This window comes from Leptospira interrogans (assembly GCF_900156205.1).
In the GTDB taxonomy this organism is placed as follows: Bacteria; Spirochaetota; Leptospiria; order Leptospirales; family Leptospiraceae; genus Leptospira; species Leptospira interrogans.
This window is the reverse complement of record NZ_FTNA01000007.1, coordinates 105,390-201,038: the sequence shown is the minus strand read 5'-3', so window position 1 is coordinate 201,038 and position 95,649 is coordinate 105,390. Positions and strand designations below refer to the sequence as shown.

Annotated in this window: 62 protein-coding genes and 3 pseudogenes; 36 read left to right on the top strand and 29 right to left on the bottom strand. The window is 35.5% G+C overall.

The features are described from left to right. The 8 genes and pseudogenes from BW942_RS08475 to BW942_RS08440 form a co-directional block, all read left to right on the top strand. The coding region (locus BW942_RS08475) for a TIGR04388 family protein (protein ID WP_082279639.1) at nucleotides 1-5,807 on the top strand (5,807 nt) is incomplete at its 5' end. Next, nucleotides 5,807-6,442, top strand: a complete 636-nt coding sequence (locus BW942_RS08470; RefSeq protein WP_001224416.1) for a lipoprotein, tandem type — start codon at nucleotides 5,807-5,809, stop codon at nucleotides 6,440-6,442. The genes BW942_RS08475 and BW942_RS08470, both read left to right, overlap by 1 nt. A gap of 21 nt (nucleotides 6,443-6,463) precedes the next feature. After that, nucleotides 6,464-7,075 carry a lipoprotein, tandem type gene (locus tag BW942_RS08465; protein WP_000721317.1) on the top strand — a complete coding sequence of 204 codons (612 nt, stop codon included), beginning with the start codon at nucleotides 6,464-6,466 and terminating at the stop codon, nucleotides 7,073-7,075. Nucleotides 7,076-7,096: 21 nt separating this feature from the next. Then, complete coding sequence (locus tag BW942_RS08460) at nucleotides 7,097-7,705, top strand: lipoprotein, tandem type (RefSeq protein WP_001033571.1); 609 nt, start codon at nucleotides 7,097-7,099, stop codon at nucleotides 7,703-7,705. Between the two features lie 909 nt (nucleotides 7,706-8,614). Further along, entirely contained in the window at nucleotides 8,615-15,277 is a 6,663-nt protein-coding gene (locus tag BW942_RS08455) for a TIGR04388 family protein (RefSeq protein WP_082279638.1), read from the top strand. Between the two features lie 141 nt (nucleotides 15,278-15,418). Then, a complete protein-coding gene (locus BW942_RS21700; RefSeq protein WP_017861790.1) occupies nucleotides 15,419-16,531 on the top strand; it encodes a C39 family peptidase in 1,113 nt (370 codons plus the stop codon). Between the two features lie 9 nt (nucleotides 16,532-16,540). Next, entirely contained in the window at nucleotides 16,541-17,380 is an 840-nt protein-coding gene (locus BW942_RS08445; RefSeq protein ID WP_000674082.1) for a hypothetical protein, read from the top strand. Nucleotides 17,381-17,574: 194 nt separating this feature from the next. After that, nucleotides 17,575-17,865, top strand: a pseudogene (locus BW942_RS08440) (TIGR04388 family protein); the annotation flags it as partial. A 60-nt stretch (nucleotides 17,866-17,925) separates the two neighbouring features. Here the strand turns inward: BW942_RS08440 and BW942_RS08435 are convergent. Beyond that, complete coding sequence (locus BW942_RS08435; protein ID WP_001083434.1) at nucleotides 17,926-18,876, bottom strand: integrase core domain-containing protein; 951 nt, start codon at nucleotides 18,874-18,876, stop codon at nucleotides 17,926-17,928. 256 nt (nucleotides 18,877-19,132) lie between these two features. On the opposite strand from BW942_RS08435, the gene BW942_RS08430 reads away from it, so the two are divergent. Together BW942_RS08430 and BW942_RS08425 are read left to right on the top strand one after the other, a co-directional pair. After that, nucleotides 19,133-19,324: a hypothetical protein gene (locus BW942_RS08430; protein ID WP_001246227.1), complete on the top strand. Its 192-nt coding sequence runs from the start codon at nucleotides 19,133-19,135 to the stop codon at nucleotides 19,322-19,324. 134 nt (nucleotides 19,325-19,458) lie between these two features. Then, nucleotides 19,459-19,893 carry a hypothetical protein gene (locus BW942_RS08425; RefSeq protein WP_001233909.1) on the top strand — a complete coding sequence of 145 codons (435 nt, stop codon included), beginning with the start codon at nucleotides 19,459-19,461 and terminating at the stop codon, nucleotides 19,891-19,893. 94 nt (nucleotides 19,894-19,987) lie between these two features. Here BW942_RS08425 and BW942_RS08420 read toward each other — a convergent pair whose 3' ends face one another. Beyond that, nucleotides 19,988-20,317, bottom strand: coding sequence for a type II toxin-antitoxin system RelE/ParE family toxin (locus BW942_RS08420; RefSeq protein WP_001191772.1), 330 nt, complete (start codon nucleotides 20,315-20,317; stop codon nucleotides 19,988-19,990). Nucleotides 20,318-20,700: 383 nt separating this feature from the next. After that, nucleotides 20,701-20,826, bottom strand: coding sequence for a hypothetical protein (locus BW942_RS21970; protein WP_002070288.1), 126 nt, complete (start codon nucleotides 20,824-20,826; stop codon nucleotides 20,701-20,703). Nucleotides 20,827-21,439: 613 nt separating this feature from the next. Between BW942_RS21970 and BW942_RS21695 the strand changes: the two are divergent. Continuing rightward, nucleotides 21,440-21,681: pseudogene (locus BW942_RS21695) on the top strand (hypothetical protein); the annotation flags it as partial. 119 nt (nucleotides 21,682-21,800) lie between these two features. On the opposite strand, the gene leuS reads toward BW942_RS21695, so the two are convergent. Further along, on the bottom strand, nucleotides 21,801-24,392 hold the full coding sequence (gene leuS, locus BW942_RS08410) for a leucine--tRNA ligase (protein ID WP_001199946.1): 2,592 nt from the start codon (nucleotides 24,390-24,392) through the stop codon (nucleotides 21,801-21,803). 478 nt (nucleotides 24,393-24,870) lie between these two features. On the opposite strand from leuS, the gene BW942_RS08400 reads away from it, so the two are divergent. Further along, nucleotides 24,871-25,653: an ABC transporter ATP-binding protein gene (locus tag BW942_RS08400; protein ID WP_000942282.1), complete on the top strand. Its 783-nt coding sequence runs from the start codon at nucleotides 24,871-24,873 to the stop codon at nucleotides 25,651-25,653. Beyond that, complete coding sequence (locus BW942_RS08395; protein ID WP_000669547.1) at nucleotides 25,650-28,187, top strand: ABC transporter permease; 2,538 nt, start codon at nucleotides 25,650-25,652, stop codon at nucleotides 28,185-28,187. Before BW942_RS08400 ends, BW942_RS08395 begins: the two co-directional genes overlap by 4 nt. Nucleotides 28,188-28,505: 318 nt before the next feature. On the opposite strand, the gene BW942_RS08390 is transcribed toward BW942_RS08395, so the two are convergent. The 8 genes from BW942_RS08390 to BW942_RS08355 form a co-directional block, all read right to left on the bottom strand. Continuing rightward, on the bottom strand, nucleotides 28,506-28,790 hold the full coding sequence (locus tag BW942_RS08390) for a hypothetical protein (protein WP_000714458.1): 285 nt from the start codon (nucleotides 28,788-28,790) through the stop codon (nucleotides 28,506-28,508). Nucleotides 28,791-29,351: 561 nt separating this feature from the next. After that, the gene (locus BW942_RS08385) at nucleotides 29,352-29,900 is read right to left on the bottom strand and encodes a YqgE/AlgH family protein (protein WP_000392362.1); all 549 of its coding nucleotides are present in this window, start codon (nucleotides 29,898-29,900) and stop codon (nucleotides 29,352-29,354) included. Between the two features lie 23 nt (nucleotides 29,901-29,923). Further along, complete coding sequence (locus BW942_RS08380; protein WP_000140212.1) at nucleotides 29,924-30,892, bottom strand: Gfo/Idh/MocA family protein; 969 nt, start codon at nucleotides 30,890-30,892, stop codon at nucleotides 29,924-29,926. 285 nt (nucleotides 30,893-31,177) lie between these two features. Beyond that, entirely contained in the window at nucleotides 31,178-32,296 is a 1,119-nt protein-coding gene (gene dnaJ, locus BW942_RS08375) for a molecular chaperone DnaJ (RefSeq protein WP_000004170.1), read from the bottom strand. A 300-nt stretch (nucleotides 32,297-32,596) separates the two neighbouring features. Next, nucleotides 32,597-34,537, bottom strand: coding sequence for a molecular chaperone DnaK (gene dnaK, locus BW942_RS08370; protein WP_000031821.1), 1,941 nt, complete (start codon nucleotides 34,535-34,537; stop codon nucleotides 32,597-32,599). Nucleotides 34,538-34,571: 34 nt separating this feature from the next. Next, entirely contained in the window at nucleotides 34,572-35,210 is a 639-nt protein-coding gene (grpE, locus tag BW942_RS08365) for a nucleotide exchange factor GrpE (RefSeq protein ID WP_000852393.1), read from the bottom strand. Between the two features lie 13 nt (nucleotides 35,211-35,223). Continuing rightward, nucleotides 35,224-36,252 carry a heat-inducible transcriptional repressor HrcA gene (gene hrcA, locus BW942_RS08360; protein ID WP_002970699.1) on the bottom strand — a complete coding sequence of 343 codons (1,029 nt, stop codon included), beginning with the start codon at nucleotides 36,250-36,252 and terminating at the stop codon, nucleotides 35,224-35,226. A gap of 1,257 nt (nucleotides 36,253-37,509) precedes the next feature. After that, nucleotides 37,510-38,136, bottom strand: a complete 627-nt coding sequence (locus tag BW942_RS08355; RefSeq protein WP_000998665.1) for a low molecular weight phosphatase family protein — start codon at nucleotides 38,134-38,136, stop codon at nucleotides 37,510-37,512. Between the two features lie 392 nt (nucleotides 38,137-38,528). On the opposite strand from BW942_RS08355, the gene BW942_RS08350 reads away from it, so the two are divergent. Continuing rightward, nucleotides 38,529-40,337: a penicillin-binding protein gene (locus BW942_RS08350; RefSeq protein ID WP_001088499.1), complete on the top strand. Its 1,809-nt coding sequence runs from the start codon at nucleotides 38,529-38,531 to the stop codon at nucleotides 40,335-40,337. A gap of 84 nt (nucleotides 40,338-40,421) precedes the next feature. Beyond that, nucleotides 40,422-42,500 (top strand): motility associated factor glycosyltransferase family protein, encoded by a 2,079-nt coding sequence (locus tag BW942_RS08340; RefSeq protein WP_223809840.1) that lies wholly within the window; start codon nucleotides 40,422-40,424, stop codon nucleotides 42,498-42,500. A 468-nt stretch (nucleotides 42,501-42,968) separates the two neighbouring features. On the opposite strand, the gene BW942_RS08335 is transcribed toward BW942_RS08340, so the two are convergent. The 3 genes from BW942_RS08335 to BW942_RS08325 form a co-directional block, all read right to left on the bottom strand. After that, a complete protein-coding gene (locus BW942_RS08335) occupies nucleotides 42,969-43,469 on the bottom strand; it encodes an LA_3696 family protein (RefSeq protein WP_002097328.1) in 501 nt (166 codons plus the stop codon). Nucleotides 43,470-44,382: 913 nt separating this feature from the next. After that, nucleotides 44,383-45,426 carry a tetraacyldisaccharide 4'-kinase gene (gene lpxK, locus BW942_RS08330; protein WP_001084066.1) on the bottom strand — a complete coding sequence of 348 codons (1,044 nt, stop codon included), beginning with the start codon at nucleotides 45,424-45,426 and terminating at the stop codon, nucleotides 44,383-44,385. A gap of 23 nt (nucleotides 45,427-45,449) precedes the next feature. Further along, nucleotides 45,450-47,279, bottom strand: coding sequence for an ABC transporter ATP-binding protein (locus BW942_RS08325; protein WP_000172202.1), 1,830 nt, complete (start codon nucleotides 47,277-47,279; stop codon nucleotides 45,450-45,452). 50 nt (nucleotides 47,280-47,329) lie between these two features. Here BW942_RS08325 and BW942_RS08320 point away from each other — a divergent pair, with 50 nt between their 5' ends. Then, on the top strand, nucleotides 47,330-48,889 hold the full coding sequence (locus BW942_RS08320) for an ABC transporter substrate-binding protein (protein ID WP_000348634.1): 1,560 nt from the start codon (nucleotides 47,330-47,332) through the stop codon (nucleotides 48,887-48,889). Here the strand turns inward: BW942_RS08320 and BW942_RS08315 are convergent. The 3 genes from BW942_RS08315 to BW942_RS08305 form a co-directional block, all read right to left on the bottom strand. Then, nucleotides 48,867-51,275 carry a transglycosylase domain-containing protein gene (locus BW942_RS08315; protein ID WP_000010431.1) on the bottom strand — a complete coding sequence of 803 codons (2,409 nt, stop codon included), beginning with the start codon at nucleotides 51,273-51,275 and terminating at the stop codon, nucleotides 48,867-48,869. The genes BW942_RS08320 and BW942_RS08315 overlap by 23 nt on opposite strands. A gap of 351 nt (nucleotides 51,276-51,626) precedes the next feature. Further along, nucleotides 51,627-52,427 (bottom strand): DUF1835 domain-containing protein, encoded by an 801-nt coding sequence (locus BW942_RS08310; RefSeq protein ID WP_000717891.1) that lies wholly within the window; start codon nucleotides 52,425-52,427, stop codon nucleotides 51,627-51,629. 1,605 nt (nucleotides 52,428-54,032) lie between these two features. After that, entirely contained in the window at nucleotides 54,033-56,015 is a 1,983-nt protein-coding gene (locus tag BW942_RS08305) for an OmpA family protein (protein ID WP_000557278.1), read from the bottom strand. A 100-nt stretch (nucleotides 56,016-56,115) separates the two neighbouring features. Between BW942_RS08305 and BW942_RS08300 the strand changes: the two genes are divergently transcribed. Together BW942_RS08300 and BW942_RS08295 are read left to right on the top strand one after the other, a co-directional pair. Beyond that, nucleotides 56,116-57,750, top strand: coding sequence for an ABC-F family ATPase (locus BW942_RS08300; RefSeq protein ID WP_000626143.1), 1,635 nt, complete (start codon nucleotides 56,116-56,118; stop codon nucleotides 57,748-57,750). Nucleotides 57,751-59,074: 1,324 nt separating this feature from the next. Further along, on the top strand, nucleotides 59,075-60,376 hold the full coding sequence (locus BW942_RS08295) for an LA_0442/LA_0875 N-terminal domain-containing protein (protein WP_372510585.1): 1,302 nt from the start codon (nucleotides 59,075-59,077) through the stop codon (nucleotides 60,374-60,376). Here the strand turns inward: BW942_RS08295 and BW942_RS08290 are convergent. The 3 genes from BW942_RS08290 to BW942_RS08275 all read right to left on the bottom strand — a co-directional run bounded on the left by BW942_RS08290 (nucleotide 60,358) and on the right by BW942_RS08275 (nucleotide 65,654). Next, nucleotides 60,358-60,678: a helix-hairpin-helix domain-containing protein gene (locus BW942_RS08290; RefSeq protein WP_000038408.1), complete on the bottom strand. Its 321-nt coding sequence runs from the start codon at nucleotides 60,676-60,678 to the stop codon at nucleotides 60,358-60,360. The two genes, BW942_RS08295 and BW942_RS08290, sit on opposite strands and share 19 nt — an antisense overlap. A 1,002-nt stretch (nucleotides 60,679-61,680) precedes the next feature. Beyond that, nucleotides 61,681-62,337, bottom strand: coding sequence for a CatB-related O-acetyltransferase (locus BW942_RS08285; protein ID WP_001181527.1), 657 nt, complete (start codon nucleotides 62,335-62,337; stop codon nucleotides 61,681-61,683). A 1,601-nt stretch (nucleotides 62,338-63,938) separates the two neighbouring features. Then, nucleotides 63,939-65,654 (bottom strand): acyl-CoA dehydrogenase family protein, encoded by a 1,716-nt coding sequence (locus BW942_RS08275; protein WP_000615700.1) that lies wholly within the window; start codon nucleotides 65,652-65,654, stop codon nucleotides 63,939-63,941. A gap of 484 nt (nucleotides 65,655-66,138) precedes the next feature. Here BW942_RS08275 and BW942_RS08270 point away from each other — a divergent pair, with 484 nt between their 5' ends. From BW942_RS08270 to BW942_RS08255, 4 genes are all read left to right on the top strand, one after another. Then, nucleotides 66,139-67,608, top strand: a complete 1,470-nt coding sequence (locus BW942_RS08270; protein ID WP_000810899.1) for a porin — start codon at nucleotides 66,139-66,141, stop codon at nucleotides 67,606-67,608. Between the two features lie 449 nt (nucleotides 67,609-68,057). Next, nucleotides 68,058-68,585 carry a peptide-methionine (S)-S-oxide reductase MsrA gene (msrA, locus tag BW942_RS08265; protein ID WP_000434146.1) on the top strand — a complete coding sequence of 176 codons (528 nt, stop codon included), beginning with the start codon at nucleotides 68,058-68,060 and terminating at the stop codon, nucleotides 68,583-68,585. Nucleotides 68,586-68,811: 226 nt separating this feature from the next. Next, on the top strand, nucleotides 68,812-69,885 hold the full coding sequence (locus BW942_RS08260; protein ID WP_001095358.1) for an alpha/beta hydrolase: 1,074 nt from the start codon (nucleotides 68,812-68,814) through the stop codon (nucleotides 69,883-69,885). A 387-nt stretch (nucleotides 69,886-70,272) separates the two neighbouring features. Next, nucleotides 70,273-71,316, top strand: a complete 1,044-nt coding sequence (locus BW942_RS08255; RefSeq protein ID WP_000644405.1) for an alpha/beta fold hydrolase family protein — start codon at nucleotides 70,273-70,275, stop codon at nucleotides 71,314-71,316. On the opposite strand, the gene BW942_RS08250 is transcribed toward BW942_RS08255, so the two are convergent. From BW942_RS08250 to BW942_RS08240, 3 genes are all read right to left on the bottom strand, one after another. Continuing rightward, complete coding sequence (locus BW942_RS08250) at nucleotides 71,282-71,893, bottom strand: uracil-DNA glycosylase (RefSeq protein WP_001973894.1); 612 nt, start codon at nucleotides 71,891-71,893, stop codon at nucleotides 71,282-71,284. The genes BW942_RS08255 and BW942_RS08250 overlap by 35 nt on opposite strands. A gap of 1,330 nt (nucleotides 71,894-73,223) precedes the next feature. Continuing rightward, a complete protein-coding gene (gene rdgB, locus BW942_RS08245) occupies nucleotides 73,224-73,817 on the bottom strand; it encodes an RdgB/HAM1 family non-canonical purine NTP pyrophosphatase (RefSeq protein WP_000828653.1) in 594 nt (197 codons plus the stop codon). Beyond that, complete coding sequence (locus BW942_RS08240; RefSeq protein WP_000406975.1) at nucleotides 73,814-74,152, bottom strand: STAS domain-containing protein; 339 nt, start codon at nucleotides 74,150-74,152, stop codon at nucleotides 73,814-73,816. The genes rdgB and BW942_RS08240 overlap by 4 nt, the downstream gene beginning before the upstream one ends. An 858-nt stretch (nucleotides 74,153-75,010) precedes the next feature. Between BW942_RS08240 and BW942_RS08235 the strand changes: the two genes are divergently transcribed. Beyond that, nucleotides 75,011-76,117 (top strand): catalase family protein, encoded by a 1,107-nt coding sequence (locus BW942_RS08235; protein ID WP_000516668.1) that lies wholly within the window; start codon nucleotides 75,011-75,013, stop codon nucleotides 76,115-76,117. Between the two features lie 434 nt (nucleotides 76,118-76,551). On the opposite strand, the gene BW942_RS08230 is transcribed toward BW942_RS08235, so the two are convergent. The 3 genes from BW942_RS08230 to BW942_RS08220 form a co-directional block, all read right to left on the bottom strand. Further along, the gene (locus BW942_RS08230; protein WP_001005911.1) at nucleotides 76,552-78,642 is read right to left on the bottom strand and encodes an ATP-binding protein; all 2,091 of its coding nucleotides are present in this window, start codon (nucleotides 78,640-78,642) and stop codon (nucleotides 76,552-76,554) included. After that, nucleotides 78,643-79,443: an alpha/beta fold hydrolase gene (locus BW942_RS08225; RefSeq protein WP_001188390.1), complete on the bottom strand. Its 801-nt coding sequence runs from the start codon at nucleotides 79,441-79,443 to the stop codon at nucleotides 78,643-78,645. 224 nt (nucleotides 79,444-79,667) lie between these two features. Continuing rightward, on the bottom strand, nucleotides 79,668-80,138 hold the full coding sequence (locus BW942_RS08220) for a nuclear transport factor 2 family protein (RefSeq protein WP_000833668.1): 471 nt from the start codon (nucleotides 80,136-80,138) through the stop codon (nucleotides 79,668-79,670). Between the two features lie 331 nt (nucleotides 80,139-80,469). Between BW942_RS08220 and BW942_RS21435 the strand changes: the two genes are divergently transcribed. From BW942_RS21435 to BW942_RS08145, 13 genes are all read left to right on the top strand, one after another. Then, nucleotides 80,470-80,904, top strand: a complete 435-nt coding sequence (locus tag BW942_RS21435) for a hypothetical protein (protein ID WP_000580461.1) — start codon at nucleotides 80,470-80,472, stop codon at nucleotides 80,902-80,904. After that, a complete protein-coding gene (locus BW942_RS21430) occupies nucleotides 80,904-81,185 on the top strand; it encodes a hypothetical protein (RefSeq protein ID WP_000394709.1) in 282 nt (93 codons plus the stop codon). Before BW942_RS21435 ends, BW942_RS21430 begins: the two co-directional genes overlap by 1 nt. 1,532 nt (nucleotides 81,186-82,717) lie before the next feature. Further along, entirely contained in the window at nucleotides 82,718-83,401 is a 684-nt protein-coding gene (locus BW942_RS08195) for a response regulator (RefSeq protein WP_000861511.1), read from the top strand. A 1,389-nt stretch (nucleotides 83,402-84,790) separates the two neighbouring features. Next, a complete protein-coding gene (locus BW942_RS08190; protein WP_000060680.1) occupies nucleotides 84,791-85,270 on the top strand; it encodes a Spy/CpxP family protein refolding chaperone in 480 nt (159 codons plus the stop codon). Continuing rightward, nucleotides 85,260-85,805, top strand: coding sequence for an RNA polymerase sigma factor (locus BW942_RS08185; protein WP_000988152.1), 546 nt, complete (start codon nucleotides 85,260-85,262; stop codon nucleotides 85,803-85,805). Before BW942_RS08190 ends, BW942_RS08185 begins: the two co-directional genes overlap by 11 nt. Further along, nucleotides 85,795-86,058: a hypothetical protein gene (locus BW942_RS08180; protein WP_000786870.1), complete on the top strand. Its 264-nt coding sequence runs from the start codon at nucleotides 85,795-85,797 to the stop codon at nucleotides 86,056-86,058. Before BW942_RS08185 ends, BW942_RS08180 begins: the two co-directional genes overlap by 11 nt. A gap of 1,414 nt (nucleotides 86,059-87,472) precedes the next feature. Further along, nucleotides 87,473-88,363 carry a YHYH protein gene (locus tag BW942_RS08175; protein ID WP_000615243.1) on the top strand — a complete coding sequence of 297 codons (891 nt, stop codon included), beginning with the start codon at nucleotides 87,473-87,475 and terminating at the stop codon, nucleotides 88,361-88,363. After that, nucleotides 88,350-88,907: a toxin-antitoxin system YwqK family antitoxin gene (locus BW942_RS08170; RefSeq protein WP_000484462.1), complete on the top strand. Its 558-nt coding sequence runs from the start codon at nucleotides 88,350-88,352 to the stop codon at nucleotides 88,905-88,907. Before BW942_RS08175 ends, BW942_RS08170 begins: the two co-directional genes overlap by 14 nt. Nucleotides 88,908-89,947: 1,040 nt before the next feature. Next, complete coding sequence (locus tag BW942_RS08165; protein WP_001049241.1) at nucleotides 89,948-90,685, top strand: SCO family protein; 738 nt, start codon at nucleotides 89,948-89,950, stop codon at nucleotides 90,683-90,685. Between the two features lie 711 nt (nucleotides 90,686-91,396). Continuing rightward, the gene (locus BW942_RS08160; RefSeq protein WP_000788957.1) at nucleotides 91,397-91,750 is read left to right on the top strand and encodes a single-stranded DNA-binding protein; all 354 of its coding nucleotides are present in this window, start codon (nucleotides 91,397-91,399) and stop codon (nucleotides 91,748-91,750) included. Between the two features lie 307 nt (nucleotides 91,751-92,057). After that, nucleotides 92,058-92,861 carry an enoyl-CoA hydratase/isomerase family protein gene (locus BW942_RS08155; protein WP_000761500.1) on the top strand — a complete coding sequence of 268 codons (804 nt, stop codon included), beginning with the start codon at nucleotides 92,058-92,060 and terminating at the stop codon, nucleotides 92,859-92,861. 561 nt (nucleotides 92,862-93,422) lie between these two features. Next, nucleotides 93,423-93,611 carry a hypothetical protein gene (locus BW942_RS08150; protein ID WP_000463094.1) on the top strand — a complete coding sequence of 63 codons (189 nt, stop codon included), beginning with the start codon at nucleotides 93,423-93,425 and terminating at the stop codon, nucleotides 93,609-93,611. Nucleotides 93,612-93,833: 222 nt separating this feature from the next. Beyond that, complete coding sequence (locus BW942_RS08145; RefSeq protein ID WP_001148175.1) at nucleotides 93,834-94,577, top strand: GNAT family N-acetyltransferase; 744 nt, start codon at nucleotides 93,834-93,836, stop codon at nucleotides 94,575-94,577. Between the two features lie 65 nt (nucleotides 94,578-94,642). Here BW942_RS08145 and BW942_RS08140 read toward each other — a convergent pair whose 3' ends face one another. Both BW942_RS08140 and BW942_RS22220 read right to left on the bottom strand, forming a co-directional pair. Next, nucleotides 94,643-95,182 (bottom strand): DUF1564 domain-containing protein, encoded by a 540-nt coding sequence (locus tag BW942_RS08140; protein WP_000449142.1) that lies wholly within the window; start codon nucleotides 95,180-95,182, stop codon nucleotides 94,643-94,645. Nucleotides 95,183-95,338: 156 nt separating this feature from the next. Next, a pseudogene (locus tag BW942_RS22220) lies at nucleotides 95,339-95,538 on the bottom strand (hypothetical protein). Nucleotides 95,539-95,649 lie beyond the last annotated feature (111 nt).

Here is a 95,649-nt window from a genome sequence, read left to right as displayed (position 1 = left end):
ATTCGACGGACACGATGCAGTATGGTGACGGATTTTCGAATATTCTAAATAACTTAGATAGAAACGCAGATAGAGGAATTCCTAATTTTTCATTGTTAAGTTCGTTCGGTTCGAGTATGAGCAGGGCGATTACGGGAGTGTCTAATTTGACTTTGTTGTCATCAACTAACAATGCTTTGATGGACAACATTCTTGGTTACATGCAGGGAGTAGCTGACTCGATGCGGAACGAGAAGCAGTTTACGCAAAACGGTCAACAGGACCTGATGGAAGCGCACGGGCTCAAAACCAAGACTATCAAAACCAAGGACAAATATTCGGGGGAAGACATATCCACCACATACGTGTTAGACGAAAACGGAAATATCCGTACGTTTAAAGACGAGGACGGTGTAGAAAAACAGATGACCGTTGGAGATTGGATTCAAAGCGACGAAGGCTGTGGAAAAAATTTAATGAACGGCAACTGTAATCAATACATAGAAAACAAATACGACAGCGTTGCAATTGGCGCGGATGGAAAAATTACTGCAAATAGAAAAATTTACAACGGAACTACAAGTCAATGTGGTGCGGATTTTGCACAGGCAAGTTCGTACTGTTATAACGAAGACGATAGAGTGGTTACGATTGCACCTCCGAATCCAAAAGCGCTTTTGTTGGGAAGAGGTGCGTCCAGGTTAGGAGACATTTTTGACGGAAGAGACAACGGAATCGGGGAGTTAGTTAATACGACGTTCCAAAATGTAGGTACATATTTATCGTCTAACAAATATACTGCGGACTTATTCCACGAAGTGATCACGGCGCAAAACCTGAACGATATGAACGCGTCGATAGCATCTCAAGACGTAAGCAACAAAGTAAAGATTGCGAACTTGATCGTAGATTACGCACAAGCTGTGTTATTGGGTGGAATGTCGACTGGGAGTTGGGTTACTAAACAGGCGAACCAAGCGGTACAAGACGTAATTTCTACGGTACTTGTAAACACGTTTGATCTTCCTCCGGATGTAGCGGCCTTTCTCTCCGGTGGATTGATGGCACATATGGAAGCAAGCAAAGCGAAACACGATTTAGGAAATCGTAATTTAGGAATCGGTAAAGCGGTTCATAGTGCATTTAATGATTTAGGATTGGAAGGATTTGAAAGTGCGCTCATACATGCTGCGGGACCGATCTTAGACGTGGTTATTGCCCCGGGTGTTGGTGCTTTATCAAAATCCACACTGGATTCTTACGGAAACAATTTGGATTCTATGCACAAATGGAAAGAATTTAAGACCAGTATGTATGGTTTTGCAGTTCAGAAGATAGGAGAACAACAACACTGGTCCCCAGAATTTACAAGCTTTGCATCTCAATATGCTATGGACTACATAGAGATGAAAGAAGCGAAGGCAGAGCTTGGACGTAATGGAGCGGCTTTTTCTTTAAACTCGATTGCGGGAGAATTAAAATTAGCAATTGCTAATATAGGTGGAGCGTTAGGTGAAGTAATAGGAGCCGGGGTCAACGGAATGACCCATCTATCCGGAGATTTGGGACTGACGTCTGAGAGATATGAAAAAGAGATCAATCAACAAGTAAGAACGTCCATAAATGATATAAAGTTAAAGGGATATAAGGATAGTATAAGGACTTGGGACGCTGACCAAGTGGGACTTGCAAGCGCGAGCGTAAAAGAATACGGAAGGGTGAACCACTGGGATCAAGCGACGGTAGAAATGTGGTCCCAACAAGCGTCTGACTTTGTGGTAAGAAAACAAGCGGAGAGGGACTTACACAAACGTAACGACGCCATTGGACTGACGGCGCTCACAAATCCGGTATCGGCGTTTATGTTCTTAGACAACAAATTGTTTAGCGGAGGACTTACTAGTTTAGTAACGAAAGGAGTTAAAGGAATAATGACTACGATCGCTGACGCAGGGAACTTGTTAGGCGAAGGAGTCGTGTCTTCCTCATTTAGAAATAGTGTATATGACCAGACAAAAGATTGGAAAAACATAGTCACTCAAGAGGATGTAAAAGCAAGGACCCAACAGGGGATTATCAACAAGGCTCATATAGAGAGCGAGATGCGTAACCAATTGTTTGATATAATTGGCCAAACGTTGATGCCCGGAGACAAAGAAGCGGCGCATAACTTAGGTTTATTACTAAAATATCATATAGATCAGAAAGAAGCGAAGAAAGCCGCCAAAGAACAAAGATTGAGAGATGCACAAACCGTAGTACAAGTAGCGGCGGCTGCGGCGATGGTAGCTTGTTCGGCGGGGACCACTGGACCTTTGGCGGGAACGTGGTTGAGTGGGTTAACCACGACGGCGGTGAGCACAACTATAGCGGGAACAACGGCCACCTTAACCTACGGACAAATCGCAGCCCTTGCGATAAGCACAGCCGTAAGCATGGGAGTAGAAGGCAGTATCAACGGAACGAATGGGGCAGTCGCTGCGTTAGCAAACGGACTGATCTCGGCAGCGACGATGGGAATTAAAACACCTGTAACAGGATATGTAACCTACACCAAACACCAAAATGCGAACCTCTTAACGGGTCAACATGAAGTAAAAGGCGGTTGGGGAGGTGGAATTAGCGGCAACATTGCAGGATCCAAAGCGTTGCCAGTAGGTGAAGCGATGCAAGCATTTGCTGCTGCAATGAAGATGAGTAATTTAAGTTTGGGCTTCAGTTACAATCGAGATGCGGGACTCGGAATGAACGTAAATGCGAACTTTACGAACAAACTTGGACTTGGTTTAGACTACAACTTTAAAAGCGGAGACTACACAGCCAACGCAAGCTACGATTTTGACAAGGTAGGCGGTAAGGATTGGGCGAATGCGAGCCTTGGGATCTCAGCGAGTAAGAATGGTCATGCGAGTGCGTCTGTATCTTACAACACCGATGGAAATACGGCGATTCCGCAAGCGTTACGAGGTAGTGGAGCGACATTAGATTTTGGTAATGATGGATTGATCGGCTTAAGTGTCCAAGCAATGAGAGGAGCGACAGTCGGAACACTAACCTACGATACGAATACACACGGGTTCCAACCACTTACATTAAACAATAATTATCAAAACGAGTTTAATCAGGGTCAAGCAGCAGAGAACGCGGCCTACAATCATCAAAAGGGCCAGATGGAGATATTGATGAAAGAGCTAAGTTTAGGAACGAAGATGGACAAGCCGTTGTTTACACAAGCGGAGATAGACGCAGCACTGCCGAAAGACGAACATGGTAACCTCGATATGGAGAAGGCGAACCCAGAGAAATTATTAGACAAATGGAATGCACACAAAGAGGCAAGGTCAAAGACCCCAGAGGGTTTACAGAAGTGGAAGGACGAAGTAAGTAAGGCTGGTGAAAGATCTGGAATTGAAGTCAAGTTTAACGACGGTAAGAGTGCGACTTCTACTTTTGGTAAGTTTGTAACTGGACTGATGGGAGACGTAGCTCAGAGTTTTGGATTTGCAAACGACGGATCTAAGATGATTGATAAAGCCGGGGTGTTTCACTTAGATACTTGTTTTGTGGCCGGGTCCAAAGTAACAAAACTAAAAAACAAAAATATTAAAATATACGGAAATACTAATATATCAAGCACTTCGAACGGAGCTAATTTGAGCGGGTTTAATTCCGAAGATTATGAGTTTGCAAATATCGAAGAAATTAGAATCGGTGATGTAGTCCGTTCTTGGAATGAGAATACGAATACTTTTGAGAACAAAAGAGTTACCGAGACGTTCGTACACGAGGTTCCACAACTATTCTTCCTGGAGTTAGATGGAGAAGAAGAGATTCATACAACTTGGAACCACCCGTTTAGAAGATATAGAGCGACCCAAGAGTCGGAACCGAATAGAAATGAAAGACAAAGTGCAGGCTATGGAGTAGAAAGAGGGTTTGAAAATCATTCTGTAGAACATTTCAGAAATGTTGCATTAGAAAATAGAGATGTAACAGAAACGTCCCACCTAACCCCTAATCAATTAGCTCCTAACGTCTCTAAAATCCTTGCAACTGGTAACTATTCCCTAACCCCTCAAAGTGAATGGGTGAAAGTAGAAGACCTGAAATTGAAAGACCAAGTATTAAGATCGGATGGAAGTTGGGGAACTGTAACGGGAATCTACTACTACAACACAGAACCTACGAAAGTTTACAACTTAGAAGTAGAAGACAATCATACCTACGTAGTCGGTGGGGATGTATTAGGAATTGGTTACGTAGTCCACAATTACATAGTAGATCAGAAAGATAAGTTTTTATCGGGCGCCGAAGTAGAAAAGGCTTACAAAGACCACAAAAAGATGGGTGAGAAAGCAGAAATCAAATGGGGCGACAAAACTTACAAGAAGGTAAACGGAGAAGGTGAAGGAGTCGCTGTATTTGTAAGAGACTACGACGACAAAGGAACGAAAGAATATATCCGGATTACAAAAGACGGTTTGATAGAACAAAAGATCAAGTGGAAAGGCCAGTTAGGTGAGTTTATGGCGAACACTTTGAGCGGAGAAAAAACAAAATACTTTAATACGAGAGGAGAAGAAGTATTTTTACAACCAGATAAGTTGGTGCGAGACGGAGGAAGTAAGAAATTACCATTTGATCCGGTAGATACGAAGTTAGCGAACAATATAGTTGATAAAGTAAAAAATGATTACGAACAAAGTCTTAGGACCGAATATGCAAACGACAAGAAATCAAAACTGACACCAGCTCAAATAGATGTAAAGGTGAAAGCAGAGATGGCGGTTTACAACCGAATTGCTGACAGAACATTTAGAAACAGTTATACGGATGAGAACGGCAATGCGATTAAACATGGAAGTGATGAGTTTTTAGCGACCTTTGCAGAACCTGAGTTTAACGGACAGAACAGTACGAAGAAACCGGATGGAATGGAAATTCCAGTGAAGGTAGTAATTGAATATATGCGATCCAAATATCCGGATGGAAAAGGATATACACCGAACTTAGCACCTTGGAATGAGAGAATAGCGACACACAAAGAGAATTTGCATGAGTTGAATGTGGAGTTAAAAACTGGATTGCAGAAAGAGGGAATGTCTGACAAGGAAAGAAAATCGTTCCAAAAAGATATGGAAAAGAAGATAGCGTCTGAAAGCAACAAAATGTATGCAGTGGAGCTGGAAAGACGCCATCGGATGGAAGAATTTGAGAAGTCTTCTAATTTAATCTTTGGCAAGAACAGTAAGGGCGAATACAATGTGTCATCGAGTGAGATAGCGAAGCAGACGAAGGCGGCGATTTGTAGAGCCGATACAAACTATTTACAGAACAGAGTGAATGGCAGAATGGATGCGAGCTTTGGTGAATATTTTATGAATAAAGTAGAGATGGGAGATATTCGTCCGGGAACGGGTCAGACGAAGGGACTTGTATGGGACAATGGATATTTAAAAGGATATGACGATCAATATCCACCGAAAGGTCAAGATGGCATTCCCGATGGCTTTGATGCTTCTAATGAATATACAGGAGAACCATTGAGCCATGATTATATTCAAGAAGTTACAGCGAATATGAAACCAGGCCAAGCGATTCAAGTATGGGCGGATACGGATGTGAACAAGGGAAACAACTCTAAACCTGGTCCAAACCATTATTATGAAATTTCGATGAATTCGAAAGGAGAGTTTGTTTACTTGAATCATACAGGGGAAGTCGTTACATATTATGATAACGAAGGAACCAAAAAGTATCTTAAACATAACTTTCCAATTCCCCAAGAAGCTTGGAAGTCTTTGCGGATATTTAGAGTTTACAAATAATGAGGAAGGAAATGGAAAAGAATTATAAAAAATTAATATTCTTAATGATTGTCGTTATCGGTTTAACTGGTTGTAAAAAGAGTCAAGAAGAATTGGCTAAAGAGGAAGAAAAGAAGAAATTAGAGGTCGTTAATTCTTCCATAAATATGGTATATGGAATATTTATAAATAATTTAGTTTTTCTATTGGATGAAAATGCGGAATCCATGAAAGAGGAACCTGCTTGTTTTGAATTCAGGCCTAAGGAAGGAAGAGCTTCTGTTAAGTTTTATAAACATCCAGAAGTTTACAATCTCGAAGTAAAAACAAAAAATGAGTTAGAGTATATTCTAATATATCAAGCTAAACAAGCGAACTTAAAACTAAATTTAAAAGGTCAGTTGCCTGGTAGGGTTTCAGGTGTCATTGATGTTTTGAGTGCGGAACTACGTTTGTTTGATTTGCCAAACAAAAAAAAATCTGCCGCTATTAATGATATAGATATAGCATACGATGGTCAAGGAGATAGTAATTCTGATTCGCATCATGGAAGGTTTAATTCTATTTCGGAATGTGAAGAGGGATATGTTAAGAACGATGAATTAAATGAGTCCTTGCGAGAACAAAAGTCTACGTGCGAAGGTCCTGGCTGTTAGTAACGCAACAAAGTAATAGTTATGAAGAAGATTAAAATTGTAACAGTTATTACTTTGTTTCTGATTTCTTTAACTGGTTGTAAAAAGAGCAAAGAAGAAATTGAAAGAGAAAAGAAAGAAAGTTTAAAAAAAGACGTTCTTAATTCAATAACTATGGTTTATGAGATGGGCGGCGGCTCTACTTTTGCTCTTTTGGTTGATCCAGAGAATTATAAAAAGGTTGCTTGGGCTTGTTTAGATTTCAAACCTAATGAAAATCGAGCAATTATAAAATATTATAATTTTCCTAATCGTTATGAAGTTCGTGTTGAAGCTATTAATGAGTTAGAATACAAATTAAATTACAGCGATCGAGAAGCCAGTATGAAATTAGAAGTAACAGGTGATTATCCTGTAAAAGAAGGTTCTATGGGATTTTTAACTTCGACTGTTTCTCTTTCTTTTAAGGGTGATTCTAAAGTATATAATGATGTTGGTAGAATGGATTTAATCTACGGTAGTGATAGTGTAGCGAGATCGCGTCATGGTCGTTTTAAAACATTAGAAGAATGTGAGGCTCAAATATCTGCGGATGAAGAACTAAGCGAAACACTTCGTAAACAAGATGGAGCATGTGAAGGTCCTGGTTGTTAGTAACGCAACAAAGTAATAGTTATGAACAAAATTAAAATTGTAACAGTTATTACTTTGTTTTTGATTTCTTTAAATGGCTGTAAAAAGAGCAAAGAAGAATTGGAAAAAGAACTAGATAGTCAAAAAGATAAACTTATTTCAGAATCTATAAATTCAGTATATCAACTTGGTAGTAATGGTTTTGCTTTTCTAATTGATCCCTCTAATGTTAGGAGTTTTGATAGTGCATGTTTAGATTTCAAACCGAGTGAAGGCTTTGCATTGGTGAAGTTTTACAAAAATGCAAAAACTTATAAAATGCAAGTTAAAACCAAAACTCTAAGAGAATACATTTTTAATTATGAAGGAAAAGAAGGTATTGTTCAACTAAATCTCTGGGGGGAGTTTCCTGTAAGAGAAGGTACAATGGATATGCTGACTGCTAAAGCTAATATGGTAATACCAAGTGATCCAAAATCGTCTGGGGAAATTGGTCGAATAGATCTTGCGTATGGAAATGAGAGTATTGCCAAAGCCCGTCATGGTCGTTTTAAGACATTAGAAGAGTGTGAAGCTCAATATGCTGCGGATGAAGAGCTAAGCGAAACACTTCGTAAACAAGATGGAGCATGCGAAGGTCCTGGCTGTTAGTAACAAATAAAAGAAGAATTGTCTTAGTCGGAAAACCTTCCGTATTTAGCTAGTATTCTCGTAATATGTAACCCTCAAAAAGGCCCACTTTTTAAAGAAGCGGGCGTGTTTGAGAGGTGTATTTAAATAATGGATTGGGTAAATGTTAAAAACGGTGTTTTTAAAATAAAGATAAAAAGATTAGAATATTAGTAAAAATTAAAAAACAAAACTCTAAAGAACCCCGATGGATTTTTTGTAAAATCATCGAGTGGTTAGAGTTATCTAAGAGCCTACCCAAAACTTCAAAGAATTAAACGCGATCATTCTTTAAACAATATAATAAACTGTAATCGTTCCCGCGTTTCAAGGTTTTACCGTAAAACTACGATTTGCAGTAGTTCCCACAAATTTAGAAATCGAACTGCAAATTCCAATTTTTAAAAAAAGCATCATATAACGGCAATTCTAAACCAAAGAAAATTTCAAAAGAACTCTCTCCGGGCGTCTTCAAGGCCCGAAACCATGATTTAGATCGAGACTTTGTTCTTACGCTGAACTTACGTTAAGCGATAATTTTGTAGGGATCAGTAAAAGGAAGAATCGACTTGAATTTGTCATTCAAAATTTGCTGCTGCTATATATATTCTCTAATTTTCTTAACTGTCCATTTGTAAAATTACTTCTCATTAGTTTTTAACTAGTGCCTAGAAAATAAAGTAGACAAGAAGTAAAAAAAGTCAGATGTTGCGTTTTGTGAATATATTTAACATATAAAATCACAAATAGTTTTATTTATAAACAATTGGATCATTTGTAATTTTTCGAACCATTCATAGAAAAAACAAGGTGAAACTTTGAAAAGAAGAATTTGGTTAAGGCGCTAAAAAAGCGAAATCATTGAAAAATATAACATATAAGGGCGTAACAATGAAAATAGACATTTTAAAGCATATAATTACCGTAATACTATTGTGTACCTATAGCGCGTTATACGCCCCGCCTGTCGTGGTTCCAAACCTAAATACACCCGTGTTTAACGCAACGTCTATGGACCAGACTTTTAATGTCGCCAATGGAATGCAAACGGTAGGAAACTGGGATTTGTTTGTATTTCAGGGTGTGAGTATTTTACAGACTCAGTGGGAAGCACAGGTGCAAGCTCAGATTACTATGATGGTGAACTCGATTACAACGAGTGATCACTACGCATCTGTTCAAGAATATCAAACCTACGTATATAATTCCTTACAAAGTAAGGCGTCGGAACAATTGATTGTGTGGCAGACGGCGGTAGAAGCAGAGATTTTACAAGAAAGAAGTCAATACTTGTCACAGAAATATGGAGCAAACTCCAATGCGGTTCAAAACTCGACTTCACAGTTTCAGAGTCAATGGGATTCTTTTGTAAGTGGTAACGGGCTAAACTTAAATATGAACGGCTCTTTGAGCCAGACGGTTTTAAACAGCGGTCAACAAACCTTAGAAGGATTAGAAGGTCAGTGGTGGAATGACTTTCAGAATAATTTACAAAGCGGTTTACAAACGTACCAACAAGCACTTGCTGGACTGACAGAAAAATATCAGAACTTAATCAATCAAATCAATCAGACGGAATTACAGTATCAGGCTCATTTGGCACAGATACAACAATCTCAAGCAGGAACTAAAGATCAGATCTTGTCTAGTTTAGAAGGATACCAATCGTTTTTAAACTCGAACGGTTTATTTTGGAACACGATGAGTGTTGTGTATGACAATAATACAAACAGTTATGTACAAGGAAGTTGTCCCGGCGGCCATGTGTGCGTTACCTATCAATACGATACGGTAACGAGTCAGTTTTATACAGCAGGGAATTGTCCTGTAGGGCATGTATGTGCAAACGTATTATATGATAATAATACTAGCAGTTATGTACAAGCGGGTTGTCCGGGTGGACATATCTGTGATGGAAGTCAAAGAGAGAGTTTGATTATCAGAACGGGATTAAACGCGGACGGTAGAGCATTTCAGAACGTAATCAATAACGTAGTAAATGCAATGCAAGACGGATTTATAATGCCGGCTATATTTGATTACAGCAGCGGTACAATGCTTAGCTATAACTCTAACTGCTTAAATACAGGAACGAGTTGTATAAAAGGTTTATATGATATAACGAGCAACAGCTTTGTAGCTGGAACCACTTGTGCCGCTGGACATACTTGTTATAGCGCGGTTGTAGATAATACAAATCCTGCGTCGATGACCGGTTCTTATTTTGCAAATAGTTGTACTGTAGGCGATAGCCGCTGTGTGACTTGTCAGGCCGGACATACCTGTCAAGTGCAAGAAATGGAAGCAAGCTTTCTATATGCTTCTAGTTTAATGAGTAACTTTTTACACAATGAGTTACTTGCGACTCAAGGTGCGTTACAAAGTGCAATCAATTATCAGAACGGAGGAGGTGCGAGCCATACGTATACGTATGGTCAAGGAACAGGACCTTACGACAATCAGGCACTGAATTATCATACTGCTTATGGTGGGATGAGTTTTAACCATTTTAGCGGAAGCGCTAGTTTAACTACGGCGGAAGTTTCGATAAATGAGTTATTTAACGGAGGATTTACGGAAGGAGCCGGTGGACTTGGGAAAAAGATCATACAATTGATTACGGGTCAGATTTCTCAGACAGAACTAGCGAACTGGATTATGAACGCGTATGAAAGTAGCATGATCGGAGACGGATCGTATTTAGCGGGACTGTTTGGACCGAATGGGTTAGGTCCTGGGATGACGATTACAGGAATCAATCAAGCGGATTTAAGAGCCTTTATGAATGAGGATAATGACCCTCATCCAAACGGAGGACCGAACCAATATTGTCCGGACCCATTGGGATGCCATTCCGGGGATATATTTCATCCTGATCCTGGAATTTATGGAGCCAATGATACTTTTTCCCAAAGAGGATATGACTTTAACCGTTATATAGCTAGAGAATTGGGAGTTTGGGCTGGTGTTCCGTTTTTAGCGGATATAGAACACTACCAAGACTACGCTTGGATAGAGTTGTCTTTTACGGTAACGAATAACAACGCGTATGCGAACGTATCCACTTATCAAGATTTAGTTTTACAGTTACAAGGTTTTCAACACGACTGGATGACAAACGTTATGCCTTCGGTTACAAACTGGACCGCACAAGTAGCTTCGTATAACGCACAGTATGCGAATTGGCAAACACAAATGCAAACCGCGTTAACGGACGCACAAAACGCATACAATGCGGGTGTTCAAGATTTACAAGATCATGAATCGAGTTGGCTGGCACAAATGGGTCAATTACAACAACAAGCACAAAACGCTTTTGATGCCGCTTCCAACGCATTAAAAAACGGACAAGGACAAAGTAACTACGGGCAACTGACTGGGCAAGTGTTGGCGGGGTTAAATAAAGGCCAGTTGGATTCAGGGATAAAACCTTTAGAGATCAGAAAGTTTAATTCGTACGGGGGAGATATATTAGAAAACTTAGATAGAGATGCTAATAGAGGGGTTCCCAATTTCAATTTGTTAAGTACTTTCGGATCGAGTATGAGTAGGGCGATTACGGGAGTGTCTAACTTGACTTTGTTGTCATCTACTAACAATGCATTGATGGATAACATTTTAGGTTATATGCAAAATGTGGCCGAGTCGATGAGAAACGAAAGACAGTTTAGTCAAAACGGTCAACAAGCCTTGATAGATGCTCATCATCTAAGAACCAAAACGATCACAACAAAAGACAAATATTCTGGGGAAGATATTAGTACCACATACGTGTTAGACGAAAATGGAAACATCCGTATGTTTACGGATGAAGACGGTGAAACAAAACAAATGACCGTTGGAGATTGGATTACCAGTAAAGACGTATGTGGAGAGAATCTAACAAATGCAGGATGTAGACAATACACAGAAAACACATACGAAAACGTAGTAATTGATTCGAAAGGAAATATAACCGCACATAGAAATATTTATAACGGAAATTCAAGCCAGTGTGGAGCGGATGCTACTCAAAGCGGATCTTATTGTTATGATGAAAGTGATCGAATCGTAACGATTGCCCCTCCTGATCCTAAAGCACTTTTATTAGGAAGGGGAGCGTCTAGGTTAGGAGACATTTTTAACTCAAAAGAAAACGGAATCGGTGATTTGGTCAATGGTTCGTTTGGAAACTTGAATACGTATTTTTCTTCGAACAAATATACAGCGGGACTGTTTAACGAAGTAAAAAACGCTCAAATGGAAAATGATCATAACGCGTCGATAGCGGCCAACGACGTAAACAACAAAGTAAAAATAGCGAACTTGATTGCGAATTACGCCGAATCGGTGTTATACGGTGGAATGAAAACGGGTCAATGGGTAGCGAATCAATCCAGACAAGCAATACAAGACGTAGTAGCAACGGCGCTTTCGAATGCGTTTGATTTACCACCGGACGCGGCGGCGCTTTTGTCGGGTGGTTTAGTTGCTCATTTAGAAGCGGATCGTGCCAAACATCATTTAGAATCTAGACATTTAGGACTTGGGAAACATTTAGATTCGATAGAAGGTAGGGCGTTTGGGATGATAAGCGGCGGGATCTATGATATAGGAATGAGAACCGCTCATACAAATGACCTTGCTGCTTTAAATCGTTGGAAAGAATTTAAGAACAGCATGATAGGTTTTGCAGTACAGAAGTATGGAGAAAGCCAACACTGGTCCCCAGAGTTTACCGGATTTGCATCCCAATATGTAGCCGACTATTTTCAAATGAAACAAGCCAAAGAAGAGTTAGGCAGAAGATCGGGAGCTTTTTCCATAAACTCTGTGTTAGGTGATTTAAAGGTTGGATTAGCGAATTTAGAAGGAATGCGGGGGGAAGTAATAGGAGCGTTAATAAACGGAACGGCTCATATAACTGGGGACTTGGGTTTGACGTCAGAGAGATATGAAAGAGAAATCAATCAGAACCTAAGAACGGCGATCAATGACATAAAACTAAAGAACCTCAAAGACGATATACGCACTTGGAGCGGGGATCAAGTAGGCCTAGCGAGTGCGAGTGTAAAAGAATACGGAAAACAAAACCACTGGGATCAAGCTAAGATAGATCTGTGGTCCAGACAAGCGTCTGACTTTGTAGTAAGACACCAAGCAGAAAGAGAAATACAGAAAAGGGACAATTTACTGTTAGGTGGTAACCCAGCCCTTTTCTTAGATAGAAAATTATTTAGCGGTGGTTTAACGAGTTTAATAACCAAAGGATATAGAGGAGTAGCTACTACATTAGCAGACGTAGGAAATATGTTAGGCGAAGGGGTAGTGTCTTCTGCATTTAGAGATAGTGTATATGACCAGACGAGAGATTGGCGTAATACGATTACACAAGAAGACGTCAAAGCAAGAACCGGTCAAGGAATTATCAATAAATCGTATATAGAAACAGAAATGCGTAACCAGTTGTTTGATGTGATTGGGGAAACCTTTATACCCGGAGACAAGGAAGCGGCGCATAACCTAGGATTATTACTAAAACATCATATAGACGCAAAAGAAGAAAAGAAACAAGCGAAAGAACAACGTCTAAGAGACGCCCAAACGATAGTACAAGTAGCGGCTGCAGCAGCAGCGATATATTTTACAGCGGGAGCGGCATCGGGAGCGGCGAACAGTTGGCTTTCTACATTGGCCATCCAAACCGGAACGACAACAACAGCTTCTGTAGGAGGAGTGTCAACGGTAGTAGCGACAGGACTAACGAACGGCCAAATATTAGCGTTAGCCGCAAGCACAGCGGTAAGCATGGGAGTAGAAGGTAGTATCAACGGAACGAACGGAGCACTATCAGCCCTCGTAAACGGAGTTATCTCAGCGGCGACGATGGGAGTAAGAACGCCTTTAACAGGATATGTAAGCTATACCAAACACCAAAACGCAAACCTCTTAACGGGTCAACATGAGGTAAAAGGAGGCTGGGGAGGCGGGTTCTCAGTGAACATATCAGGAGCGAAAGCATCGGCGTTAGGTGAAGCGATGCAAACAGTAGTATCTGCTATGAAGATGAGTAACTTAAATTTCGGACTGAGTTACAATCAAGACTCGGGACTCGGAATGAACGTAAATACAAACTTTACGAGCGGATTGGGCTTAGGACTTGATTACAACTTTAAGAGCGGAGATTACACAGCGAACGCAAGCTACGACAAAAACCATATCGGTGGACAAAGCTGGGCGAATGCAAGTTTTAATGTATCTGCAAGTAAGACCGGCCATGCAAGTGCGTCTGTATCTTACAACAGTGATGGAAATACAGCGATCCCACAGAGACTGAGAGGAGGCGGAGGAACATTAGATTTTGGTAATGATGGGAAGATAGGGTTGAGTGTGCAAGGTATGAAAGGAGCGACCATCGGAACCTTGACGTATGATACAAATACGCACGGGTTTGAACCAGTGTCTTTTAACAGTAACTTTCAGAACGAATTTAATCAGGGTCAAGCGGCTGAAAATTCTTCGGAGAACCATGAAAGAAACCAAATAGAGATTTTAATGAAAGAGATTAGTTTGGGTAGTAAGATGGACAAACCTTTGTTTACAGAAAGGGAAATAGACTCAGCGCTTCCGAGAGACGGTAAGGGTGGAATCGATATGGAGAATGCGAATCCCGAGAAGTTATTAGAGAAATGGAATGCACACAAAGAAAAAATGTCTCAAACTCCAGAGGGTTTACAGAAGTGGAAGGAAGAAGTAACCCGAGCCGGTGAACGAAGTGGAATTGAAGTAAGATTTAACGAAGGTAAAAGTGCGACTTCTACGTTTGGTAAGTTTGTAACCGGTCTTGTAGGTGATATTGCTCAGAGTTTTGGATTTGCAAACGACGGTAGTAAGATGGTTGATAAGGCCGGGGTTTTTCACTTAGATACTTGTTTTGTGTCTGGGTCCAAAATAACAAAACTAAAAAACAAAAATATTAAAATATACGGAAATATTAATATATCAAGCGCTTCGAACGGAGCAAGTTTGAGCGGGTTTAGTTCCGAAGATTATGAGTTTGCAAATATCGAAGAGATTAGAATCGGTGATGTAGTGCGTTCTTGGAACGAGAATACAAATACGTTTGAGAATAAAAGAGTTACTCAAGTCTTCATGCACGAGGTTCCCCAACTATTCTTTCTGGAGCTTGATGGAGAAGAAGAAATCCATACAACTTGGAACCACCCGTTTAGACGTAAGACGCAGAATGCACAAGAAGTTCAACCGTTTGATTTGAGAGGAGTAGAAAGAAGTTTTACAACTCATGAACATGTAATGAATCCAAGTGGAGCTGTATTGCAGAAACGTAATGCAGAAGAAACGGCTAGTTTGTCCTCGCAGTGGGTGAAAGTAGAAGACCTTCGACTTAGGGATCAGGTATTAAGATCCGACGGAAGTTGGGGAACCGTAACGGGAATTTACTATTACAACACAGAACCTACAAAAGTTTATAACTTAGAAGTAGAGGACAATCATACGTATGTAGTTGGTGGGGATGTATTCGGAATTGGTTATGTAGTTCATAACTATGATTAGAAAATGCGGGATGTATTAGCAAAAGTAAAAACGTCGATAGCTGACAGAATAGCACAGGCGACAGATAGAGAAAGTTTTGATTTTGAGGGTTCGACGTAGATAAGAAAGGGTGGAGAGCCGATTCTTGACAAGAAAGGAAAAGTGATAGGAAAACAACCGCATTACTACGAATCAGCGAGTAATCAATATCACAAAAATGACCGTTTGTATATCGAGCCGACGGCGGACGGAAAAGATATCCAGTTAAAACAGTATCAGAGAGAGGGTGAGTATTATACTAATCCTAAGATATATGACAAATATCTAAACTGGACAGGTAATGTAGACTTTGCGGGCAACTTACCACACTTGAATCCGAGTGATCCGAATTCAGTTAGGTTCCATGTAGATTATACGGACAAGTTTGCAAATGAGCGAGGTTATCACTTTGAGAAGGATGGGAATGGTAAAACGAAAACACATACGATGAACGTAGACGGAGAAAGTCGTAGTTATATCAATACAACAGACGGCGGTCGAGTGTTGCTTGGATATACGGCATCGACTCAAAGAGAAACGTATTACCAGGATTTAACAGCAAATAACAAAAAGATAATATATGAATTACCGAAATCGGGAGATCACTTAGATCAATCAGGGATTTGTAATTCAGCGGCGCCTGGAACTGTAATGCGTGGACTTGGATTTAAGATGACGGATGCCCAAGTCCATGATTTTGGCCGTTCTCAGATAATGATAGCGAGAGAAATCCAAGAATACGGTGTAACACTTGCGAATAAAAAGAACCCAGATGGCATCAAACCGAGTGGAATAACCATTGAAAAGATTTCTGAGAAGGCATTGTCTCATTTTGGTTTTGAAATTCCACAAAAGGGAAGCGTTTACAATGATGTGAAGAAGCCGACGATACCAAAGCGCGAAGACTTTGATTCTGATTTCGCCTTAGAGCAAGAGATGAGAGGGTACAATAACAAACTTGAAGCTCGAGCCAAAAGTTCCTTGGACAAAGTAAAACCTTGGATCATCGACCAGATTAAACATGGAAATGCAGTGGTGGCAGGAGGAGATTTTACCGGATACGGTCACGTAGTGACAATTGTTGGATATGATTCAAAAGGATATATCGTACATGACTCTTGGGGAGATGCAAATGTAAAAAAATACAAAGGCACAGGAACATCGGGCCAATATGTGCATTACCCATTTGACAAATTTTCGCTTGGATATGGATATATCTTAAGGAAGAAGAAATAGGAGATTAGTATGAAGTTCGTATATTCGCTTTTTGTATTGTTTATTTTAGGATTGAGTGTATCGGTTTGGGGACAAGCCGATCCGTATCCAGTTAAAGATTGTATTGGCAAAGATGGAAACCCTGAGTTGTACAAAATCCCGAAGATGAAGGAAGGGGATGTAATCAAAGGCACTTGGTATGATATCTTTTCTGGAACGCCCGGCGATGCTGTGGATTGGGCCAGTAGTTTTTACAAACATCCAAAAATTGCATCAAAATATTCTAATGCAACAAAACCAAAGGACTTTGTAAAACTTAAAGAATGGGCGGAGTCGACTTGTGGAAAGTCATCGCCTTACGGAATTCAATACAACGAAATGCATTCAGCTTGTTTTGATTTGTCTAAGAACAAAGGAATTGGTGAAGTTGTTCTTTCTCCGATTACATTAGAAGAAAAGAATATTTATTTTCAGTTATCTTTTATAACAAAAGACAATTTTATTAACAAGCTATTTACTCAAATTTCCTTTCCCAAAAAAGTGCGTTTTTATTTTTTAATTCCGGAAGAACTGGAAGGTGGTCCGCGAGGAGGGAAGATATTCAAAAACTTAAAACTAGTTTCTTTCCAAGAAGCAGGAATTCCGTTTAAAGAAGGTTATTTGAAGGTTCCGATCCAATCGTATGACAAGATACGAAGCCAATTCAAAGTAGATCGAAAAAAAGTATATCATGATAACATTATCGTGGCGACTGAGATTTTGGAAATCTATGAATCGAAAGGAAACGGAGAGGATTCAAAAACTTGTATCGATGAAATCTCCAATACCCTTGGTGAAAAATATTATCAAAAGGAGCTGATGAAGCCATAACAAAATGGTTTTGCATGAAACGGACAAAACTTTGACTTACAACTGCGAAAGCGATCGAAGCGAAAATACTGCAATGCAATATGATTTAAAACATTGTTACTTTTGAATATACGAAGAATTTGAAATGTTGCTTTGCAGATTGAAGCGAAGAGCGCGTTTTCTCGAAGCGCTAGCGTAGAGAAATTCGCCCCTAACGCACTTGGAGCGGGGATCAAGTAGGCCTAGCGAGTGCGAGTGTAAAAGAATACGGTAAACAAAACCACTGGGATCAAGCTAAGATAGATCTGTGGTCCAGACAAGCGTCTGACTTTGTAGTAAGACACCAAGCAGAAAGAGAAATACAGAAAAGGGACAATTTACTGTTAGGTGGTAGTTTTATTACAGGAAGCCCTGGATCAGTATTGTTGTTAGATAGAAAATTATTTAGCGGTGGTTTAACGAGTTTAATAACCAAAGGATATAGAGGAGTAGCTACTACATTAGCAGTGCCCTAGTCCAAAAACCGTCGTTTGTATAGTTATTTAGAAATTGACTACTAACGTATGTTAAGCGACATTTTGAAACGGAGCCTCGACATTTATATAAATATGATGTAAGCCCCCAAGGACTTTTCGTTTGATAACTTTGGAGGTATAAGAAGAAAAAGTAACAGCTCGACCACAGGGAGAATCTTTGTTAAGAGCAAGATGTGGTCTCCAAAAGTTGTAGTAATTAACATATTCCGATGTAATGGCTTGGGCATGACCCAAAGAGAAGATCGGAATATGATTTAGACATTCTCTCCTTACCGACCCGAACCAACGTTCCATGATACCATTGCACCAGGGTGCAGACATTGGAGTATGAAGAGATTGTATTCCTAGCGATTCTAATCCATTCAAAAGCTTTCTTCCTGAAAATAAAGTATCATTGTCCCAAAGTAAAATTGCAAATTCTGGAAAAAGCGATTTAGCTTCTTGAATTTGTTTCAAAACCCAGTCTCTTGTAGGATTGGTAGTGATATTTAGATGCACAATCTTTCTGGACGCGATATGAATGAAGCTGAGAGAATAAAGAGTAGTTCCGTAAATGGTTTGAATTCTACAAAAATCAGTTGCAACTGTATATTCTTTGATTTGATAAATTAGGTTTAACCAAGTGGTTAGATGGCCTTTGAAAGGATTATTTCGTTTTTGAATTCTTCGAATTATCCTTTTAACGGAAGATAGAGAGATATCGTATCCAAGTAAAAGAAGTTCGGAATGAATTCTGGATGCACCCCAAGTGATATTGTTTACTAACATATCTTTAATATGGTAATATTTTTCCCAGTATTTTCGTAAACTGGGACGTCCTTTCTTTTTCTCAAGTTTCAAAAAATGTGACCATTGTACTTTTAGAATTTTGAAAACATGTAAAACTTGTTTTGGAGAGAATTTCCAGAGAAAGACGAAGATAAGATTTTCTGTGATGAGAAACCAGAGCCAAGGCAAGTCAGAAACAGAACATGAGTTCATTTGGATATTGACACATTTTTTTTAGTTTCGTCATAAAATGTGATAGACGTAAAAATAGAAAGGAAGTTCATATTTATTAATTTGTGAATATAAAAATATATTTAAATCACAAATTAGGTTCAGGAATTTTTTTGTGCTAAAAATATATGTATTGAATCACTTTTGCAAAAACTGGCAACGTTACGTGTACACGAAGCAAATCGTTTTAACGTTAGCCTCTAATTTTTGAGAAAACACATCTGAAGAGGTGAGTCACATGAGAAATAGTTATATGTTGGGTGAAGCAGTGAGAAACCGAATAACAGGTCAAAAGATGTATGTAGACGCGGCTTGGAATCCAGAAGTGACTTGTGTATATTTTGATCCGAAAACGGATGTACTTGTAAAGGTGGAAGTACCTCCAGAAGACTTAGAGAAGGTAGAGGAATTACTTTTCAAGCGTGTATGAATGTATGTTTTAAGATTTGAGTAAAATGTAATACTGAAAAGTAGAGATTAGCAAGGATTTGCCCGGTAAAATACCGGGCTTTTTTTGTGCATGAGCTTTAAAAAAGTAAAGGTTAGAAAAAAAGAAAAACAGAAATGAGAAAGTATATGAGTGTAGTTATATATACGTTTTTGGTTATATCCCTTTGCGCTCAAACAAACTGTATGATTGACGATCCTGGAACGATTTCAGGAGCTGAGGCCAACCAGATTATAACAGAAAGAGTATTGATAAAGATGTATAGTTGTGGACTTGTGAAATATACGTATGATCCGAAAGATAATAATCCGGACCCGAACATGCGAGCGCTTTCTAAAGAAACGGCAAATATATTTTTCTTAATGGCGACGATATTTGTGAGGTTTGAAGCTTTGGGACTTTATGAAAGATACAAGTTGAAAGACATTCATGATTGTGCGGACGACTTGGATTTAGTAAAATGCGAAGAACTAGAAAGAGGATGGAATACGGACGTCAACATGGGCTGGTTTATTGGTAGCTTGGTATGTAAGGACGTGCAAAATAGATAATATTCAGTATTTTAAATGTGGTATTTTGGAAAAGATTCTATTAGCCCGGTGAAAGGCCCGGGCTTTTTTATTTAGTGGGATTTACTGAATTTGATTATAGATTCTTAATGATTTTTTCTAAATCTTTGTCGGAGATATTTTCTTTTTCAGATTTGTCGTAGATGGAAACGAGAAACACAGTTTTTTCTACGAAAACGACGCAAGAAATGACTCTTGCGCCTCCCGATTTCCCTTTAGAAGCGATTGGGATACGGATCTTGTAATAGTTTTGCCCGATTGGAATACCTGAGTTGTTTTTGAGAGAGGGCCAGAATTTTGAGATAGACTGGTATTTTTTAGAGAGTTGTTTAAGTTCCTTCTCAAAGTGAGGAGGGCTCGATTTTAAAGTTCGTCTAAAAGTTGTTTCATTAATTTGGCTTTGCATTTCCCCGCTCGAATTAGTTTTGCTTCTTTAAATTTTTGTTTGATACCATTTAGAATTTCTTTCTTTTCTTTTTCGGTTAGGATTTTGAATTTTACAGAGGAAAGAACTTTTAGAATTTAGAGAAGTGCTTGAGCTTTGTTGTCTTTAATATCGAGAAGGATTTTCATGTGTTTAATATTTCTTGGGAGATTTGTTATTTTGTATTGATGTGAATGTTCTTACGGATTTTTTCACGAAACAGATATGCTGCAATTAGGTCTTTGATCGATTCCTTTTTTCTTGCGGAAGTGTTGTATTCTTTTGAACATTTCGAGAAGTTCTTGGTCTTCTAAATTTACACGAGCGGCACGTTATCTGAATTCTCATCGAGAAAATAGTTGTAGTTACTCCGAGAACTTCCGTAAGGACTTTTTGAGTTTGTCAGTAAAAGATTTTGAATTTCCTTGTTTATACCAACCGATATGATCGTAATTCAGGTGGGTCAATTGACCGACTTTTTCTTGAGACATTTTTTTCATGACTCTCAATTGGTGAAACTTTCAGGAAATTGATCTTTGATCTTTGATCTTTTGTTTTGACGCCATTTTCCTTCATTTAATCGCTTAAAATTCACTCTTGTCCGATTAAAAAAATTTCTATTTTTAATGTGAATTCGGTGTAAGAAAAAATTTTCTAAAAAGTATGAGTTCCCACAATTTTAGAATTCATTCTTAAAACTGTGATTTGTAATAGTTCCCACATTTTCATAAAAGTTCTATTTCCACTACAATCAAAGTAAGGAAGTTGCTTTTCTTTTGTTTGTATTCTTTTCCATTTTTTTACTCCAAATTCACTTTAAATAATTTGTCGTAAAAAATCATTTTCTTTCAGAAGAAATCGGGACCATGGATTTTTACCCGACCGTCCTATCACTATACAAAATAGCTTAAGAACGGTTCGGAAGTTTTACTACTCGGATGTATGAAAACAATAAGATTCTGAAGCTATTTCAAAACTTTAAAATGTGGGAACTCACATAAAAAAGCCAACAATTGCAAATAAGATATAATTTTTTGAGAATTTCCGAGTCTTTGTAAAATCGCCTATTCATATTCTGGTACTATTTTGATACGTCTGGGTAGTAAAAATTATTTTAGAGCAAAACAACCGAAAGGAGAAGTTTTATTTGTAGAAAACATTCTGCAATTTTAAAACGGATCAAAATACTTTTGAAAAGATAGATGATTTGACGGAATGTGGAAATGACACGTATGTAATCACTTTAAAAAAGTGAAACCTTGAGCTACAAGAAGTTTACAATTTTTGATGTGAGGTCAAAGGTGTGGGGGAAGAATCCGAAATCTTGTAAACGAGGCCGAGAATAATAAGAAGCCAATTCCAAAGCGGATTCCGATTTTAAAGAAAAAACACAATAAAATTCTAATTTAGAAAAAATGAATGTGTAAAAATAAAAAGAATTTTTTGTCTAAAATTCTACAATCCCTCAACCAATCACAAGATTGACTAATTTTCCAGGAACATAAATTTCTTTACGAATTGTTTTCCCTTCCAAGATACCTTTGATCTTATCTAGATTTTTAGCCATCGAAATAGCATCTGATTGAGATACGTCTTTAGGGGCTTTGAATTCGTCTCTTAACTTTCCATTCACTTGAACCACGATTAAAATTTCAGATTCAACGAGATACTGAGGATCTGCTTCCGGAAATTTTTCATAGGAAAGGGATTCCATTTTACCCGAACGTTTCCAAAGTTCTTCCGCAATATGAGGAGCAAACGGGGCCAAAAGAAGAATAAAAGATTCTAAAACTTTTTTAGGTCTTCTATCTGAAGGAGTGAATTCGTTCACAAAAATCATCAGTTGTGCGATCGCAGTGTTAAAAGAAAAGTTTGGAATGTCTTCGTTGACTTTTTGGATTGTTTTATGAAGAATTTTCAATTCTTCCGGAGTAGGTTCGACATCATCTAAACGAAAAGATTCTTGGGAACCAGAATGAAAGAGTCTCCAAATTCTATTCAAAAAACGGAATACACCTTCCACACCTCTTGTGCTCCAAGGTTTAACCATTTCTAAAGGACCCATAAACATCTCAAAGAGTCTAAGGCTATCGGCACCGTATTCTTTAATTACGTCATCCGGGTTGACAACGTTTCCGAGAGATTTAGACATCTTACGTTTGTCTTCTCCTAAGATCAAACCTTGATGGATCAATTTGTCGAACGGTTCTTTGGTGGAAACAGCTCCAATATCAAATAAAAACTTATGCCAAAATCTGGAATAAAGAAGATGAAGTACCGCGTGCTCCGAACCACCTACATAAAGATTTACTGGCATCCATTTCTTTTCTAACTCTGGATCACAAAGAAATCTTCCGTTTTTAGGATCTATATAACGCAGATAATACCAGCAAGAACCTGCCCATTGAGGCATCGTGTTCGTTTCTCTAGTTCCGATTTCTCCCGTTGACGGATCTTTGTATTGGAGCCAATCTTTGGCGAGTGCGAGGGGAGACTCTCCCGTGCCGGAAGGTTTAAATTCTTCTAAATTAGGAAGTACTAATGGAAGCTCTGATTCTGGAATTGGTTTTGTGACTCCAGAAGGATAATGGACCAAAGGAATTGGTTCTCCCCAATATCTTTGTCTTGCAAATAGCCAATCCCTCAGTTTAAATTGTATTTTTTTCCTACCGATTTTTTTGGATTCTGCCCAAGAAATAATTTTAGAAGAAGCGGAAGTATAATCCAATCCGTTGATCGAAATTTCGGAAGAAGAGGAATTGATACACGTAGAAGTTTTAGAATCAAAGGCTGCTTCTGAAATTTCACCTTCGATAACCGGAATAATTTTTAATCCGAAGGTTCTTGCAAACTCAAAGTCTCTTTGATCATGAGCCGGAACGGCCATGATCGCTCCTGTTCCGTATCCGTATAACACATAATCGCTGATCCAAACCGGAATTTTTTGAGAAGGATCTGCAGGATTAAAAACAAAAGTTCCTGTAAAAACCCCTGTTTTTTCTTTATTCAGTTCCATCCGATCCAAATCACTTTTTAAAGAAGAAGTTTTTTGGTATTCTTCCACTTTTTGTTTTTGTTCTGGGGTTGTAATTTCGGAAACGATTGGATGTTCCGGAGCTACTACCATGTAAGTCACTCCGAAAATAGTATCCGGTCTTGTGGTAAAAATTCGGATTCCTTCTAAACCGCTTTGCAGAGGTTTTAAAAATGGAAATGTAATTTCAAGCCCCTCACTTTTGCCGATCCAGTTTTTTTGCATCTCTAAAGTAGAAGGTGGCCACTCGACTAACTCAAGATCTTCTAAAAGGCGATCGGCGTATGCAGTAATTCGCATCATATATTGGCGCATCGGTTTACGAACTACTTCGTAACCTTTACCGACCCATTCTTCCACTTCTTCGTTTGCGAGAACGGTTCCAAGAGCTTCACACCAATTGACTGGAATTTCCGCCTGATAAACCAATCTGAAATCAGAAAGGATTTTCTCTTTTTCGACTGGGGAAAAATTTTTCCATTCTTCAGAGTTGAATTGTCTGTAGTCCAGGCCGTTCGAACCTTGATTGGAAAATCTACGGATGAGTTCGTTGATAGATTCTGCTTTTTTAAGTTCAGGGTTAAACCAAGATTGATAAAGTTGGATAAAGATCCACTGGGTAAATTTATAATAATCTGGATCGGTTGTAGACAATTCACGAGACCAGTCGTAGGAAAGGCCGATCATTTGAATTTGACGACGAAAGTTATCGATATTGTCCTTTGTGGTGATTGCAGGATGAATTCCGGTCTGCATTGCATAACGTTCTGCAGGAAGTCCAAACGCATCCCAACCCATAGGATGCAGAACTTCAAAACCTTTCATCCTTTTGAATCTGGAGAGAATGTCGGTTGCCGTATATCCTTCCGGATGACCTACGTGTAATCCGGCCCCGGAAGGATAAGGAAACATATCCAAGCAGTAGAATTTCGGTTTAGAAGACCGGATATTTGTTTGAAAACTTTTGTGTTCTTCCCAAAATTTTTGCCAAAAAGATTCTACTTCCTGAAACGGATATTGCATTTCGATCCTTATTTTCTGACTGAGTCTATGACCTTAATTAATCTTTGAAATGTTTTACTCAAACAAGATTTACAAAGATCATATTGGTAAAGTTGTGCGACTTTTGATCTGCATCCGGCGCAAATCAAGATGTAGTCTCCTTTCGATTGTGTTTGTTGTTCTTCGAGTAGATACATTTTACTCCCAGATTTATCCATAAAGTTTTGTTTTATTTACAGTGTGTCAATAAATCCGCGAAGACACGAGATCCAACAACATTCCTTCGCGGCGAATTGGAGATTACGTTATAAAAACCAGGTAGTTTAGAGTCAAAAAAAATTAGCCGACATTGATCGGAAATGAGTAGAATTTTTTTTAAAAAAAATCAGATCTTTTGTTTTAAATGGAATACTTTTTTAAAAGCAGGTTTTCAAACTATGATAGTAGAATGCTTGGAAATTTATTTCTTTTTTAAATCCGATAAGGAAAGGTGTTTCGTTTGTTACAAGTAAAAAATTTAAATAAGTCTTATTTAGTTTCCGGAAAAAAACTAGAAGTGTTAAAAGACGTCTCGTTTCAAATTGAAGAGGGTGAATTCATTGCAATCATAGGACCTTCTGGTTCAGGAAAGTCTACTTTGCTTGCAATTTCAGCGGGTTTAGATCGTCCTGACAACGGAGAAATCATGTTAGACGGCGTTCCTCTTCTTCAAAAAGACGAAGACGAGCTTGCTAAACTAAGAGGGGAGAAAATAGGTTTTATCTTTCAGAATTTTCAGTTGATAAAATCTCTCAATGCATTGGAAAACGTCTCGTTACCTCTTGTCTTAAATTCAAAATTGAGTTCTACGGAGATTAAAGATAAAGCTTTAACTTGGTTGGAAAAAGTTTCTATGAAAGAAAGAGCGTCCAACTTTCCGGGACAACTTTCCGGAGGAGAAGAACAAAGGATAGCAATTGCAAGATCTTTTATACACAATCCTAAAATTCTTTTTGCAGACGAACCTACGGCTAACTTGGATAAAAAAAATGGTGAAACGGTAATGAATTTACTCGCAGAGTTGAATCAAAAAACTTCTTCTACTTTGATTGTAGTTACTCATGATCGCTCCGTTGCGGAACTTGCAGATCGTATATTAGAAATGAGTGATGGACGCATTATTAAAGAAATGTATGGAAAGAAAAAAAAATCTTTAAATAAACCAAAAATTCTTTCTTCAGAAAAAAAGTCCGTATCTAAACATACTTCTACAAAAAGAAAAGTTTCTGCTAAAAAAAGATGAAATTTAAATTATTAATTCAATCCATCGCGCGCGACTTTCGATCTAGAAAAAGTTCAGCTTTGCAAATTGTCTTGGCGATTGTGATCGGAACCGGTTCTGTTACGGCGATTCACGCTTATAGAGAAGAACTAAGTCGTTCTATTTTAAAAGAAGCGCGGACTTTAATGGGTTCCGATTTGCTCGTTCAATCCTCATCTCCGTTTACTCGGGAGCAAAAAGAATTTATGTCTCAAAGGTTGCCAAAAGGCTCCGAAACCTCTGAACTCGTGCAGTTTGCTTCTATGCTTCGCAATCAGGAAAACGACGAAACTACACTTTCTTTGATTAAAACAGTGTCCGGGAAGTTTCCTTATTACGGTGAAATCATTACTGAACCCGCAGGTGTGTATCGTAAATTAAAAGAAGGTGAAATTCTTCTCGAAGAAAATTTAATTAAAAATTTAAAACTTAAAATTGGTTCTTCTGTTTCGCTCGGAGAAAGAGATTTTATTTTAAAAGGAAAAGTAATCAAAGAGCCAGGGATTGCGGGAAGTTTTCTTTCAATGGCTCCTACCGCGATTATATCTGGTTCTTCTCTTGTATCTACAGGATTGGAACAAAGAGGATCTAGGATCAGCTATATGATAGCGGTCAAACTCAAAGATCCTTTGATTGCGGGAAAATATAAAGAAAATCATTTCAAAGAGTATATTCAAAAAGACTTAACTCTTTACGATTCGACAGAAACTAATTCCGGTTCTAGAAAATTTTTAACTAACACTTTGGATTTTTTCAGTCTACTCGGTTTATCCGCGTTTTTTTTAGGAGGAATTTCCATCTTACTTGTAAGTAGAGCGGGTATTAGAGAAAAATCCGGGGCGATTGCGGTCTTAAAGTGTTTGGGAGCAAGTCCTAATGCTGTAAGTTGGATTGTATTAGGAGAATTATTTCTATTTTCTTTGATCGGATCTGTTTTCGGAATATTATTTGGAAATATATTATTGAAATGGATTCCAGATCTAGCAGGAGAGGAAATACTCAGTTTTCAACCTACGATAGGATTTTCTTCCTTGTTTTGGGGGCTTTTGATTGGAGTTCTGATTCCATTTTTTTCTTCGATTGAATCGTTGATCGAAATTAGAACGTTAAAACCAATCCTTGCTCTCAAACAGGAATTTCAGGAAGAAACAAATCAAATTCCTAAATTTAGGGTCACTCAGATTTTGGGTTATTTAATTTTATTCGTTTTATTTTTCGCTTTGGCTTGGTGGGAAACGGAAAGTGCTCTAAAAGGTTTGATTTTATGTTCTATTTTACTAATTCTTCCGTTAATCATATTTTTAGTATATTCTGGAATTAGAATATTTATATCTAGGCTAAGGGATCGAAATGACTTTTCTCCTTTTGTTCGGTTTATCGTTGGTAAATTTGACAGACCTGGAACGTCTCTTTCCCTTTCGATCATAGGATTGACAAGTTCTCTATTTATTCTTCTTTTATCTTTAATTGTAAGTGAAAGTCTTTTAGAATACAGCGGAGCCAAAGATAAAGAAAGAAGACCCAATCTGTTTGTTTTGGATATTAGAGCCGAACAAAAAGAACATTTTGAGGAAGTTGCTAAGGAATTTGGAGCAGAGAAGTTGATAGTCGCACCCGTAATTGGAGCTAGATTATCTAAGATCAACGGCGAGGTGGTAAAAAAAGACGAAACCGAATCTTCCGCGTTAAGAAGAGATTGGAGATCCACCGCGAGGACGAGAGAATATTTTCTTTCCTATAGAAATGAACCGTATCCTACGGAAAAAATAGTGGAAGGAGATTTTTGGAGAAAAGGAGAAGAAGATCAGATTTCAATCGAAAAAGAATTTTCTACATATCTAAAAGTTAACTTAGGAGATAGTCTTTCGTTTTTGGTCAGTGGAGTTGAAGTAACAGGTGTTATACGAAATTTTAGAACCGTAAACTGGGCGGATATGAGACCTAACTTTGTGGTTTTGTTTTCCAAAGGGATTTTGGAAAAGGAGCCTAGTTATTATTTGAGTTCTTTAAGAATCGAATCAGAAGAAAAAAGATATGACCTTCAAAGAAATCTGATTTCGAAATACCCGAATTTGACAATCATCGATACGGATAAAGCCGTGCGTGCATTTTTAGGAATTTTGGAAAAGATTTCCTTTACAATTCAGCTGATGACCGGATTGATTTTAGGCGCTTCTTTATTGCTCGTTTTAACCGCTTTAAATTCAAGCCGTAAAGAAAGGATCGAAGAGACTACTTTATTACGTATTATAGGGGGAACTTCTGTTTTTTTAAAAAAAGTTTTTTTGTGGGAAGGAATTCTTTTGGGTACGTTTTCATTTTTGTTGGCTTTGTTTTTGGCTTGGATTGCGAGTATTTTAATAGGTAAACAGGTTTTAGAAATAGAAATGTCTTATCCATTTTTTGAATACTTGTTTGTTTATATATTTACGATTTTTGCAACTACTTCGGTTTATTATCTGAATCTGAGAGGAGAATGGAAAAATCCTCCCGTGAGTTTTATGAAGGCGATTTAAAATTTGATTTTACTATTTTAAATTTTTATAATAAACTTTTAATTTTATCGTGGTTATAAAATGAGAATATTGTTTCTTCTCTGTAAAACAACAAGTCTAGAAAAACGGATTCCTTACTTCGAAACCACGTTGTTAAACAGAACAGAATTTTAAGTAACGTGAGTTCGTGGAGAAAATCTGGGAGAATCGCTCGCGTTACAAGTTGTGAGGGATTAGTGGCGAGTGGTTAAAAACTTTACAAAGTTCCCTAATCCCTAACTCCTAACCACTCGTTACTTGAATTACTTTCGCCTTTTTTAATATTGATTGAGAGTCTTATCAATTTGAAGCGAAAAGTTTGTATGTCGAAATATTAATTTGAGCGGAACAAACCTTATAATTGGAAGCGGTAGGACAAGAAGCTGTTCCACCTACTTTACAACCTTTGTCTTGACATTTTTTTCTGTTATCAAATGTATCAGAACCGGTGTATCTGCAATAATCTCTACAAAGATCTGTAGAACCAGAAGTACAAATATAACAACCATCTGCGGAAAGATCTTTAATTAGAAATAAAGAAATTAAAATCGTGAAAGTAAAAAACAGGCCTTGAAATTTTTTCATACCTTAACCCCTTGATTGATGATCTTAGAAATTTTAACTTTGTTGTAAAGGTTAAAAAGACTTTAGAATTGTCTTAAAGTTTCAAAAAAGTTAAACGAGTATGTTCGTTTAGTAAATGTTAAAGGACATTAGAGTAATTGAAAAATTCAATAATGAAGATTAACAAAATTGATTGAATCATTCATTTCAATCAAATAGAAATAAACGGAGAATTCATTTTTAACTCTATTTATAAAATCCAAAAAACTGGGAGTAATGTGTAAAAAAATTTTAGAACTAGCTCCTACGTTTGCAAAGATGATTTATACTTAAAGTTTATCCCAAAACCATAAAGATTGAAATATTCACACAATTTTTAACAGTGACAAAAATCTAGAATCGTCAGTCAAAGCGATGGCCTTCACATTCATTTTTTGCAGCAAAAATAAACTTTGATAGAACTGATTTTTTATATCGAACTCAAGTTAAGAGAATCTTTATAAAACGAATTTTTAATTTGATGACGATCACCAAACGACGATTTCATACAGAAATCTAATAAGACGATCAGAGGTTCCTTCTTTAATTTAACATAGGGTCTTTTGTATGTTCTACGAAATATTTATAAATTCCACCCTTGCTTCTGAGAGCTTCTTGCCAAGTAGTTTCAGGATCTTGATTTAAAACAAAGTCTTTAGAGGCTTCGTGAATTACCCAGGACTTGCGATTCATTTCCGTTTCCAATTGCCCTGCACCCCAGCCAGAATAACCTTGGAATACATGAAATTTGGAAGAAGATTTTAATAATTCTAGAAGAGTATCAAAACTTCTCGCAAGATATAAACCCGGAATTATTTCGATTCCCGGTTGGGAAATTTTATTATCTTCATGTAATACGGAAATAAATGTAGGATCTACTGGGCCACCTGAATAGATAAGTAGGTTTCGGCTAACGTGATCTGGAATACCTTGAATTACTTCTCCTATAGATGCTTCTTGTCTTTTATTGAGAACTAAACCAAAGGCTCCTTGATTGTCATGTTCCACCATTAGAATGACGGTTCGATTAAAATAATCCATGACGATCGAAGAATTGGAGATTAAAATTTTTCCGCTGTAATTTTCTTCCATATTTTAACCAATTTTAGACTGGATTACTTATTAGAAGTTCCGTGAATTTCCGAAAGAATTTGATAAGCAATTTCTAAAGTAGAAACGTCCGAATTTCTATTCACGATCGGTTCTATTTCTTTTCTGATACAACGGATAAAATGTTCGTGTTCTTGTTTGAGAGGATTGTCTTTATGAACGAATATTTTTTCCACGATTGATTCCTGGCGATATTTGATCTCTTCGGATAAAAGAAGAATGTCCGAAGTGGCTTGTCTATGTAGTTCTATTTCTTGATCCGTAAAATCGAGCATGATATAGACGTCTTTCTGAGTGATATTCAAGGTTCTAATTTTTGCTTGAGTTGCTCTGGACGCAGTAATACTTGCTAGGCATCCGTTTTCAAATTCGAGTAACACATTTGCAACGTCTTCGTGATCGGATGATACCTTTTTACCTGAGGCAGAGAGTTTTTTAACGGGAGAATTTACCAGGTTCAGCACAATATCAATATCGTGAATCATCATATCTAGGACAACTCCGACGTCTTTAATTCTAGAATTAGAGGGAGCTAGTCTTCTAGATTCTATCAACAAAGGATCTTTTACAATTTTACTTAATTCTAATACTGCTCCGTTAAATCTTTCCACGTGGCCTACAAGAAGAACTAAATTTTTTTCCCCAGCGATTTTTACGAGTTCCTTGGCTTGATTGGTAGTTTCAGCAATAGGTTTTTCGACTAATACGTGTTTGTTGGCTTCTAATGCTTTTTTGGCAATTTCATGATGCAAAAAAGTAGGAACTGCAATTACAACCGCATCTGTTTTTGAAATTAATTCGTCGATTGTAGAGAATGCTAGAGTTTTATGTTTTTCTGCGATTTGTTTTGCTCTTTCTAAATCCGAGTCGTAAATTCCAACTAGGGTTGCGTCGTTAAGGGTTTTGGCAACGTTTACGTGATACTGGCCCATATGACCGGTTCCGATCACGCCGAGTTTAACTCTTTCTGTCATTGTATTTCCTTTTAGTTCTGCGATCAGGTTGTGTTTTTCGAAAAATGGTTTCTCGAATTTTTACCAAGGTTTGTCCTAAAAATTTTACAGTTTGGTAATTTCTTATCATTAAGAAATAGATAAGATTAGGACCCACCTTTAAATAATCTCTATAAAATCTGAAGACAACGATCGTCCAATTAAATTCCTATCATTTTATGATCATCAAATTTATAAAGATGCCTTTAGTAAAAACCGATCTTTTTGTATTCTCAAATAAAAGAATGAAAAAAGATCGAAATCCTTTTACTTTGTAAAGATTTTTCCTTTGGATCCTGGAATGTTTTCTCCAGATTCTCTTGCAAATTCTTCGATCAATTCTCTTTGTCTTCTTGTAATTTTTTTAGGAATTTCAATCTTCACGATTACGTGTTGATCTCCTTTTCCATAGGCACCTAGATAAGGCATTCCATGACCTTTCAAACGGAAAACTTGGCCGGATTCTGTTCCTTCGGGAATTTTCATCTTTGCCTTTTTACCATCGATCGTAGGTACTTCGATTTCTGCACCTAAGATTGCTTGAGCCAGAGAAATCTTTCGAACTAGAATTAGATCATTTCCTTGACGTTCGAAAAGTTCGTGTTTTTTGATATGGGTTACAACATATAAATCGCCGTGAGGTCCACCGTTGGGTCCGGCTTCTCCTTCCCCAGAAACTTTCAGTCTGGAACCGGTTTCCACTCCGGGGGGAATTTTGATATTGATTGTTCTACGTTTTTCTTGAAGGCCTTGTCCGCCGCAAGATCTGCAAGGATTGGAAATGATCGTTCCTTTTCCTCTGCAAGTAGGACAGGTTGTCGCTACAGAAAAAAATCCCTGTGTTCTTCTGATTTGGCCTGAACCGCCACAATCGGGACAAGTAGCAGGTGAACTTCCTTTACTCGCTCCTGAACCGTTACAATCTACGCAAGATTCTAAACGTGGAATTTCAATTTTGTATTCTCTACCGAGAGCCGCATCTTCTAAGGAAACTTCTAAGTTATAACGTAAATCGGAACCTCTTTGAGGACCAGATCTTCTTCCGCCTCCAAAACCGCTGCTCCTGCCCCCGCCAAAGAAATCACCGAAAATATCTCCAAAGTCTCCGAAGATATCTGAAAAGTCTGTATAGGCCCCTTGGCCAAAACCTCCAGCCCCTCCGCTGACGCCGGCTTTTCCGAATTGATCATAGGCCTGACGTTTTTTAGGATCTCTTAGAATCTCGTAGGCTTCGGTGGCTTCTTTAAATTTTTCTTCGGATTCCTTATTTCCCTTATTCTTATCGGGATGGTATTTGATTGCTAATTTACGATACGCGGATTTGATTTCCTCATCATTAGCGCTCTTGGAAACCCCAAGAATATCATAGTAACTTCTTTCACTCATTGTTTCATTCCAAACTTGCGTTGAATGTTTCGTTCTTACTTTTCGACTTTGTTTTCAACACTTTTGACAATTCCAAAAGACCGCGTAAAAAGTTTTTAGTTTTATACGCGGCTTGTATTTATTAAAATTTTTCGATGTTCCAAAACTTAAATTCATTATATTCGGGAAATCTAAATTAGAAACGTCGAACATATTTTTTGATCTTATGGATTTAAGACCCCTTTGCGACTTTCTTTTTAAGTTTTGCGGAAAATCTTCTATAGAGTTTTACTCTTTGTAGATCATTCCGCATTTACTCATTTACTTTTTCTCATCGTCTACTACGGTATAATCTGCGTCGACGACCTTTTCTCCGTTGTTCGTGGAGTTGCCTTGATCGTTCGAACCAGCACCACCATTGGGGCCTCCTGCAGCGGCTTGTTCTGCTCCCGGGGCACTTTGCGAATAGACTTTACTCGCAATATCGGTAGCGATTTTAGAAATAGAAGCCTTTGCGGATTCTATTCTTGCTTTATCGTTACTTTCAATTGCTTCTCTTGCGCGTTTGATTTCGTCGGTTGCGAGTTGTTTTTCATTCGCGCCAATTTTATCTCCCGCTTCGTTTACGGTTTTTTCAAGAGAATACGTAAGGGTATCTAATTCGTTCTTTGCTTCGATCACTTCTCTTTGGGCCTTATCTGCGGCTGCGTGCGCTTCCGCGTCCTTGACCATCTTTTGAATTTCATCTTCGGATAATCCGGAGGAAGATTCGATTCTGATCTTTTGTTCCTTACCGGTTCCAAGATCTTTTGCCGATACGTGAACGATTCCGTTTGCATCTATGTCAAAGGTCACTTCGATTTGAGGAACTCCTCTCGGTGCGGGTGGAATTCCGATCAGATCAAAACGTCCGAGCGTTCTATTTGCGGAAGCCATTTCTCTTTCACCTTGTAGAACGTGGATCGATACCGCGGATTGGTTATCCGCAGCAGTAGAGAACACTTGTGATTTTTTCGTAGGAATTGTAGTGTTTCTTTCAATCAACTTGGTCATCACTCCTCCAAGAGTTTCGATTCCAAGTGAAAGAGGGGTTACGTCTAAAAGAAGAACATCTGAAACTTCTCCCGCTAAGACCCCACCTTGAATTGCTGCTCCGATTGCTACTACTTCGTCTGGGTTTACGGATTTATTTGGCTCTTTACCAAAAACTTGTTTAACCAATTCTTGAACTGCGGGAATCCGGATCGAACCACCAACTAAAATCACTTCATTAATATCGGAAGCTTTTAGGCCTGCGTCACGAAGTGCGTTCTCGCAAGGAATACGAGTACGATCCACAAGAGATTTTGTAAGCTGATCGAACTTAGCTCTAGTAAGAGTCATGTCCAAATGTTTTGGGCCAGAAGCGTCCGCAGTGATAAATGGAAGATTGATCTGAGTGGACATCGTTCCGGAAAGTTCAATTTTTGCTTTTTCAGCGGCTTCTTTTAACCTTTGAACTGTATTCTTATCAGCGGAAATGTCGATTCCAGTTTGATTCTTAAATTCGGAAATCATCCATTCCATGATCGCCATATCGAAGTCATCTCCTCCGAGATGAGTATCTCCGTTTGTGGATTTTACTTCAAAAACACCATCCGCGAGTTCCAAAATGGAAATGTCGAACGTTCCACCTCCGAGGTCATAAACCGCAATTTTAGAATTTACATTTTTCTTATCAAAGCCGTAGGCAAGAGCGGCCGCGGTTGGTTCGTTGATGATCCTTTCCACTTCCAAACCAGCAATTCTTCCCGCGTCTTTGGTTGCTTGACGTTGTTCGTCATTGAAATAAGCCGGAACGGTAATTACCGCTTTAGTCACTTTTTGACCGAGATAATCTTCCGCGGTTTGTTTCATTTTCATGAGTACACGAGCGGAAATTTCTTGGGGAGTGAATTCTCCTGCGGAGGTTTCAAATTTAACTCCTTCGTTTCCGGAACGAATGACTTTGTAGGAAACGTGTTTCATTTCCGATTCGCATTCGTTCAATCTACGTCCTATAAAACGTTTTGCGGAACGGATCGTATTTACCGCGTTCGTAATCGCTTGGTTTTTTGCGAACTGACCGATTAGAGTTTCTCCTTTTGCGGTAAATGCTACGATCGAAGGAGTGGTTCTTGCTCCTTCTGAGTTTTGAATAACGACCGGGTCTCCACCTTCCATCACGGAAACGACCGAGTTAGTAGTTCCTAAATCGATACCTATAATTTTTTCTTTGGACATTTGTTTTCTCCTTTATACTTCCCTGAGATTCTAATTATGATTTCGGTTTACCAATTCGAACCCTTGCAGGTCGAAGTGTAAACTTATCTTCGTTTTCCTTATAGTAATAACCCGGTTGATAGACGTCTATTACAGTCTCTTCCGAGTATTGGTCTCCTTCTTCCGAAGAAAGGGCTTCCATAGACATAGGGTCGAACGGTTCTCCTTTTGGATCAAAACGAATTACATTCGATTTTTCTAATACGGAATAAAATTCCTTCAAAATCATTGTAACTCCATCCACAAATGGTTTTAGTTCTTCCGAGTTGGTTTGAGTTGCTCCCACTCTTTCTAAATTGTCAATTGGATTTAGAAAACCGCTTACAAGAGATTTGACCGCTTCTTTGCGGATTGAAACGAATTCCTGAGCAGAGCGACGTTTGAAGTTTTGAAATTCAGCCCTTTCTCTTGCCCAAGAATCTTTCAAAGACTCTATCTCTTTTTTTGCGGATTCCAATTCGGTTTGTAGTGAAGTTTCCGTCTCCGCCGTTTCCATTGACTCAGTTTGTGTTGTTTCAGTCGATTCTTCAGAATTCATATTTTCTAATTTACTTTCCTCTAATGTTTCTGATTGAGATTTTTTCTCATTGGCCTTTGCTTCTTCCGAAGTTTTATTGTTTGACGTTTCGGCCATATTGAATTCTCCCTTATTTACTAATGCGAGTCACCATTTCGGAGACAAGTTTCGACGTGAAGTCGACGAGCGGTAAGGCTCTATTGTAATCCATTCTCTGAGGTCCTATAATTCCCAAGGCTCCGATCTTTTTTTCTCCCATTTTATAGTTGGAAGTGATAATGGAAACTCCGGACATACTTCTATCACCGTCTTTTCCGATGATCGTAAATACTCCGTCTTGGTCGATGTATTCGGAAAAAAATGCTTTTAAAAATCCTTGATCGTCCAGAAGAGAAAGAACTTGAGAAAGTTGTTGTTCTTCGTCTCTGAAATTCGCGTAAAGATTTTTAAATCCGTCTATATATAAAGTTACTTCGGAATTATCTGGTGTCATTGCGGAAGAAATCAGATCTGCGATCCTAATAAAATCTTCCGGTCCGTCTTTTCGGATCATCAATTTTGGAATGATTACATTCTGAATTTCGTATATATCGTAACCTTTTAGATTATCATTTAGATATTTAGAAACCTGATAAAGCGCTTCCTGAGAATAATTTTGATCCACGAAAATATTTCTGTGTAATACGGTTCCCGATCTCATGACAAGTATCATTAGAATTTCGTCTCCACGAACGTGGATGAGTTCTATATGTTTCAGAGTATCTAAATTTTTTGCAGGTCCGATTACAATTCCCGCTGCGTTTGATAAAGAAGAAAGTACCGATGCAGTTGCCTTTAATATCTGATCGAGTTTAAATTGCATCTTCAGATATTCTTGTTGAATTCTTTGTTTTTCTTTTAGAGTCAGCTCGTATAAAATTACAAGAGAATCTACGTAAAAACGATAACCCCTCTCTGTTGGAATTCTTCCACCCGAAGTATGTTTGGACGCAAGATAGTCGAAGTCTTCTAAGTCCTTCAATACGGTTCGAATTGAAGCGGGTGATAGCCCTATATCGTGTTTATCAAAAAGTGTTTTAGAACCTACGGGTCGATTCTCTTGGATAAACTCGTCTACAAGTGCTTTTAGAATTCTTTTATGGCGCTCTGTCAAATCCATAGCTCTGGCACTCTTAATGTTAGAGTGCTAATTTATACATTTAGTTTCTGAATTCCTTTAAAAAATGTCAAGGAAGAAAGTAATCTGATTCCGTTTTGGTTTAAAATCTTGTTTTTTTTAGCATTAAAAAGGGGAGAGTGCCGGAAAAATTCCAATAAAAGTGACATAATATTCTTATTTGAATATTAAAACCGATCGTTTTGGAATGTTTGTGAGATTTGTATGAGTTCCCACATTTCAAAGTTTTGCTGTAAAATTCAATGTGAGTTCAGCCAGATTCATTTTTCTGAAAAAAACTGGAACTCTGCAGATCGATTCTTTCAATGTGGGAACTACCACAGTTTAAAAAATAGAAGCTTATAACAATTGAATCTGTAGCATTTCAAGTGTGGGAACTCTCACAAATCCATATTTTACGATAAAACTTTGAAATGTGGGAACTACCACCCAGAAGCTATAATGATAGATTAGCTATTTAAGAAACTTAATTTGTAGGAACTACTTCCGAGAGTATATCTTTTACAGTCAGATTCTAAAAATCGGGTCATGTAACTACTGATTAATCTTGGGAAGCTAAAAACTGGAATCAATTATTCTCATAAGTGAATGTAGGAACTCATACCTTTAGAAAATTTTTACTCGCGCCGAACTTCATGTAAAAATGGGATTTAAACTTTGATGGCCGCAAAACAGCGGTTTTGTGCAAAAAATCTAATTGGACGTGATCCTTTTTGTATTTCATAGTAGTTCCCACATTTCAAAGTTTAGCTGTTAAATCCACGATTGTGGTAGTTCCCACAGATTAATTCGCATAATAAATTTAGAATATTCATTTTTTATGATTTAATTCGGGTAGTTCCTATATTTATTTTTTACGGAAAAATCAGATTTTTATAAAACGAATCTCTTACGCTGAACTCACGTTACGGTTTGGACGCATAAAAAGAATACTATGTTGTGCTTGTTTCAAAACTTAGAATGTGAGATCCTTTCAAAAAAGCCAACCATTCTAGGTTTGACGCAATTTCGCGAGGAACTTCTATATCTTTAAAAAAATTGCTCGTAATTTTGAGTATCATTTTCATGCGTCCGAATAGTAAGTAGAGCGCAAGAAAACAAATAGTAACAATATTAGAGTTGTTGAAAAATTAATTCTCCGTTGTGTTGAAATGGACAGTTGAAGCAGTTTTCCTAATCTTCCATTATAGAATTTACAACAACTCGATTGCTCTAGTTGAGTATTGTTAGAAACAAATTCTATTTCACATTCTGAAAAGCGAACAAAATCTCTCTTGAAATAATTTGACAAGTTTCGATATATCTTTGTAAAACTTCATCTGTATCATCATAAATTTTTGGATCAGGATAAGGAAGGCTAATTCTTGCATCTGCACCAGGAACAAACGGGCAAGATTTGTCTGCTGAAGAACAAACCATAACGGCGATAAATTTTTCATTCGGATTGATTGAGTCAGAATATAGTTTTGAGAATCCAAGAATCGGTTTATCTTTAGTACTAATTGTAACTGAATACTTTGGATTTTGATTCTTTTCGTACTTTTGTTCTATCTGAAAGCCTATGTTTATTAAAGCTTGCACCGAATTCTTGAAAAATTCGGTGACTTCAGTTCCTCCTGAATAAGTTTGAATACTCTGAATCCCAAGATATTTGGCCGACGTGTAAGCCAACATTTGAGCAATTTGGCTTCTTCGAGAATTATGTGTACAAACAAAAAGTAGTTTCGCAAAGTTATTTTTAGAAATTTCTTGTTTTATATTTTTTGAAAATTTGAGTAAAGTTTCCCTTCTAAAGTCACTAATGAGAGAATACTCTGTTTCTCTATTCTTTAGAAATAATTTAAGCGGTTCAAATAAATCATTCATATACGGTATTCTCGGGATTATTTTTTATATGTCGTTGTAGTAATTTTTTACTAAAAACGGGAGATGTATTCTCCAAATATAGGATTTTTTTTGAAATAAAAAAATGACAAAATGTTTCTAAAATCTTATTTAAAAGCTAATGAATTTTATCAAAGATGTCGGGTTCTTCTCGGCTTTTGAAAGTTGTGTTCAAACTAAACTCTAACATGACTCAATAAAGGATTGTAATCTTAGCATTTCTATAAAATTAAATAACTTAAATCTTTGTCACAAAACTTATTCTATAACAAAATATGTTATATAGTTTTGAGTAGTGATCTTAAATTATTCGATTACAACTTCAAAACAGCTCTTTTCAAAATTTAAGTTTTGGCCGATCTTGTAAGAAGAGAATGAATTCCCGTAAAACTAGACTCACGATTTTATTTTCCTTTCTTTGTATTTTATTTTGTGTGCTAATTGGAAGAGTCATCTTTCTCACGTTTTGGAATGAACGAGAAGTAGTTCTAAAAACTGGAGATAGAATCATGAGAGGTGCTATCTACGATCGAAGGGGAATTGAACTCGCGATGACAGTAGATTCGGCAACGATCGGAATTTATCCAGCAAATATCTACGATCCAAATTTTACCGCAGTTCAATTGGCTCCTTATTTGGATATGTCTGCCGAAAAAATCGAAGCTATGATTCGAGAAAAGAGCCGCTATTTTCTTTTAAAGAGAGAAATCGACGAATCTCTTGGTAACAAAATTATGGATCTCGCACTTCCAGGTGTAAGAAGGGAAAAGGAATACAAACGAGTTTATCCACATGGCAATCTCGCTTCCAGTTTGATTGGTTTTACAGGAATGGATGACGACCGGGCGCTTTCCGGTTTGGAAGTTCAATACAATCAAGACTTAATGACTCCAACTGAATCTGATTCGTCTAGGGGCAGTAATTTACACCTAACAATTGATGGTTTGATTCAGTATAAGCTTGAAAAGGCTCTCGGAAAAAGATTCGAAGAAACCGGCTCTAAAAAAGCTATCGGGATTTTAATGGAAATCAATACCGGAAAAGTTCTCGCTTCTGCTTCCTTTCCTGCTTTCGATCCAAATCAATATAACGAATCGGGGGAAGATTCTCATACAAACTGGGCAATTCGTCACGTCTACGAACCAGGCTCTACGATGAAAATTTTTTTGGCATCTGTACTATTCAATGAAAATCTAATACGTTCGGATGAAAAATTTCATTGTCCCGGATATGTGGAATTTGGAAAAATAAAGATCAAATGTACAGAAGCTCACGGACACTTGAATTTAGAAGAGATCCTTCAATATTCCTGCAATGTTGGGATTATCAAAGCTTCCCAAAAAATTCCAGAAACATTACTTTATGATTATATGAAAAAATTTCAATTTGGAGAAAAAACAGGATTTCTACCAAACGAATCTGTAGGTTATTTTCCTCCTTTGAAAAAATGGACTCCCGCGACTTCTATGTTTATGGCAATTGGTCAAGGGATTTCCGTGACACCGATTCAATTGGTTGCTTCGGCGGCTTCTGTTGTCAACGGAGGAAGGATGTTGATTCCTAGAGTGGTTTCTCATTTCAGCGATTCTTACGGAGAAATTCTTCATGAGTTTAAAACTCAAGAAACTCCGATTGGAATTAGAGACTATACTACGGAAAAAATTCTTAGAGCGATGACTAGAGTGGTTCAATCTGGAACTGGAAAAAACGCTTATATTCAGGAATACTCAATTGCTGGTAAAACTGGAACTGGTCAAAAAGCTGTTTCCGGAAAAGGTTATGTGGAGGGTTTGTGGTCCGCTTCTTTTTTAGGATTTTTTCCGGCGGAACGACCTAAGATTGTAGGTTTGATTCTTTTTGACGAACCGAAAGGTGGAACTCATTCCGGAGGTGGATTGGCCGCTCCGGTTTTTAAAGAAGTTGTAGAAAATATCATTCCAATTATTGAGCAAGGAGAAAGAACCTTAAACGTTTCTTTAAAACGTTTTCAAAGGAAAAACACAAAGACGACTAACGTGGATGGAATTCCAGATTTAATTGGAAAAAGCAAACGAGAAGTTTTAGAAATAGTAAGACCTCTTGGGATTTCGGTTAAATTTCATGGAAGCGGGTTTTGTTACGAGCAGGAACCCGCTCCTGGAAAAAAAATCGAAAACGGAAGACTTAATTTATATTTTAAGTAAATAATATATTCTAAAATTATGATTTATTCGACTTCGTCGGTTCTTGAAAAAAACTTAAAAAGTTTATCCGTTGTCTTTCCTTCGATACGGGAAAAAGTTCTTAAATCAATTGCAACTTCTTCTTCCAACCTATTCCAATTGGAAGGAACTGACATTTCAATTTCTCCGGTAATTTCTATTTCTCAGAGTTCGGCCTCTATTCCCCAAATTTCAACTTTTAATTCTTCTCTAGAAATTAAAACTTCCAAAACCGGACATCCTGTTTTGATTGCGGATGGTATCGCACTTCACAGTCTGATAGACCCGATTACTGAATCCAAGCGTCTTCTGGAGGGTTTAAAAAAAGAAGACGAGGAAAGAGTTTTTCTTTTTTTTGGTGCCGGAATTGGTTATGTAATTCAAGAAAGTTTAAAGTTCAAAAATGTAACCGCTGTTTGGATGGAGGTATCTCCCGAAATTTTACGTTATGCACTTTCTATTTTTGATTACTCCGATTTTTTAGAATCCGGTAGACTTAGAATTTTATTGTCTCCTATTTTAGAAGAGGATCTTTATTCCGCTTTTAGAGGAATTTCGGGTTTTCCGATTAGTTTTATTCCACATCGTGGAAGTAATCACTGGAAAAAAAATTCATACGAAGAACTACGTTTTATCTCTGAGAGTTTTTTTCATAAGAAAGACGTGAATATTTCTACTCTAACTCGTTTTGAAAAAATCTGGACTCGAAATTTTATTTCCAATCTTCCTCAACTAACATCGATGGAGCCGATACGTTCTTTATTTGGAATTTGCCAAGGTAAAGCGGACGTTTTAGTTTGTGGGGCTGGTCCTTCTTTGATTCTTTCTTTAAATGATATTAAGACTTATAGAAAAAATCTGGTTTTAATTGCTGTTGATACCGCGTTGATGGTTCTTTGGAATTTTGGAATTGATCCAGATCTGGTTTTCTCAGTTGATCCCCAGGTTCTTAATACAAAATACTTGGAAGGTTATAACGGTAATGCTAAGATCGTCTTTGATCCCACTTCTTCGTATCATTCTTTAAGATTGCCTGGTAAATTTAAAAACGGTTTTTTTACCTCTTCTCCGTTCCCTTTGATTCGAATTCTTTCCTCTAAACCAGAAGAGGAAATTGGAGCTGTGGATTTTGGCGGTTCTGTTTCGACTAACGCGGTAAGCCTTGCGGAAAAGATGGGAGCAAGGAATATCCTTCTTGTAGGTCAGGATCTTTCTTTTCCAAATAAACTTGCACATTGTAAGGGTGCCGTTTTAGAAGAGAGGTTCAATCATATAGAATCTAGAAAATTGAGAAGAGAATATCACAACCATAAACAGATGACCGCTCTCCCCGTAAAAAAAGCGGCTTCAATCCAAGGTGGAGAAATTAGGACCAATGAAAAACTTCTCATTTTCAAAAAATGGTTCGAGGAACATCCTAAAAAAAATCTTTGGTTCAATTTCGGCAAAGACGGCGTTGTTTTGAATGGAATTCCCAACTCGGACTTTTTAAAATATATTCAAGAAAATGAATGTGATTTAAGATTTGTAGAATCCATTCGGAGTCAAATTCTTTTTATCTCCGAAAAAGGACTCGAATCCGATTTTCAGTCTAATTTTTTAAAGGAAAAAACTACTCTCGAAAAAGATGAGGAGAATTTTTCAAGCTATAAATCTAGTTTATCACAAGCATCTGTCAGTAAAACAAACTCATTTTCAAAAAACGAAGATGATCTTACACAAAACTTTTCCCGATTTATGCTGAAGAAAAAAATTCTTTCCGAATTAAATGTGTTATCCGATCAGTTAAAGGTTTTTATTGAAAAAGTAACCCAAGGTAGAATTCTTTCGGATCGTCTATACCTTCAAGTAAAAGAAGAAAATCGTTTTAAAGATCAGATTCTGAAAAATTTAAAAGAGATGGATCGTATTGATGAAGAAGTTTCTTCTCGTAAAGGGCTTACAGAAATTTTGGGTTTGAGTATTCAAAGAACTGTTTTAATGATCACTGAAGGTTATGAAGGTGGTTTGACTTTGGAAGAAAAGAAAAATGAAAGATTAGGAATCGCTAAAAAAAGTTTTCTTTTGTATCAAGGGTTAGAAGAAGCTTGTAAACTTCATTCTAAGTTAATTTTAAAAACGATACAACGTATGAAACTCAGCTAAATTAGAATCCTGGTTTTTATACAATAAGATACTTCAATCGAACCCAAAGAATATTCAAATTTTTTATTTTTCAGTTTTATTTGAAATCATGAAAACTTCTATACTTTATAAAACCCAGAAAGAATAATTTTGTAGATCTTTATAAAATTGGTATTTAAGATTTTATCACAAAAACAATTTCAAAATAAAATATAAGTAATCTGTTTTATATAATTTTGAGTAGAGATCAAATTTCTATATGGAATACAATTTTATAGCTATTACAAAAAGTAAAAACCAATTTTAAAAAGGTTGTACTACTGGTAATTGTATAACAGTTGAATTGAATTTGTACGCGAATCTTTCTTAGAAACGGAATTCCCGACAATCTATTATGCAATTCCCAGTTAATACTTTAAAACAAATTCTGAGATAAAAAAATAAATTTTGGATTCACAAGATTGAATAAAAGATAGAAATTTAAAAATATTAGAATTTTACGATTATCGAAAATACTCCAATCGTACCAATCACAACACCTAAAATCCATTTTGTTTGCAATGATATGGATTTATGAATTTCCACAACTTCGGATTTAATATCCGCCCTATGATCGGCGAAATCCGTTTTTAAGTTGGCAAATTCTGTTTTTAAATTAGTAAACTCTGTTCTTAGATCAGTAAACTCTGTTCTTAGATCAGTAAACTCTGTTCTTAGATCGGTAAATTCTGTTTTTAGATCAGTAAATTCTGATCTAAACTTTGAAAACTCAAATCGAAATTCAGCTTTTAGCTCCGAAATTTCAGAACGAAGTTTACTACCTTCCTCGAGAAGGCGACGTTCAAAACGATCGGTAACAATATCAATTGCAGTTGAATTATTATCTCCAAAAGCACGATTTAGAAAATCTACAAACTCTACAGTTCCTTCTGGACCTAAAAGTTCACCTAAACGTTTAGGAACCTTTTGAACTAACGCAGACATAGTCATAAAACTACTCCTTCAAAAAAAAATAGGCAAGCACAAAATTGCCTTAATTAAAACGGTTCCAGGAATCGATTGATTGGATTTCGATTTTTGATTTTTTTCTAAAACTGAAATTGAAAATGTTCTTTAATAAATAGCGTGAGTTCGACTTAAGAGAAATTAGGAAAATTTTTTAAAAATAAAAGCTCCTACATTCAATAGAGTTGTTGAAAAATTCCATAGAGGCGATTTACAAAACTGCTTCAATTGACTATTTCATAAAACAGAAACAAGATGGAGAATTATTTTTTTAATAACTCTAATTATGAAAATTACAGATCCTAGTTTTTAAAAATAGTAGAGTTCCCATATTTCAAAGTTCTATCGTAAAATATATATATGTGATAATTTTCACAAATTAAATCGCATTATAAATTTTTAAACATTCATTTTTCGTGATTAGAATTTTATGCTTAGCTTATTTAAAAACTTAGAGTGTAGGATCTTCTTCAAAAAGGCCAACAATTTTGGATTGGATACATTTTTGAAAACTTTTGCATTTTTGGTAAAATTGACCGTTAATTTTGGATACTATTTTTATCTGTAGAATAGTAGCGGGTCTTTTAGTTGTCTACTTTATCATTATAACTTCTAGCGGTAATTTCCACGTTTATTTTTTACAGAAATATCAAGTTTTTATAAAACGAATCTTTTATATTTAACTTACGTTCAATAAGAAAATTCTCTAAAATTAGGAAGGCGCGTGCAGGGTGAGATTGTAAAACAGAATTTCCAGAAATATCAAGTATATTATTATTTAAAATTATAATATACTGTTTCTTTTCAGAGAAAGAAAAAACAGTTTTGTAGATTTCATTTTTAGAATCTGCTCAAAATATTTTTCTAATTATTATCATTTATGAATAGAGTTGAAAGATTAGAATGTTTTTAAAGAGATTTTTTTTTGTAGAAAAGAAATTAAGAATTCTTCTTTATCTAACTTACTTTTTAAAAGAAGAATTCTTAATTGATTTGGAGGATTAGAAATTTTAACTAGATCTTTTTCAGTACAGACTAGGAAGTCGAAATTTTTAGCGATCAAATTCAAAACGTTTTCGTCTTCTATAGTATAAGAATGGTGATCTCTAAAAGCTCTTGTTTCCAACTTTAACGGTTCAAACTTACGGATCATCGAAAAAAAAACTTCCGGATTTCCGATTCCAGTAAATGCGTATACTTTTTTACCGGATAATATTTTAGGAGAATCGGATTGTAGATTAGGAGATAAAAGTTTATCCGGTTCCAAAGAAAAACGAAGGATTTCTTTAGAAAATTTATTTTGAATATTTTGAACAATTTTTTCAATGGAAGACTCATATTTAGAAAATATGATCTGATCAGCTCTTATTAAAGAAGAGATAGGCTCTCTCAAATTTCCCGCAGGAATTAAAAAACGTTCTTTAGAAATTTTACTTGAGTCTAATAAAACAAGATCAACATCTCTTTCTAAAACGTGATGTTGAAAACCGTCGTCTAAAATTACGATTGAATTTTCTCGCATCCTTAACTCTTCTCTAAAATGAATATAAGAAGAGTATCTGTCTTTTCCAATCCAAACCTCGGCAAATGGAAGATGTTTTTTTAATAGAAGAGGTTCGTCTCCTGCTTCCATTGGGGTTGAGTGTGGACCTACACGATGTCCTCGTAGAGAACCTTTGGCACTATAACCTCGGGATAAGATGATGATTTTCTGATCTGGAAATTTTTTATGAATTAGTTTTGCAAGAAAGATGGAAAACGGAGTTTTTCCGGTTCCTCCCATGGAAAGATTTCCTACGCTGATTACAAAAGCGCCCGGAAGTTTTTTCTTTTTTGTAAGTTTCTGATCGAGTAAAAAAAGAGCTCGATACAAAAAGGAAAAAACATATAAAATTGGAAACAGTATAATTTGTAATATAGATAGAATAGAAAAAGAGTTCATAAGAATATTAAGATTCTTTTAAATTATACGTTTTCCGAAAATTGTATGTCGTAAAGTTTTTTATATTTTCCGTCCAGTTGAAGTAATTCCGTATGAGTTCCGGATTCTACAATTTTTCCATCTTCCATCGTAAAGATACGATTAGCAATTTGTACCGTAGAAAATCTGTGTGCGATGATAATCACGGTTCTGTTTTTATAAAGGGATTCTAACGCTTCTTGTACTAATCTTTCTGATTCGGTGTCGAGCGCCGAAGTCGCTTCGTCTAAAATCAAAATCTCAGGATTGAGTAACAAGGCACGGGCGATCGCAATCCTTTGTCTTTGACCCCCGGAAAGCATGACTCCTCTTTCGCCTACGATCGTATCTAAACCTTCTTCGAAAGAAAGTATAAATTCCATTGCAAAGGCTTGTTCGCAAGCGGTGCGAAGTTGTTCTTCGGTTACATTTTGATTTCCATAACAAATATTTTCTCGAATGCTTCCGTTAAACAAAAAGACTTGTTGAGATACAATTCCGATTCTTTTTCTAAGATTACTTAGATCCAAGTCTCGAAGGTCAATTCCGTCGATGAGAACCTTACCTTCCTGAGGATCTATTAACCTAGGTACAAGATCAACTAACGTTGATTTGCCGGCTCCCGAGGCTCCCACCAATGCGATTGTTTCTCCTTTTGCAATTTCTAAATTGATTTCTTGAATGGCTGGGTTTTTAGCACCGGGATACATATAGGTGACGTTATTAAATGATAGTCCTTTTTCCATTTTTTTAAGGAACTTCGGATTTGCCGGATTTCTAATATCTGTTTCTTGATCCAATAGCTCGAATACCCGGTCTCCCGCCGAGATCGCGCTTTGGATCGAATTAGAGAGCATACTCATTTGTTTAAAAGGTCGCATTAAAAAAATCAGTGTTAAAAAGAAGGCCATAAACATACCACGGGAAAATGTTCCGTCTTCCATTAGATAAGCGCCGAAGCTCAAGAAAATTACGGCTACAATCGAACTAAACAGTTCGGTTAACGAAGGTCCAACTTGGTGATAAAAATGTCCTTTGAAGGTTTTGTCCGAAAGATCTTGGTTGAATTCCCAAAAACGTTTTGCTTCCGTCTTTTCCATGGAAAAAGCGCGGATCACTCTGATTCCAGAGATCACTTCTTGAAGATGTCCGTTTAACAAAGAAAGACGTTCCTGTTGATTACGAGTCGCTCTACGGATTTTATCGGCGAACGCGGATACGGGACCCATTACAATTGGAACGACTATAAAAACTGCAAGGAACATTTTCCAACTTAAATAGAGGAGAAGAAGTAAATGTGTGACGATATAAAAAAAATCAGTGATCGCATCTTTCAAGTCCGAGCTGATCAATTTTCCTAGTACTTCTACATCATTGATAATTCTACTCATCAGGATTCCCGTTTTTTCTTGTACGAAATGGTTAATAGGTAGAGTTTGAGCTTTTGCGTATAATTCTGATCTAAGATCTCGAATCGCTAGATAACCCGCCGAGTTAATACAATACACCGCGGCGGCTAGAAAGATCAGTTTTAAAAGATAAACGGGAAAAACGATAAAACAAAAAAGAAGAACGAGTTCGTCGTGGCTCATTTTCTTTAGGGAAGAGTTGAGTTGTATTTTCCATTGGGCAAGTTTGAGTTCAATGGATTCAACACTTGTAAAAGATTCCTTTTCTTCTAGACGTTGCAAAAGTATTTTATCTTTTTTAGTCAGAGAAATTTCGAAGTTCGTTTTTTCTCCTGTTCCTAAAGAATCAAAGATAGGAATCAAAGAAGTAAGAGAGGCCCCGTTTAAAATTGAGACGAGAAAGGACAGTACGATTCCTAAAGTCAATCTATATTTGTACTTGAAGGAATACTTTAGGAGCCGTTTATATATGTTCATTGGACGGGTTTAGTCTTTTGAATACTTATCTAACCTTTTTTGCAGGAATCCTCGTTTTGTCCCTTCTTTTTTCCGGTTGTAAATCTAGAGAAGAGGATCCTGAAGAATTGATTCTTTCTATTCCATCCGATCCGATTAGTTTGGATCCGCTTTTCTCTACCGATTTGTCTTCTCGCACGCTCGGAAAATTTTTATATCCGTTTTTATTCCAAAAAGTACAGAACGATAAATCTAACTATCAACTTGTAGAATCGTTTCAATTGGTAGGTACCGGAAAAATTCGTTCTCTCAAACTCAAGCTTAGAACGTATACTTTGTCCAACGGGGAAAAATTAAAAGCAGAACAGGTTCTAGAATCTTTGAATCGGTTAGTGAATACTCCTGGTCCTAGAAAAAGCCAATACTCTTTTATTAAAGAAATCAACGTTCTTTCGGAAAAAGAAATAGAACTAAAAATTACGGGCGGACTTAGGCACGCAGTGGATTTACTTTCTTTACCACCTGCTGGAATTGTTTGTTGCAAAACCGCAGATTCAAAAAAATTGGAACCTGAATCGTTTGAAACATTAGAAAAAAAGAATGTATTGGAGATTCCTAAGGCCGGAAGATACTTTCTGAGAGAGTGGAAAAAAAATAATTATATACTTTTAGAAAAAAATCCTTATGTAAACGAAGATCTTCCAAAAAAAATCCGTTTGAGAATTTTGGCTTCCGCTTCTACGGGTGTGTTTCTTTTTTCCAAGGGAAGAATGGATCTGATGCGTATTCCAAATTTCTTATTAAAAAATCCTCATATTCAAAAAGAGAATCTTAGATTTAGAAAAGGAGGAGGTATTCAATACATAGCTATCAATGCGAACGAACCTTGTTTTGATTTGAATTTTAGAAAAGCTTTAAATACTTCTGTAGACGCTAATCTAATAATCCAAAAATTATTGGAAGGGAATGCGGATCTAACTTTTGGTCCGGTTCCTTTGGGAACTATCGGGTTATCTAAAATTAGAAAGATTATAGAGGAGAATCCCGAAATTCTTTCGATTCAAAATCATTCTCATAAGAAAGCGAATGAATATCTAAAAAAGTCTTCTTGTTATCCGAAAATTTTAGAAAGAGAAATTGATTTTAGAATGAGAGGAGACGAGGAGAATAACGCGAATGGTTTGGCTTTGGTCAGTTTTTTAAACAAACTCGGATTAAAGGTTAAAATTCGTCCTATGGAAAAAACGACTCTTTATAAAGAAAATTCAGAAGGAAAAGGAGATCTAACGTTACTTTTTTGGTACGCGGATTTACCGGGGGTTTGGAACTTTATAGATCCCTTATTTTCTGGTAGAGACAAGGGTAATGGCGGAAACAGGGCGCACTATGAAAATCCGGAACTTGAAAATTTATTTTCCAAGGTTAGAAATTCCGATTCCTTGAGTTTGGAATCGGAAGCGACTCAGGCTTTAAGGATTCTTCTCAGAGAAAATCCTTGGATCTTTCTTTGGTCACCATATGAAGCTTTTCTAATATCCGAAAAAGCAAAACGTTATTCTAATTTGGAGGATTATCTGTAGTTTCTGGAAGTTCTAATTCTACGGAATCTCCGTCTCCATCTTCTGCTTGAGGAAGAGGGTTTGTAGTAGTCCCAGGTTCTTGGGCGGAAGTTTCCGGAGTTGCAGTTATAGAACCAGCAGGAGAAGGAGGTTGTTCTCCGATATAATAATATTGACCATACAACGGATACATACAAGGAACGGAAGAATGTAATTGTAAACCGGTTTCTCCGCAGACGTCCACTTGCACAAAATCACCGTTAAACGGTTTGATTAGCGTGTTTGAAAATCCTATATTTTTTGCAATATAGTTTACGTAACGAAACCAGATGTTTCCACTGATCGCGGAACCAGAACCTTCAAACGGAGCCCCCACGTCGTTTCCAATCCAAACGGTTGTGACTAAATCAGGATTGATTCCCGCAAACCAAACGTCTCTCACTCCTTTGCGTGATCCCCATTTTTTACGGGCTTCTTTGGGAGATTGGACCGTTCCAGTTTTACCTCCCATCGGAAAAGAATCTTCATCTTTCAATTTTAGCTTCATTGTTCCCTGTTCGCTTAACACCGCCTCTAAAAGATTGATCGTTTCTGCACAGGCAACAGAATCTAAAATCTGAACCGCTTCGTTTGGATCCTTTAGAGGAGTGGAGAACATTTCGCTACCTTCAAAATCCGTAATTCTAAGAATTTGAATGGGGGAAACTTTTTTGCCTCCGTTTGCGATTGTAGCGTAAATTAAAGCGAGTTCCATCGGAGACAATTCTCCTGAACCTAATGCTAAAGAAAGATTTGGTTGGAACCTTTTTTCAAGAGTTGACTTGTCTATGTCTAAGATCATTGAAATTTTTTCCAAAAATTCATTCACACCGAATTCGTTTAACAATTTGACTGCGATTGTGTTGATCGATTGTGCGAAAGCGATTCTTGCTGTGACTTCTCCTTTGTAACCTTTATACCAATTTTTAGGGGAATAACCTCTGATGTTGATCGCTTCGTCTATTACCATAGAAGAGGGAGTGATAATTCTATTCTCGAAAGCAATTGTGTAGACTAAGGCCTTGATTGTAGAGCCTGGTTGTCTGAGCGCCGACACTGCTCTGTTAAGTCTAAATATATTAGAAATTTTGTAACTACCTACCATTGCCTCTATATAACCGTTTCCTGGATTGATTGAAATCAAGGAGCCGTTCATATTGTCTATGATCGATTGTTGGATTCTTGTTTCTTCGGAATTTCCTTTTTTAGAGTAGGAAGCTTTTGTTTCATTCAGTTTTTTGCGAACGGATTCGATACCTTCTCTTAAAGATTTTTCAGCGGCTTCTTGTTTATCATAGTCCAGAGTTGTATAAACGTTCATTCCTCTCGTTTCAATGTCTATTTCGGAGAACGTATCTAAAATATGCTGACGAATTCCGTAATTAAAATCGGGGGCGAGATTAACAGTAAAGTCCTTATCAAAGCCGTATCTTGCTATATCAGAAGAATAGAATTCTTTTTCGCCGTCTTTAGTGATTTCCACATTGTAGAAGGATTTGAATTTTTTCAGATTCGAATCTATCTTACGAGGAAAGTTTTTATCGATGTTAGAAGGATTGGGATGTAGATGTTGATTTTGTGCCATCGGAATCAAAACGAGCTTCTGTCTTTTTAGAGCGGTTTTTAAACTTCTAACTGGATTATAATTAGAAGGGGCTGGAATGATTCCTACGAGCATAGCTGCTTCTTCGGGAGTCAGTTCCGTAGCAGCCTTGTTGAAGTAATAACGGCTCGCTTCTTCTACTCCGGTATTTCCTTCTCCTAAAAAGATTCGATTGAGATACATGGAAAGAATCGTGTTCTTATCAAATTGGTTTTCGAGATAAAAAGTACAGTAGAATTCCGTAATTTTGTTAAATATGTTTCGTGCTCCCAAATCCAAGGTAAGTTTTGCAAGTTGTTGAGTGATCGTGGAACCACCTTGTTTTTGAAATGTAGTCAAATTGATAAAGATTGCTCTTAAAAGCGCGGTGTAATTGATTCCGTGATGGTTATAAAATTCTCTATCTTCGGAAGAAAGAAGCGCCCAGATAATATTTCCGTGTTCGGCGAGATTGTCCGTGCGAATCGGTTTAAACTTTCTTCTGGAAAATTCTCCGATTAATTTACCGTTTCTATCTAAAATTCGAATTGGACGAATTTGACTGACTTCGTAATAATTTGTGACCTCGTTTTTAAACTTATCTAGATTGGAGACAACTTTATCTTTTTTGGATAACCAAACTACATAAGAACCACCGATTAAGAAAGAGATGACCGAGATCGTTACAATGATCGCATAACGTAAAATTTTTCTCCAGTGATTTCTTGAAAAATGGAGAATCTTTATGAGGCCGGCTCCAATGGATTTGAAAATTGAGAATGACATGATTCCTCTAACAGATTATCTTAAAAACAATGAATCTTTTTAAAAAATAAGAAAACATTTAAAAAGAATTCTACAACGATATTCATTTCTTTGGTATTAATACCAAGATCATTTTAATCTTACAATTATATTTCACTTTTGGATTTTTGGAAGTAGAATAGAAACGACACGATCTTTGTAAAGTATTAGAAATCTTTTTCGTTTAGAATTTTGGAACGTGTCAGAAGCGCTTATTAAAATAAAAAACCTGTCTCTAAATCGAAACAGAGTTTACTAAACGATCTCAGCGAGGTAGTTTATGTGTTTGATTCTTTTGATAAAACAAAGTGGAACTTAGAAAGTAGGTTAGAGTTATTTTATGGTTAATTTAACCTTGTATGTAGAATAAGACTCTAATGAACCTTCTATTTTAAATATACCTTGTGTGATTAAGGTTCTCAGACGATATTCCCAAAATCTGTCTTGTATCAGTTGTTCGTAATCGCTTAGGGTTGTTCCAATCAATCGAATTGCATCACAAAAAGAATTTTGAGCATCTAGTTTTTTTGCACATTCGATGATAAATAAATCCAAATGATTTTCTTCGACTGAAAGGACTCGATCGCCTTTCCGAACTCGAAGTAAATTTGTACTATTTAAAAACGTTTCCCATTCTTTTTTTAAGTTTATTTTTTCAAGATTTGTTAAAAATGGATTTTCTTTGGACTTTTCGTAAATTTTTGAAATTTCTTCAGATGATAATTGCCCCGTACTAAAAACTTCATAGTCTTTATGGAATAATTCTTTGTAAGCTTTAGAAGCGTGAATAACGCGGATTTGGTTTTGTCCTTCTAATAATGAAATTATAAAACAAAGTCCAAGATGGTCCCTTGCACAATCTCCTTTCCAGATAGTTATCGGTAAATCTTTAGGAATGGAATGGATTTCTTTCAAACATTGTATAAAGTCGGAAAAATAATGTTCGTCGAAACTTATATTTTTAAAAAGCCATTGTTGTCTCTTTTTTTGTCCAACTTCTGTGTTGATATGATAGATAGGACCTATGGAAAGATCATCCCAAAATGAGGTGGCTTTCTGATTGAGTTGTTTTAAATCGTAAGTTGTTGTTTCGGAAAAAGAAATTTGAATTTCTGAATATTCTATTTTTTTCATGTTTTATGTTATGAGCAATGTATATATAATAAGAGTTAGAATAAGAAGATGATTTTAGCATTCTGATCTAAGCTACAGAATTAATTATCCAATCCGATAGTCTACACTAAATAATGCGAACTCTGCAAAAGAAAATATGGGCGAATCTGGCATTGTCAGACTGCGCTTTTCGTTTCAGTCAATAAATTGCATGAAAGAAATGTTATACAATATTCATCTTTTGTTTTAATTGATTATAGAGCGCGATTTGGAAAACTCAGAGAATGTCTTTAAGGATCGGCATTCAGGAGGTGTTTTATTGAGTTCCAGAAATGAAACGCTGAGTTTAAAAGAGCGTTTTGCTGGTTCTTTTGCTTCAATCTTTTTTACGTTCACAGGGGAGGGGAACCCACTTAATTTTTCTTATTTCTGGCCTCAAAAATGTGGGAACTCTTACGTTTAAAAGACATAATATTTTTCTAAAGCGTATTCTTGTATTCCATTCAGGTTTTCTTGTTAAACAATTCTAGGAACTCCTGAAATTTGCAATTTTGCAGTAAAACTTAAAATTGTGGGAACTCTTACAAAACCCAATAATCCTGATTAAACGAAATTCTTAAGAACTTCTGCATGTCAGAGTTTGTCCTAAACGCCGATCCATAAAGAGGCATCACCAACCCCACAAGTTGAATAGGATTTTAGAATCAGAATGAACTCAACAGAACGGGCTTTCTATGGATCGCCGTTCTGGGCTCAAAAAGGCACATTTTTCAAGTGTTCCGACAAGAATGAGTCTTTTTACTTGTAAAAAGTATGTTTTTCTGATAAAGAAAACCTTTCCACCTCCTCCCCCACCCAAAAATAGGGAAAACTCAGCACAACGCTTTCCTATGGGTCGCGTTGGAAAACTCAACACAACGCTCTTTATGAATCGCGTTGTGGGGTGGGAACTAAGTTTTACAGAAGATTTTGTCGTAATTCCGACGATAGATCTTGAGATCCAATTATTTGTGGGTAAGGTTATGATAAAGAGGTGTCTGCTGAGTTTCCACTGACCTGCAGAGCGCGCATAGAAGCGAGACTCTAAGTGGCCTGATTGAGTTTCGCAAAAATGTGGGAACTACTATGAAAATTGAACTACATTAGACGGCTTGAAACTTCACAAATTGCTAAATGCAATTTAATTTGTAGGAACTACTGTAGAATATTAAAAATTTCTAAAGAATTATAGCGTAAAATTCCTTGAGGTTTTGAGATAAACTCTTAGTAAAAGAGTCCATTAATTTTTGGATACTATTTCTATACGTACGGTAATAAATGACGTGAGTTCGACTTAAGAAAAACTAGAAAAATTTTTCTAAAAGTAGTAATTCCTACATTTATGGAAATCATTGATTCTAATTTTTAAAGGTAAAAAACGGTGGAGTTCCCACAATTCAAAGTTTTATCGTAAAATATAGATTTGTGAGTTCCCACAGATTCAGTTACATAATAAATTTTTAAATATTCATTTTTTAAGATTCGAGTCGGGGAGTTCCCACATTTATTTTTTATGAAAAAATCAGTTTTTTATAAAATGAATCCTTGCACCGAACACACGTTCAATATCCAAAATATAAAAAAGTTTTATTTACTTTTTTTCAAAATCGTAAAATTGACCCTTCTGTTTTTTTTGCGTGCTTCTTCGGAATCATTTTTACTCAAAGGAACACTGTCCCCAAAACCTTTGGTTTGGATTCTAGTCTTAGAAATAGAATGTTTTTGAAAAAGATATTCTGCGACCGCCGCCGCTCTTTTTTCGGAAAGAATTAGATTGTCTTTTTTCTTGCCAATGTTGTCGGTATGACCTTCAATCTGAATTTCAATATCTGGATTTTCCTTTACAATTTCCGCGAGACGATCCAGTTCTGGGGCGGATTCCGGAGCGATTTGAAAACTCTTGGACTCAAAAAATAAATTATTGATTTGAATGGAACCTCTTTCTCGGATCGGAGGAAGTTGTAAAATTACTTCCACTTTTTCAGAGAATTTCTTTTTAGAACTTAGATTCAAATTTTGTGATACTGGAAGATAACCCTTTTTCTGGGCGTAAAAACCGTAGTTTTCGCCGAAGGGGAGAATGATCGAAAAATTACCATTAGAAGGATCGCTTTTGGCGCTACCGATCTTTTCGTGAGACTTTAAAGATTCATAATGTATGTCAGCAGAAAGAGGGTTACCATCCGTATCTAAAACTTTTCCGTTTATGATCACGACCTTCTCTGGGCGCATTTCTTTAGGAAGATAAGCCATAAACAATCGGCCGTCTTTGCTTATATAGGCCCAGTCGCTATTCGCGGGAATTGAAAAAAAATTTACACCTTTTAGATTTTCGGAAACCTCGACAGGTTTGGTCCATTGATCCCAACCTTCTCCGATTCTTTTTGTCATATAAATAGAGAGCCCTTTATGACCGTCGCTAGAAAAATAAAGGGTTCTATCATCGCTTGCTAAAAAAGGAGCCATCTCTTCATGAGTTGTGTTGATCACATCTCCTAAGTTCGTACCTAAAGGAAAGGTTCCGTCGTTTAACATTTTGCTAACATAAAGATCCAATTTTCCTTTGGAATCCTTATGTTGAGAAGAATAGATTAAAATTCTCCCTGAAGAAGAAAGAGTAGATCCACCGAAAATTTCTTGGCTTGAATCGTTTCTCTTTCTATAAAGATTATAAAAATTAGGAAAGTTTAATATACTTGGTTTAGACCAGGAATCTTTTTCCTTAAAACTTTTATAAAGAGGAACTCTGCTTGAAATTTGTTTCGTTTTTTCGTCATATTCTGCTCTAAGTTCTTCTATCTTTTTTCTATATACGTTTGAATTTTTAGAAGAACGAGCGGCCAAGTCTGCTTTCGTTTCAAAATCTTTACTGAGTTCGTCTAAAAGTTCTTTTTCGCCAAACGTTCCAAAGACGAAAAGTTCGTTACCACCAGGAAGTGCAGAGATAACAGCGGAAGGCATTTCATTATTTAAAGGAGCGTTCATTTCCTTACCATCTTCCCAAAAACCTTTTTCGTCTAATTTGGAATACCAAATCTTTTGAGTTCCGGATTTACCTCGTTTGACATAAGCGGTCCAAAAAAGATATTTACCGTCTGGGGAAACTGTAGGATTGAATGCAAAAATATTATGATTTACGTAATCAGGAATTTTTTTGATCGTCCAAGGTTTGATTTCTTTCGAATCCCAAAAGGGATAAATTTCATAACGTATAGGATTGCAGGTGGAACCTTTCATACTACATAAAATTCTTACGGTCTTGTCGTTGAGTTGAGAAAGTTCGGAAGTAATTTCGTTGGATTCGATGGGGACGTATGCGTTTTCGGTACTAAGTAATTTTCCAAATTGAAGAATTTTTCCAGTTAATAATTTATAGCCAATTTCTAGTTTTAATGTTTCGTTATGAGAAACGTTTTTGAATTTTTCTCTTTGTGATGCGAGTTGAGTAAAATTTTCTTTAGGAATCCAAGAAGCAGAGTCGCTTAGTTTTTTTGAGGAAGAATTTTTATTCTCAGACTGAAGACCAGAGAAAAGCAAAAGGCTTAAGATCAGAGTCAGCAGGGTATGCATACGTTTTCAACTTCGGTAGAATTTCAAAAGTACTTAATTCTACTTTTTATTGGCAAAAAACCCTATTTTGAAAATCATGGTCATCAGGCAGGTATCCTAAATGATCAGCACTTCCGGATTGACTCTAAACTTTGGTAAAAAGATACTTTTTGAGAACGTTACCGTAAAGTTTAAGGAAAATTGCAGATACGGATTGATCGGAGCAAACGGTTCCGGAAAATCCACGTTTATGAAAATTCTCGCTGGGATAGAGCAAGCGGCGAGTGGTTCTGTTTCTATAGACGCGGGTTTAAAATTAGGATATTTAAAACAAGATCACTACGAGTATGAAAATGAAACCGTTTTGAATACAGTCATCATGGGAGACAAAGAACTTTGGGAAGTTTCTCAAGAAAGAGATGCGATCTATTCTAAACCGGAGATGTCCGATGAAGATGGAATCAGAGTTTCCGAACTGGAAGAAAAATACGGAGAACTAGGCGGATACGAAGCGGAAAGCACCGCAGGGGAATTGTTAGAAGGATTAGGAATTCCTACCTCAAGTCATACTCAAACCCTTGCCTATTTAACGGGAGGATTTAAACTGAGGGTTCTTTTGGCTCAGGTATTATTTCAAAAACCGGATATACTTCTTTTAGATGAACCTACCAACCACTTGGATATTAAGACCATTCATTGGTTAGAGGAATTTTTAACCAACTACCGCGGAGTGGTGATCGTAATTTCCCACGACCGTCACTTTATCAATTCGATAGCGACTCATATTGCGGATTTAGATTATCAATCCTTAACAGTTTATCCGGGCAACTATGACGACTTTATGGAAGCTTCTACGATGGCCCGTGAACGTCTGTTAGACGAAAACAAACGTAAGAAAGAAAAGATCGCCGAACTACAAGATTTCGTAAATAGATTTAGTGCAAACGCGAGTAAGTCCAAACAAGCTACTTCTAGACAAAAGCAGATAGAAAAAATCAAGTTAGACGATGTTAAACCTTCTTCTAGGGTTTCACCTTATATTCGTTTTAAAATGAAAAAGACACTTGGAAAGGACGTGATCCTAGCAGAAAATATTTCCAAGTCTTACGATAGACCCATCTTCAAGGATTTTACGATCAACATTACTAAAGGTGAAAAGATCGCAATCATCGGAACCAACGGTGTTGGAAAAACGACTCTTTTAAAAACGTTAATGAAACAGATCGAACCAGATAATGGAAAGGTGGCAATGGGAGATTCGGTCACTTCTTCTATTTTTCCACAGGATCATAGAGAAGGTATATTAGAAGATGCTGATACGCTTGTAGACTGGCTTTACAGATACGCTGATCCAGGAACCGAGATGGAGGAAATCAGGGCGATATTAGGAAGAATGTTGTTCAGCGGGGATATGGCCAAAAAACCGACTAGTGTACTTTCTGGAGGAGAAAAATCCAGGCTGATCATCGGAAGGATGATCATTTCCGGAGATAACCTTTTGGCCCTGGACGAACCTACGAACCATTTGGATTTGGAAACGATAGAAGCTTTGAATTATGCCCTTTCCATATTTGAAGGAACCGTAATATTCGTTTCTCACGATCGAGAGTTCGTATCTTCACTTGCGACCCGTGTGATAGAAGTTTCCACCGAAGGAATCCGTGATTTTAAAGGAACTTACGAAGACTTCCTAGAAAGAGAAGGCGCTGAATTTTACAAACGTTTATCTGGTGGTCCCGTTTTGGCAGAAACTTAAGAGTTTGTCCCAAAAACTATCAAACAACCCGATTGAGTTTCACAAAATGGCGGGACTCATACAGAAATTATAATAACAAAAGAATACTAAAAAACTATAATCTTTAATAGAGTTGTTGAAAAATTCCATAGCAACAATTAACAAAACGCTTCAATCGACCGTTTCCATACAACGAAAACCCATAGAGAATTAATTTTTCAACAATTCTAATACTGTGGGAACTACCAAATTTTGTTGGAGATTCTAAGAGGATTGATTTTAAGGTTTTTAGATCAGCTATAGATATAACGTGAGCTCAGGACTACAAATTAAGATTTCATAGCGAAATTTTCAAGATCCGGAATTTTTCCACGCGAAAGGATCATTTGGAAAACAGAATCGACAAAACCGCTATTGTTTTTTTCTAAAAACAATAGTAAATTAGTATTTTAGAAAATTATAATGTGATTGATTGACTTTTCTGGAAATTTTTGTCTTACAATTCTGTTTTTAGGAGCGGTATTGTGTAATACAGATCTTTGAATGGCGGCTTTCGGAGAAAAAACATTTTGTAGCTAGAATTTTTTTCGTATTTTGTCTTTGTTTTTTAGTAATTGTTTCTCCGAAACCGGGCTCTCGGCTCCGGTCAATAAATTGAAAAAAATAAAAAAGTGAGAGAGTTTTCTTTTAACAATTTATTGACCCCGCGTCGATCCCTGCCGCTTTGTAATTTCGAAAAATATTGTATTCTTAAAATTTGATATACTAAAAAGTAATATGATCTTTGCTGAAGTTGTTATGTTGGGTTTTATAGAAATGAGTTTATTTCGTTTTTTCACTCAGAGTTTGCCCCGAAACTGTCCAATGTGGGGGCTACTACGAAAATTTAACGACATTAGAACTACTCAAAAGTTTGCAAGCTGTCGAATGTGACTTAATTTGTAGAAACTACTGCATTTTATTAAAAATTTCTAAAGAATGATCGTGTAAAATTCTTTGAGATTTTGGGACAAGTTCTAAGTATCATGAACTCTAAAACAAATACGTCGTTAAACTCGGGATTTTAGTATTTCTATTTTATTGCTCTTGCTAAAGGTATCATAAAAATCGATTCTTCATTTTAAAACTCTTTTAGACGATAAAAATTGTACCAATTCTATATTGCTTTTCACGATTATAAAAATGTAATCCATCATTTCTCATAAATTATCCGCAAAATCAAAAAACAATTCAAAAAGTTTCAAACTCTTTTTCATTAAAATTCATTTTTAGAAAATTAAATCGTATTGCAGGATTCAAACAATGTGTTATGATTCCCGATACCTTATTTGTAAAAATAAATTTTATGAAAAAATTTATTTCTTATTGGATCATAATTTTTTTAACCGTAACGGTTTCACTTAAAAGCGAAACCGTTCTTTTAAAGTCCGGAAAAAAAATAGAAGGAAATATATTAAACCAAGATAAAGAAACGGTCACGTTTAGACTTTCGGACGGAACCACAAAAGTTTTTCAGAAATCGAGCATTCAAAAAATATCTTTTTCGAAAATTACAGAGCCGATCTCTAAAAAAGAAGAAACTAAAAATAAAGAAGAAGAAAAAAAGAGAAAATCAAAAGAACTTGCTGAGTTAGCCGAAAAACAAAAATCCAAATTAGAAAACTCTAAAAAAAGAGAACAGGAACTGATAGATTCAAAAAGACATTATTTGGATGTTTCTTTCGGAATCGGAAACGGTACCGAGCAATCGGAGTTGAGGCCTTTTTATCAAACCATTCAATACGCCGGTTTGGCCTTTAGCAGTTCGGGACAAGCGGAAATCCTTACCAATCCTTATAAAACACCTAACAGTGGCTCTACGACTCGACTCCGATATGTTTGGAATCGATTAACGTTCGAACTACGAGGAACAGAAACAAAACAAAATATAGACGTAAACGGATTTCAAACCCTCGCATTCGGAACCAGTTCAGAATCGGAATCTTCCGGAGAAAGAACGGTTAACGCCATCTTAGGAGAGATGAATACTAAATTTCAAAAAGTTTCTTCTCGTGTTGGTTTTACCCCTTATCCACATCCGGTTTTGGATCTGCAAATTTTGGGAGGAATAGAAAGGATGTGGACTAGAACCAGTCAAGAAGTAGATAGTATCGGTCAAAAAACTGGAAGTGGAATCGATCCTAGTCGCATTAGTTTTCGCGAATATTCTAGTCATCATAAGGGATATAGTCTTGGAATTGGATTTGAATGGAAATTTTTGAAGCGATTTTCCCTACAAGGTCAAATTCTCCATCTAGATATGACAAGCCCTTCTTCTTTTAGAAATAATGAATATAGAATGGACAGTTCCAACCAAATGCTCCGTTTAAATCAATTTGGTTTAGATTACCGATGGAAATCCATAGGAACCGAAATCAATTTTAGACTTTCCACAAAGTTAATGGGAAACTGGAGTTTATTTATGGAAACGAGTAACATGAATTTAAAGAATACGCTTCAAACCGGTTATATCACCGAAAACGAAGGCGATCCGGATCAGCTTGCATTGAAAATTTTCGGGCCGAAAATTTTGATTCCTATGTTATACGAATCTAAAACGATTTTAACTTATGTTCAAGTTGGAGTCAATTATCGTTTGGATTTTTGATTTTTTTCGGTATCTTTCCAATTCCACCACTTTAACTTTTCTGAATTTGGTTTTTTAGTATTTAAAGAATAATGAACACAACGAAATACATAGAGCATACATCGATCTACATATCCTCCATGTAATTTACAACAAAGGACATATAATTTCTCTGGATCTGCAATGCGAATTTCTTCTAAACTTCTAAAACCTAAATTCCAATAATCCATCGAGACCGATTTTCCGACTCCGGGCAAGGTCTGAAATTCTTTTAATATTTCGATTTGGTCTGTATGATTTTTAGAATATTTTTTTTTACTCATATATTTTAGTCTGCAACTTCAAGAATGTTTTTTCTTTTAAAGCCTGAAATAATCCTACTTTATTTTTTATGTTATCAAGTCCAAACTCTAAATCCGTATTTAACCCGATTTCTAAAAAATAGAGTTGTTGAAAAATTCCCTAGTTCCGATTAACAAAACTGCTTCAATTGCCGGTTTCCATAAAATAGAAACAGATGGAGAATTAATTTTTCAACAATTCTAATGATTCAAACTTGCAATATTACTGCTCGGACGCATAAAAAATACTACAAATGCTCTTGTTTCAAAATTTAGAATTTCCTCTGAAAAAGAAAACCATTTCAGGTTAGACAAAATTTTTAAAAACCTATTCATCTTTATAAAATCAAGCATCAATTTTTTGGTGTTATCTTTATACGTTCGAATCGTATAAAATCCCGATTTTTTATTGGTATTACTACAAAGTTTTTCAAAAAGACTTTAGAAGTCGTTTTTTATTGAAAATGAGACGTGTTGTGGGAACTACCACTTCCGTATATTTTACAATAAGGTTGTGGAAAATTTAGAACGAAAATACGAACTTAGAATACTTTGCCGCGGCAGGGATCGACGCGGGGTCAAGTTATTGAAATTACAAAAATTAAATACATAGCCGTAATACACAATAACTTGACCGAAGCCGAGAGCCCGGTTTCGGAGAAACGATTACTAAAAAACAAAGACAAAATACGAAAAAATTTTTAACTACAAAATGTATTTTCTCCGAAAGCCGCCATTTTAATAGCAGAGATTTATTTTTGCTTTTTATCAGATTGCGGTTACAGTTTTATTGATCGCTTTTATTTAGTAATATTATAAAAATATAATTTTATGTAAAAATACAATATATTATAATAATTTAAAAAACTAATTTGTTCTGATTTTTAAAAAAGGGTTTATGGATGGCTTAAACTGCTTTCCTTATTCTTGTATTCTGTTTCTCAGTTTTCCGAATGATTTGAATCGAATTTACAACATCCGAGTCTAATCAAATTCATCTAGTTTTTTAAAATCAAGAGTTGTCAAAAATTCTAATGAATCCGTAATCTTTTGAGGAGTCCAATCCCACCACTTCAATTTTAAAAGTTTTTCTTTGACTTCTGGAGAAAATCTTTCTCGAATCACTTGAGAAGGATTTCCGGCAACGATCGTATAAGCCGGAACATCTCTGGCTACAACCGAATAAGCACCTATAATTGCCCCATCTCCAATTTTAATTCCTGGGAGAATGATTGCATTGGTTCCAATCCAAACGTCGTTACCTACAATCGTATCTCCTTTATCCGGAAAATCTCCAGGTTTAGGCATGGATTTTTCCCATCCGTTTGAAAAAATCGCAAAAGGAAATGTAGAGAATGCACTCGTCTTATGATTGGCTCCATTCATGATGAATTTTACACCAGTTGCAATCGCGCAAAATTTTCCGATTAAAAGTTTATCTCCTCGAAAATCGTAGTGATATAGAACATTTTTCTTTTCAAAATGTTCCGGACCATCCGGATCATCGTAATAGGTATAATCTCCTACTTCAATCAAAGTAGACTGAATAAAGTTTTTTAAAAAACCGATTCTAGGAAATTCCGGAAAAGGATAAGGAGTAGAAGGGTTCGGTCCGAAAAAATGCGAGTCTGAATTTTGCATCGATACAATCTCCTTAATGATTGTCTTAAAAACATATCTCTTTTACCTTGCAACCGACTATAGAATTCGGTTTTTACAAGAGTTATTCAAAATTTAAGACAACTTATGAAATAAAAATAGAATATTCAAAAAAATGAATTATTTTAGAAAAAAGAAGAAATGTTAGATGCTCATAATGAATCCAAATTAAATTCGATTTCAGTCCGGTCAATCGTTTAAGAACATTATTTTAGTGATTTTTTATTTAACGATGGTTGTCAAAAAGCGGCGATTCATGAAGAAAATAGAGTTGTTAAAAAGTTCTATAGTGGGAATTAACAAAACCGTTTTCGTTTTAATCGACGTTTCCATAAAACAGATGGGGAATTCGTTTTTCAACATCTCTATTGAAAACGTTGTATTCGGATTTTATAGAAATTCTCTATAATAAGTATATAATGGATTTTTGATTTACTTTAGATTTTTTTAAAATCATACTATAAACTTGTCGAAAAATTTTATATTTCTAATTCAAGGAAACCTATATAAAATAAATTAAATGTTAAAAAATTTACATCACTATGAACAAAACTGAGTTTGTCCTAAGACCTATCGAGAGATCTAAAACGCGATCCATAAAAAGTGTTTATTGAGTTCGGGGAGTGAGATGCTGAATCTGAAAGTGTTCTACTGAGTTTCCCTACGCCTATCAACCGTCTTAGCATTGGTTACTTCGAGTGATCCGGTTGAGTTTCACAAAAATGTGGGAACTACAGCAAAAATTGAACGAGATTAAAACTGCTTGAAAGTTCACAAGTTGCCAAATGTGACCTAATTTGTAACGTGAGTTTCGGCGTAACAAACCTATGATTCTGAAAAAAGTTGAATCTGAGCTTTATAGATCGATTCCTTAAATGTGGGAACTACAGCAATTCATAAAATAGAAGTTTATAATAATTAAATATGTCGTATTCAGGTGTGGGAACTACTGCAAACCACGATTTTATAAACAAATCCTAAAATTGTAGGGACTTATACTTTTAGAAAAATCTTTCTCTGTCGAACTTATGCTAAAATGGGTTAAATTTTGACGATGGCCTGATCGTAAAATGGCGGTTTTGTGCAAAATCAGATTGGACGATGATTCTTTCTATATTTTGTAGTAGTTCCCACAATTTTTAAAGTTTAACTGTGAAATCCACAACTTGTGAGAGTTCCCACAGGTTAAGGTATATTACGAATTTTTAAACATTTATTTTTTATGAAAAAATCAGGTTTTTATAAAACGAATCTTTTACGCGAACTTACATGAACGTGAGTTCGACGTAAGAATATTTGGGCGAATCGCTCGCAAATTTTATAGTATACAATGGCTCGCGACCGCGCTTGAACTCAATGTTGCTCCTTGCTGTCGCAACATAATGCTGCAATTCCTTCGGAATTTTCGCTACAATCGCTTTCGCATACCAAACTCACGTTACATTAATTTGTAGGAACTACTGCATTTGATTAGAAATTTCTAAAGAATTATCGCTTAAAATTCTTTGAGGTTTTGAAACAAATTCTTTAATAAAAAAGAAAGTTGATTTTTTAAAAATTTTCTAGAAAGCTTTTTAAACAAATTATAAAACTTTAATTTTGTTTACTTCTTTTAATTTTGCGAGATTTCCTTCCAAAACAGAAAGAGTATCTATATGATAATCTTTTACGTGTTTGAGCCGAACTAATTTTTTATCTTCCGGAAGTCTTTTACAAGAAAGTTCAAATAAAATTCCCGCTAAAAGTCTGGAACAAGTCAATACGATCTCTTCCGCATATATATCTTTCATTTCTTTTTCCGGAAGTTCCTTATAAAGTTTTACTAATTCTTGAAATCCGTAAAACAGTTTATGAGTAAAAGAAGAGTCGGATCGGCTTATCAATTCGGATACGTATTCTCCAAACGTATGAGTTAAGCCGGAAGTAATTCCTCCGATACAAGCATTGATTTGAATCTGAGAAGTTCCGTCATAGATCGTAACAATCCTTGCGTCTCTATAAATTCTAGAAATATCATAATCTTCCGTATAACCAGAACCACCGTGAACCTGAAGGGCGTCACTGACCGTCTTTAAACAAGATTCGGAACAATAAAACTTACTAATTGGTGTAAGAATGTTTGCGATTTTCTCCCAATAACGAACCACTGTATCGTTTTTAATTTCTTTTTCTGTAGCTCCTTGTTTTTCAAGTCGAATTGCTCTCCAATAATAACGATCCATAACTCTAGATCCTTCCAGAGTCAGACATCTCATAGCGTATGTTTCTCTTTCGATCTGATCCAATATCTTTTTTACCGCTGGGATTTCTATCAAAGTTTTTCCGAATTGGGTTCTTTCTTTTGCATATTTTAGAGCTTCATAATATGCTGCAGTTGCAAGGCCAGTGGATTGTTGTGCAATTCCCATTCTGGCTCCGTTTAACATTCCCATCGTATATTTTATAAGTCCGTAACCTTCTTCACCGATTAAAAGTCCGGGAGAATTTTCAAAAACTACCTCACAGGTGGGAGAACAATGAAGTCCAAGTTTATTTTCGATTCCTGCAATTTGAACATCCGTACTTTGAACTAGAAAAAAAGAAAGTCCTCTCGCACCGGAATTTATCTCACCCGAACGAGCTAGTGTCAGTAAAACCGCAGGGAGATCTCCAAATCCACAACCATGTGTAATAAAACGTTTGGTTCCGTTTAATGTCCAATTTCCGTTTTTATCTTTTGTGGCTTTGGTTCTTAAATTAGAAAGATCGGAGCCGTGATCTGGTTCAGTGAGCCCCATCGCACAAACAAACTTTCCATCGGCAAAATGAGGTATCCAGTCGCTCTTCATTTGCTCGGTTGCATGACGTTCTAAAATTTCCGCAAGATTTACACATCCGATGGCAATGGCGAGTGACGCGTCGACTCTATAAAAAATTTCTGATATAAAGGATTTAACTGTCCAAGGAATTCCTAATCCTCCGTATTTTCTAGAAAATCCGTAGGCTTGAACTCCTGCTTCTATAACCTTAGAAACTAATTCGAGCATTTTGGGAGGGAATTCTACTTTTCCGTTTTTAAATTTTAAACCCTCTCGATCCAGATCGGCTACGTGCGGAGAAAGTATATTTCCTGCTAAATCTCCGACCGTTTCTAACACAGTTTTATAATATTCTTTTGCTTCAGAAGGGTTCGAAGGTCCTCCTTCTGAAACACCAGAAAAATCGTTTTCGTAATCGAGTATAATTTCTGTCCAAGGTAGAATGTGTACAAAATGATCCTGGATGTCTTGATTGTCCGAAAAATAATTATTTTGAATCATTGTATTCTCCCTTGAATCAGTCAGTATAAAAGAACAGAAAACAAAGAGAAGTAAAAAACGAACTTAAAAGGAATAGAAGTTTAAACCTTTTTTAAAACAAATTCAGAACTTGAAAATTTTCTTAAGTAAATTTCTATAAAATAAATTTTTAATTTGATGAATTGTAATTTTATGCAGTAATTTGATTTTTACTGTTTTGTACGCAATAAGGTTTCTATGAGTTTTAAAACGTCTCCCAATTTTAGAGACAGAATTTTGAACGTTCTATTTTATAGTCCCACTTGGAACTATAAAATAAAGTAACCAGTGTTTTGTAATCAAAATTTACGATAGTCGATTTTATAGGAATCGATAAGTAGAGTCGTTTTATTCAGGTGTTATAGAAAATTCTCTTAACTATTTCTTAACTTTTAAAAGAAGATTCTAATTCCAAATTGTAGTTCCGGAACTTGTCTACAAGAATTTGATTTTATATACTTTTATTATGAAACAAAAAAGAAATTTTCGGAAATTAGAATGTTCTAAAATACGAAATCAAATTGAATTCGGTTCAGATTTCATAATAAAAAACGTATCGAACAAATTGGTTTTTCAGAAATATATTTTTGCAATCTTATATTCTTGTATTTTTATCTTTCCTCTATCTGCGGATTCTCAAAAATCAGATTCATCCACAACTCAAACAGAAGAAAAGGTTCTAAATTCTTCTCATATTTTTCCGAGTAATATCCAGAACAAAAAAGATTCTAGTTCTTCTTTAATCAGTTCTGACTTCTTACAAACCTCTTCTACAAATCTTCAATCGCCAACAAATGAAAAATCAATCGATAAGGATTCTTCACAGATACAAAACGACGATTTTCAATCCAAAGATGAGATCGAAAAAAATGATCATTCTAAAAATACTTCTTCCAAAGAAGCTTCGGAAGAGAACAAACAGATTCCTAAATTCGGATTTTTTATTGATTCTTATTACGCTCACAATCCTTATCGTTCCAGTTCAAGAGATAATCGTTATCTCACTCAACCCGCACGTTGGGATGAAATCAATGTAAACCTTGCTTACATTGATGGTAAGATAGAAACGGATCAATATAGAGGTAGAGTCGCCTTCCAATTTGGAAATTCTGTAAATTCGAATTATAAAAACGAAGTCAGTTCGGAAAAAAATTCCAATGAAGTTTCAGTCAGAAATATTCAAGAAGCTTATGCCGGTATTAAACTTGCAAAAAATCTATGGTTAGACGGAGGAATTTATTTTGGTAATATCGGGCTTGAAAGTTGGATCTCTCACAATAACTGGAATTATTCCAGGGCACTCGCTCTGGATTATGTGCCTTATTACTCGAGTGGTTTTAGACTTTCGTTTCAATATTCAGAAAAACTATCCTTTCAACTTCATCTGATGAACGGCTGGTCTAACATTACGGAAACTAACAAAGATAAGGCGATTGGATCTCAAATCGATTATAAAATTACCGATAAACTTAAAATTACCCATAATACTTTTGTAGGAAACGAGGCTCCTGATAGCCAGGCTCGTCAAACAAGATATTATAATAATTTAATTCTTCAATATCATTTTACAAAACATTTTATTATTGCAGGTTCTGGAGATGTAGGAATTCAAAGAGTTTCGGACCCAGGCGTTCAAGCTTATAGACAATGGTATCATGGAACGTTTTGGATCACCTGGAGACCGATCGAAAAGTTCAGAACTTCTTTACGTTTGGAAAGAATGTTTGATCCTGAACAAACGATCATTCAAACTGCTTCTAAAAATGGATTTTTAACTTCGGGTGCAACGATTACTTTGGATTATATTCCAAACGAAAATGCGTTGGTTCGATTGGAAGGAAGATATTTTCGTTCTTACGACGCGGTTTTTGATCGGGATCAATCCAAATCTAAAGAGGAAAAGTTTATTGTTTTTGCGATTTCGGTTAAAATATAATAGAGTTGTTGAAAAATGAATTCTCCATCTTGTTTCTATTTCGTGAAATGGCCGATTGAAACAGTTTTGTTAACCGCTACTATTGAATTTTTCAATAACTTGAATCTATTTTTTCAAACCTAATTTCCTGAATTTGTGGGAACTACTTTTTTTAAAAAACATAAGGTTTTTCTAAACTTTGAAAATGTGGGAACCACCACTTATTTCCATTTAGAATTTAGACAATTCCCGCTTGCCGCCTGAGTTTGAGAATTTACATGGATTATCCAAAATAATCTTAGAACGTGGGAACTACCACAGAACTTAGATTTGTCTGTAAAATGATGTGGGAACTATTACAAAATGATAAACGGTTTTTAAGCAACGGTTTTTGTGGGAACTACCACTTTTAAAAAAACATTTCTCAAAACTACTTGCAACCTTTGGATTCTAAGCTTGAATCGTCCCCTATGGAACAAGCAACATTAGGCGGCGGTTGTTTTTGGTGTCTCGAAGCGGTATATCAAATGGTGGAAGGAGTGGAATCAGTAACTTCTGGTTATGCGGCAGGAAGGACAAAAAATCCGGATTATCGTTCCGTATGTTCCGGTACTACTGGACACGCGGAAGTGATTCAAATTTCTTTTGATCCCAAAATTATCAGTTACTCTGAAATTCTAGAAGTTTTTTGGATTAGCCATGATCCTACTACACTCAATCGACAAGGAAATGATATAGGAACCCAATACCGATCTATTATTCTTTGTCATTCTAAAGAACAAAAAATACAAGCCGAAGAATCCATCCGAAAAACAGAAGGACATTTTTTAGATCCAATTATAACTCAAGTAGAAGAACTGAAAGAATTTTATCCGGCCGAAAATTATCATCAAAATTACTTCAGAACCAACCCAGAACAGTCTTACTGTCATTATGTGATTAAACCTAAAATAGAAAAATATCTCAAAACCGGTTTTAAAGTCAAAAGCACAAATTAAAAGCCGTTTTAAAAAATATTTTACTCAGAACTATAAATAGAGTATCTAAAAGTTTATTTCTTAATTTAAATTTGTCTCAAAACTTGTAATACTCTATTTTATGGGATTCATAAAAACTCAAAATAGGCGCTTTAAACAAAGATAAAGTATTTTTACTGCGGCTTCTAAGTTATATTATGAATTTCTACTTGATCCTTTCTAAAAAAATCTATAATCTGATTTACTAATGAATACAAACATCCGAAGAACGTTCCAGATTTTTGTTTTGGGAGTTTTCCTCTTTCAATGTAAGACGGTTATACAACTCCAAGGAGAAATTCATCATCCTAAAACGTCAGACGATTGGGATTTGACCTTAGAACATTTTTTACCTGCATTAGGTACTACTTCTAAAAAATATCCGGTTATACTCTGTCACGGATGGATGAGCAATAGAACCTATTTGAAAATCAACGAAAAAAATTCGATTGTCGCAAGGCTCCAGAAGGAAGGTTACGACGTTTGGTTATTGGATTTAAGAGGAAGAAGAGATGCAGGTTATCCTTCCTTGTTTTTTGGAGACAAAAAATTTACTTACGGAATGGATGACTACATTCAATACGACGCAGATACTGCCATTAAACACGTGTTAAATGCTACTGGAAAAGATAAGGTAAATTGGATCGGCCATAGTATGGGTGGAATGATCGCTTATGCAAGAATCGGAAGTTTTGGAGAAACAAGAATTGCAAACTTAGTCACAATCGGATCTTCTGGAATTTTAGATTCTCCGAGCGCCTCGATCAAAAGTTTGGCTTCACTTGTTTGGTTGAGCAATCTTTGGCCGGTAGTTCCGGCAGAAACTTGGATTGGTATCCAAGGAGGAACTGGAATACCTTTTCTTCCACAAAAATCGTTGGAAGAACTTTTGTGGCACAAAGAGAATATAGAACCTTCGATTCTTTCTGGAATAAAAACGACTTCGATCAATCCAGCAACCGAAAAGGAAGTCCTTCAATTTCAAGAACTTGTAGAAAACGGAGAGATCCGAAGTTTAGATCATAAAATTTCTTATTCAAACGGACTCAAAAATATTAAAATTCCTACTTTGTTAATTTCTGGCAGAAGAGATAAATTAGGAACGAGTTATTCGATTCGGTATGTGTACGATAAAATTTCCTCAGAAGATAAAACACTTTTTATAATCTCCAAAGCAAATAATCATTCTGAAGATTACGGCCATACAGATTTGATCGTCGGTAAAAACGCAGATAAGGATATTTTTATTCCTATTGTTTCTTGGTTGGATAAAAGAAATTAAAATGATCTAATATAACGTGAGTTTGGTGTAAGTAACTCGCGATTTTGGAATCTGAACCTTACAGATCGATTTTTTACATGTGGGAACTCTCACAAATCACGATTTTACGAATCAATTCTAAAATTATAGGGACTTATACTTTTAGAAAATTTTTCTTACACCGAACTCACGTTAATATAGTTTAAGGAACTTAAAATTAAAGAAAAAATTTGGATCAAAATTTCAATTGTGGGAGCTTACACAGAAAATCTGAAAGTTCTGATTGATTGAATTAGAGTTGTTGAAAAGTGGAGATTAGCAAAATTGTTTCAATTGTCCATTTCAATACAACGGAAACAGACGGAGAATTCATTTTCCAACAACTCTATTATAGATTCGTAAATCAAAATGAAGGCAATAAACTCAAAAACAAAAAAATTGAAAAGTTATAGAACCTACTCTAAACTCATCTTAAAACGGATTTATAATTTTATTTTGGATTTAAAAATGAAACTTACAAAAAAACTATCAATCTTATTTTACCTAATTATTTTTTTAGGCTGTACACGTTATGTGGTTATTACAGAACAAAAATTCGTTTCACAGACTGCAAATCTAGGACCAAATGTCTTTTTGACTACCTTCTCTTATGAAAATTCTTCTCATCCTCCGATACTTTTAATAGATCCGGTGTTCATTAACAAAAAGGCTCTTTATCTTGGAAGTAAATCCGGATTGATTGGAGTGTTAAACGGAAACGGCTTTTCGGTTTGGTTGTTACACTTTGAAGATTATAAATCCGTCAATTTAAGAGAGGTGGGAGAAAATTTAATTCCCGAAGTCATTGCAAAAATCCAAAAAGTTACTGGTAAAAAAGAAATTTTTCTAGGCGGAGTTTCCTTGGGAGGTCAGGCTATATTAAATTCTTTGAAAGCGAAAAAAGTTCCAGATGTTTCCAAAGCGTTTTTTTTAGGAACTGGAATGGACTATAAATATAATGATAGCTTTCTGGAACGAATGAAAGCGGAAAAAAGATTTGGGACTGATTTAAGTGCTTCCTGTAAAAACAAGGATAATTTTTGTAAACGTTTTATCTCTTTAGATGAAGATGATCCTACAACTCTATTCGTATATCAGAATCTTTTTAACTATTTACCGACTTTGGAAGAAAACCCGAAAGCTTGGGAGTCGTTTGAGATGTCGAGTTTCCCTACACTTTTTATCGGAGGTAGAATCGACAACGTATCTCCTACTGAAAGTATTTACCCAGTCTATCAAAGAAAAAAAGGAAAAAAAGAATATTGGGAAGCAGGAAGGGACAACGGAGCTTCAATTGATTATGATCATCTAGGACTTTTCGCCTATGAAGATGCCCCCTCCGATATTTATCAGAAAATTGCAGATTGGTTAAAAGAAACTACGAAGGTCTTTTCCAGCCCAACAAATCCATAACCTTTTTAATATCCTCCCAGACGTCTCGTTTGAGAGGACTATTCTCTCCTCCGTTTCGAATCACAAAACTAGGATGATACGTAGGCATCACAGGGATTCCGAAAAAAGATCCCCAAGTCCCTCTAAGTTTAGTAATTCCTTCTTTAGTATTTAAGATAAATCTTGTAGAAGGATTTCCTAAAGTAACAATTGCTTTTGGTTGAATGATTTCGAGTTGTCTTAAAAGATACGGAGCGCAAGCTCTAGTTTCCTCTTCTTCGGGAGGTCTATCTTTTTCAAACTTCATGTCCACGGTTGGTCTGCATTTTACGATGTTGGCGATGTAAACGGATTCTCTAGGAACTCCCATTCCTTTTTCTATGATCCTTGTCAAAAGTTCGCCCGCTTTTCCCACAAAAGGACGGCCTGTGAGATCTTCTTGTTTACCAGGACCTTCTCCAATAAAAACTAATTCCGCATCTGGATTTCCTTCTCCAAAAACAGTTTGAGTACGGGTAGTTTCGAGTTTGCAGAGTTTACACGCGGAAACTTCGGATTGCATTAGCCCCAGTCTTTTCAGTTTTTCTTCTTTGCTCATAACAATTTCTTCATCCAAGTTAAAAAAGAATTTCTCTGAAGTCAATGGAAATGATTGTTCGTATCATCTTGACTTTTGTATTTCAGGATTTTAAAAACTTTCCAATTTCTCTGGAAACATTTCCCGAAAAAATCATAAATTGTTTTCAAACGATTTGTAAAACGAACTTATATTTTTTAATCTTCTTAAGGGTTTTATAAAGTGAATTTCTATTAAATAAATTTTAAATTTGATTATAATCGCAAAACGGCAGTTTTACGTAAATATTTGATTTTTACTCAGAATGATATAATAGATTACCAAATTTTATTTCTGAATTGGTTTTTGTGATAAAAATTTAAGTTAACGTGAGTTCGATGGAACCCATGATTCTGAAAAAGTTGTAATCTGAACTTTATAGATTAATTTAAATGTAGAAACTCTAACACAATTTATAAAATAGAAGTTTATAACAATTGAATCTTGCGTATTCAAGTTTGGGAGCTATCACAAATTACGATTTTAGAAACAAATTCTAAAATTGTGGGAACTACTGCAAAACTTAGATTTGTCTATAAAATGATGTGGGAACTCATACTTTTAGAAAATTTTTACTCACGTTAAAATGAGATTTAAATTTTGATGATAGCCGCAAAACAGAAGTTTTGTGCAAAAATCTGATTGGACAATGAGTCTTTTGGTATTTCATAGTAGTTCCCACAATTTTCAAAGTTCAACTGGTAAATCCTCGATTTGTGAGAGTTCCCACATTTATTTTTTTACGAAAAAATTAACCTCTAGAGCTTGTTCCAAAACCGTCCAATGTGGATGTGGGAACTATTACGAAAATTTAACGACATAGAACTACTCGAAAATTCACAAATTGCCAAATGCGACTTAATTTGTAGGAACTACTGCATTTTATTAAAAATTTCTAAAGAATTATCGTGTAAAAATTTTTTGAGGTTTTAGGACAAGCCCCTAAGATAAAACCTAAATTCAAATTAAGTCTCAATTTGATAAAGAGCATTCTTTTGGGATTTTATAGAGGTACTCTTAAATCAATTTTAGTCGCAGTTACCGCAGATTATTTCTTTTGCTATTCATACGTATAAAAATAATACTACGTTGAATTTGTTTAAAAACTTAGAATGTAGGATCTACTTCAAAAAGCTAACAATTCCGGTCAGACTCAATTTTTGAGTAATTCTATATCTTCGGTAAAATTGTCCGTTAGCTTTTGGTAAAATTTTTATGCGTCCGAGTATAGGTTAAACGAAGACATTTTTAAATATCCTTTTGCCGTTATAAGAATACCTAAGCTTTTTAGGTTTTGGACTCAAATAGATTTTTATGGTTTCGTTTTAAGAAATTTCAAAAGCTCGTCTAAGGCTTTTTTTCTATGAGAGACTGAGTTCTTTGTTTCTTCTTGGATTTGTGAAAAAGGTTTTTGAAGCGGCGGGAAAATGAAAATTGGATCGTATCCAAAACCATATATTCCAATTCTATCATATTCTTCTGAGATCAATCCTTCACATCTACCTTCGAAACTTTGTTCAGTAGATTCGTCCACATAAGCGATCGCACAAGCATAATAGGCCTTGCGATTTTGATTCCCTTTCAGTTTTTCTAAAAGAAGAAGTGCTCTACCTTCATCATTCAGTTCCGGACCTCCAAATCGAGCCGAATAAACCCCAGGTTCATCTTTGAGAGCAGAAACACAAATTCCAGAGTCATCCGCAATTGAAGGAATTTTAGTTAAATAAAACAATTCTTTCGCTTTGATGAGAGCGTTTTCTTTAAATGTAGAACCTGTTTCTTCAGGGTTAAAAGAAACTTTCAGATCCTTAGGCGTAAGGATCTGAATTCCTAACTCCATGAGAATGGAGCTTACTTCTTTTACTTTGTTTAAGTTGTTTGTGCCGAGAGCGAGTTGTCGCTTCAAGGGTTTAGTTTAAATTCATCGAATGCATCTTCGATATTCGGAACTATTTTAAAAACCTTGTCTAACATCGTGATTTCGAAAAGTTGCAACAGATCTTCATCGTTGATTACGATAATAATATCACCTTCGGCACTTTTAAATTTCTTTTTATAAGAAACAATGATGCCTAACGCGGTGGAGCAGATGTGATTCACTTCTGTCAGATCGATAATGATCTTAGGACTTGGGTCAAAATTATGCTCGCTCAGGTTACGGTCTAATTCCTCACTATCGGATTGAAGAATGGATCCTGCAATTTTTATAATATGAATATCGTCTTGTACAGTTATTTCCATAGTTGTTCCGTTACTTCTTTGGCTGTTTGAATACGGTTTTTCAACCAAAAAATAGGTTCGGAATCGGATTTTTGATGCATTTTTTGAGAATTTAGCCTCCTCTAAGGATAGAATCTCCATTTTTGCCAAAGTTTCTTTTTCTTTTTGGGTTTTATCAAATTTTAAAACTGTAAAAATCTATCTTTTTCTTTAACCGAATTGTAGGAACTATTACCTTTTCACAGAAGATTTTTGCTATTGCAGGAGGTGCAAATTTCAAACGAAGTATAGTTTTGGATGAACATTTTAGATGTGCTTTTTTCACCGGATTTTTGGATTTTGAAGTCTTTGAACTTACTCAGAACGATAGAATAACATGAGTTCGGCGCAAAAAAAATGAGAAAGAATTTTCTAAAAGTATGAGTTCCTACAATTTTAGAATTTGTTCGTGAAATCCAGATTTGTGGCAGTTCCCACATTTTAAAGTTTTACTGTAAAATTTAAATTCCTAAGAGTTCCCACTTCTGTAAAATTCATGTTTCCTACAGATACTCAAAAACTATAGAACACAGAATACCAAGTTTTGCGTTTAAACAGGGTTATAAAAAAAATTAAAGATCTCAATTTTATAAAAATCATAATATCTTAAAAAAGTACAGGAAAAAAGATTTATAGTTTCAGAATATAATATAAGACTTTTGTATTTTAGATTCTACTGATTCCTACAAAATTGAGTACCCATAAATGTTGTGACAAAGTGTCAGTTTAATACGTGCGAATAATAAGATAAAGAGCTTGAATTCTTATTTTGTAAAAATAAAACGGAAGATTTTTTAAAATTTAGGATTTGAATTTTTAAGATCAATCGGAGTGCCAATGATGGGAAAAAAAATCGGATATGTCGCGCTTGGAATTTTATTTTTACTACTGTTACTGTATTGGATCGGACAAGGTCCTAGAGTTTCTATACCCAAGGATATAAAACCTGGAGCGGAATTTGTTTTTCCAGGAGAGGAAAAGACTACAGAAGAAACTCTTTCTCTTTTGATTTCGTCTCTCAAAGAAAAATACCAACCCGGTGGAGTAAAACGAGATGCACATCCATTTGCACACGGTTGTGTTAAAGCAAGTTTTACGGTTTCTTCTTCTATTCCAGAAGAATTTAAATTTGGAATATTCAAATCTTCTAAAACGTATCCAGCTTGGATTCGATTTTCAAACGGTTCCATTACGAAAAAATCGGATCAAGAAGGAGATATTAGAGGAATGGGAATTAAACTTTTAGGTGTGGACGGACCTAAATTGTCTGCGGACGAAAATAGAACCCAAGATTTTTTACTGATCAATCATCCCGTTCTTCCTGTGGGTGCACCCGATGAGTATTTGGCTCTTTTTCAAGCTGCATTTGCTAAAAAGCCTATGTCTTACTTTTTGGGAGGAATGCCTTGGAACTGGAAGTTAACTGCTTTGCAGGAATCTATTTCGATTCGAAGAAAAAAAATTCCAGACGTTTTAGAAATTCGTTATTGGAGTACAACTCCATATCGTTTGGGGAATGAAACCAGCGCCGTAAAATATTCTGCAATACCTTGCGAAACAAAAAAATTGGAAGTTCCAAAAAATCCAGCGGACGATTATCTTCGCCAAACGATGATTTCTCATCTTAAAGAAAAGTCTGCTTGTTTTGAATTTATGATTCAGAAACAAGGAAATCCGATCTCTATGCCGATTGAAGATCCGGCTGTTCATTGGAACGAAAAAGATTCTCCTTTCATTGCGGTTGCTAAAATAGAAATCCCTAAACAAGAGTTTGCAACTCCAGAACAGGATCGTTTTTGCGAAAATCTTTCATTAAATCCTTGGCATTCTTTGGCCGAGCACCGACCTCTAGGAGGGATTAATCGTATTCGAAAAGTTGCATATGAAACGATCGCAAAATATAGACACGAGCAGAATGGGATAAAACAATTAGAACCGACCGAATAATATATAAAAAATTCGCTTTGTTGTATAACATTTACTGAAGATCACTTAGATAAATTATATTATTAGAGTTGTTGAAAAATCAATTCTCCATCTGTTTTCTATTTCATGGAAACGGTCGATTGAAACAGTTTTGTTAATCGGAACTAGGGAATTTTTCAACAACTCTATTGTAACATAAGAAAAATATCGTATTACGTTTCTTTCATGCAATTTATTGACTGGAGCTGAAAGCGCGGTCCAACAATGCTGCATTTGCTCAATCATTCTTACGCAGAACTCACAGGATTGAAGTGTGAGTGATCTGGTACTTTATTTTATAGTTCTTGAGTAGACAAGAGTGGACAAATCTCTCTAAAGTTCGGCCATAAATAAACTAAAAATGGCGGAGTTTCTACTATAAGTTAAGTGGTATGGCTTTGATGGGTTTAAGATCATCATTTTTCGAATAGGTTCAAAATTTTTTCTATTTGAGAAACGTTATACGGCTTTGTAAGTAGGTCGTCCATTCCTCTTTGAGTCGCGACCTTTTGAATTTCCGGAGCGGCGTTTGCAGTGAGCCCTACGATACGAATCGAATCTCCTTTCGGAAATTTACGGATAATTTCCGTTGCGGAAAGTCCGTCGATTCCGGGCATATTAATATCCATAAAGATCAGATCGTAATGGAATTTTCGCGCCTTTTCTATCGCTTTCATTCCATCTTCTACTAAAAAAGGTTCTATCTTTTTCTTTTTTAGAATTCGACCTAAAAGTTTTTGATTGATAAGATTGTCTTCTACGATCAAAACCTTTAAACGAGAAAGATCTGATTTATCTGTTATAACTTCGGCTTCAGAATTTTCAGTAAACGACTCTTCGTCGATTGACTCGGGAATTTCCAGTTTGAGTTCGAACCAAAACCTGGTTCCAATTCCAGGTTGGCTTTCCACATGAATTTTACCTCCCATCAATTCTATTAGTTTTTTTGTAATCGATAACCCTAATCCAGTTCCGCCAAAATGTCTTGTGATGGATTTGTCGGATTGAACGAAAGGTTCAAATACGGAGTTGAACTTAGTAGGAGGGATTCCGATTCCAGTATCAAAAACCCAGGTTCTGAAACTCAATTCAGAATTCGTTTTTTCTAATATATGAAATCCAACTTCGACGGTTCCTTCTTTTGTAAATTTAGTCGCATTGGAGACTAAATTTGTAAGAATCTGACCAATTCTGACTGGATCTCCTTTAAGCAATTTAGGAAAGTTTGGCGGGAATAGTATGTTCAATTCGTTTTTGTTCTTAAGTATTTCCGTCCGTAAGAGAGAAACAAGATCGTTTAACAATTCCTGCATATTAAATGGAATTGATTCTAATTCGATTTTTCCGGTGTCTGCTTTGGAAAAATCAAGTAAATGGTTTACGATTTTAAGAAGTTTATCCCCGCTTCTTTGGATAAGCTCTAAGGAGTCTTTTTGATCCGGATTTAAAGGAGTATTTAACAGTAATTCGGTGATTCCTAATATTCCGGTCATGGGAGTTCTAATTTCGTGGCTGATGTTAGAGATAAAAACTGTTTTTGCTTGATTCTCCTGTTGTGCGATTTCACTTTTTTCCTTTAAAGCTTGATTCAATAAAGCTAATGTTTCTTGTTGCGAATGAAAAGAAGTAATGTCTTCGAAAAACCATAGTCTTCCCGGAGCCGTTTTACCGGGTAAAAGTAAACTTGTAACCTCGAATACTTTTTTTTCCGGGTCCGTAAACATCCACTGAGTTGAAAATTTTTCCAGATTCATATTAGATAAATTTCGATTCATTTCTAGAAAGATTTCCTTTTGATTGACTGCGGATTGTATCAGCTCGGTCATTGAAGTGGAAACTTTCCAAGAAGAGACTTCTCCTCCTTCAGAAAGAGAAAGAAGTTTTGCCGCACTTTCGTTGATCCAGGTTTTTCCAGTTCCTGAATCCATAAAGATAATTGCTTGGGGTATCGTTTTTAAAATGGAATCCAATCTGGAATGAACTGAATTCAACAAAATTTCCTTGTTTTTAATCGAAAAAATTTCGTAGATTCTAGGAGATAATTCTGTGATAAGTTTTAAAAATTCAGATATGTGTTCTGTATTTTTTGAATATAAGAATAAAAGAATATTTTTTCTTCGGTCTTCTATGTTTTCATTTGGTATAGGAACTGCGATCATTTGCGCGAAATCAATTTCTTCCAGTGCATCAAAATTGGAGAAATTGATTTCTTGACGCGTCAGTGTATAAGGTAAAACAGGGCGATTTTCGGAATAAGAGATAGACAATAAATTTATGTTCGTTTGGTCTATAGAAAAATTAAATTTCGGCTGAGACTCTACTATTTTGATGGATAACGGATCTTTACTTTCTAATAAAATTATAAAATCTGCATATAACGTGGTTTTACAAAGAGAGTAAAATTTGTCCATTTCCTCCAAATATGATCCCTTTGAAAAAAGTTCAAATGAGCGTTTATAGAATTCGTTGATTTTATCGGTAAAAGTTTTATGAGAAGACTCATTCATTCAATTTAAAGACTTAAAAAACAATTTAATTTCTTGGAGTACAGATTCCGGAGAACTGAAGTGAGGTAGATGCCCCGTTGCAGGAATCGATTTAAAAATCGCTTGAGGAATGTTTGCGCTGAGATATTTTCCTACTTCAATCGGAACCGCTATATCTGAAGATGGTTGCAAAATTAAAACGGGTTGTTTGCATTGATTCAGATCTTTTCTATGATCGGATTGAAAGATGGTTCTTGAAACTGTCAGTCCTATATCCGGGCGTATTTCCCGAAGCGATTCTGCAAAACTTTGGGCCAACTCGGGACGATCCGGATTTCCCATAGCAAGGGGGGCGAATCCTCCCGCCCAAGAAAAAAAGTTTGTTTCCATCGCAGCGAAAAGTTGATCCAAATCGGTTTGTTCGAACCCACCTTTATAGTTTGTATCGTTTAAATAACGAGGAGAAGCGCTAATAAATGCAAGTTTGGAAAAAAGTTCCGGTCTACGGATCGAAGTTATGAGTCCGATCATTCCACTTACGGAATGTCCTACATATAATGAATTTCTAATTTTCAGTTCATCCATAAGTAAGATCAGGTCTTCTGCATAGGAATAAAGATTGGAATATCGATCCGCGCTGAAAAGGGAAGGATCTGTTTTTCCAGAACCGATCGTATCAAAAAGTACAAGTCTATAATGGTCTTTTAAATTAGGAATGAGCTTATTCCAAGTCGATTGATCACAGCCAAATCCGTGACTGAATACGATCGTCTCCTTTTCGGAACCAATAATTTTTAGGTTGTGTAGAGATGCTCTTTGCATGAGTTTTTCTTTTAAAAATATTTGAGGCTGATTTTTGAAATTTTCTAACTATCAGATAGGACTGCAATTTTTGAATTTTTTTAATCTAATTCTTTTCTAAAATTCTTATGATTCGCTTGAATAACGTTATGTACGTCTTTATTTTATAATTAAACTTTTAAGTCAATACGACTAACTTATAACACCAATTTTTAATCTTGGTGTTACAAGTTATAAACTTTGATTTATTTCTGTCTTTTTAGATACAGATCCAAACCTTTTCTAGCTTCTGTTCTAATTTTGTTTTTGAGAAAAGGTAAAAAACCGAATAATAACCCCGGAAGTCCTAGTGCTTGCCTGGACCAACGATAAAAACCAAATTGATCTGTATGTTTGACGATCTTACCGTCTTTACAAACGAGTTCGGCTTGGATTACGTTATGTACCTTTTTCCCCGTTTTTGAAAATGTATAATATGCTTCCCAGGTAACTTTTCCGGTATCCCCTTCCGATTGAATTTCTCCAAATTTTAACTCTAGATCCTTTCCTCTGGAGATCAGCATTTGCCACATTCCTCTGACTTCGGTTGCATTGAGATTTGTAAAAACCGGATCGTTGAATATCACAGAATCGGAATAAAGTGTTCCCATCTTTGTGGCGTCTTTTTTTTGAAAAGCTTCGTAAAATTCCTTCGTGATTTCGGTAGCTGACTTCATAAAGTTTTCCTCATTTGTTTTCAATCGATTTTGTATCTGTTTCGAATTTCGTTAGTTGAATGGAACCGAACATTTTGTAAATTGCTTTTCGAGTAGTATTTGTTTTGTTTGATGCGGAAAATTTCCAAAGAATCGTTCACGGTTGACAATTCGTTTTTGAAATTATGATTGAATAACTTTACGGAGAGTTCAATGGGCAATACTATTTGCAAGTTTTCTTTTTTTCATTTTAAAGGTCTGTTTAGAAGCGTTTGTATTTGTTTTTGTCACTTCTTCCAATGCACAAGTACAAAATGGTGCGGATTACTCACTTGTTTATTCTAAGGACGGAGTGATCGGCTCCGTAGAATTCAACGGACTGACAATCCTTTCTGAATCTAAAAAAGAAAACGTCAGCGGACGAGTTAGTATGAATGTTTGGATTTTTCCCGGGGAAAATAAAATCAAAGTTAAAGGAATCCATAAAAGAAAAAAGGATGAATCTGCTCCATACTTAACTGCAACCCTGTATCTTGCACAGAAAGAACAGCCTTACAATGAAGGACGAAAAATTGCGGATTTTGAATGGGGAGAAGTAGAAGGTAAACCAAGTCTTCCCTTTGAACAGGAAATCACTTTTAGTCCCACTGAGGTTCCTCCCTGCGAGCTTTGGAAAGTTGCTGAAAAAATCCAATTGACTGAGGAAGATAAACAGAAGATTCAAAAGCTCATTATAGATTTACACGATGGTCTTCAAAAGAAAGATGAAAAAAACTTTTGGAATTGATGGAATTCAAAACGAAAGAATACGCCCGTGCTTATTACGATTCACCCGAAGAAGATATAAAAAATTTCAAAAAAATAGTTTTGGAGGGCGTGTTTCAAATGATCGGAGGAAAGTTGGATAAGATCGACTTTAAAAAACTTCAGTATCAATTGATCTTAGATCAAAAAGTGGTCGCTGTAACTTCTCAATCCGGTAGTAGTCCGATTACGAACAAGGCGAAAGGTTTTTCGATGCCATTGTATTTTTCAAAGATTAAAGGAGAATGGATTCTTTCGCGTTAAACCTATTAATACTTTATTAAAATAGTATATTTCATTATTTTAATAAAGTATTAATTTTATGAGTTGGTTGATTGTCGAGTAATTTTGTCTCAAGTTTAAGTCAAGATGATTACTTTTTGAATTTACTTCCAATGGAAAGGTTTTGTATTGTCGGTAAAAAGTCTGAGCTTTGCTTGGTATCATAAATCAAAGTTTTAACAAAACGTGGTAGTTCCTACAGATTAAGTCACATTACGAATTTTTAAACGCCCATCTTTTTTAGGTCCGAGTTTGTGAGAGCTCCCACATTTTATTTTTTACAGAAAAATTAGATTTCATAAAATAAAAATCTTACATCAAACTTTTGTTAATTGCTGACTCGGACGTATAAAAATAATACTATAAACTTTAAAATGTGGGATCTCCCTCGAAAAGCCAACAAATCAGTGTTCAATGTAATTTTTTGAAAATTTCTCTTTTACGTTTTTGTAAAATCAATTGTTAACTTTGGTATTATTTTTATGCGTCTGAGTAGTAACGTAGGTTCGGCATAATAAAATAAAGAAAATTTCTAAAAGTATGAGTTTTTACAATTTTAAAATATGTTCGTAAAATTGTGATTTGCGGTAGTTCCCACATAGTAAGAATGATTTACAAAGTTTAGATTCCAACTTTTTTCGGAAATGAGTTATGGCCAAACTCACGTTATATATCATATCTATCAAATTGAATACCGTAAATATTTATTATAAAGTGCTGTTTCATGTAAGTTTGATGGGATTCAATGCGAAAGCGATTGAGGCGTAGGGAACTCAGCAGAACGCTTTCTATAATAACCCACCCCACAAGTATTTGATCTCAATATAAATCTGTCGGAGTTACGACAAATCCTCTGTAAAACTTAGTTCCCACCCCACAACGCGATTCATAAAGAGCGTTGTGCTGAGTTTTCTCTATTTTTGGGTGGGGGTGGTAAGGTTCGGAAAATTTTTCTCTATCAGAAAAACATACTTTTTGCAAGTAAAAAGACTCATTCTTGTCGGAACACTTGAAAAATGTGCTTTTTTGAGCCCAGAACGGCGATCCATAGAAAGCCCGTTCTGTTGAGTTCATTTTGATTCTAAAATCCTATTCAACTTGTGGGTAAGGTTATGGCTTTCTATGGAGCGCTTTCTATAATAAATTGAAACTCAAGACAAAATATCGTATCAAGTTTCTTTCATACAATTGATTGACTGGAGCTGAAAACGCCGACCAGCAACGCCGGATTCGCCCAAATTTTCTTACACTGAATCCACATTATTGAAGTATAAACTATATTGGATTGGTCCTTTATTTGTAGTTCTGATTAAAAGTCCTTTAAAAAAGCGCGGTATTGCATTTTGTAAAAAATGAAGTCTGAAAGGGACTTTTTAAAAGTATTTTTTTAGAAGAATTCGTTTTTCAAAGTAAAATTTTCCGTATGAAAAACGTTCCTCGTAGATCCTAAAAAAATTGTCAGAAAAATATGAAAAGATAGATATGTATTCTTAAAATTTTAAGGAGCCCGTCTTATGAAAGTTGCGCCGACTTATTCTATTTTACTAGCAGAAGACGACGAAAGTAATGCGGAACTTTTGATCCGTCATTTGGAAAGATATAATTTTGACGTGGATCATGTTGTAGATGGGGTTGCTGCCGAAATCAAATTGAGAAAGATTCGATACGACTTAATTCTTACTGATAATCGGATGCCTAAACTCAGTGGTCTTGATTTTTTGGAAAGAATTCCAGATATGAATCGAATGACTCCAATTATATTTTTAACCGTAAGTAACGAAAAAGAAACAATCATTCAAGCTGCACATAATAAGAAACTTGTAGCTTATCTTTTAAAACCGATCGATACTCATGTATTGATCGAAAAAATTTGTCAGGCGTTGGGGATTAAAACGAATTCATTGATCGATAAGAAAGAATATCCATTTGAAATCCTTCCTTTTACTCACACTGATAAAGGGGTTGGAGTTGGAATCGAATTAAAAGGATGTCCTTACGGAAAGAGTATAGAAAAACTCGTTCAGGAAATTGCATTTTTTTTAAAAGAACTTCCTTCTTTACGAAGTATTCTGATCAAGGTAAATCCTGAATTTTTTTATTTTAAAAGTGGAACTCAACTTCTTTCTTCTCTAAAGGATCGTTTGGCGATTAAATATGAGATTTCTAAAGAAGACATTACAATTCAGACGGAACACTGATTGGGGATCGTATGGATTGATTTGTTTTTAAATATAAAGTTTTTTTCAAATAAAGATCGTGAAGTTTATTTCAGTTTTTGGGAAATGATTCTTTATTAGAATTTTATTAAGCAATTTACTTTAAAGACTTAAGAGTTTGTCCCAAAACTTCAAAGAATTTTACATTAGAGTTGTTGAAAAATTCCCTAGTTCCGATTAACAAAACTGCTTCAATTGCCCATTTCCATAAAATAGAAACAAATGGAGAATTAATTTTTCAACAATTCTATTATAATTCTTTAGAAATTTTTAATAAAGTTAGTAGTTCCTACATTTTTGTGAAACTCAATGCATCGCTTCTATGGTCGCTCTGCAGGTCACATTTGACAATTTGTGAACTTTCGAGTAGTTATAATGTCGTTAAATTTTTATAGTAGTTCCCACATTGGATGGTTTTGGGACAAATTCTTAATGTGAATTCAAGATAATGGAATTAGAAAAATATTTCTTACTCAGAAACTATAGAAAGATTTTAACTTTATCTGAACGGAGACGTATTTTAAAATTTATGATACCTATTTTATAAGATTGTTAATCCTACTTTAGAGACTTGATTTTTTGTTTAAAGTATGTTTGAGCTTTTGGAAGTTTAGTTTATCTGTAAAATCCGGATTTGCGGTAGTTCCCACAGATTCTGCCTCATTTTGTGATTTATCGTTTTTTTATAAATTTTTTTCTTTCGATCATACCGTTTCTGTATGAGTTCCCACATCAGAATTTATCTGTAAAATTCAAACTTGTGGTAGTTCCCACATTTTATTTTTTACGGAAAAATCAGATTTTATAAAGAAAATGTTTTACATAGACTTCACAGATTTATAGTCCATGATGATTTAGTCGTTAATAACCAGAATGTAGTAGTTCCCACAGATTTTGTCTCTTTACTTAGAACTATATAACAGAATACCTAATGTTTTATTTTGAATCAGGTTTTGCGATAAAGGCTCATGATACTCAATTTCATAGATCAGTAGGAGATCATAAACTTTTTTGACGGTGTTAAAATTGTAAGAGTTCCCACGGTTTTAAAGTCTAAAAGTGATGTCATTTTGTTTTACAAATTGTGCCTACTTTGAAAATTAAAACGGTCTTTTTGAGTGAGTTCCTAGATTTTAATTTTTTGAACAAGTTTATCAGAGTTTTATTTTCATACGTCTTTTCTTTATAATAATTCAAAAAATTTTTTCCGTAAATTTCGTTTTAAGTAGATAAGGATGCATAACGCGTTCTAAGTGAACATAGCCTAATTTTAAAATAAACCATAACAAACTACATTCCGATTTGTTTTGAATAGAGCGGTTTTGTTCCGGATCACTTTTTAAAATTCGAAAAAAAGCGGAACCAAGTTTGGTGTCTTTGGTCAGAGGTGTAGATAATGGGGGAAATCCAATGAAAGGATTTTTTAAAGTTTCCGGTTTGATTCTTTTGGTGATGACTTTGTTGGTCGGCGGTTGTAGTAGACATTATAGGTCTCCTGAAAAAAGAGCGGAGTTTGTAGTAAAAAAAATTAATTCCGAATTGGATCTAAATGATTCTCAAAAGAAAGAACTCTATCGAATTAAAGATGAAATTTTGTCCAAGAGAAAGGAGCTCAAATTACAAGGCCCTAGAATTCCTGCTGAAGTCCTTACAGAGTTTCGTCAGCCGACTTTAGACGAAAAGAAAATTAACAAATCGTTTGAGTTAGAAATGAATAAGATGATTGAGATGAGAACCTTTATGACAAAAAAGGCAGTCGAATTTCATTCGATTCTAACTCCGGAACAAAGAAATCAACTGGTGGATTTAATTACAGAGTTTCAACAAAAACATCGTCATCATGATGACTGAATCCGAATTTGCTGAAATCGTTAATTCCACTAGGAATACAGTCCTCTCTGCGATTGAAAAAAATCTCGCAGAGAGGTTTTATTATGCCATAGATGATGTGGCTCAAGAAACGTATTTTCGTGCTTACAAAGCTCTCAAAAAAAATCAATTCCGCCAAGAATCTAAACTCAGTACTTGGTTATATACGATTGCTAGAAACGAATCCCTAAGAATGAACGATAAACTTAGAAAGGAAGAGGCGCGTGCGGAGAAATTGATCAACTCCAAAAAAGAGGAAGACTTTCTCGAAGTCAAATCGAATCTGAACGAGAACTCCGAACGGAATTCTCAGGAAGTGATTGGATTGTTGCGTTCTCTTTTGATCAAAATTCCGAATAAATATAGAAAGGTTCTCGAATTCTATCTTGCAGGGTATTCCGAAAAACAGATTTCGGAAACGATGGGAGTTAAACCTGGAACCGTTAAGTCAAGGGCGGCCAGAGGAAAAGAGATGATGAAGCGAGTCGGCGCTAAGGAGAAATTTTATGAAGAATGACCGGGCTTATTCTATGAAATCAGAAATTCTCAAAAGAAAAAAAGATCCGGATTGGGTAATGCGTATTTCTTCAAACGTAATTCAAATGGATCGAAAAGAAATTAGAAACAAACGTGCGTTAGGTGCTTCTCTTATTTTATTTTTAGGTTTGAGTGTTTATGTTAATTTTTGGTTTCAGGATTTTGATCCTGGGGATTCGGATCTTTTGAGTACTGGTGTTTTTGAAGAACTAGAGAATGCTTTGGATAAATGAGATTTTTTGCGGAAAAATTAATTTTTGTTTTCTATAAAATTTAAAGGTACTCATTCTAAGCGTTAAATTTTCTGTAAATTGACCTTCTTTAGGTGTTTTGACAAATTCAAAGTTTATTGTATTACTTTTCTGGATTTAATTCATTTTAGAGTTTTATAAAATTAAAAAACAAATTTTCGCTCTTTTATGTACTGAAGAATTTATCTGTAAAATCGCAGTTTGTGGGAACTACCATGTAATACAGTTTTAACAACAAAATATTAGTTTTAAAAATTCGTAAATAATTTGTAAGAAACGTTTCTATGGGAACTACTGCATTTTATCAAAAAGTTTTCTTGTAAAACAATTGTGGGAACTCCCGTAAATTATATTTTTTCTAAGAAATTATCTTGAAAACTATAGAGATTGTACCAGAACTTTGTTCATTGATTTACTACGGAATATCTATCAAAATGGTTTGAACAGTAACAACGGGTTTTTACAAAAATGTATTACATTCTAAAAGTTGCATTAATCCCTGAATTTATGACTTTTTTGAGGAAGCCAACATTCTAACTAACGTGAGTTCGGCGTAAGGAACTCATAATTCTGAAAAAAGTTGGAATCTGAATTTTACAGATCGATTCTTTAAATAGAGTTGTTGAAAAATTCCCTAGTTCCGATTAACAAAACTGCTTCAATTGCTCATTTCCATAAAATAGAAACAAATGGAGAATTAATTTTTCAACAATTCTAATGTAGGAACTATTACAAAAATCAAATTCTAAAAAAAATAATTACAAAATAATAAACGGGTTTCTAAGCGACGGTTTCTGTGGGAACTACCATAATTTATAAAATAGAAATTTATAACAATTGAATCTGTTGTATTCAAGTGTGGGAACTGCTGCAAACCACGATTTTACGAACAAATTCTAAAATTGTAGGAACTCATACTTTTAGAAAAGTCTTTCTCAGCCGAACCACTTTAAAGTGAGATTTTAAATTTCGATGATGGTCAGCCGCAAAATAGAGATTTTGTGCAAAAACCTGATTGTACAATAATTCTTTTTGTATTTTCTAGTAGTTCCCACAATTTTCAAAGTTTAACCGGTGAACCCACGATTTGCAGTAGTTCCCACATTTATTTTTCTTACGAAAAAATTGACCTAAGATAAAGCGGATTGCTTACACTGAATTCAAGTTAAAATACTAAATACTCAATTTTATAGTTCTCAAGTGGATAAGGCGAAAATTGTAAAGTAGGGAAAAAATTGTTACTCTAAAAGCGTTCATTTCAAATCCAAACTCCTTTAAAAAAACAAAAATTAACTTAGTCTACGAGCATTTTAGTTCTTTATCTTATACTCAAGTAGTGTAAAATAGGCGCGCTTAAACCCGGATTCGGGTGTTTGAAAACAATGTAGGAGAAAATATGATTCAAAAATCGATTTTAATATTTCTGGTCTTTCTTTCCTTCGTGGTTTGTAAGAAGGATTCCAACGATGATGATCTTACTGTAGCTGCTTTGGCCGCGCTTTCTGGCGGATATTGTAATGGAAGTTCAGCTAATACGGGAATTACAGTATCTAAGGGTACGGCAACTTTGGATGCATCCTCAGGTTGTGTTACCGGAGTGACTACTTGTATGGATTCAGCGCTTCCTACTTGGATCAAGAATAACTTTAAATGTTCCGTAGCTTATGTATCTGGTTCCAGTTATATATTTAAATCTCAGAACGTTCCCAATACGAAAAGTTATTATTACGGTTCAAGTTCTCCTTTGTTTGAAACACTTCCGACAGGAAATATGCCTGCAGGAAATAATTCCGTTTCGAGTCAAAAATTCGTTTATACGATTCCTTCCAGTCCCATAAAAGGAAGTGGAACTGTCGGAACACAAGGCGGACTTGTGTCGATAGGAATTACAGTAAACGGTCTTGCGATTTTTAATAACGCAGCCAATCCACCTGATACTCTCGCAGTGGAGGCTCAGACTTTTGATAACTTTGGAGGCCATCCTCAAAATACAGGGGTTTATCACCATCACGCAGCGGTAACAAAGGTGAGTAACAACGATTCAAATTTGATCGGAGTGATTTTGGATGGTTACGCAATTTACGGAAAAAAATGCGATAACGGAACTTCGTCAACTGGAGATGACTTTGTCCCAACTGATTTGGATAATTTGCATGGGCATACAAAAGCTACGGTTCACTTTTCTACTCCAACTTATCACTATCACTTTGCTCCTGATGCTACTGCAGGGATTGACACTTTGATGGGTTCCTTTTTTTACGGAACGATAGGAAGTGTTTCCAACTAAATCGTTTTTCATACTTTCGATTGTCTTGACGGTCGTGTTTGTCGGCTGTCAAGCAGGAGAGACGATTGAAAATACAGATCCGAACTTACAAGTGTTCCAAGGCCGATTTTACTATAGAGGGAAACTTTTCACCGGATTTATCAAAAAAGAGATTCCAGTTTTGGGAGAGATAGAAACGACCCAATTTAAAAACGGTTTAGAAGATGGTGAAATGACTTCTAAAAACAAAGATGGTCAGTTATTGGAAAGAAGATATTTTAAGGAAGGGTTCAAGGAAGGAATTCATAGGACTTGGTTTCTAAATGGCAACAATCGATTGTATTCCGAGTTTCGTTCCGGAAAGTATATTCACGATCGTTGGGAATGGTATGATAATAATCGACCTTTTATCTACGAAAAATTTGATGAAAACGGAAAATTACTCGTTTCTAAAAAATGGAATCGGAACGGACAAATTTTTATGAATACCGTAATTGCAAAGGATGGAAGTTCTATCGGTTTACCCGGAAGCAAAATTTGCGAGCCTATCAAAAGTTCGGACTGATCGTTTTCCATTTTGTAGAAATAGAATTTTAGAACGTCTATTTTTAAACAACTGGATCTTTGAATTATGTTTGAAAACATAATTCATTTTTTTGAATATAAGGAAACTTATAGTTAACGCGCGTTTGGCGTAAAAAAATTAGAAAATTATATTAGAGTTGTTGAAAAATTCCATAGTTCAGATTAACAAAACCGCTTCAATTGTTCGTTTCCATAAAATAGAAACAAATGGAGAATTAATTTTTCAACAATTCTATTCTAATGAATTTTTTCATTGTATGATCTTCGCCAAATATTGATTTATGAAGAAATTGAGTTTTTGGGTTTTATGGAAGTTTCTTTTGAGACTTATTCAAAATTTTAGAATGAATCATTTTGAATTTTCAGTAAAATATGGTAGTTCCCACAGAAACTATTATATTCTATGATTTATAGTTTTACTGACCACTATAAAAATAAGGACCGTAAATTTTGAGATAAATGCCAGTTTCAAGGTGGAATTTTGGACATATATTTTATCATTCTGAGTAGCATTTTTGTTATTATGATTTCTGTATGAGTTCCCACATTTTTGTGAAATTACTATAAGGCTTGTCTAAAAACCAAAACCGTCCAATCTAGGAACTACTACAAAAATTTAACGAGATTAGAATTACTCGAAAGTTCGTAAATTGCCAAATACAACTTAATTTGTAGGGAACTACTGCATTTTATTGAAAATTTTTAAAGAATTATAGCATAAAATTCTTTGAGGTTTGGGGACAGCTCTAAGTATCTCAGAAATATTTTAGAATAATCGGAATCGGCACTTTAAGCAAAGATAAAATATTTTGAGATAGTTACTGAACTCTATAAAATTAAACATTGTGAGTTTTTATTGTAAAGCACTGTTTGAATATAAAATGTTGACACTCTATTCTATAATTCTGAGTAAAACGCATTTCTGTTTAAACTCAGTAAAACTTTCTCTATGGATCGTTCTAAGTAACTTAGTGCATTGCTTTGTGGCAGATTCTTAATAAAAAAAGTTGGTTTGAAATAATGAATTTAATATATAAATTATTTATAAAATTAATATATTCTTTTTTTATTATATTTTTTGTTGTTTTTTGTGAAGATATAAAAGAAAAATACCATCCTGAATTAACTTATTTTTCTTTTCCTAAGGAAGGAATTCTTCCTTACTTTAAAGGTGAAGTAATGGATCCTTATTGGCAGGAGGCGGACAAAAAATTGCCGGATGATCTTAGAAAGGTTCCGGAGTTTACTCTTCTTACCCATGAAAACCTTGCATTTAACAATCAAAATTTGAGAGATAAGTATACGTTAGTCGTATTTTTCTATGCGAAGTGTAAGGGTATTTGTCCCATGATTACCAGAAATATGTTGAATTTTATCCCTAAGATAAAAGACCAAACTGATCTTCAGATTGTTTCGATTACTGTAAATCCTGAGACTGATTCGGTGGAAGTTCTTAAAAAATTTAGAAATCAATATAAAATTGTTCAGAATAATTGGGTTTTTCTCACGGGTTCTAAAAAAACGATTTATGATTTAGCAAGAAATCAATTCGGCGCGGATATAAAGTTGATTTCTGGAAAGGATAATTTAAACGATTTTGTTCATACGGAGAACGTATATTTGATCGATAAAAAAAATTATTTACGAGGAATATATAGAGCCAAAGGTTCTGGAGATTTGGAAAGATTGAAAATAGAATTGAATACTTTAAAAGAAGAAGATAAAAAATCTGCGATTACTTCATTTAACATAGATTAACGTAAGAGATTCATTTTATAAAATTTGATTTTTCTGTAAAAATAAAATGTGGGAACTAACACAAGTTTAGGTTCTACACTTAGATTTTGAAAATGTAAGAACTCTTATCGATTCCAATCACGAAAAATAAATGTTTAAAAATTCATAATGTGACTTAATTTGTGGGAACTGCTACGAATCTAAGATTTTGCGATAGAACCTTGAAATGTGGGAACTCATACAGATCTGGATTTCACAGTAAGACTTACAAAAACTCAAATATTATCTGAGCAAGAGACTCGATTCGTAAAGATAAAAATGAGTGTGGGAACTCATACAGAGTCTTATTACTCGAACGTATAAAAACAATGCTATGATGAGTTTGTTTCAAAAATTAGAATGTGGGATCTTTTTCAAAAAAGCCAAAAATTTCAGATTAGGCGTAATTTGTAAGAATTTCTATGTTTTCACAAAATGGGCTGTTGATTTTTGATCTTATTTTTATATATCCGAGTAGTAATAATCAATAAAACTCTAAAAACCTATAATGGTAACAAAAAGATTTGCACTGTGGGAACTAACACGTTTTTTTAAAGATCAAATCGCTATTTTGTAAACATCAAATCAAAAGCTTTCTCAAAAAAAATTTAAGATTTATGCTCCATTCAATTCTTGTTATGAACTGTTGTTTATAGGGAAGAACAAATTTTCCTCACAATAGGAGTATCAAGAATGAAAAACATAGCACATATCATTTTGGATGGGAATCTTACTTCCGATCCGGAAATCAAAACCTTGAATAGCGGAAAGAGTGTTGCTACATTTACTCTGGCGGTGAACCACGATTATAAATCTACTTTGGAAGAACCGGGAGAAGTTTCTTTTGTAGAAATCGAATTGTGGGATCGTCAGGCCGTAAATGCGCACGAGTATCTCAAAAAAGGAAAAAAAGCAACCGTTATTGGTGAACTTCGCCAAGATCGTTGGAAGGCACAAGACGGTAGTAATAGAAGTAAATTGAAAGTAGTCGGACAAATGATTCGATTTGATGGTCTACCTGGAAAGAAAGAGCGAGAAGTGGCTTAAATTTTTAAAGGGAGAATTAAAAAAATTCTCCCTTTAAAGCTTGCCTAAAACTTTAAAGCCATGGGAACTTTTGCAATTTTTAACCTATTGAAAAAATTTATAAATCTTCTACTAATCTCTGTGGAAATGAATATCGTGAATTTTTATAGAGATTAGTAAAATCGAAAGTTGAGAATTCAAACAGTTAGTTTATTTTTTTATAAGAATTACTCTCTGAGAAGAAAATAAGTTTGATCCAAAATTATCAAATGTTCACTTTGTCAATCAATCGAGGGATTTTTAAATCCAGGAGATCGAAAGCAATCGTATGAAACTCGCAAAAGAAATAATTACTTCTAAAGATTCAAAAATTGGTGTTATGAAGTTGGTATCCGACGGCGGCCCGATGACATTGACGCTTTCCTTGATTCACGAGATGTGTGATATATTGAAAGAATTTACCGTAGACCAAGAGATTAGGGCGGGAATTATTTCCGGACCCGATGGAGATTTTTGTGTAGGGCTGGATCCAGATGCTATTTTAAATTCCTCTGTTGATGAAATTGCAAAAATTATGGCCGGAATTTTTGAAATGTTCGACTCTCTTATGAGTTTTCCAAAACCCTTAATTGCCGAAGTGGGTGGTAACGCCGTCGGAGGAGGGGCGATCATCGCTTACACGTGCGATTATAGATATATGGTAGACGGAAAAGGAAGAATCGGATTTGCAGAGCCGTTGGTAGGACTGCCAATTACATCTGCACTAATCATTAGAATGAGACAAATCATGATTCCTTCTTCCGTATCCGAAGCTGCCATGGAAGGTGCTCTTTATAAACCTTCTGATGCAGTTCGAAACGGATTGTTAAGCGAAGTAGGGGCTTCTTTAGAGGAATTGAGAAAAAAATCCTTGGGCAAAATCAATGTTCTTAACCGGATTCCGGCTTCTGTAACAGTAGAAACTAAAAGAGCTTTGAACAAAGAAGCGTTAGAGGCTGCAAAGTCTGCTTCGAAAGAATTAGCATATCTTTTTAAGACCCAGTCGAGTATTATCCCGAATCTTTTGGAAGCAATGACCGCAAATAAAGAAAGAAGAAGACCTGTATTGACTCATGCGGCAAATTATTCATAAATCAACGTGAGTTTACTCTAGAATCTGTCCCAAAAACCTAGAAATGTGGGAGCTATCACATTTTTAATTACTGAAGAACCTTCAAAAAACGTAATTGAATCTACAATGAGACTAAATTTGTGGGAACTACTGCGGAAACTATAATAGCGAAAAAATACTAAAATCGACAATCAACTGTTTCTGCGAGAGCAACTGCATTTTTGAAGATTCAAAAATAATTAATTCTAAGGTTTTGGAAGATTTTTAAGAAAATTGAAAAGAATGTAAACGAAAGAAAATAGTATTTCTTTTGTTGTAGAACTATTTGTAGATGGAATCGGATTTTTTTGAAAGTGTGGGAACTACTGCGGAATTTCGTTGCAAAAGAAAAATTCCAAATTGCCAAAAGAATAAAAAGAGGCATAATTTGTGGGAACTATCACATTTTTGAAGAAAGATAAGTTTTCCGGAATTAAGAATTTCTTACGCCAAGACCACTTTAAATCATCTTAATCTACTATACTATTCATAACTATATAATAAGGTACCTAATCTTTTACATAGAATTTTTATCGTAAAGTCTTGTTTGAGTCTAAAAGATTGGATACTTTTTTATATAGTTTAGTTTTGAGTAACCAAGTGTCTAACAAAACTGCTACAATTTTTGAAATTCAACTTGTGGGCCTTGTTTTTGGTAGTTGTTGCTTATTTTGGGATTTTAAATCTGAATATAAAGAGATTTATTTATTAGATGAAAAAAAAGAGTTTTAGATTGGTCCTATTGGTTTTCATTTTAAAACTTGTATCAAATTTTTTAAAAAATTAAATTATAATTTTATAATATTATTTAACAGAAATGACACCCTTGTCTATAATTCGATTTTATCATTGTTCGAAATTATAGAATACGTAAAATTCTATTTATAAATGGAGATTCGTATCAAGGCTCATTTCCTTTATTCTGTCCGAATTAGTCATCACTAGGAATTTGTAATGCAGGCGAAAGTTGTAGAAATCACTGAAAATTACGTTAATCTTCTTAAGACTCTTTCTAATTTGATGGGAACTTCTATTATTAATTACAAGAGTTTTGATTTTTATTCAAATCCGGCTTCGAATTGGTTTACGAGAATTGTCTTAAAGGAAAATCTGCAATCCGAAGATTTGCTTTTAGAAATCGAAGATCTAAGACTTAAGGGATTTGACCCATATATATTGGATTTCTTAAATACAAGGGCTCATGAAGTTTTTATTTATGAACTCGGGTATAATTCTTGTGACGAACAGATCGGGATGTTCTTGGAAGGAGATGCGATTTCGTTTAATAAAAAATTAAATACGAATTTGAATATTCAGAAAATTGAATTAGAAAAGGATTTAAAAATTTGGCTAAAGATCTTAAACGATTCTTTTGAATCTGAAGATCGACTGAGCTTATATTCCAAGTTATTAAATATAGAATCTTTTCGTTTGTATGGGGGTTTTGTGAACGGGCAAATGACTACAACTGGAATGACTTTTTACGATGGTGAGTCTTTCGGTTTATACTCTATTACAACTGATCGTAATTATAGAGGTTTGGGCTATGCGTCCAATATTGTTGAGCATATATTAGGTGAAATACGAGAAGTTTTTTCTGGTTTTATTATTTTACATGCGACACAAGCAGGAAAAAAAATTTACGAGAAGTTTGGTTTTGAGAATTCTATTTTGCTCCGTCATTGGGGCAAATTGTAATACGATTTGAGGAGATCCAGTGTATTTTTTCAAAATCATCTTCCTTGAGGATACTTGATGGTTTTTTAATGTGAAAACCATTTTCCGGTTTCTAATGATTTAAAATAGGATTTAGGTTTATATTGAAATTTGCGAATTACTCGATTGTTTGTCAAGTTTAGGTGAAGTATATAACTGTAAGAGCGATGGAAGGTGGGAACCCCAGCGTTAACCGTATTCACGATCGAATTTCCAACGCCCAAAGAATCCAACCAAAGGAGATAATTGAAAAGATAACAACGAGATATACCATGGGCTTGTGCAAGAGCGCCAAACAAAGTCCAACTTGCAGTATTGACCCGAACATTAACACGTTTCATTTTATGTTTTCCTGGACTGGGCTGATATAAGGTTCTTCCAGCGTTTTTACCAAGTCGTTTTGTAGTAGAAAGATATTTTCCGTAGATTTTTAAAAGTTCAGGAATTTTTTTGGAAAGGTTTTTGCGATCCTTTTCGGAAAAATGAATCCAGGTTTTTTCTGGAATCAACAAAGTAACAGTTTCAGAATTGTTTTTACCAAGAGAAGAATTGATTTCAAAGTTAGAATTTAATAATAAAGTTTCCATACCGATAACAGTTCTATGTGAAGATCGAATGGAGTGGATTTTTGAAGAAAAAAGTTGAAAATTTATATTTTATATTTCAAGAAACCTTTATAAAATGAATTTTTAATCAATGTCTTCACCAAACTACGATTTCATGTAGAAATTTGATTTGCTGGTTCATCTAGTGAAATACAATAAATTTTGAAATACGTTATAATTTAAGGTAAGTTCGACGTAAGAAAATATGGGCAAATCCGGTTTGCCACAGATAAGCCGGACCGGGCTTTCACCAATCAACAAATTGAGGATTCGCTTGAAAACAAAATCTTTTCTCCTGATTTCAATTTGTTATAGAACGCGATCTGTCGAGCGCTCACAGAAGCGGGACGCTGAGTTTAAAAGAGTGTTTTGCGTATCAATTACTTTCGCCGAATTTACGTTTTATTATATAGTCTTGAGTAGATTGGTATTCAACGTTTACTTTGAAT

What these genes read in the sequence shown, in the direction of transcription:
- BW942_RS08195 (WP_000861511.1), top strand. Translation starts at nt 82,718, where the DNA reads ATGAAAGTTGCGCCGACTTATTCTATTTTACTAGCAGAAGACGACGAA.
- BW942_RS08305 (WP_000557278.1), bottom strand. Translation starts at nt 56,015, where the DNA reads ATGCATACCCTGCTGACTCTGATCTTAAGCCTTTTGCTTTTCTCTGGT.
- BW942_RS08465 (WP_000721317.1), top strand. Translation starts at nt 6,464, where the DNA reads ATGAAGAAGATTAAAATTGTAACAGTTATTACTTTGTTTCTGATTTCT.
- BW942_RS08155 (WP_000761500.1), top strand. Translation starts at nt 92,058, where the DNA reads ATGAAACTCGCAAAAGAAATAATTACTTCTAAAGATTCAAAAATTGGT.
- BW942_RS08425 (WP_001233909.1), top strand. Translation starts at nt 19,459, where the DNA reads ATGAGAAAGTATATGAGTGTAGTTATATATACGTTTTTGGTTATATCC.
- BW942_RS08430 (WP_001246227.1), top strand. Translation starts at nt 19,133, where the DNA reads ATGAGAAATAGTTATATGTTGGGTGAAGCAGTGAGAAACCGAATAACA.
- BW942_RS08310 (WP_000717891.1), bottom strand. Translation starts at nt 52,427, where the DNA reads ATGAAAAAAATAGAATATTCAGAAATTCAAATTTCTTTTTCCGAAACA.
- BW942_RS08145 (WP_001148175.1), top strand. Translation starts at nt 93,834, where the DNA reads ATGCAGGCGAAAGTTGTAGAAATCACTGAAAATTACGTTAATCTTCTT.
- BW942_RS08395 (WP_000669547.1), top strand. Translation starts at nt 25,650, where the DNA reads ATGAAATTTAAATTATTAATTCAATCCATCGCGCGCGACTTTCGATCT.
- BW942_RS21430 (WP_000394709.1), top strand. Translation starts at nt 80,904, where the DNA reads ATGGAATTCAAAACGAAAGAATACGCCCGTGCTTATTACGATTCACCC.
- BW942_RS08390 (WP_000714458.1), bottom strand. Translation starts at nt 28,790, where the DNA reads ATGAAAAAATTTCAAGGCCTGTTTTTTACTTTCACGATTTTAATTTCT.
- BW942_RS08160 (WP_000788957.1), top strand. Translation starts at nt 91,397, where the DNA reads ATGAAAAACATAGCACATATCATTTTGGATGGGAATCTTACTTCCGAT.
- BW942_RS08460 (WP_001033571.1), top strand. Translation starts at nt 7,097, where the DNA reads ATGAACAAAATTAAAATTGTAACAGTTATTACTTTGTTTTTGATTTCT.
- BW942_RS08260 (WP_001095358.1), top strand. Translation starts at nt 68,812, where the DNA reads ATGAATACAAACATCCGAAGAACGTTCCAGATTTTTGTTTTGGGAGTT.
- BW942_RS08230 (WP_001005911.1), bottom strand. Translation starts at nt 78,642, where the DNA reads ATGAATGAGTCTTCTCATAAAACTTTTACCGATAAAATCAACGAATTC.
- dnaJ (WP_000004170.1), bottom strand. Translation starts at nt 32,296, where the DNA reads ATGAGTGAAAGAAGTTACTATGATATTCTTGGGGTTTCCAAGAGCGCT.
- BW942_RS08235 (WP_000516668.1), top strand. Translation starts at nt 75,011, where the DNA reads ATGGGAAAAAAAATCGGATATGTCGCGCTTGGAATTTTATTTTTACTA.
- msrA (WP_000434146.1), top strand. Translation starts at nt 68,058, where the DNA reads ATGGAACAAGCAACATTAGGCGGCGGTTGTTTTTGGTGTCTCGAAGCG.
- BW942_RS08175 (WP_000615243.1), top strand. Translation starts at nt 87,473, where the DNA reads ATGATTCAAAAATCGATTTTAATATTTCTGGTCTTTCTTTCCTTCGTG.
- BW942_RS08225 (WP_001188390.1), bottom strand. Translation starts at nt 79,443, where the DNA reads ATGCAAAGAGCATCTCTACACAACCTAAAAATTATTGGTTCCGAAAAG.
- BW942_RS08220 (WP_000833668.1), bottom strand. Translation starts at nt 80,138, where the DNA reads ATGAAGTCAGCTACCGAAATCACGAAGGAATTTTACGAAGCTTTTCAA.
- BW942_RS21970 (WP_002070288.1), bottom strand. Translation starts at nt 20,826, where the DNA reads ATGTCTCAAGAAAAAGTCGGTCAATTGACCCACCTGAATTACGATCAT.
- BW942_RS08180 (WP_000786870.1), top strand. Translation starts at nt 85,795, where the DNA reads ATGAAGAATGACCGGGCTTATTCTATGAAATCAGAAATTCTCAAAAGA.
- BW942_RS08270 (WP_000810899.1), top strand. Translation starts at nt 66,139, where the DNA reads ATGAAACAAAAAAGAAATTTTCGGAAATTAGAATGTTCTAAAATACGA.
- hrcA (WP_002970699.1), bottom strand. Translation starts at nt 36,252, where the DNA reads ATGGATTTGACAGAGCGCCATAAAAGAATTCTAAAAGCACTTGTAGAC.
- BW942_RS08250 (WP_001973894.1), bottom strand. Translation starts at nt 71,893, where the DNA reads ATGAGCAAAGAAGAAAAACTGAAAAGACTGGGGCTAATGCAATCCGAA.
- BW942_RS08455 (WP_082279638.1), top strand. Translation starts at nt 8,615, where the DNA reads ATGAAAATAGACATTTTAAAGCATATAATTACCGTAATACTATTGTGT.
- BW942_RS08350 (WP_001088499.1), top strand. Translation starts at nt 38,529, where the DNA reads ATGAATTCCCGTAAAACTAGACTCACGATTTTATTTTCCTTTCTTTGT.
- BW942_RS08470 (WP_001224416.1), top strand. Translation starts at nt 5,807, where the DNA reads ATGAGGAAGGAAATGGAAAAGAATTATAAAAAATTAATATTCTTAATG.
- BW942_RS08140 (WP_000449142.1), bottom strand. Translation starts at nt 95,182, where the DNA reads ATGGAAACTTTATTATTAAATTCTAACTTTGAAATCAATTCTTCTCTT.
- BW942_RS08315 (WP_000010431.1), bottom strand. Translation starts at nt 51,275, where the DNA reads ATGTCATTCTCAATTTTCAAATCCATTGGAGCCGGCCTCATAAAGATT.
- BW942_RS08385 (WP_000392362.1), bottom strand. Translation starts at nt 29,900, where the DNA reads ATGGAAGAAAATTACAGCGGAAAAATTTTAATCTCCAATTCTTCGATC.
- BW942_RS08380 (WP_000140212.1), bottom strand. Translation starts at nt 30,892, where the DNA reads ATGACAGAAAGAGTTAAACTCGGCGTGATCGGAACCGGTCATATGGGC.
- BW942_RS08355 (WP_000998665.1), bottom strand. Translation starts at nt 38,136, where the DNA reads ATGAATGATTTATTTGAACCGCTTAAATTATTTCTAAAGAATAGAGAA.
- BW942_RS08300 (WP_000626143.1), top strand. Translation starts at nt 56,116, where the DNA reads ATGATCAGCACTTCCGGATTGACTCTAAACTTTGGTAAAAAGATACTT.
- BW942_RS08275 (WP_000615700.1), bottom strand. Translation starts at nt 65,654, where the DNA reads ATGATTCAAAATAATTATTTTTCGGACAATCAAGACATCCAGGATCAT.
- BW942_RS08290 (WP_000038408.1), bottom strand. Translation starts at nt 60,678, where the DNA reads ATGAGTAAAAAAAAATATTCTAAAAATCATACAGACCAAATCGAAATA.
- lpxK (WP_001084066.1), bottom strand. Translation starts at nt 45,426, where the DNA reads ATGAACTCTTTTTCTATTCTATCTATATTACAAATTATACTGTTTCCA.
- grpE (WP_000852393.1), bottom strand. Translation starts at nt 35,210, where the DNA reads ATGGCCGAAACGTCAAACAATAAAACTTCGGAAGAAGCAAAGGCCAAT.
- BW942_RS08420 (WP_001191772.1), bottom strand. Translation starts at nt 20,317, where the DNA reads ATGCAAAGCCAAATTAATGAAACAACTTTTAGACGAACTTTAAAATCG.
- BW942_RS08185 (WP_000988152.1), top strand. Translation starts at nt 85,260, where the DNA reads ATGATGACTGAATCCGAATTTGCTGAAATCGTTAATTCCACTAGGAAT.
- BW942_RS08295 (WP_372510585.1), top strand. Translation starts at nt 59,075, where the DNA reads ATGAAAAAATTTATTTCTTATTGGATCATAATTTTTTTAACCGTAACG.
- BW942_RS08435 (WP_001083434.1), bottom strand. Translation starts at nt 18,876, where the DNA reads ATGAACTCATGTTCTGTTTCTGACTTGCCTTGGCTCTGGTTTCTCATC.
- BW942_RS08445 (WP_000674082.1), top strand. Translation starts at nt 16,541, where the DNA reads ATGAAGTTCGTATATTCGCTTTTTGTATTGTTTATTTTAGGATTGAGT.
- BW942_RS08240 (WP_000406975.1), bottom strand. Translation starts at nt 74,152, where the DNA reads ATGGAAATAACTGTACAAGACGATATTCATATTATAAAAATTGCAGGA.
- leuS (WP_001199946.1), bottom strand. Translation starts at nt 24,392, where the DNA reads ATGCAATATCCGTTTCAGGAAGTAGAATCTTTTTGGCAAAAATTTTGG.
- BW942_RS08255 (WP_000644405.1), top strand. Translation starts at nt 70,273, where the DNA reads ATGAAGGCAATAAACTCAAAAACAAAAAAATTGAAAAGTTATAGAACC.
- BW942_RS08335 (WP_002097328.1), bottom strand. Translation starts at nt 43,469, where the DNA reads ATGACTATGTCTGCGTTAGTTCAAAAGGTTCCTAAACGTTTAGGTGAA.
- BW942_RS08285 (WP_001181527.1), bottom strand. Translation starts at nt 62,337, where the DNA reads ATGCAAAATTCAGACTCGCATTTTTTCGGACCGAACCCTTCTACTCCT.
- dnaK (WP_000031821.1), bottom strand. Translation starts at nt 34,537, where the DNA reads ATGTCCAAAGAAAAAATTATAGGTATCGATTTAGGAACTACTAACTCG.
- BW942_RS08165 (WP_001049241.1), top strand. Translation starts at nt 89,948, where the DNA reads ATGAATTTAATATATAAATTATTTATAAAATTAATATATTCTTTTTTT.